Origin of the sequence: Martinezella dioscoreae, from assembly GCF_009176305.1 — a bacterium.
GTDB lineage: Bacteria > Pseudomonadota > Alphaproteobacteria > Rhizobiales > Rhizobiaceae > Rhizobium > Rhizobium dioscoreae.
Window position 1 is genome coordinate 624,280 of record NZ_BLAJ01000002.1, and the last position, 114,979, is coordinate 739,258.

102 protein-coding genes (2 of these 102 running past the window's edge) are annotated in these 114,979 nt (G+C 59.9%); 61 read left to right on the forward strand and 41 right to left on the reverse strand.

Annotated elements, in window-relative coordinates:
• Positions 1-413, forward strand: partial view of a putative bifunctional diguanylate cyclase/phosphodiesterase gene (locus GDN47_RS09495; protein WP_233789830.1) — the 3' portion only. It extends 1,531 nt beyond the left edge of the window; 413 of the gene's 1,944 nt are visible here — the last part of the coding sequence; its start codon lies beyond the left edge, outside the window; it ends in the stop codon at positions 411-413.
• Between the two features lie 34 nt (positions 414-447).
• Positions 448-834, forward strand: coding sequence for an ester cyclase (locus GDN47_RS09500; RefSeq protein WP_113329574.1), 387 nt, complete (start codon positions 448-450; stop codon positions 832-834).
• On the opposite strand, the gene GDN47_RS09505 is transcribed toward GDN47_RS09500, so the two are convergent.
• From GDN47_RS09505 to GDN47_RS09525, 5 genes are all read right to left on the reverse strand, one after another.
• The gene (locus tag GDN47_RS09505) at positions 831-2,033 is read right to left on the reverse strand and encodes an MFS transporter (RefSeq protein WP_152093141.1); all 1,203 of its coding nucleotides are present in this window, start codon (positions 2,031-2,033) and stop codon (positions 831-833) included. The genes GDN47_RS09500 and GDN47_RS09505 overlap by 4 nt on opposite strands.
• Positions 2,034-2,155: 122 nt before the next feature.
• Positions 2,156-4,483, reverse strand: coding sequence for a cation:proton antiporter domain-containing protein (locus GDN47_RS09510; RefSeq protein WP_152093142.1), 2,328 nt, complete (start codon positions 4,481-4,483; stop codon positions 2,156-2,158).
• Positions 4,484-4,638: 155 nt separating this feature from the next.
• Positions 4,639-5,844 carry a 3-oxoadipyl-CoA thiolase gene (gene pcaF, locus GDN47_RS09515; protein ID WP_113329577.1) on the reverse strand — a complete coding sequence of 402 codons (1,206 nt, stop codon included), beginning with the start codon at positions 5,842-5,844 and terminating at the stop codon, positions 4,639-4,641.
• 75 nt (positions 5,845-5,919) lie between these two features.
• On the reverse strand, positions 5,920-6,609 hold the full coding sequence (locus GDN47_RS09520; protein WP_113350650.1) for a 3-oxoacid CoA-transferase subunit B: 690 nt from the start codon (positions 6,607-6,609) through the stop codon (positions 5,920-5,922).
• Positions 6,606-7,313, reverse strand: a complete 708-nt coding sequence (locus tag GDN47_RS09525) for a 3-oxoacid CoA-transferase subunit A (RefSeq protein WP_069610268.1) — start codon at positions 7,311-7,313, stop codon at positions 6,606-6,608. The genes GDN47_RS09520 and GDN47_RS09525 overlap by 4 nt, the downstream gene beginning before the upstream one ends.
• A 153-nt stretch (positions 7,314-7,466) precedes the next feature.
• Between GDN47_RS09525 and GDN47_RS09530 the strand changes: the two genes are divergently transcribed.
• Positions 7,467-8,222, forward strand: a complete 756-nt coding sequence (locus tag GDN47_RS09530; protein ID WP_113329580.1) for an IclR family transcriptional regulator — start codon at positions 7,467-7,469, stop codon at positions 8,220-8,222.
• Positions 8,223-8,423: 201 nt separating this feature from the next.
• Here the strand turns inward: GDN47_RS09530 and GDN47_RS09535 are convergent, their stop codons facing one another.
• On the reverse strand, positions 8,424-9,311 hold the full coding sequence (locus GDN47_RS09535; protein ID WP_152093143.1) for a helix-turn-helix domain-containing protein: 888 nt from the start codon (positions 9,309-9,311) through the stop codon (positions 8,424-8,426).
• A 115-nt stretch (positions 9,312-9,426) separates the two neighbouring features.
• On the opposite strand from GDN47_RS09535, the gene pobA reads away from it, so the two are divergent.
• Positions 9,427-10,599: a 4-hydroxybenzoate 3-monooxygenase gene (gene pobA / locus GDN47_RS09540; RefSeq protein ID WP_152093144.1), complete on the forward strand. Its 1,173-nt coding sequence runs from the start codon at positions 9,427-9,429 to the stop codon at positions 10,597-10,599.
• Between the two features lie 8 nt (positions 10,600-10,607).
• Here pobA and pcaQ read toward each other — a convergent pair whose 3' ends face one another.
• Positions 10,608-11,534: a pca operon transcription factor PcaQ gene (gene pcaQ, locus GDN47_RS09545; RefSeq protein ID WP_152093145.1), complete on the reverse strand. Its 927-nt coding sequence runs from the start codon at positions 11,532-11,534 to the stop codon at positions 10,608-10,610.
• A gap of 94 nt (positions 11,535-11,628) precedes the next feature.
• Between pcaQ and pcaD the strand changes: the two genes are divergently transcribed.
• The 14 genes from pcaD to GDN47_RS09615 all read left to right on the forward strand — a co-directional run bounded on the left by pcaD (position 11,629) and on the right by GDN47_RS09615 (position 26,135).
• A complete protein-coding gene (gene pcaD, locus GDN47_RS09550; protein WP_152093146.1) occupies positions 11,629-12,435 on the forward strand; it encodes a 3-oxoadipate enol-lactonase in 807 nt (268 codons plus the stop codon).
• Complete coding sequence (pcaC, locus tag GDN47_RS09555; protein ID WP_113329585.1) at positions 12,435-12,839, forward strand: 4-carboxymuconolactone decarboxylase; 405 nt, start codon at positions 12,435-12,437, stop codon at positions 12,837-12,839. Before pcaD ends, pcaC begins: the two co-directional genes overlap by 1 nt.
• Positions 12,840-12,851: 12 nt before the next feature.
• Positions 12,852-13,601, forward strand: a complete 750-nt coding sequence (pcaH, locus tag GDN47_RS09560) for a protocatechuate 3,4-dioxygenase subunit beta (RefSeq protein ID WP_112342446.1) — start codon at positions 12,852-12,854, stop codon at positions 13,599-13,601.
• The gene (gene pcaG / locus GDN47_RS09565) at positions 13,601-14,215 is read left to right on the forward strand and encodes a protocatechuate 3,4-dioxygenase subunit alpha (protein WP_152093147.1); all 615 of its coding nucleotides are present in this window, start codon (positions 13,601-13,603) and stop codon (positions 14,213-14,215) included. Before pcaH ends, pcaG begins: the two co-directional genes overlap by 1 nt.
• Positions 14,216-14,218: 3 nt before the next feature.
• The gene (locus tag GDN47_RS09570) at positions 14,219-15,271 is read left to right on the forward strand and encodes a 3-carboxy-cis,cis-muconate cycloisomerase (RefSeq protein WP_152093148.1); all 1,053 of its coding nucleotides are present in this window, start codon (positions 14,219-14,221) and stop codon (positions 15,269-15,271) included.
• A gap of 146 nt (positions 15,272-15,417) precedes the next feature.
• Positions 15,418-16,590 (forward strand): ABC transporter substrate-binding protein, encoded by a 1,173-nt coding sequence (locus GDN47_RS09575; RefSeq protein WP_152093149.1) that lies wholly within the window; start codon positions 15,418-15,420, stop codon positions 16,588-16,590.
• A gap of 87 nt (positions 16,591-16,677) precedes the next feature.
• Entirely contained in the window at positions 16,678-17,541 is an 864-nt protein-coding gene (locus GDN47_RS09580) for a branched-chain amino acid ABC transporter permease (RefSeq protein WP_152093150.1), read from the forward strand.
• 1 nt (position 17,542) lies between these two features.
• The gene (locus GDN47_RS09585; protein ID WP_152093151.1) at positions 17,543-18,547 is read left to right on the forward strand and encodes a branched-chain amino acid ABC transporter permease; all 1,005 of its coding nucleotides are present in this window, start codon (positions 17,543-17,545) and stop codon (positions 18,545-18,547) included.
• Complete coding sequence (locus tag GDN47_RS09590; protein WP_113329591.1) at positions 18,544-19,308, forward strand: ABC transporter ATP-binding protein; 765 nt, start codon at positions 18,544-18,546, stop codon at positions 19,306-19,308. The genes GDN47_RS09585 and GDN47_RS09590 overlap by 4 nt, the downstream gene beginning before the upstream one ends.
• Positions 19,289-20,005, forward strand: coding sequence for an ABC transporter ATP-binding protein (locus tag GDN47_RS09595; protein ID WP_152093152.1), 717 nt, complete (start codon positions 19,289-19,291; stop codon positions 20,003-20,005). Before GDN47_RS09590 ends, GDN47_RS09595 begins: the two co-directional genes overlap by 20 nt.
• Positions 20,006-20,243: 238 nt before the next feature.
• Complete coding sequence (locus tag GDN47_RS09600) at positions 20,244-23,870, forward strand: hydantoinase B/oxoprolinase family protein (RefSeq protein WP_152093433.1); 3,627 nt, start codon at positions 20,244-20,246, stop codon at positions 23,868-23,870.
• A gap of 83 nt (positions 23,871-23,953) precedes the next feature.
• Positions 23,954-24,481 (forward strand): winged helix DNA-binding protein, encoded by a 528-nt coding sequence (locus GDN47_RS09605; protein WP_152093153.1) that lies wholly within the window; start codon positions 23,954-23,956, stop codon positions 24,479-24,481.
• A gap of 302 nt (positions 24,482-24,783) precedes the next feature.
• Positions 24,784-25,614, forward strand: coding sequence for an MBL fold metallo-hydrolase (locus tag GDN47_RS09610; RefSeq protein WP_113350636.1), 831 nt, complete (start codon positions 24,784-24,786; stop codon positions 25,612-25,614).
• A gap of 80 nt (positions 25,615-25,694) precedes the next feature.
• A complete protein-coding gene (locus GDN47_RS09615) occupies positions 25,695-26,135 on the forward strand; it encodes a VOC family protein (RefSeq protein WP_152093154.1) in 441 nt (146 codons plus the stop codon).
• Between the two features lie 8 nt (positions 26,136-26,143).
• Here the strand turns inward: GDN47_RS09615 and GDN47_RS09620 are convergent, their stop codons facing one another.
• Positions 26,144-26,890 carry a polysaccharide deacetylase family protein gene (locus GDN47_RS09620; RefSeq protein WP_145318927.1) on the reverse strand — a complete coding sequence of 249 codons (747 nt, stop codon included), beginning with the start codon at positions 26,888-26,890 and terminating at the stop codon, positions 26,144-26,146.
• Positions 26,880-27,977, reverse strand: a complete 1,098-nt coding sequence (locus tag GDN47_RS09625) for a glycosyltransferase family 4 protein (protein ID WP_152093155.1) — start codon at positions 27,975-27,977, stop codon at positions 26,880-26,882. The genes GDN47_RS09620 and GDN47_RS09625 overlap by 11 nt, the downstream gene beginning before the upstream one ends.
• 304 nt (positions 27,978-28,281) lie before the next feature.
• Here GDN47_RS09625 and GDN47_RS09630 point away from each other — a divergent pair, with 304 nt between their 5' ends.
• Together GDN47_RS09630 and GDN47_RS09635 are read left to right on the forward strand one after the other, a co-directional pair.
• Positions 28,282-30,006 (forward strand): adenylate/guanylate cyclase domain-containing protein, encoded by a 1,725-nt coding sequence (locus GDN47_RS09630; RefSeq protein ID WP_152093434.1) that lies wholly within the window; start codon positions 28,282-28,284, stop codon positions 30,004-30,006.
• Between the two features lie 72 nt (positions 30,007-30,078).
• The gene (locus GDN47_RS09635; protein WP_113329814.1) at positions 30,079-30,957 is read left to right on the forward strand and encodes an FkbM family methyltransferase; all 879 of its coding nucleotides are present in this window, start codon (positions 30,079-30,081) and stop codon (positions 30,955-30,957) included.
• 2 nt (positions 30,958-30,959) lie between these two features.
• Here GDN47_RS09635 and GDN47_RS09640 read toward each other — a convergent pair whose 3' ends face one another.
• On the reverse strand, positions 30,960-31,439 hold the full coding sequence (locus GDN47_RS09640) for a class I SAM-dependent methyltransferase (RefSeq protein WP_113329599.1): 480 nt from the start codon (positions 31,437-31,439) through the stop codon (positions 30,960-30,962).
• Positions 31,440-31,582: 143 nt separating this feature from the next.
• Here GDN47_RS09640 and GDN47_RS09645 point away from each other — a divergent pair, with 143 nt between their 5' ends.
• The 14 genes from GDN47_RS09645 to GDN47_RS09710 all read left to right on the forward strand — a co-directional run bounded on the left by GDN47_RS09645 (position 31,583) and on the right by GDN47_RS09710 (position 49,274).
• On the forward strand, positions 31,583-32,758 hold the full coding sequence (locus tag GDN47_RS09645; protein ID WP_152093156.1) for a DUF3095 domain-containing protein: 1,176 nt from the start codon (positions 31,583-31,585) through the stop codon (positions 32,756-32,758).
• 361 nt (positions 32,759-33,119) lie between these two features.
• Complete coding sequence (locus GDN47_RS09650; protein WP_152093157.1) at positions 33,120-34,457, forward strand: adenylate/guanylate cyclase domain-containing protein; 1,338 nt, start codon at positions 33,120-33,122, stop codon at positions 34,455-34,457.
• Positions 34,458-34,617: 160 nt separating this feature from the next.
• Positions 34,618-36,525 carry an ABC transporter ATP-binding protein gene (locus GDN47_RS09655; RefSeq protein WP_152093158.1) on the forward strand — a complete coding sequence of 636 codons (1,908 nt, stop codon included), beginning with the start codon at positions 34,618-34,620 and terminating at the stop codon, positions 36,523-36,525.
• Positions 36,522-38,444 (forward strand): ABC transporter substrate-binding protein, encoded by a 1,923-nt coding sequence (locus tag GDN47_RS09660; RefSeq protein WP_152093159.1) that lies wholly within the window; start codon positions 36,522-36,524, stop codon positions 38,442-38,444. The genes GDN47_RS09655 and GDN47_RS09660 overlap by 4 nt, the downstream gene beginning before the upstream one ends.
• Positions 38,437-39,435: an ABC transporter permease gene (locus GDN47_RS09665; RefSeq protein ID WP_145318902.1), complete on the forward strand. Its 999-nt coding sequence runs from the start codon at positions 38,437-38,439 to the stop codon at positions 39,433-39,435. Before GDN47_RS09660 ends, GDN47_RS09665 begins: the two co-directional genes overlap by 8 nt.
• A complete protein-coding gene (locus GDN47_RS09670; RefSeq protein WP_152093160.1) occupies positions 39,432-40,607 on the forward strand; it encodes an ABC transporter permease in 1,176 nt (391 codons plus the stop codon). The genes GDN47_RS09665 and GDN47_RS09670 overlap by 4 nt, the downstream gene beginning before the upstream one ends.
• Positions 40,608-40,708: 101 nt before the next feature.
• On the forward strand, positions 40,709-41,923 hold the full coding sequence (locus tag GDN47_RS09675; protein ID WP_113329604.1) for a glycosyltransferase family protein: 1,215 nt from the start codon (positions 40,709-40,711) through the stop codon (positions 41,921-41,923).
• 11 nt (positions 41,924-41,934) lie between these two features.
• Positions 41,935-43,200, forward strand: a complete 1,266-nt coding sequence (locus GDN47_RS09680) for a glycosyltransferase family 4 protein (protein WP_173002484.1) — start codon at positions 41,935-41,937, stop codon at positions 43,198-43,200.
• The gene (locus GDN47_RS09685) at positions 43,197-44,342 is read left to right on the forward strand and encodes a glycosyltransferase family protein (protein ID WP_152093162.1); all 1,146 of its coding nucleotides are present in this window, start codon (positions 43,197-43,199) and stop codon (positions 44,340-44,342) included. Before GDN47_RS09680 ends, GDN47_RS09685 begins: the two co-directional genes overlap by 4 nt.
• Positions 44,343-44,579: 237 nt before the next feature.
• Positions 44,580-47,294: an ABC transporter ATP-binding protein gene (locus tag GDN47_RS09690; RefSeq protein ID WP_152093163.1), complete on the forward strand. Its 2,715-nt coding sequence runs from the start codon at positions 44,580-44,582 to the stop codon at positions 47,292-47,294.
• 53 nt (positions 47,295-47,347) lie between these two features.
• A complete protein-coding gene (locus GDN47_RS09695; RefSeq protein ID WP_069610301.1) occupies positions 47,348-47,824 on the forward strand; it encodes a cyclic nucleotide-binding domain-containing protein in 477 nt (158 codons plus the stop codon).
• A 52-nt stretch (positions 47,825-47,876) separates the two neighbouring features.
• Positions 47,877-48,401 carry a CYTH domain-containing protein gene (locus tag GDN47_RS09700; protein ID WP_113329608.1) on the forward strand — a complete coding sequence of 175 codons (525 nt, stop codon included), beginning with the start codon at positions 47,877-47,879 and terminating at the stop codon, positions 48,399-48,401.
• 256 nt (positions 48,402-48,657) lie between these two features.
• Entirely contained in the window at positions 48,658-48,909 is a 252-nt protein-coding gene (locus GDN47_RS09705) for a ribbon-helix-helix domain-containing protein (RefSeq protein WP_152093164.1), read from the forward strand.
• 2 nt (positions 48,910-48,911) lie between these two features.
• A complete protein-coding gene (locus GDN47_RS09710; RefSeq protein ID WP_113329609.1) occupies positions 48,912-49,274 on the forward strand; it encodes a type II toxin-antitoxin system RelE/ParE family toxin in 363 nt (120 codons plus the stop codon).
• Positions 49,275-49,304: 30 nt separating this feature from the next.
• Here the strand turns inward: GDN47_RS09710 and GDN47_RS09715 are convergent, their stop codons facing one another.
• The 7 genes from GDN47_RS09715 to GDN47_RS09745 form a co-directional block, all read right to left on the reverse strand.
• A complete protein-coding gene (locus GDN47_RS09715; RefSeq protein ID WP_152093165.1) occupies positions 49,305-50,447 on the reverse strand; it encodes a fumarylacetoacetate hydrolase family protein in 1,143 nt (380 codons plus the stop codon).
• Positions 50,448-50,625: 178 nt separating this feature from the next.
• Positions 50,626-51,996: an alpha-glucosidase/alpha-galactosidase gene (locus GDN47_RS09720; protein ID WP_145318878.1), complete on the reverse strand. Its 1,371-nt coding sequence runs from the start codon at positions 51,994-51,996 to the stop codon at positions 50,626-50,628.
• A gap of 19 nt (positions 51,997-52,015) precedes the next feature.
• Positions 52,016-53,686, reverse strand: a complete 1,671-nt coding sequence (locus GDN47_RS09725) for an ABC transporter ATP-binding protein (RefSeq protein ID WP_145633960.1) — start codon at positions 53,684-53,686, stop codon at positions 52,016-52,018.
• Between the two features lie 13 nt (positions 53,687-53,699).
• Complete coding sequence (locus tag GDN47_RS09730; RefSeq protein ID WP_113350620.1) at positions 53,700-54,827, reverse strand: ABC transporter permease; 1,128 nt, start codon at positions 54,825-54,827, stop codon at positions 53,700-53,702.
• Positions 54,827-55,837 (reverse strand): ABC transporter permease, encoded by a 1,011-nt coding sequence (locus GDN47_RS09735; RefSeq protein WP_152093166.1) that lies wholly within the window; start codon positions 55,835-55,837, stop codon positions 54,827-54,829. Before GDN47_RS09735 ends, GDN47_RS09730 begins: the two co-directional genes overlap by 1 nt.
• 154 nt (positions 55,838-55,991) lie before the next feature.
• Entirely contained in the window at positions 55,992-58,079 is a 2,088-nt protein-coding gene (locus tag GDN47_RS09740; protein ID WP_113329615.1) for an ABC transporter substrate-binding protein, read from the reverse strand.
• Between the two features lie 135 nt (positions 58,080-58,214).
• A complete protein-coding gene (locus GDN47_RS09745) occupies positions 58,215-59,681 on the reverse strand; it encodes an alpha-glucosidase/alpha-galactosidase (protein WP_152093167.1) in 1,467 nt (488 codons plus the stop codon).
• A gap of 210 nt (positions 59,682-59,891) precedes the next feature.
• Here GDN47_RS09745 and GDN47_RS09750 point away from each other — a divergent pair, with 210 nt between their 5' ends.
• Both GDN47_RS09750 and GDN47_RS09755 read left to right on the forward strand, forming a co-directional pair.
• Positions 59,892-60,794 carry an AraC family transcriptional regulator gene (locus GDN47_RS09750; protein WP_152093168.1) on the forward strand — a complete coding sequence of 301 codons (903 nt, stop codon included), beginning with the start codon at positions 59,892-59,894 and terminating at the stop codon, positions 60,792-60,794.
• A 197-nt stretch (positions 60,795-60,991) separates the two neighbouring features.
• Positions 60,992-63,235, forward strand: a complete 2,244-nt coding sequence (locus GDN47_RS09755) for a glycoside hydrolase family 2 protein (protein ID WP_152093169.1) — start codon at positions 60,992-60,994, stop codon at positions 63,233-63,235.
• A 21-nt stretch (positions 63,236-63,256) separates the two neighbouring features.
• On the opposite strand, the gene GDN47_RS09760 is transcribed toward GDN47_RS09755, so the two are convergent.
• Complete coding sequence (locus GDN47_RS09760; protein ID WP_152093170.1) at positions 63,257-64,168, reverse strand: GntR family transcriptional regulator; 912 nt, start codon at positions 64,166-64,168, stop codon at positions 63,257-63,259.
• Positions 64,169-64,486: 318 nt separating this feature from the next.
• Between GDN47_RS09760 and GDN47_RS09765 the strand changes: the two genes are divergently transcribed.
• The 4 genes from GDN47_RS09765 to GDN47_RS09780 all read left to right on the forward strand — a co-directional run bounded on the left by GDN47_RS09765 (position 64,487) and on the right by GDN47_RS09780 (position 69,324).
• The gene (locus tag GDN47_RS09765; RefSeq protein ID WP_152093171.1) at positions 64,487-65,506 is read left to right on the forward strand and encodes an aldo/keto reductase; all 1,020 of its coding nucleotides are present in this window, start codon (positions 64,487-64,489) and stop codon (positions 65,504-65,506) included.
• 178 nt (positions 65,507-65,684) lie between these two features.
• Positions 65,685-66,674: an ABC transporter substrate-binding protein gene (locus tag GDN47_RS09770; protein WP_069610312.1), complete on the forward strand. Its 990-nt coding sequence runs from the start codon at positions 65,685-65,687 to the stop codon at positions 66,672-66,674.
• Between the two features lie 95 nt (positions 66,675-66,769).
• Positions 66,770-68,320, forward strand: coding sequence for a sugar ABC transporter ATP-binding protein (locus GDN47_RS09775; protein ID WP_113329621.1), 1,551 nt, complete (start codon positions 66,770-66,772; stop codon positions 68,318-68,320).
• A gap of 32 nt (positions 68,321-68,352) precedes the next feature.
• Positions 68,353-69,324 carry an ABC transporter permease gene (locus tag GDN47_RS09780; RefSeq protein ID WP_152093172.1) on the forward strand — a complete coding sequence of 324 codons (972 nt, stop codon included), beginning with the start codon at positions 68,353-68,355 and terminating at the stop codon, positions 69,322-69,324.
• Positions 69,325-69,594: 270 nt separating this feature from the next.
• Here the strand turns inward: GDN47_RS09780 and GDN47_RS09785 are convergent, their stop codons facing one another.
• From GDN47_RS09785 to GDN47_RS09800, 4 genes are all read right to left on the reverse strand, one after another.
• Entirely contained in the window at positions 69,595-70,602 is a 1,008-nt protein-coding gene (locus tag GDN47_RS09785; RefSeq protein ID WP_113329622.1) for an acyltransferase family protein, read from the reverse strand.
• On the reverse strand, positions 70,599-71,891 hold the full coding sequence (locus GDN47_RS09790) for an O-antigen ligase family protein (RefSeq protein WP_152093173.1): 1,293 nt from the start codon (positions 71,889-71,891) through the stop codon (positions 70,599-70,601). Before GDN47_RS09790 ends, GDN47_RS09785 begins: the two co-directional genes overlap by 4 nt.
• An 8-nt stretch (positions 71,892-71,899) precedes the next feature.
• Positions 71,900-73,174, reverse strand: a complete 1,275-nt coding sequence (locus GDN47_RS09795) for a polysaccharide biosynthesis/export family protein (RefSeq protein WP_113329624.1) — start codon at positions 73,172-73,174, stop codon at positions 71,900-71,902.
• Positions 73,175-73,258: 84 nt separating this feature from the next.
• Positions 73,259-73,939 (reverse strand): sugar transferase, encoded by a 681-nt coding sequence (locus GDN47_RS09800; RefSeq protein ID WP_095437080.1) that lies wholly within the window; start codon positions 73,937-73,939, stop codon positions 73,259-73,261.
• A gap of 730 nt (positions 73,940-74,669) precedes the next feature.
• Between GDN47_RS09800 and GDN47_RS09805 the strand changes: the two genes are divergently transcribed.
• Entirely contained in the window at positions 74,670-74,960 is a 291-nt protein-coding gene (locus GDN47_RS09805) for an exopolysaccharide production repressor protein (RefSeq protein ID WP_113350608.1), read from the forward strand.
• A 90-nt stretch (positions 74,961-75,050) separates the two neighbouring features.
• On the forward strand, positions 75,051-76,061 hold the full coding sequence (locus GDN47_RS09810) for a glycosyltransferase family 2 protein (RefSeq protein WP_113350607.1): 1,011 nt from the start codon (positions 75,051-75,053) through the stop codon (positions 76,059-76,061).
• Positions 76,062-76,073: 12 nt separating this feature from the next.
• On the opposite strand, the gene GDN47_RS09815 is transcribed toward GDN47_RS09810, so the two are convergent.
• Complete coding sequence (locus GDN47_RS09815; RefSeq protein ID WP_112723368.1) at positions 76,074-77,018, reverse strand: polysaccharide pyruvyl transferase family protein; 945 nt, start codon at positions 77,016-77,018, stop codon at positions 76,074-76,076.
• Between the two features lie 86 nt (positions 77,019-77,104).
• A complete protein-coding gene (locus GDN47_RS09820; RefSeq protein ID WP_113329627.1) occupies positions 77,105-78,064 on the reverse strand; it encodes a glycosyltransferase family 2 protein in 960 nt (319 codons plus the stop codon).
• A gap of 739 nt (positions 78,065-78,803) precedes the next feature.
• On the opposite strand from GDN47_RS09820, the gene GDN47_RS09825 reads away from it, so the two are divergent.
• The 8 genes from GDN47_RS09825 (at position 78,804) to GDN47_RS09860 (ending at position 88,310) form a co-directional block, all read left to right on the forward strand.
• On the forward strand, positions 78,804-79,889 hold the full coding sequence (locus GDN47_RS09825) for an acyltransferase family protein (protein ID WP_233789834.1): 1,086 nt from the start codon (positions 78,804-78,806) through the stop codon (positions 79,887-79,889).
• Positions 79,890-79,893: 4 nt separating this feature from the next.
• Positions 79,894-80,700: an endo-1,3-1,4-beta-glycanase ExoK gene (exoK, locus tag GDN47_RS09830; RefSeq protein WP_113329628.1), complete on the forward strand. Its 807-nt coding sequence runs from the start codon at positions 79,894-79,896 to the stop codon at positions 80,698-80,700.
• 106 nt (positions 80,701-80,806) lie between these two features.
• A complete protein-coding gene (locus GDN47_RS09835; protein WP_152093174.1) occupies positions 80,807-82,015 on the forward strand; it encodes a glycosyl transferase family 1 in 1,209 nt (402 codons plus the stop codon).
• The gene (locus GDN47_RS09840) at positions 82,012-83,010 is read left to right on the forward strand and encodes a glycosyltransferase family 2 protein (protein WP_152093175.1); all 999 of its coding nucleotides are present in this window, start codon (positions 82,012-82,014) and stop codon (positions 83,008-83,010) included. Before GDN47_RS09835 ends, GDN47_RS09840 begins: the two co-directional genes overlap by 4 nt.
• Positions 83,007-83,945 carry a glycosyltransferase family 2 protein gene (locus GDN47_RS09845; RefSeq protein WP_152093176.1) on the forward strand — a complete coding sequence of 313 codons (939 nt, stop codon included), beginning with the start codon at positions 83,007-83,009 and terminating at the stop codon, positions 83,943-83,945. The genes GDN47_RS09840 and GDN47_RS09845 overlap by 4 nt, the downstream gene beginning before the upstream one ends.
• Complete coding sequence (locus GDN47_RS09850; RefSeq protein WP_113329631.1) at positions 83,942-84,967, forward strand: glycosyltransferase family 2 protein; 1,026 nt, start codon at positions 83,942-83,944, stop codon at positions 84,965-84,967. The genes GDN47_RS09845 and GDN47_RS09850 overlap by 4 nt, the downstream gene beginning before the upstream one ends.
• A gap of 4 nt (positions 84,968-84,971) precedes the next feature.
• On the forward strand, positions 84,972-85,877 hold the full coding sequence (galU, locus tag GDN47_RS09855) for a UTP--glucose-1-phosphate uridylyltransferase GalU (RefSeq protein ID WP_069610329.1): 906 nt from the start codon (positions 84,972-84,974) through the stop codon (positions 85,875-85,877).
• Positions 85,878-85,961: 84 nt separating this feature from the next.
• Complete coding sequence (locus tag GDN47_RS09860) at positions 85,962-88,310, forward strand: polysaccharide biosynthesis tyrosine autokinase (protein WP_113351040.1); 2,349 nt, start codon at positions 85,962-85,964, stop codon at positions 88,308-88,310.
• Here the strand turns inward: GDN47_RS09860 and GDN47_RS09865 are convergent.
• The 5 genes from GDN47_RS09865 to cbiE form a co-directional block, all read right to left on the reverse strand.
• A complete protein-coding gene (locus tag GDN47_RS09865; protein WP_152093177.1) occupies positions 88,307-89,203 on the reverse strand; it encodes a DMT family transporter in 897 nt (298 codons plus the stop codon). The two genes, GDN47_RS09860 and GDN47_RS09865, sit on opposite strands and share 4 nt — an antisense overlap.
• Positions 89,204-89,333: 130 nt before the next feature.
• Positions 89,334-89,894, reverse strand: a complete 561-nt coding sequence (locus GDN47_RS09870; protein WP_152093178.1) for an NADPH-dependent FMN reductase — start codon at positions 89,892-89,894, stop codon at positions 89,334-89,336.
• Between the two features lie 269 nt (positions 89,895-90,163).
• Positions 90,164-90,601 (reverse strand): nickel-responsive transcriptional regulator NikR, encoded by a 438-nt coding sequence (gene nikR / locus GDN47_RS09875; RefSeq protein ID WP_152093179.1) that lies wholly within the window; start codon positions 90,599-90,601, stop codon positions 90,164-90,166.
• 79 nt (positions 90,602-90,680) lie between these two features.
• Entirely contained in the window at positions 90,681-91,439 is a 759-nt protein-coding gene (cobM, locus tag GDN47_RS09880) for a precorrin-4 C(11)-methyltransferase (RefSeq protein WP_152093180.1), read from the reverse strand.
• Positions 91,440-91,458: 19 nt separating this feature from the next.
• Complete coding sequence (gene cbiE / locus GDN47_RS09885) at positions 91,459-92,700, reverse strand: precorrin-6y C5,15-methyltransferase (decarboxylating) subunit CbiE (protein ID WP_152093181.1); 1,242 nt, start codon at positions 92,698-92,700, stop codon at positions 91,459-91,461.
• On the opposite strand from cbiE, the gene GDN47_RS09890 reads away from it, so the two are divergent.
• A complete protein-coding gene (locus GDN47_RS09890) occupies positions 92,684-93,454 on the forward strand; it encodes a cobalt-precorrin-6A reductase (RefSeq protein ID WP_152093182.1) in 771 nt (256 codons plus the stop codon). The two genes, cbiE and GDN47_RS09890, sit on opposite strands and share 17 nt — an antisense overlap.
• On the opposite strand, the gene GDN47_RS09895 is transcribed toward GDN47_RS09890, so the two are convergent.
• The 6 genes from GDN47_RS09895 to GDN47_RS09920 all read right to left on the reverse strand — a co-directional run bounded on the left by GDN47_RS09895 (position 93,418) and on the right by GDN47_RS09920 (position 98,708).
• Positions 93,418-94,182 carry a precorrin-3B C(17)-methyltransferase gene (locus tag GDN47_RS09895; RefSeq protein ID WP_152093183.1) on the reverse strand — a complete coding sequence of 255 codons (765 nt, stop codon included), beginning with the start codon at positions 94,180-94,182 and terminating at the stop codon, positions 93,418-93,420. The genes GDN47_RS09890 and GDN47_RS09895 overlap by 37 nt on opposite strands.
• A complete protein-coding gene (locus GDN47_RS09900; protein WP_152093184.1) occupies positions 94,179-94,916 on the reverse strand; it encodes a precorrin-2 C(20)-methyltransferase in 738 nt (245 codons plus the stop codon). Before GDN47_RS09900 ends, GDN47_RS09895 begins: the two co-directional genes overlap by 4 nt.
• Positions 94,913-95,545 carry a precorrin-8X methylmutase gene (locus tag GDN47_RS09905; protein WP_152093185.1) on the reverse strand — a complete coding sequence of 211 codons (633 nt, stop codon included), beginning with the start codon at positions 95,543-95,545 and terminating at the stop codon, positions 94,913-94,915. Before GDN47_RS09905 ends, GDN47_RS09900 begins: the two co-directional genes overlap by 4 nt.
• Before the next feature lie 2 nt (positions 95,546-95,547).
• On the reverse strand, positions 95,548-96,975 hold the full coding sequence (cobG, locus tag GDN47_RS09910; protein ID WP_152093186.1) for a precorrin-3B synthase: 1,428 nt from the start codon (positions 96,973-96,975) through the stop codon (positions 95,548-95,550).
• Positions 96,976-97,032: 57 nt separating this feature from the next.
• The gene (gene cobF, locus GDN47_RS09915) at positions 97,033-97,809 is read right to left on the reverse strand and encodes a precorrin-6A synthase (deacetylating) (protein ID WP_152093187.1); all 777 of its coding nucleotides are present in this window, start codon (positions 97,807-97,809) and stop codon (positions 97,033-97,035) included.
• 62 nt (positions 97,810-97,871) lie between these two features.
• Positions 97,872-98,708 (reverse strand): AraC family transcriptional regulator, encoded by an 837-nt coding sequence (locus tag GDN47_RS09920; RefSeq protein WP_152093188.1) that lies wholly within the window; start codon positions 98,706-98,708, stop codon positions 97,872-97,874.
• Between the two features lie 119 nt (positions 98,709-98,827).
• Here GDN47_RS09920 and GDN47_RS09925 point away from each other — a divergent pair, with 119 nt between their 5' ends.
• On the forward strand, positions 98,828-100,024 hold the full coding sequence (locus tag GDN47_RS09925; protein WP_152093189.1) for an MFS transporter: 1,197 nt from the start codon (positions 98,828-98,830) through the stop codon (positions 100,022-100,024).
• A 61-nt stretch (positions 100,025-100,085) separates the two neighbouring features.
• On the opposite strand, the gene GDN47_RS09930 is transcribed toward GDN47_RS09925, so the two are convergent.
• Positions 100,086-101,336, reverse strand: a complete 1,251-nt coding sequence (locus GDN47_RS09930) for a D-amino acid dehydrogenase (protein WP_152093190.1) — start codon at positions 101,334-101,336, stop codon at positions 100,086-100,088.
• A gap of 31 nt (positions 101,337-101,367) precedes the next feature.
• A complete protein-coding gene (gene alr, locus GDN47_RS09935) occupies positions 101,368-102,501 on the reverse strand; it encodes an alanine racemase (protein WP_152093191.1) in 1,134 nt (377 codons plus the stop codon).
• A gap of 124 nt (positions 102,502-102,625) precedes the next feature.
• Here alr and GDN47_RS09940 point away from each other — a divergent pair, with 124 nt between their 5' ends.
• Positions 102,626-103,090 (forward strand): Lrp/AsnC family transcriptional regulator, encoded by a 465-nt coding sequence (locus GDN47_RS09940; protein ID WP_152093192.1) that lies wholly within the window; start codon positions 102,626-102,628, stop codon positions 103,088-103,090.
• 30 nt (positions 103,091-103,120) lie between these two features.
• Here the strand turns inward: GDN47_RS09940 and GDN47_RS09945 are convergent, their stop codons facing one another.
• A complete protein-coding gene (locus GDN47_RS09945; protein ID WP_152093193.1) occupies positions 103,121-104,917 on the reverse strand; it encodes a PAS domain S-box protein in 1,797 nt (598 codons plus the stop codon).
• 278 nt (positions 104,918-105,195) lie between these two features.
• On the reverse strand, positions 105,196-106,080 hold the full coding sequence (locus GDN47_RS09950; RefSeq protein ID WP_152093194.1) for a LysR substrate-binding domain-containing protein: 885 nt from the start codon (positions 106,078-106,080) through the stop codon (positions 105,196-105,198).
• 239 nt (positions 106,081-106,319) lie between these two features.
• Between GDN47_RS09950 and GDN47_RS09955 the strand changes: the two genes are divergently transcribed.
• Positions 106,320-107,639 (forward strand): MFS transporter, encoded by a 1,320-nt coding sequence (locus GDN47_RS09955; RefSeq protein WP_152093436.1) that lies wholly within the window; start codon positions 106,320-106,322, stop codon positions 107,637-107,639.
• Positions 107,640-107,705: 66 nt separating this feature from the next.
• On the opposite strand, the gene ocd is transcribed toward GDN47_RS09955, so the two are convergent.
• A complete protein-coding gene (gene ocd, locus GDN47_RS09960) occupies positions 107,706-108,755 on the reverse strand; it encodes an ornithine cyclodeaminase (RefSeq protein WP_152093195.1) in 1,050 nt (349 codons plus the stop codon).
• Between the two features lie 143 nt (positions 108,756-108,898).
• Here ocd and GDN47_RS09965 point away from each other — a divergent pair, with 143 nt between their 5' ends.
• Positions 108,899-109,336: an Lrp/AsnC family transcriptional regulator gene (locus GDN47_RS09965; protein WP_015343394.1), complete on the forward strand. Its 438-nt coding sequence runs from the start codon at positions 108,899-108,901 to the stop codon at positions 109,334-109,336.
• Between the two features lie 136 nt (positions 109,337-109,472).
• Complete coding sequence (locus tag GDN47_RS09970) at positions 109,473-109,820, forward strand: hypothetical protein (RefSeq protein WP_152093196.1); 348 nt, start codon at positions 109,473-109,475, stop codon at positions 109,818-109,820.
• An 88-nt stretch (positions 109,821-109,908) separates the two neighbouring features.
• Here the strand turns inward: GDN47_RS09970 and hutC are convergent, their stop codons facing one another.
• Entirely contained in the window at positions 109,909-110,664 is a 756-nt protein-coding gene (hutC, locus tag GDN47_RS09975) for a histidine utilization transcriptional repressor HutC (RefSeq protein WP_069610348.1), read from the reverse strand.
• 193 nt (positions 110,665-110,857) lie between these two features.
• On the opposite strand from hutC, the gene GDN47_RS09980 reads away from it, so the two are divergent.
• The 5 genes from GDN47_RS09980 to GDN47_RS10000 form a co-directional block, all read left to right on the forward strand.
• Positions 110,858-111,697 carry a transporter substrate-binding domain-containing protein gene (locus GDN47_RS09980; protein ID WP_113350592.1) on the forward strand — a complete coding sequence of 280 codons (840 nt, stop codon included), beginning with the start codon at positions 110,858-110,860 and terminating at the stop codon, positions 111,695-111,697.
• A 100-nt stretch (positions 111,698-111,797) separates the two neighbouring features.
• Positions 111,798-112,523: an ABC transporter permease gene (locus GDN47_RS09985; RefSeq protein ID WP_113329653.1), complete on the forward strand. Its 726-nt coding sequence runs from the start codon at positions 111,798-111,800 to the stop codon at positions 112,521-112,523.
• 10 nt (positions 112,524-112,533) lie between these two features.
• Complete coding sequence (locus GDN47_RS09990) at positions 112,534-113,238, forward strand: ABC transporter permease (RefSeq protein ID WP_113329654.1); 705 nt, start codon at positions 112,534-112,536, stop codon at positions 113,236-113,238.
• A 22-nt stretch (positions 113,239-113,260) separates the two neighbouring features.
• Positions 113,261-114,037, forward strand: coding sequence for an ABC transporter ATP-binding protein (locus tag GDN47_RS09995; protein ID WP_113329655.1), 777 nt, complete (start codon positions 113,261-113,263; stop codon positions 114,035-114,037).
• Positions 114,034-114,979 carry the 5' portion of an HAL/PAL/TAL family ammonia-lyase gene (locus GDN47_RS10000; RefSeq protein ID WP_113329656.1) on the forward strand. 560 nt of this gene lie beyond the right edge of the window, so only the first 946 of its 1,506 coding nucleotides appear in the window; the start codon lies at positions 114,034-114,036; the stop codon falls past the right edge of the window. The genes GDN47_RS09995 and GDN47_RS10000 overlap by 4 nt, the downstream gene beginning before the upstream one ends.

The following is a 114,979-nucleotide window of genomic DNA, read 5'->3' on the forward strand; positions in this document are numbered from 1 at the left end:
AGATCACCGAGGGCGTCGATATGGAGATACGCCCCGATGTCCTCGACAGCATTCAGGATCTCAAGAAGCTCGGCATCAAATTCTGGCTGGATGATTTCGGCACAGGTTTTGCCGGATTGTCATGGCTGCGGCTGATGGAATTCGAAACCGTCAAGATCGACAAATCCTTCCTGCATGACGCGGCAAGCAACGACGGTGCGAAGATCCTTCTCGAGGACATCATCGGCCTGGTGCGCAATCGCGGCCATCGCATTCTGGTCGAGGGCGTGGAGGACGAGGAGCAGCTCAATCTCGTCAAATCCTTTGGCATCGATGCCGTTCAGGGATACCATATCGGCCGTCCGGCACCGGCGCTCAAGCATCCGATTACGATGATGCATACGAGTCGCCGCCGTCTGCAGGCATCGGCCTGAAGCGCAGGCCGCCTCCAGGGCGTGGGTGATGAGAATGGCAAGCGTCGATCTGTCCGAGATCTACCGAGGCTATATTGCCTGCCTGAACAAGCAGGATTGGTCGAATCTGGGTAAATTCGTCCATGAAGACGTGCATTACAATGACGCCTACATTGGACTATCAGGCTATCGGCAAATGCTCGAAGGCGATTTTCGCGCCATTCCCGATCTTCATTTCGATATCACTCTACTGATCTGCGAACCGCCACGCGTCGCAAGTCGCCTGCAATTTGATTGTAGGCCGACGGGAATGCTGTTCGGTATGGCGGTGAATGGCAGAAGGGTGCAGTTTGCCGAGAATGTCTTCTATGAGTTTCTGGACGGGCGAATCCGGAACGTCTGGTCTGTCATCGACAAGGCTGCAATCGCAGCTCAGCTCTAGGACTTCTTCCCAAGGCGCAACGCGATAAAGCCTGCTGCGAATGCCGCGAGGCCGCTTGCGATAATCGGGCCGGAATAGCTGCCGGTATGGTCGAAAATAAAGCCTGCTGCAGTTGGCCCGATCAGGGCTGCCACACCCACGGCCGAATAGAGATACCCGATAACCGCACCAATCTGGCGTGTGCCGAACAGATCGGCGGCGACAGCCGGATAAAGGCCGACGCACCCGCCATAGCTCATGCCGAAGATCAATGCGAACAAGATCAGCTGGATCATGCCTGATGCCGACGCCCATATGGCAAAGGAGGCCGCGACTGCAAGGGTGAGCGATGCCAGGAGTTGCCGACGGCCGAAGCGATCTCCCAGGCCTGCCAGAAAGAAGCGGCCGATGACGCTGCCGACACCGATAACGCTGACAAGGGCGGTTCCGTCCTGAATGGAAAGTCCCATGTCGCGGGCGGCGGCGACGATATGAACATAGGGGATGAAGGTGCACAGAGAGGACAGGAGAAGCACCATATAGAAAAGCCAGAACCGTCCGTCGCGCCATATAGCGGGGAGCTTGGGATTGCCGGCGTGCGCCGGGAACGAGATCGTACCGTCACGGCGCTTGCGGACAAGCAGAGCCGCCGGTATGCCAAAAATGGCGAAGATGCAGGCAAGCGCAAGGAAACACCCTCGCCAGCCGATGAAGGGAAGAGCCTGGCCGATGGCGAAGGGCAGGATCAAGGTCCCAAGCCCAATCCCGGCCGTCGCGACGCCCGACGCCTGGCTTCGTTTGTGGATGAACCAGGATTGCACCGCTCCGATCGCCGGAACGTATGACAGGCCGATCCCAAATCCGACGCCGAAGCCATACCAGATGTAAAGTGCGGTCAAGGATCCGGCACGACTAGCGGCGATATAGCCAATGATCATTGCTCCCAGTCCCAGAAGAACAAGGCTGCGCGACGACCATCTGTCGGCGAGAGGCCCGGCAATCGCGCCGAGCGAGTAGAAGAGAAATGCGGAAATGGAAAAGACGAGGGCGACCTCGCCGCGCGACGCATTGAACTCCGCAGCAAGCCCCGGCAAAGTGGCGGAGAAGGAGTAGGCGGCTCCGAACGTCACGGTCGTCAGCACATGGGTGGCGGCAACGACCTTCCATCCTTCCCGCGTATCGGCTTCTTCATGGTCGCGCGAAAGGATAAGGTCGGACATATCGGGCTCTGCAAAAGATCGTGCTGCCGGTCAATATGCTTCACGGGGCTACGTTCGAGAAATGAATAGTGCTGATGGCGCCTATTGATTCTCTTGATCCATCCCACCGTTGACGGACAGGGCTATTCGCGAATTGCCTGCGAGGCGGCCAGGTCGGTTTCAATGAAGACGCATGATCTGTCTGCCGTTTGCAGCAGTGTGTCTGCCACGCTGCCATAGGAGAGGCTGCCACTGGCTCGCTTGCTCACGCCGAGCACGATCAGATTATATTTGCCGCTTCGGGCGTGCCGCAGGATCGAGAGCTCCGGTGACGGTCCTTGCTGAACCACCTTCTCGATCTCGACGCCATAGTAATCCGCGATCGCGCCGACCTTGTTGAGAACGTCCCATTGGTCATTGCCTCGGTCGCTGATGCGCGGAATGGCTCTGACCTGTCGCGGTTCAACGATCCGCAGCAGGGCGCAATGGGCTCCCGCCGCCTTCGCAATCGCAAGCCCGAATTCGGCTGCCCGGACGGAGCGTTCGGTGCCGCTGACCGGCAGCAGGATTCTCAAGTCCTGGGGACGTTCGGGGAGCATACCGCGTGCTGTTACGATAGCTGACGTTCCCTGGAAGGCAGAGGTCATGATTTGCAGGGCCGTGCTGAAGCGCCCGTCTTCGCCCATGGTCGGTTCGATGCCCATGAAGAGGAGATCGTGGCCGGCACCCGAGACATCTTCGAGCATGGTTTCCAGCGTGTCGTTCTTCTCCCGGACCGTAACATGGATATCGCTTTCGCTGGCCATATCCTGCTTCGGGGAAGCCGACGCGAGTAAATCGGTCGCGCATTGTCTCAAATCGTCAGCGACGGCTCGACCTTGCGGCGCTGCGCCTGTCGTCGCTGTATCATTTGGATCGTGTATTGCGTCGCGTGGTTCCCTGATATCCAGGACGGTGACAGGCATCTTGCGCGTCACGGCGAAGAAGGCGGCGATCCACGTGGCGAGGCGGCTGCTTTGCGAGCCATCCACGGTCAGCAGGATGCGTTCGAAATTTCCGAGGAAGCTTTCGCTTTCGAATTCTTCACGTTCGAGCCGGTCACGCTCCTCTTCGCGCAATGGCAGGCGGGCAAGCGCCCAGCGAAGTGTTGGTGGCATCGCCATCGTAGTGATGACGGCCATGGCGACAATGATGGAGAAGAGTTTTTCGTCCAATACGCCGACGGACAGGCCTATGGTCGCGACGATGACTTCCGTCGATCCCCTGGCGTTCATTCCACAGCCGAGCGCCAGAGCTTCGGATGCCGAATAGCCGCCAAACTTGGCGGCGGCAAAAGCGCCTCCGAACTTGCCGATGCTCGCTATGATGACGATGGCGGCCGTCAGCAGCAAGATGGAGGGATCGGCAAGCACGGTAAGATCGGTCTGCAGGCCAGTCAGCCCGAAGAAAACAGGCATGAACAGCGCCGTCGTCAAGCCGCGAAGCTGGACGTCGATCTGTCGGGTAAGGATCGGCGATTCACCGACGAGAATGCCGGCGACGAAGGCGCCGAGCACGGTATGGACGCCGATGAGATTGGTGATGATGGCCATCCCGCCCATGATCGCAACGATGGCGCTGAGCACGGGCAGGTCGCTGCGAAAATTATCGTTGGTCCAGCGGATGATCTCGAACACGATCCGCCGTCCTACAGTGAAGCTCACGGCCATGAAGGCCAGTGTGCCGATGACGCTGGTCGCCAGTGTCATGAGATCGACCGTCCCTTTTTCCGCAAGACCAAAGGTTATGGCGATGATGACCCACCCAACCGTATCGTCGATAATGGCCGAAGCGACGATCAGCTGACCGATGTTCCGGCGCATGAAATCCATTTCGCGGACGACGGAGGCGACGATCTTCACGGAAGAAATGGAAAGCGCGGTACCAAGAAAAAGTGATGTGACCAGCCGCTTTTCGGGATCGGGAAGAAAGGCGTCCGGGATGAGCTCGCCGAGTGCAAAGCCGGCCGCAAAGGGAATGACGATGCCCGTCAACGAAACGCCGGCCGCCGATTTGCGCAGGCGTTTCGCAAGAGCGAGATCGGTCTCCATGCCTGCGAGCAGCAGGAGAAAGAGAATGCCGAGCTGGCCGATCGCGTCGGTCATGCTCTTTTGCGCGCCGTCCGAAGGAAAAAGGCTCGCTTGTGTATGCGGGAAGATCAGGCCGAAAAGGGAGGGGCCGAGAATGATGCCGGCGATGATCTGACCCATGATCGATGGCTGGCCGATGCGCACCATCAATTCGCCGAGCAGCCTGCCCGATACGACAAGCAGAATGATCTGGACCAGGAACAGCCCTTCCGAAGGGTGGCTGGCCTTCTGCCCTTCGACAGCGAAGGCGGATTGCGCAATCGACAGCAACAGGGTGATGGCAATGAGAATGATAACGGCGGTTGACGGAAATGCTTTTAAGACATTCTGGCGTGATGGCATGGACTGATCCCACTGAGCAGCAGGAAAAACGCGCCAGAACCTTTGCCGTTCCAGTTTTATCGCTGGTTGCAGCCTTCAATGACCCGGCGTCGGGTTTCGGCCGCGAGCATGATCCGCCGCTCATGTGGCGCCGGACCCCCGCCTGTTCGCAACGATCAGACCCGTTCCAGCGCGATGGCGATGCCCTGGCCGACGCCGATGCACATGGTCGACAGCGAATAGCGGCCGCCGGTTTCCTTCAGCTCCAGGGCGGCGGTACCGGTGATGCGGGCACCGGACATGCCAAGCGGATGACCGAGCGCGATGGCGCCTCCGTTGCGGTTGACGCGCGTATCATCATCGGCAATGCCGAGTTCGCGCAGCACGGCAAGCCCCTGCGAAGCGAAGGCCTCGTTCAATTCGATAACGTCGAACTGTTCCTGGTCCATGCCGAGGCGCGTCATGAGCTTGCGGGAGGCGGGAACCGGGCCGATCCCCATGATGCGCGGGGGAACACCGGCGGCCGCACCGCCGAGAATGCGGGCAATCGGTGTCAGGCCGTATTTCCTGGCAGCTGCCTCTGAAGCAATGATGAGCGCGGCAGCGCCATCATTGACGCCGGAGGCGTTGCCGGCCGTCACCGTGCCGCCTTCCTTCTTGAAGGGCGTGCCGAGCTTTGCAAGCGCCTCCATGGTGGTTGCGCGCGGATGCTCGTCCTTGCCGACAATGACAGGATCGCCCTTGCGCTGCGGGATCGTGACCAAAGTGATTTCCTTGGCAAGCCGGCCGTTTTCCTGTGCCGTGGCTGCCTTTGCCTGCGAACGAACGGCAAAGCCGTCCTGGTCTTCGCGGCTGACCTTGTAATCTTCTGCGACGTTCTCGCCGGTTTCCGGCATGGAATCCACGCCGTATTGCTTCTTCATGACAGGGTTGATGAAGCGCCAGCCGATGGTGGTATCGTAGATCTCGGCATTGCGCGAAAAGGCGCTTTCAGCCTTGGGGATGACGAAGGGCGCGCGCGACATGCTTTCGACGCCGCCGGCGATCATCAAATCAGCCTCGCCGGCGCGGATGGCGCGGGCGGCTGCGATAACGGCATCCATGCCCGAACCGCAAAGCCGATTGATCGTCGTGCCGGGCACTGAAATCGGCAGGCCGGCCAGCAGGCTTGCCATGCGCGCGACGTTGCGATTGTCCTCGCCCGCCTGGTTGGCGCAGCCATAGATGACATCATCGACGGCTTCCCAGTCGACCGAGCCGTTGCGCTCGATTAGCGCTTTCAGCGGCACGGCACCGAGATCGTCGGCGCGGACGGAAGAAAGCGATCCGCCGAAGCGGCCGATCGGCGTGCGGATGTAATCACAGATGAAGGCTTCGGTCATGGTCTTCTCCCTACGGCATGCGAAATATTATAAGCTTAAAGCATTGCGCGCGAATCTGAAAGATCGCAACGAGCTTTAGAGCGTCGGCACGATCAGGTCGGCAACCGGGCCGTCTGTATGCAGGGGCGCACCGGTCATCGCTTGCAGCTCGTTCATCGTCATGGCAGCGAGTTTTTCGCGCACGACGAAACCTTGCTTGCCAATGTCGATGACTGCATGGCTCGTATAGATACGGGTGATGCAGCCGACACCGGTCAGCGGAAAGGTGCAGGCCTCCACCAGTTTCGGCTTGCCGTCCTTCGTCACATGTTCGGTGATGACGAAGACCTGCTTGGCGCCATGGACCAGATCCATGGCTCCGCCGACGGCAGGCACACCCTTGGAGCCGACGCGCCAATTGGCAAGATCGCCATTCTGCGCCACTTGATAGGCGCCGAGGATCGCGACATCCAGATGGCCGCCACGCACCATGGCGAAGCTATCGGCGTGGTGGAAAAAGGAGGCGCCCGGCTTCAGCGTGACGGCCTTCTTGCCGGCGTTGATCAGATCCCAATCTTCCTCGCCTTCCGCCGGCGGCTCGCCGAAATTCAGGATGCCGTTTTCGGTGTGGAAGATCGCCTGGCGGCCTGGAGGCTGGTAGCGGGCGACCATTTCCGGAAAACCGATGCCGAGGTTAACATAGGCGCCGTCTTCGATATCCTGAGCCGCGCGCCAGGCGATCTGGGCGTTGGAGAGCTTGATGTCTTCGCGTGTGTCGATGGTCATACGTAGGCCACTCCAGCTCGAATGAGATTTTCTTCCTGCTGCGGATCAGCGACTTCAACGACACCATTGACGAAGATGCCGGGGGTTACGATGTGTTCGGGATCGAGCTCGCCGGCGGCAACGATTTTCGAGACCTGTGCGATCGTCTTGGCCGCGGCCATGCACATCAGCGGATTAAAATTGCGGCCGGCCTTGTTGTAGATGAGATTGCCCTGCACGTCGCCGACTTCAGCCTTGACGATGGCAAAATCGGCCTTGAGCCAGCGCTCTTGAACATAGTGGCGGCCGTCGAATTCGGCGATGACCTTGCCGTTGGCGAGTTCGGTGCCATAGGCGGTTGGGGTATAAAAGGCTGGAATGCCGGCGCCGCCGGCACGGATACGTTCGGCGAGCGTCCCCTGAGGCACCAGCTCCAGCTCTATTTCGCCAGCTAGATAGCGGTCGGTGAAGGCGCGCGGATCGGACGAACGCGGGAAGGAGCAGATCATCTTCCTGACCATGCCGGCATCGATCATCGCAGCGATGCCGATACGCCCGTTGCCGGCATTGTTGTTGATGACGGTCAGGTTCTTCGGGCCTTTGTCGATCAGCGCATGAATGAGTTCGATCGGCGCGCCGGAGCCGCCAAAGCCACCGATCATGACGGTCGCACCATCACCGATCTCGGAGACGGCAGCTGCAGTGCTCGCAATTGTCTTATCCATGCGCAAACTCCCACTTGCCAATGCGGGCGGACCAAGGCGCCCCGTCCTCTTCCTTTCGAATAGATCAGCAAGGGCTGGACGGCAATTATTTTGTGCGATATTTGATATTTGTTCATATATCGCACAAAATGCCGCCAAAATCGGGGATCAGAGATGCGCGAAACGGATTTCGTCAGCGGCTTTGCCAAAGGATTGAAAGTCATCGAAGCCTTCGGCGAGACGCAGCAGCGCCTGACGATTGCCGAAGCATCGAAGCTGACCGGCCTCGATCGCGCCACCGTGCGCCGTTCGTTGCTGACGCTCTCCGAACTCGGCTATGCCACTTATGACGGCAAATTCTTCACGCTGACGCCGAAGATCCTGAGGCTCGGCCACGCCTATCTGGCCGCGACGCCGCTGCCGACGATCATCCAGCCCCATCTCGATCAGCTTGCCGAGCGCGCCGGGCAGAATGCCTCTGCGTCCGTGCTCGACGGCACGGAAGTCGTCTATATCGCCCGCGCCTCGCAGCGCCGGGTGATGTCGATCAACCTGACGCCCGGCAGCCGGCTTCCGGCCTTCTGCGCCTCGATGGGCCGCGTTCTGCTGGCCGCTTTGCCGGAAAGCGAGGCGCGCTCCGTGCTTGGGCGAACCGACCTCAAGGCGAACACGCCCAATACCAGGACCGATCCGGAGGAGCTGATGGCGGAATTCCGCCGGGTGAGGGAACAGGGCTACGCCGTTATCGACCAGGAACTGGAGATCGGGCTGTGCTCGATTGCCGTGCCGGTCGAAAACGACCGTGGCCAGACTGTGGCGGCGATCAATATCGGCGCACCGGCCGCCTATGTCGCGGCTTCCGACATGGCCGAGCGCTTTCTGTCGCTGCTGAAAGAGACGCAGAAGGCACTGCGGCTGGTGCTGCCGTAGCTTTTGTGTATTTTCGGGGCCATCCTCGTCCTTCGAGGCTCCGCCTTCGGCTGCGCATCTCAGGATGAGGATGGAGCATGCCCGACGCTCGATATGCTTTGGAGCCTCTTTGGCGAAGTGAGAGGATTAGCCCTCATGGTGAGGAGGCCTGTAAGGCCGTCTCGAACCACGGCGGCGGGTGATTACCCGATTGATTTCTGTTCACATTCCTAGCCTCTCCCTCTCCTCAATTCGCCAGGCGCGAGGCGTTTGCCCGGTCTGCTTGACGAAGAAGCGGGAGAAATAGGCGGGATCGGCAAAGCCGAGGCGATAGCTGATTTCCTGAACGGTCGCGAAGGTGAAGACCAGCTCGCGCTTGGCCTCATCCAGCAGCTTGCGTGTGATCAGCTCGTGCGCGCCATGCCCGGTTCTGCCACGCACGATGCGGCTGAGATGGGCCGGCGAGATGCCAAGGCTCTCGGCGTAGAAGGCGGCCGGCTTGTGCGAGCGGAAGTGGCGCTGGATCAGGCCCTGCAGCATCTCCATGCGGCGCTCGCTTTCGTCGCCCGGATTGGATTCCTCATCAGCCTTTTGGGCGATGCGGGCCGTCAGCAGCAAGGCCGAAGTCAGATAGGCATCCAGCAGATCGTTGCGGCCGTTGCGGTGGCTCGCAAATTCTTCCCCCAGGCGCCTCAATGTGCTGGCGACGTAGGCTGCGTCTTCATCGTCAGGATCGAGCAAGATCAGATGCGGAGCAGCAAGCCATGCGCCCAACCGGCTGCGATCGCCCGGCGAGGCCTTCAGATGCGAAATCAGCACCGTGATGACGAAGCCGTCTATATCGCGCGAGAACCGAAAGGCGTGATTGAGACGCGGCGGCACCGTAATGACGGCGGGTGGCGTGATGGCATGGGGAATTCCGTCAAAGACGGCATCGCCCGATCCGGCTTGTATGTACAAGATCTGGAAAAAGCTCTCATGCCGGTGCGGGCGGATCTCCCAATGATGAAGGCTGCTGCGGGAGGGAATTGTCTCGCAATGTAGCCAAAAATCCGGCTTTCGGCCGGTATTTTCGCCATAGAGCTCATAAGTCGGCACGGTCTTCGTCATGGCACTCCTCGCTTACCATGTTCGATTTGTGCAATTTCATGACCGAAATGTCCATTGCGGACTTACCTCGCGCCGAAGAGACTTGAGGCAAGAAATACGCATGGGAGGAGAGACGATGCGCACTCAAGTCGCCATTATCGGTTCGGGGCCGTCCGGGCTGCTGCTCGGCCAGCTACTGACGGAGGCCGGCATCGATAATGTCATTCTCGATCGTGTCGGCAAGGATTATATTCTCGGCCGCGTGCGCGCCGGCGTGCTGGAGGAAGGCACCGTCCGATTGCTGGACGAGGCTAAGGCAAGCGGACGTTTGCATGCCGAGGGCTTGCCGCATGATGGCTTTTCGCTCGCCTTCGACGGCCGCGATCATCGTATCGACCTTCATGGTCTCACCGGCGGCAAGCGGGTCGTCATCTATGGACAGACGGAGATGACCCGCGATCTGATGGCTCGGCGCGAGGAAAGCGGTGTGCAGACCATCTACAGCGCGAGCAATGTCCAGCCGCACGGTTTTGACGGTGATATGCCCTATCTCACCTACGAGAAGGATGGCGTTTCCCATCGCATCGATTGCGATTTCATCGCCGGCTGCGACGGCTTTCATGGCGTCAGCCGCAAATCGGTTCCGGAAAAGGCAGTCCGCAGCTTCGAGAAGGTCTATCCCTTCGGCTGGCTCGGCGTGCTGGCGGAAGTAGCGCCCGTCAATCACGAGCTGATCTATGCCAACCATCCCCGTGGTTTTGCGCTCTGCTCGATGCGGTCGATGACGCGCAGCCGCTATTACATCCAATGTCCGCTCGACGAGAAGGTCGAGGACTGGAGCGACGATCGCTTCTGGGACGAGCTGCGCCGTCGATTGCCGGCCCATCATGCCGAGGCGCTGGTGACCGCACCATCCTTCGAGAAATCGATCGCGCCGCTGCGCTCCTTCGTGGCCGAGCCCATGCGTTTTGGCCGCCTCTTCCTGGTTGGCGATGCCGCCCATATCGTGCCGCCGACCGGTGCCAAAGGGCTCAATCTGGCGGCAAGCGACGTGCATTACCTGTTTTCGGGTCTTGTCGAGCATTATCAGGATCGCTCCAATACCGGATTGGATGCCTACTCGGCTCATGCGCTCGCCCGGGTCTGGAAGGCGGTGCGCTTCTCCTGGTGGATGACAACGATGATGCATCGCTTTCCCGATACCAGCGATTTCGACCAGAAAATCCAGGAAGCCGAACTCGACTATCTCACCCATTCGCGTGCCGCGTCGACCGCGCTCGCCGAGAATTATGTCGGCCTGCCGTTCTGAGCGAGCTTTTAGAGCTTCTTGGCGATCTCGCTTGCCGCTTGCCGGATGGTCTGCATCAGGATCGACAAGGGAAGGGTGGGGATGGCGTCGGTGCGAACGGTCAATCCCACCGGCCCCTTCGTCTCGCTGGTGTCGATCGGCAGCAGCGCCAGCAGCCCGTCATCGACATCGCCGGCAACGACGCCGGCCGAGATGATCCAAATGGCGTCGCTCGATCGCACGAAGGCGCGGCCGAAGGAGTCGGAGACGGTTTCGATTTGGTTGGGCAGTCCGCCGGCGCCGTTGGCGATCAGAAAGCTCTCGACGAAAGGGCGGATGATCGAGCCGCGCGTCGGCATCAGGACTGTGTAGCGGCTGAGATCGGAAAACAGCGATTGCGTGCCGGACAGCAAGGGATGGCCGGCCCTGACGGCGAAAACCACCTGTTCGGAGTAGAGGTGCTCGAAGGAAAAGCCGGTCATTTTATCCGGGCTTGCCAATCGGCCGACGACGAGATCGAGGTCGCCGACGCGCAACTGCTCCAGAAGGACCGCGTTTTCGCCGGTCACGATCTTGATGCGGCTCCAGGTCTCTTCCTTGAGAAACAGATCCATTGCCCGCGGCATGATCCGCGTCGAAACCGTCGGCAATGCGCCGACGCGGATCGGCGGCGCTTCGCCGGAGCGCTCCTGCGAAACCGAGTCCAGCCCTTGTCGGAGTGCTGTCAACGCGGCACCGGCATGGCGGAGAAAGACTTCGCCATAGCGGGTGATGCGGATGCCGCGCCCGTCGCGCTCGAAGACGGCGACACCAAGCGCTTCTTCCAGCTCGCGAATGGTCTTCGTCACCGCCGGCTGGCTGATATTCAGCAGGCCAGCCGCCTTGATCACGCTTTTCTGGCGCGCAACCTCGACAAAGGTCTGCAGATGGCGGAACTTTATGCGTGCGTCGAGCATGCTCACTCATAACCCTGGAGTTATCGTAGAGCAAAGAAATATCATTTTACCTAACCAGATTATACATCCAATCTCGCACCCGAGGAGATTTCCAGTGCAGTTTGCCCGCATCAACGACGTCACGATCCATTACCAGATCATTGGCGGCCCCGCCGACAAGCCGGTTCTTGTCTTTGCCAATTCGCTCGGCACCGATTTCCGGATCTGGCGGGATGTGATCGTGCGTCTGGCCGGCGATTTCGCCATCGTGCTTTACGACAAGCGCGGCCATGGTCTCTCCGATCTCGGGCAGATGCCATATTCCATCGAAGATCACGCCACCGATCTCGCTGGCCTGCTCGATTTCCTTTCGGTCAAGAATGCCATTATCTGCGGCCTGTCGGTCGGCGGGCTGATCGCGCAGTCGCTCTATCAGCGGCGGCCGGATCTGGTGCGGGCGCTGATCCTCTGCGATACTGCCCCCAAGATCGGCACGACCGAGAGCTGGAATGCCCGCATCGCCAAGGTCGAGGCTGATGGTATCGAATCCATCGTCGATTCCATCATGGAGCGCTGGTTCACGCCCGCCTTCCGTCGTCTGGAAAACCTCGCCTATGCCGGCTATTGCAACATGCTGATCCGCCAGCCGGTTGCGGGCTATGCCGCTACCTGCGCGGCCCTTCGCGATGCCGATCTGACCGAAGCCGCGGCAAAGATCGCCGTGCCAACCATCTGCATCGTCGGCGATCAGGACGGCTCGACGCCGCCGGAGCTGGTGCTTTCGACGGCAAAGCTCATTCCGAATGCGCGTTATGAAGTTATCAAGGACGCGGGCCACATCCCCTGCGTCGAACAACCCGAGGCGTTGACCGAAGTCATCCGTGCCTTCATCGATGTCGTCCTGCATGGAGAGCAAGCCTGATGAATGACCCCACCATGCCGTCCGAGCGCTATCTACAGGGCATGGCAACGCGCCGCGCAGTCCTGGGCGACGAGCATGTCGATCGCGCGCAACAGGGCGTGACAGAGTTTGACAAGCCTTTCCAGGAGCTGATCACCGAAGCGGCCTGGGGGCACGTCTGGTCGCGCCCGACGCTCAGCCGTCGCGAGCGCTCCATCGTGACGATCGCGCTTCTGGCGGCACTCGGCCAGGATGACGAGGTGGCAATGCATGTGCGCGCCACGCGCAACACCGGCGCGACGCGCGACGATATCTGCGAGGCGCTTCTGCATGTGGCGATCTATGCCGGCGTGCCGGCGGCAAACCACGCGATCAAGATCGCCAAGCAGGTTTTCGAACAGATGGACGCCGAACAGGCGGCATGAAGCGAGGCAGACATGTCCGATAGAAGCAACAGCAAACCCGAAACGGGCGCCTTTTTCGCGAGAGACCGCGCCTGGCATCCGCCGGCCTTCGCGCCCGGCTATAAGACGTCCGTATTGCGCTCGCCGCAACGCGCGCTGCTATCGCTCGACGGCACCATCTCCGAAATCACCGGACCGGTCTTCGGCCATTCCATATTGAACGAGCTCGACAACGACCTGATCCATAATTTTGCCAAGCCGGGCGAGAGCGCCATCGGCGAGCGGATCATCGTGCATGGCCGCGTGCTCGACGAGCGCGGCCGGCCGGTGCCGGGCGTCCTGCTCGAGTTCTGGCAGGCCAATGCCGGCGGCCGTTATCGCCACAAGAAGGAAACCTATCTCGCGGCCATCGATCCGAATTTCGGTGGGTGCGGCCGCGCCATCACAGATGATGAAGGACGCTATGCCTTCCGCACCATCCGCCCCGGCGCCTATCCCTGGCCGAACGGCGTCAACGACTGGCGCCCTGCGCATATCCACTTCTCCGTCTTCGGCCATGGCTTTGCGCAGCGGCTGATCACGCAGATGTATTTCGAGGGCGATCCGATGATCTGGAAATGTCCGATCGTCGGGACGATCCCCGACAAACAGGCGATCGAGCAGCTGATTGCGCCGCTTGACTGGGGCAACACGATCCCGATGGATGCCCGCGCCTATAAATTCGATATCGTGCTGCGCGGTCGCCGGTCGACCCTGTTCGAAAACCGGCTGGAGGGCAATTGATGGTACAGGATCTCGGCTATCTCAAGGAAACACCGTCGCAGACGGCAGGCCCTTACGTCCATATCGGCCTGACGCCGAATTACAGCGAGATCGGCGGTGTCTACGAAACCGATCTCGGCTCTGTCATGGTGAACGACAAGACGCTCGGCGAGCGTATCACCGTGACGGGCAGGGTTCTCGATGGCGCGGGAGCGCCGGTCAAGGATGCCGTCCTCGAGATCTGGCAGGCCGATAGCGCCGGGCTTTATAGCAGCCCCTCGGAGCTGCGCGGCACGGCCGATCCGAACTTTACCGGCTGGGGGCGTTGTCCTACCAGCTCGACCGACGGAGTTTTCCGTTTCGAGACCATCAAGCCGGGCCGCGTTCCCTTCAAGGACGGCCGCAAGATGGCGCCGCACATCACCGTCTGGATCGTGGCGCGCGGCATCAACATCGGCCTGCACACGCGCATGTATTTTCCGGAGGAAGCTGCCGCCAACGCGGAAGATCCATTGCTTGCCCGCATCGAACACAAGGAGCGCTTGGCAACGCTGATCGCTCACAAGGAAGGTTCCGTCTACACCTTCGACATCCATTTGCAGGGCGACAAAGAAACGGTTTTCCTCGATATATAGGCCATGAGCGTTTCTCCCTTCGATCATCCCTTTCTGTCAGGCCTTCTCGGTGACGAGGAGATTGCGGCGTATTTTTCAGCCAAGGCCGACATCCGCGCCATGCTCTCTTTCGAAGCGGCACTTGCCGAGGTCGAGGCGCAGCATGGGTTGATCCCGCAGGAGGTGGCTGTGCATATCGCTAAGGTCTGCGCGGATTTCGAACCCGATCTACAAAGCCTGATGAGTGCAACGGCATCGGATGGCGTCGTCGTGCCGGATCTTGTTCGGCAACTGCGCAAGGCGGTCGGAGAGGATGTCGGCAAGCATGTCCATTTCGGCGCCACCAGCCAAGATGTCATCGATACCAGCCTGATGCTGCGGCTGAAGGCGGCGGTTTTCATCCTGAGCAACCGTCTTTTCGCCGTATCGTCCGCGCTCACCAAGCTGGATGAGCGTTTCGGATCGAACCGGCTGATGGGCCGCACCCGGATGCAGGCGGCGATCGCGATCACCGTGTCCGACCGGCTGCGGGCATGGCGCCATCCGCTCGATCAGTATCGCGACCGGCTGACGCAGGAGACTTTTCCGCTGCAGTTCGGCGGTGCGGCTGGCACGCTGGAAAAATTCGGGCCGAAAGCGGCGGAAATCAGAAGCTCGCTGGCGCAAGCGCTTGGTCTCACGGACGAGCCGCAATGGCAAAGCCAGAGAGCGCGCATTGCCGAGCTTGCCGGGCTCTTGTCCATGATATCAGGCAGCCTCGGCAAGATCGGCCAGGACGTGGCACTTCTGGCGCAGGCAGGCGAGGAGATAGAGCTTGCCGGCGGCGGCGGCTCCTCCGCCATGCCGCACAAGCAAAATCCGGTCGCGGCTGAAACGCTTGTCACGCTAGCTCGCTTCAATGCCGTCCAGCTTTCCGGCATTCACCAGTCGCTGGTACACGAGCAGGAGCGCTCTGGCGCCGCCTGGACATTGGAATGGTTGCTATTGCCGCCTATGGTGGTGGCAACGGCAGCTTCGTTGCGCCACGCGTTGCAACTGGTCGGTTCGATCAAGCGCTTGGGAACGACGGCCGAGTAGGATATTCGTCGCCATCCATAACTGAATCGGTATGGAAGCAAGGTTTTATTTCATTTTACATCACCATTTCTCATGAGAAATTGGCGATGATCAGAATTTGAATGATCAAGGGCAGCTCAAAAAGACGGCTGCCGGGAGGAGAGAAAATGAAACGGTTTGTCTTGGCCGCCATTGCGGCCGTTGCTCTTGGCGGTGCTGCCTATGCCGATACTATCAAGGTCGGCGTCATCGGTCCGTTTTCGGGTCCGTTCGCGCTGCAGGGCAAGAATTTCAAGGCTGGCATCGATGCCTATATGGCCGTCAATGGCAAGAAGGTCGGCAATGATGAGGTGGAGGTGATCTACCGCGACTTGCCTGCGGCCGATCCCGCCCAATCGAAGTCGCTCGCCCAGGAGCTCGTCGTCAAGGAGAAGGTCCAGTATCTCGCCGGCTTCTACTTTACCCCGGATGCGATGGCCGTGACGCCGATCCTCAAACAGGCCAATGTGCCGATGGTGATCTTCAACGCTGCCACTTCGGCCATCGTCACCAAGAGCCCGCTCGTCGTACGCACGTCCTTTACCACCTGGCAGACCTCAACGCCGATCGCCAAGGTTGCCTATGATGCCGGCGTGAAGAAGGTCATCTCCGTCGTCAGCGACTACGGTCCGGGCGTCGATGCCGAAAACGCGTTCAAGGCCGGCTTCGAAAAGCAGGGTGGCGAAGTGGTGCAGGCGATCCGCATGCCGCTCTCGACCAATGACTTCAGCCCGATCATGCAGCGCATCAAGGATTCCGGCGCGCAGGGCGTCTTCGCCTTCCTGCCCTCCGGGCCGACGACGCTCGGCTTCGTCAAGGCCTATAATGAGAATGGCCTAAAGTCTGCCGGCATCAAGCTCTTTGCGCCCGGCGACCTCACGCAGGAATCCGATCTGCCGGCGCTTGGTGATGCCGCGCTCGGCATGCAGACGACCTTCCATTATGCGATTTCGCATGACTCGCCCGAAAACAAGGCTTTTGTCGCAGCCGCCGACAAGGCAATCGGCAATCCGGCCGAGCTGACCTTCCCGGCCGTGGGTGCCTTCGACGGGATGCATGTCATCTACAAGATGATCGAGGCGACCGGTGGCAAGCAGGATGCGCAGAAGGCGGTCGATGCCGTGAAGGGCCTGTCCTGGGTCAGCCCGCGCGGTCCCGTCACCATCGATCCCGAAAGCCGGCATATCACGCAGAACATCTATCTGCGCGAGGTCGCCAGGGGCGATGACGGCAAATACTACAACAGGGAAATTCAGACCTTCGAGAAGCAGGGCGATCCCGGCCTTGCCGCTGCGAAGTAAGCGCTCCAGTACCTGATCCCCTGATCGGAAGATTCCGTTCAGGGGATGACGGCGGTGGCGCAACAACAAACCGGACCAGCGATATCAATGCAAACCGTGCTCAGCATAGCAGTCGATGCCTTCGCTTACGGCATGGTGCTGTTCGTCATCTCCATCGGCCTTTCCGTCACCATGGGGCTGATGCGCGTCGTCAATCTTGCCCACGGCGCCTTTGCCATGATCGGCGGCTATATCGCTTCCTATGCGGCGCGCGATCTAGGGCTTGGTTATGGCGCCGCCGTATTGCTGGCGGTCGTCGGCACCGTCATCATCTCCATTCCGATCGAACGGCTGCTCTATCGGCGCATCTATGGCGCGCCTGAATTGACGCAGGTGCTGATGACGATCGGCATCACCTTCTGCATCATCGGCATCGCCAATTATGTCTTCGGCCCCACCCTGAAGACGATACCGCTGCCTAGCAGCCTCCAAGGTTCGGTCGATCTCGGCTTCCGTACCATCGGCACCCATCGTATCTTCGCGATCACCTGCGGCCTCATCGTCGCCCTAGCCTTGTGGTACACGATCGAGAAGACCTCCTTCGGCGTGAAGCTGCGTGCCTCCGTCGATAATGCCGCGATGGCGGCTGCTCTCGGCGTCAGGACGGAAATCGTCTATGCGGTCAGCTTCGCCATTGCCGTCGGGCTTGCCGCCTTCGGTGGTGTCGTGGGTGCCGAGCTCCTGCCGGTCGAGCCCTATTATGCCCTGCGCTACATGGTGACCTTTCTCGTCGTCGTTTCAGTCGGCGGCGCGGGCTCGATTTCCGGCGCGCTGCTTGCCTGTCTCATCCTTGGCTGCATCGATACGACCGGCCGCTACCTCATGCCGGAATATGGGGAATTCTTCTTCTATCTGGCCGTCATTGCCATTGTCTGCGTCTTCCCGCGCGGCTTTGCCGGGAGAATGAAGTAACATGGCTTTGACGTTTGAAAGAGAGGCCGCTCCGCTCGTGACCAGACATCGCACACTTGGACAGGATTTCATCGCGGTGGCGGTCATCGCCCTGCTGGCTGCCGCCGGCTACCTGCTGTTTCCAGACAACCTTGCCCTCCTGACGCGCCTGATCGCGATCGCGCTTCTCGTTCTCTCGCTCGATCTCGTCACCGGCTATTGCGGCGTGGCGACTCTCGGCCATGCGGCGTTGTTCGGCGCGGGTGCCTATGCAGCCGGCATTGCGTCAGCCCATTACGGCATCAACGATCCCTTGCTGATGACGCTTGCCGGCATCGCCGGCGGCGCGGCTGCCGGGTTGATTTGCTCCATTGTCATTTTGAGAGCTCATGGCCTGCCGCAGCTCGTGCTCTCGATTGCGCTGATCTATCTCTTCCACGAATTCGCCAACAAGGCGTCGAGCTGGACAGGCGGCAGCGACGGCCTGTCGGGTATTTCAGCTGATCCGCTGTTCGGTGTTTTCGAATTCGATCTCTATGGGCATACGGCCTACTTCTATGGCGTGGCACTGCTGCTGATCGTGCTCGTGCTTTTGCGCTTTCTCGTGCGTTCGCCCTTCGGCATGCTCTGCCGCGGCATCCGGCAGGATCCCTTGCGCATCCGCGCCATGGGTGCCTCGCCGAAAGTAGCTCTCATCAAGATGTATGTCATTTCCGGTGCTGTTGCCGGCATCGGCGGTGCGCTGAATGCGATCTCTACGCAGGTCGTCGGTCTCGACAGTCTCTCCTTCACACAATCGGCCGAGGCTCTGGTCATGCTCGTGCTCGGCGGCACCGGATCGCTGTTTGGTGCGCTCGTCGGCACGCTGATCTTCATGCTCTTCGAGGATTATGTCTCCGCCGCCAACCCTTTCCATTGGCTGACGATCGTCGGCGCGCTTCTCATTCTCGTCGTTCTCTTCGCGCCCAAGGGTATTTACGGCACGGCGGCTGCCTATGTGGCCCGTCGTAGGGAGGTGCGGGCATGAGCGCGATTTTCGAAGTCAGCAATCTGAAGAAGGCGTTCGGCGGGCTGACGGTGACGAACAATGTCAGCCTATCCATGGCGCCGGGCGACCGCGTCGCTCTCATTGGCCCGAACGGCGCCGGCAAGACCAGCTTCGTCAATCTCGTGACAGGCAATCTGCAGGCGGATTCCGGTGAAGTCCGCATTGCCGGTCAGAACGTCAACAAGGTCGATGCCATCGGCCGGGTGAGGCGCGGGCTGGTGCGCTCGTTCCAGGTGACGCGGCTGTTTCAGGATATGACGCCAGCCGAGCATGTCGGCATGGCGGTGCTGCAACGGACCGGCCGTTCCGGTCGCATGTTCGGCAATTTCCTTGCCATGCGCGATGTCATGGCCGAGACGGCGGAACTGCTCGGCACGCTCGGCCTCACAGCTCTTGCGCATCGCAAGGTCAGCGAGATCGCCTATGGCCAGCAGCGGCTATTGGAAATTGCCGTTGCCATGGCGCTGAAGCCGAAAGTGCTTCTGCTCGACGAACCCGCTGCCGGCGTGCCGCAGAGCGATACCGGCCGCATTGAGCAGGCGCTGGCCGATCTGCCCGCCGATCTCGCCGTGCTCATGATCGAACATGACATGGACCTCGTTTTCCGTTTTGCCAAGCGCGTCGTAGTGCTCGCGGCTGGCACGATCATATTCGACGGGTCACCGAAAGACGTGACGCAGGATGCGCGGGTGCGCGAAGCCTATCTGGGGAGCTACGCCAATGCCGGCCACGCCGCTTGAAGTCGAAAATCTGTCGGCCGGTTATGGTCCGACACGGGTGCTGGAGGGCGTCTCCTTTTCCGTGCCGGCAGGCGGACGGCTCGCCGTGCTCGGCCGCAATGGCATGGGCAAGAGCACGCTGCTGGCCACGCTCGCCGGGCAGACCCGGCGCTATGATGGCCGCATCCGGCTCGGCTCGGCCGATATCGCCGGCTTACCGAGCGCACGCCGCGCTCATCAGGGCCTCGGCTATGTGCCGCAGACGCGTGACGTCTTTCCGACGCTGACGGTGGAGGAAAATCTGTCCGTCGGGCTGAAGGGGCGGCCGAAGGCCGCCCTGCAGGAAGCCTATGACATGTTTCCACGCCTGCAGGAGCGTCGCAGAAACCTCGGCGGCCAGCTTTCCGGTGGCGAACAGCAGATGCTGTCGACGGCCCGCACCATCCTCGGCCGGCCCTCAGTCCTGCTTCTGGACGAGCCGCTGGAGGGGCTTGCCCCCGTCATCTGCGAGGAACTGATGGCGGCCTTCGCCAAGCTTGCCAAGGCGGGCGACATGACGATCCTGCTGGTCGAGCAGCGCATCCAGAGCGCATTGGATTTTGCCAGCGCTGTCATTATTCTGGAGCGCGGCCGGCTGGCCTGGAAGGGTACACCCGAGGCGCTGGCCGCGGATCATCACGCGGTTGAACGCCTGCTCGGCGTTGGTGGCCTGCACTAGCACCTTTTACAACGGCCTCGCGCCCTTGCATTTCATGACGGTTCATCGCTCCGGGAACGGTTGCGCCGCCAGCCTATCTGGTCTGGCTGATCGCGACTTTGCCCTCGCTTGCCTCTTGGCCGACTCGACATACTGGTGGTGAAACGCGCCGCTATCGGCGATTCATGTTGACGACAAAACGTTGACGATTTATCGATATATTATCATCGTTGTTGGCGTCGTTCTGCTGGAGGCGGGTTTGTCGGAGAATATTTCGGGTCGTTGGGATTTCTGGATCGACCGCGGCGGCACCTTCACCGACGTTGTCGGGCGCGATCCGTCCGGCGCTCTCCACGCCCGCAAGGTCCTCTCTGAAAATCCGGAGGCTTACCGCGACGCAGCCGTTCACGGCATCCGCCTGCATCTTGGTCTTGGCAAAGGTGAGCCGGTTCCCGAAGGTGCAATCGGCGAGGTCCGCATGGGCACGACGGTCGCCACCAATGCTCTGCTCGAGCGCAAAGGCGAGCGCCTCGCCTTGGTAACGACGAAGGGTTTCCGTGACGCGCTGCGCATCGGCTACCAGGAACGCAAGAAAATCTTCGCGACCGAGATCGTCAAACCGGAAGCGCTCTATGAAGATGTCGTCGAGATCGAAGAGCGTGTGCTTGCCGACGGTACCGTCGAATTGGCTCTGGACGAAAAGGCCGCCGAAATGGCGCTGCGTGACCTTCTCGCCAAAGGTTATCGCTCCGTCGCCATCGTCTTCATGCATGCCTACAAGTTCCCGGCGCACGAGGCTGCCGTTGCAAGGATCGCAAGGTCGATCGGCTTCGAGCAGGTCTCGGTCAGCCATGAGGTTTCGCCGCTGATCAAGCTCGTCGGCCGCGGCGATACGGCTGTGATCGACGCTTATCTCTCGCCGGTTCTCGGACGCTATATCCGCCAGGTCTGTGATGAGCTCGATGTCGAGCGGACCGGCGCGCGCGTCATGTTCATGATGTCGTCGGGCGGGCTGACGGCGGCAGACATGTTCCAGGGCAAGGATGCCATTCTCTCAGGCCCCGCCGGTGGCGTTGTCGGCCTTGCGAAGACCGGTGAGCAGGCGGGCTTTGCCAATGTTATCGGCTTCGACATGGGCGGCACCTCCACGGATGTGGCGCATTTCGACGGCGAATATGAACGCGCCTTCGAGACGGAAGTGGCCGGCGTACGCGTCCGTGCGCCGATGATGCTGATCCATACCGTGGCCGCCGGTGGCGGCTCGATCCTGCATTTCGATGGCGATCGCTTCCGCGTCGGCCCGGATTCGGCCGGCGCCTTTCCGGGTCCGGCCTGCTATCGCAATGGCGGCCCGCTGGCCGTCACCGACGCCAATGTCATGGCCGGCAAGCTGCTGCCGGAATTCTTCCCCTCCATTTTCGGACCCAATCAGGACCAGCCGCTCGATGTCGAGACGGTGCGGTCCAAGTTCGCCGCACTCGCAGCCGAAATCGGCGATGGCCGCAGCCCGGAAGACGTCGCCGACGGCTTCATCCGCATCGCCGTTGCCAATATGGTCGAGGCGATCAAGAAGATCTCCGTACAGCGCGGCTATGACGTGACACGTTATGCGCTGAATTGCTTCGGCGGCGCCGGCGGGCAGCATGCCTGCCTGGTGGCCGATGCGCTCGGCATGAAGAGCATCCTTCTGCATCCGATGTCCGGCCTTCTCTCCGCGTATGGCATGGGGCTTGCCGATATCAGGGCAACGCGCCAGAAGGCGCTCGGCATTTCGCTTGATGATGCCGCACCCCTCGCCATTGCAGCGCTCGGTAGCGAATTGCGCGGCGAATGCGTGCCCGAGTTGGAAGCTCAGGGCGTTGCCACAGCCGAGATCAAGACGGTCCAGCGCGCCCATATCCGCTATGCCGGCACCGATACCTTGCTGGCGGTCGAGACGACTTTCCCCGGAATCGACGATCCCGCGCGGCTGCGCAGCCAGTTCGAGACGCTGCACAAGCGCCGCTTCGGCTTCGTTGCCGAGGACAAGCCTCTGGTCGTGGAGGCCGTCGAGATCGAAACGATCGGCGGTGCTGCTGCCGATATCGCAGTCGAGCTTGAAGCGGCGGCCGAGGGTGAGGCGCAAGCTGCAAGGCGCACCGCCTTCTACTCAAACGGCGAAAGTCACGATGCGGCTGTTGTCCTGCGTGAGGCAATCAAGCCGGGCCAGACTGTCACCGGCCCGGCCATCATCATCGAGCCGAACCAGACGATCGTCATCGAGGATGGCTGGCAGGCGCAGCTGACCGTCAAGGATCATATCGTCCTCAAGCGCATCAAGGCGCTGCCGGAGCGCAACGCCATCGGCACCAAGGCCGACCCCGTCATGCTGGAGATCTTCAACAATCTCTTCATGTCGATCGCAGAGCAGATGGGCATGACGCTGCAGAACACGGCCTATTCGGTCAACATCAAGGAGCGGCTGGATTTCTCCTGCGCCGTCTTCGATGCGGAAGGCAATCTGGTCGCTAACGCGCCGCATATGCCGGTTCATCTCGGCTCTATGGACGCATCCGTCGCGACCGCGATCCGCGAAAACACCGTCATTCATCCGGGCGATGTCTTCCTGATCAACGCCCCCTATAATGGTGGGACGCATCTGCCGGATCTCACGGTCTGCACGCCCGTCTTCGACGATGCCGGCCAGAAGATCCGCTTCTGGGTTGCCAGCCGCGGCCATCACGCCGATATCGGCGGTATCTCGCCGGGATCGATGTCGCCGCTTGCTACCCATATCGAGGAAGAAGGCGTCTATATCGATAATTTCAAGCTGCTCGATCGCGGCCGCTTCTGTGAAGCAGAGCTTACCAAGCTGCTGACGGGTGCCCGCTATCCTGTGCGCACGCTGGCGCAGAATATCAACGATCTCAAGGCGCAGGTCGCCGCCAATGAAAAGGGTGTCGCCGAGCTGAAGAAGATGATCGCACTCTTCGGCGAAGATGTCGTCGACGCCTATATGGGTCACGTTCAGGACAATGCGGCGGAAAGCGTGCGGCGTGTCCTCGATCGTCTGTCGGACGGCGAATTCAGCTATGAGATGGATCAGGGCTGCAAGATCGTCGTCAAGATTTCGATCGATAAGGACAAGCGCGAGGCGACGGTCGATTTCACCGGCACATCCGCGCAGCGCCCCGACAATTTCAATGCGCCGCAGCCCGTCACACGCGCCGCCGTCCTCTATGTCTTCCGTGTGCTCGTCGAGGCCGATATTCCGATGAATGCCGGCTGCCTCCGGCCGATCCGGATCATCATCCCCGAAGGCACGATGCTGACGCCGAAATATCCGGCTGCCGTCGTTGCCGGCAATGTCGAGGTCAGTCAGGCCGTGACCAACTGCCTGTTCGGCGCGGTCGAGGCGCTTGCCGCAGCCCAAGGCACGATGAACAATCTGACGTTCGGCAACGATGCCTATCAATATTACGAGACGATCTGCTCCGGCGCGCCGGCAGGACCGGGCTTCAACGGCGCCGATGCTGTGCACACGCATATGACCAACTCGCGCCTCACCGATCCCGAAATCCTCGAGACGCGGTTTCCCGTCGTGCTGGAGGATTTCCACATTCGTCCGAATTCGGGCGGGCGCGGCAAGTGGAACTCCGGCAACGGCACGCAGCGCACCATCCGCACGCGTGAGAAGTTGGAATTCGCGATCCTATCGGGCCATCGGCGTGTGGCGCCCTTCGGCATCAAGGGCGGCGAAGCCGGACAGACTGGCCGCAACTATGTCCTCCGCAACGATGGCAAGATCGAGGAACTGATCGGGTCGGCCCATACCGTCCTCGAAGCCGGCGAAGCCTTTACGGTCGTCACTCCCACCGGCGGCGGCTACGGAAAACGGGACGAATAGCAATGTGATGCCGGGTCGAGCGGCCTTGATCGCCCGGCTCGTCGAATCTGCCGGGCCTTAATCCGGTTCGAAGGAGTTTTCAGGTGACGTCCGAGGAAAAGAGCAAACGACGCGAGTTGATCGTATCATCGGCCCATCTTGCCGGCGGCAGCTCGCCGGCCTTGTCGGAGCTGGAATACGGGTCGATCCTCTTTTCCCATGCCTTCAATCGGTGGCTGGTCCGTTGCATGGCGGCGGCGGGCGTGCCTGGCCTTTCGCCGATCGAGATCCTGATCATTCATTCGGTGCGACACCGAGATAGACCGAAAACGCTCGCCGATCTCTGTCTCGTGCTCGACATCGAGGATACGCATGTTACCAATTATGCCATCAAGAAGCTCGAGGCGGCAGGCCTCGTCAAGAGCGGCAAGGCCGGCAAGGAAAAGACCATCCGGGTGACGGATAAGGGCTTGGACGCGCTGAAGCGCTATACCGAAATTCGCGAGCGGCTATTGGTTGAGGCAACGAAAGTATCGGGTCTCTCGCAAGACGATCTCTCCGATATCGCTTCGCATCTAAGGGCATTGTCCGGCTATTACGAACAGGCGGCGCGGTCGGCCGCCACGCTCTAGGATAGACGCGCGCAAGTCTCGGCCAAATCTTCTCAGTCTCTCGCACAGGTTCGCATCTCGTTGTGGTCTAATATAGATTAGCCCATCGGGACCACACGCAAATTCCCCCTCTTATCTATTCTGCCATTTCATACCTATATTAGGCCTGTGCGATCCGTTGGCGACAATCCGCCCAACGATCTGTGTCGGCTGACCGATGAGATCCAGTTTTTACCACTGCACGACTTTTAGAAATTGCTGGCTTCGCACGATAGCAAAAGTGTGCTTTTTTTGACCGAAAGGGGAATGGTGTAAAAACTTCCATGAACAACGATAGTTTTGAGCTGAAATTTTGGGGCGTGCGGGGGAGCATCCCTGTATCGGGACCGGAATTTGAGCGGTACGGCGGTAACACGTCGTGCATTGAGTTACGGCATGACGGCAGGCATATCTTGTTCGACGCAGGGACCGGTTTGCGCGAAGCGGCGGCATCCCTTGCCAAGGAGGAGGTCCGCAACATCGATCTCTTCTTCACCCATTCGCACTATGACCACATCATCGGCCTGCCTTTCTTCAACGCGATATACGATCCGCGCGTTAGCGTCGATCTCTGGTCGGGCCATCTGGCCGGCAAAACGACGACGCGGCAGCTGATCGGCCAATTCATGCGGCCGCCATGGTTCCCCGTCGAACCCGACATCTGTCGGGCGACGATGAATTTCCGCGATTTTGCCGCCGGCGACACGTTGAAGCCGCATCCCGGCATCGTCATTCATACGACGAGGCTGAACCATCCCGGCGGCTGTATCGGCTATCGCATCGAGTGGTCGGGGCGAGTGATCGCCATGGTCTATGATACCGAGCATGTGGCGGGCCGTCTCGACGAGGCGGCGCTTGAGCTGATGGCGGATGCCGACCTTGCCATCTACGATGCGACCTATCTCGAAACGGAGATGCAGAAATATCTCGGTTTTGGCCATTCTACATGGCAGGAGGGCATCAAGCTCGCGAAGAAGGCCGGTGCCAAGCGGCTTGCCATGTTCCATCATGCGCCCGGCCGGACGGACCGGGAACTAGATGACATGCAACGCGATGCGCAGAAGAGCTTCCCCGAAGCGTTCTTCGCCTTTGACGGGCAATCGCTGCAGCTCTGAGACACCGTTTGGCTAGAAGTGTCCGTTATTACACGGGGTAACAACCCTTTGACTGAAACGGCTTTCGGGAGGTTGAAGAGATGGCCGTCAAGCGAATGGACAATGTCGGAATCGTCGTCGAAGATCTGGCAGGGGCGATTGATTTTTTTCGCGAACTCGGCCTCGAGCTCGAAGGGCAGGCGACGATTGAGGGAGAGTGGGCCGGGCGTATCACCGGCCTAGGCGATCAGCGCGTCGAAATTGCCATGATGCGCACGCCGGACGGCCACAGCCGGCTGGAGCTCTCCCGTTTCCTTGCGCCGGCCGTCGTCGCGGATCATCGCAACGCCCCGGTTAACGCTTTGGGTTATCTCCGCGTCATGTTTGCCGTGGACGACATCGACGACACCCTTGAAAGGCTTCGTGCGCGTGGCGCGCAGCTCGTCGGCGAAGTCGTCCAGTATGGCGACGCGTATCGCCTCTGCTATATCCGCGGACCTGAAGGACTTCTCATCGGGCTCGCCCAGGAACTCGGCGCGTAGCTGAACGACTAATGTACGAAGTCACCGACCGGCCGCCATTCGATGGCGGCATGGTCGGCCGTCTCCTCAAACAGCGCCTCCACGAAATTCCAGGCGAGATCGTCATGGGCGAGATGGTGCGTCATCACCCCGATCGGTTCGTCGTGGCCGTCGAAACGGATCCGGAGCTCTTCCACGAGACGTCCGATTACTTCGGCATGCGGTAAACCACCACGTACGCCGTGCCATCTCATGATGTCGATATGGGTGTTGATCAAGCCGATGGGGGCCTGTTTTGCCAGTCCGAAAACGGAGACGGCGCGATAGCCGAAGGGGGCGAGATGTGGCAACAGCGCATCATCGATCCGGTTCCACGGCGGGACCAACAGCGGCACGAACTGTTGTGGGTAAAGGGTCTTCAGCTTATCGAAGCCGCGGTGCAGCTCGTCGAGCACGATCGACTGCGGCCGATGCAGACCGAGCTCCTGCTTCTTGGTTTCGTCAGGGGCATAGTTTTGATGCGTCCAGCCGTGCACTGTGGCGGTGATGTGGCTTTCCCGCGTCAGACGTTCGGCCAGTGCCTCGCCCGTCGGTCCCGGAATGATCGCCAGAGCCATCGGCACGTCGAAACGATTGGCAAGCGACAGAAGCCGGTCGAGGGCAGGGGTCGGCTCGATGGCGTCGTCGTCGCGGAACCAGAATTTTACCTTCCGTCCCGCCTCGCTCCATCGCCGCAGTTCGTCACGCACGGGCTGCCAATCGGCTCTATCGCTCATAATAGGTGTCTCCCAAATGGTTTCGAAGAATGGTTTCCAACCGCCGCGCTGCGGCGGTCAGCGAGCGCTCCTGATGCACGAAGTCATAGGCTGCGTCTGCCATGGTCTGCCGCAGGTTCTGATCGTTCAAAAGTCGAGCGATGGCACTGGCATAGGCCTCGATATCGCCCTCTGGTGTTAGAAGTCCGGTCTTGTCTGCCATCACCACCTCCGGCACGCCGGCCGTTGCCTGCGCGACGACGGGCAGGCCCGCCGCCTGCGCCTCCAGATAGGCGAGGCCATAGGCTTCGTTGCAGCCGGGCCAGACATAAAGGCCGGCGGCCGCCAGTTCTTGCGCGATCTCTGGGGTGGAACGCTCTCCGCGCCAGATGATGCGGCTTTCGCCGAATGTGGAAAACAACGACCTTGCCTCGGCCCGCATCGGCCCGTCGCCAATGATGGTCAGGATCCAATCCTGATCGCGGATAAGATCGAGCGCACCCGCCAGCATGGCGTAGCTGTCAAACTTGTCGCCCTTCCGTAGCATTGCCACTGTAATCAGCCGTCGCGGATCGGAGGAGGAGCGGGCGAAGGGTGCGGTATCGATGAAGGGCAGGAAGCGCTCGTAGCGGGCATCGGGGATCGCATCGAGCAAACCAAGCCGGTCCCGCTCGGTAAAGCACAGATTGACGGCGGCAAGCCTTACCGCATCGGCGATAAGGCGCTGGTTCTCGCTCCAGCCGGTCTCGTCATGACGGCGGGAGTAGGAGGCCTCGGCCGTAACATAGGGAATGCCCAGCGTGCTGGCGATGGGTGGACCGATGAGATCGGGTGTCTTGTAATAGGGATGATAGGTGAACCACAGATCGGGTGCCGCCTTGTCCCGCCATTGCTCCCGCAGTCGGCCCATCTCGCTCTCCGCCTGTCTGGCGATCTCCGCGCGTGGGCCGGCTTCCGGGGTAGGCGTGAAGCTGCGCAATTCGGAAGCGACTTCGACCTCATGCCCGGCCATCTTCAATACTGCGATGATCTGGCGCGCCATCAGCCGGTCGCCGGACGGGACCGGATGGGCAGGCGACTTCAAGGGAGCATAAAAGGCAATCTTCATGATGTCGTCGCACCGTTGACGATTAAGTGATGGCAGGAACCCGAATCGTGAGAGGATTGCCCGAATTCCGACCGGTTGCGTGACAATAAGGTCCCTGCTTCAAAAAGCCGCATCCTCGACAGTATGCGGTGTTGCGGCTACTGCATAATTCCTTAAATCGGAATCGATTTGAGGATAAAATTATGCCGCAGGTTAAAAGTGCTACAGCGATTTTTGCGCGTCATATATGACGCGCGCCGCTGTAGATGAATAGGCGATAGCCGTTTTCGGATCTGTTGTGAACGGGCAATATACATTGGGTTTGATGACCATCGAGGCAAGAAAGCCAATCATAACCGATCGCCTCGTGCGAAAGCTCCGTCTCGGCTCCGGTCTGATCGTTTTTGCTTTCGTCATCATGCATCTGGCCAACCATTCCCTCGGTCTGATCTCGCTCGGCATGGCCGAACGTGCGCAGCATTGGTTCATGGCGGTTTGGCGCAATCCGGTCGGAACCGTGCTGCTCTATGGGGCACTGATCCTGCATATCCTGCTCGTGCTGCGAATGCTCTACAAGCGCAGGACGCTTGTCATGCCCGCGGGCGAGGCTTTTCAGATCGTTACCGGTCTATTGGTCCCCCTCCTGCTGATAGACCATATCGTTGCGACGCGCATCGTTCATGAGGTCTACGGCTATCACGATACCTACAAGGCGATCGTGCGCAGCCTGTGGGTGACGTCGCCATTCAACGGTGTGCGCCAGTCGCTCGTCCTTCTGATCGTTTGGCTTCATGGGTGTATCGGCGTTCATTTCTGGCTGCGCTACCGCCCCTGGTACATGGCGATCGCGCCCGTCATGCTGTCGCTCGCCATTGTTCTGCCGATCCTCGCTTTGCTCGGCTTTGCCGCAATGGGCAAGACGGTGGCACATGAGGTCGCCCAGGAGGATGAGCGCGGCTATCCCGGCGGCTACTACAGCGACGTGCGAAGCTTCGGCGAGTCAGGCTCGGCGCCTGGCAGTAAAATGGCGGAAGACTTGTGGCCGTACCGCGCCGGATTTTATGGCGCCTTCAGCCTGTCGATCGCCGCTCTTTTCGCCTTCCGGGCACATCGCAGGCTAAAAGAACGGCAATATCAGGTCGCCATTCGTTACGCCGGCGGGGAAGTCGTGCACGCGCCGCGCGGCTTCAGCGTGCTCGAGGCAAGCCGTCTCGGCGGTATCCCCCATTATTCGGTCTGCGGCGGCAAGGGGCAATGTTCCACCTGCCGCGTGCAAATCATCGAGGGGGCGGAAAACCTGCCGCCGCCCGAGCCGTTGGAGCAGAAGACCCTGAACCGTATCGGCGCCACGCCGGATGTCAGGCTTGCCTGTCAACTGCGTCCAACCGGAAACGTCAGCGTTGTGCCGCTGCTGACGCCGATGGCCGAGGCGACGATTCCGGTCTACACACAAACGGCAAGTCCCGGCCGCGAGCGCGAGATCGTCGTCTTCTTCTGCGATCTGCGCCATTTCACGTCGTTGACGGAATCGCGGCTGCCTTTCGACATCGTCTTCCTGCTAAACCGCTATTTCGCGATCGTCGGCCGTATCATCGAAGAAAATGGTGGCCGGATGGACAAGTTCATCGGCGATGGCGCCATGGCGCTCTTCGGCCTTCGCACGACCCCGAAGGAGGCCAATCGCCAGGCATTGAAGGCCGCCGCCGCGATCATCCGCGAGATCGACAAGCTCAGTGCGGAGCTCGCTGATGAACTGGCTGCCCCACTCGAAATCGCCATCGGCATCCATACCGGCCTCGCTGTGGTGGGCTCGATGGGGTATGGCACCGTCAAGAACGTGACGGCAATCGGCGATACGGTCAACGTCGCCAGCCGCCTTGAAAGCGTCGCCAAGGAGTTCAATACCGCGCTCGTCTTTTCAGAACCGGTGGCGCAGCTTTCGGAAGCAGATATTGCCGGCACAGAAAGCCGGGAGATTGCCGTCAGAGGCCGGGGTGAGCCCTTGCGGGTCTACATCGTTTCGAAAGAGGCGAGCGCCCACTTTGCCTGATTTTCAGAGCGTGGCGGCATCGTCGACCTTGTCCGTTTGCAATGCAATGGCGCCGGTGTAGAGATGGCGCTCATGTTCGACCGTAGGATTCTCACAAAAAAATACTGGAGACGGGCTTTTCGCCGCAAGCGGGATGCGATCGCCACGCGCTTCTTCGACACCAGGCTGGGCCGGGATATCCTCGTCAGTGCGATTGGGCCTCGCGTCAAGATGATGACGGTCGATTGCGGGGATCACGTCCTCAGTTTCTCGCCCGCCGACTACATCGGCCGCAAGGTTTTTCGCAAAGGGCATTTCGAGCGCGACCATGTCGACCGCTTGCTGAGCGTATTGCGCGAGCGCGGCTTACTGCGCAAGGGCTCGGCGCTCCTGGAACTTGGCGGCAATATCGGCACGCAGACCTGCTATTTTGCCTTGAGCGGCGCCTATGATCGTATCGTCAGCGTTGAGCCGGATCCGCGCAATTTTCGCCTGCTGGAGGCCAATATCGCCGACAATAGCCTGCAGAAGATGGTGACGGCGGTCAATTGCGCCGCCGGCGATCGCGAGGGGCAGCTCGATTTCTATCTCAACCACAAGAATCATGGCAAGAGCAGCGCATTGCGGCAGAGCGCGACCGACGAGAAGATCTCGGTGCCTGTCCAGCCGGTCGGCGATATTCTCCTGCAGGCAGGCGTCGATTCCGCCGATATCGGGCTGATCTGGATGGACATCGAGGGCTATGAGCCGGTTGCCTGTCGTTCGATGGGGGCGCTGATGGCCCGCAAAGTGCCGCTTTATATGGAATTCACCCCGGCCTTCTACGGCAAGGATCAGACCAAAGACTTCATCGCCGATCTCGCCGGACACTATAGCGAATGTCTTGCGTTCTTCGAAGACGGCGAGCAGGTCATGAAAGTGGTCGAACTGCCGGTCGAAGGCGAACAGTTCGACGTTCTGTTTCTGCACTGAGCCTATTTGCGCCGATAGATGAAATAGCGGCCGTCCTTGACGGTCGAGGGCAGGGGCAGCGCCTCGAGATCTGGATGATCGAGAGGAAGGCCGCTGACCGCAAGCCCGCCCGGTGCCAGCACCCCAGCCATGATCTCGGGCAGCCAGGTCAATGTTATTGCATCCTTGTCTTCGTAGCCGGTGCCGATATCGGCATGGGCGAGCGAGGCATTGGCGCCGATGAAGGTTTTCGCCGTGTCCCTGATCTCACCGAGCACAAGATCGTCGGCCGACGGCATCGAAGGACCGTAGGCATTGACCGTCCGGTCGAAGGCAATGATGCGGCGATCGGGAAAAAGTTCGCGCAGGTGATCGAAGGTGCGGCCATTGCCAAGACCGAGCTCCAGCACGGGGCCGGCAAGCGTTCTCACCTCGTTGGCAACGGTATTGAGGATATCGCGCTGCGCGCTGAGGCGGCGAATGAAACTATCGAGGCGGCTCATCGTATTTGAAGTATCCTTGGCGTCTTGTGCCTCTCCCGCAGTGGGCGTAGCACGGCGGGCATTGCGGCGTCGACCACCCGCTAGATTTTCGGCGCATTTGCTGTAGGGATAGATTGTCGCGGCGCTCAATGAAGGGGGACATCATGGCCGAGCCATCCAATGATGATTTCTTCCATAAGCTTGCGGGTTTCACGCATTTCGAAGGCGTGACGGACAGCGCCAATTACCAGCCCCTACCGGATGACTGGCTGATTGCGATCGCCGATATCGTCAGCTCCACGAAGGCGATTGCCGCCGGACATTACAAATCGGTCAATATGGCAGGCGCCAGCGTGATTTCCGCCGTACTCAACGCTTTGGACCGAGGCGACTATCCCTTCGCCTTCGGCGGGGATGGTGCATTGGTCGCCGTCCCGCCTTCCGGCGCGGAGCGGGCGCGACAGGCGCTTGTGGCGGTACGAGGCTGGGTGATGGAGGAGCTGCAACTCGATCTGCGCACGGCTTTGGTGCCGATGAGCGCCATTCGCGGGGAAGGGTTCGACGTGCAGGTCGCGCGGTTCAACCCGAGCGACCATGTTTCCTACGCCATGTTTTCCGGCGGCGGCACGAGCTGGGCGGAACGACAAATGAAGGCAGGACGCTTCATCGTCGAAGCCCAGCCGGAGAAGGAGGAGCCAGATCTCACGGGTCTTTCCTGTCGTTGGAACCCGATCAAGGCGCAAAATGGCGAGATCGTCTCCATCATCGCCATTCCCGGCGAGGGTGGAAACGGTCCGCAATTTCAGCAATTGGTCGCCGATATCATCGCGATTTCCGCAGAGCAGAGCCGCGACGGCCACCCTGTCCCGGTCGAAGGTCCGACGCCGGCATTGAGTTTCGGTGGCGCCGATATCGAAGCGCGGGCTTTGGCCACCCCGGCCAATCGCTGGTGGCGCAAGCTTGCAATTGACGCGCAGGTCATTCTGTTGTGGGTTCTCTCTAAGTTCGGAGCGAGGGCTGGAAGCTTTGATGTCAAGATCTACCGGCGTGATCTCGCGGCGAATTCCGATTTTCGCAAGTTCGACGATGGCCTGAAAATGACGATCGATGTCGACGCCACGCATCTTGAGCGTATCGAGGCGCGCTTGCGTCAGGCCGAGGCGGAGGGTGTCTGCCGTTTTGGTCTGCATCGCCAGGATAGCGCATTGATGACCTGTTTCGTGCCGACCCCGCTGATGCGCGACCACATGCATTTCATCGACGGGGCGAGCGGGGGTTATGCGATGGCGGCCATGGCGCTGCGGGAAAAGAGGCCGCTCGAGCTTGCCGCGAGCGAGTGATCTTCGATTGCCACGCGCAGCTGGCCATGGGTTTCAGTCGTGATTTTTATCGACCCATTTCGGTTTAGCCCATTGTTTCAGCTGAATATGCGCCTTATCTGAAAGAGAACAAAACGAGAGTCGCCGATTGCGACGGCTGTCGTTGTGCTGCATTTCTGGTGCGGGGGCGTGAGAGATGCAGTCGATTTTTCTGGTGCCTGCGCGATCCAGGGGTAGCAAGGGAACGCGCTGGTGCCGTTGAATGATTGTTTCATCCAGCCTTGAACGATAGGCCGGAAATTCCGGAAGTGGACGTCGGCGAAAGAGCCGGTGCTCCATGGCCGGCGAGACATCGGGCATTGCAAGATAGGCCGCGGGGACAATGACTATCCATTCGAGTGTTTCTGATCTTCTTCTCGATAAAGTAGCGGAATGGCTGACACAGGCGGCGCTCACGGGCGAAAACCTGGAGACCATCATTCGCGGCTTCTGCGAACGCATGGCTGCGACGGGGATGCCGCTCAAGCGCGTGCATTTGACCTTTTCCATGCTTCATCCGCTCTATGATGCGCTCGGCTTTACCTGGCGGCGCGCCGGCGGTCTGATGATCGAGGGCTATCGGCATGGGAACGAGAAACCGGAACGCTTCGTGCAGAGCCCCTACTATTACCTCTTGTCCAACAATCTTCAGCACCTGCGTCGCCGGATCGATGTCGACGGCGCGGTCGAATTTCCGATTTTCGAGGATCTGCGCAAGGAGAAGGTCACCGACTATATGGCCTTTGTGCAGACTTTCGGCGCAGGCTCGGTGCAGGGGATGATGGGTTCCTGGTCGACCGACAGCATCGGCGGTTTTAGCGAAGAGATGATCGGCGCGCTGATGCGCATGCAGAACCATCTGGCCATGGCCGCCAAGATGGCGGTCCTCGGCAAGCTCGCCAACAATATGCTGACCACCTATCTCGGCGGCGATGCCGGAAAGCGCGTGCTGAACGGCCAGATTCGCCGCGGAGACGGCGAGACGATCCGCGCGGCCCTCGTCATGGGCGACATGCGGCAATCCACGGTTTATGCCGAAAAGGAAGGGCGCCAGGCCTATATCGATACGCTCAATGAGTTCTTCGACGCGATCGCGGCGCCGTTCAATCGCAATGGCGGCGAAATCCTGAGCTTCCTTGGCGACGGATTTCTCGCCGTCTACCCATGCGGGCGGCACAAGGACCCGTCAAAGGTGGCTTGCGAAGCCGCACTTTCGGCTGTTTTCGAGGCGCAACGCCGTGTCAAGGCACTCAACAGCGATCGCCAGTCGCGCAATTTGAGCGAAGTGCGCTATGGGATCGGCCTGCATGTCGGCAACGTCATGTTCGGCAATGTCGGCTTGAGGGACCGGTTGACGTTTTCCGCATTCGGCGCGGCGGTCAATGAGGTCGAGCGCCTACAGTCGCTGACCAAGAAATATGGGACCGAAGTCGTCGCGAGCCAGGCATTTTCCAGCTACACCGATTGCGAATGGGGAAAACTTGGAGAGGAGAAGCTGCGCGGCGTGCGTCAGCGCTTCACCGTCGTCTCCCCGAAAGCCGCGACGCCATCCAATGGCGCGCTCGAGATCTTTCAGGAGGCGGCACCAGACAGCCTCTCCGAGGCCGAACAGGTCATTCTCTTGCATAGGGACGCCAAGAAGTTCGAGAGCCGTCTTCAAGTCGAAAACCTGACTCCGTGACTGCGCATGCCTCGCGCTTCAGCATAAGCCGATATATCACTGGAAAGGCGACAGTTTTTTTACAGTCTCCGCATTGCTTTGACCAGCTAGACACCCGTTATGGCCTACGTTAGTGTGCCGTCCAAGGCCACAAAGGTCATGTGAGCGGGAAGTAATATGTATGGCGTCAGGGACTGATCTACTGCGTATCGAGAACCTCGACGTCTCGTTTTCCCTTTACGGAGATAGTCTGCGCGTCGTCAAGAATGCCGGCTTGAGAGTGCTTCCAGGCAAGGTTACGGCGCTCGTCGGCGAATCCGGCTCCGGCAAGTCGATCATCAGCCAATCGATCATGGGCATCCTCCCAACGGCGGCAAAGGCGACGGGCCGGATTCTCTTCACCGATCCGCTCAACGGTCAGACGACCGATATTCTCCAGCTGCCGCGCGACGGCGCCGCGATCCGCGGGCTGCGTGGCGCGCGCATGGCAAAGATCTTCCAGGAGCCGATGACCTCGCTGTCGCCGCTGCATACGGTCGGCAACCAGATCAGTGAAGCGCTTCGCATTCACAGCGCGGGCACCAGTAGAGCAGAGCAGCGCGAAAAGACGGAAGAGATGCTGAACCTCGTCGGCTTTCAGGACCCGGTTCGCACTTTCGACATGTATCCCTTCGAGCTTTCCGGAGGCATGCGTCAGCGCGCGATGATCGCCATGGCGCTGATCTGCAATCCGGCGCTGCTGATCGCCGACGAGCCAACGACGGCATTGGATGTCACCATCCAGGCGCAAATCCTCGGACTGCTGCGCAATCTCCAGCAGACGTTCAACATGGCAATGTTGCTGATCACCCACGATCTCGGCGTGGTTGCGAACATGGCCGATGAGGTCGTGGTCATCTATCACGGCGAGATCATGGAAGCAGGTCCCGTCGAGACGATCTTCCGTCAGCCGCAGCATCGCTATCTGAAGGCGCTGATGTCGGCGGTGCCGCATTTCGACATGAAGCCGGGAGAGCGATTGAAATCTTTGCGGGATGTCCCGGTCAATCTCGGCACTTTCTCGGGGAAGAAGAAGCTTATCGGCAACGGTGTGCCGGCTACGGGCACCGCACCCGATGTCCTGCTCAGCGTGCGCAATCTGACCAAGACCTACACCTCGAAGGCCGGCGGGCTTTTCGGGCGACGGGATGGCACGAAGTTCCGTGCGGTCGATGATGTCAGTTTCGATATTCGCCGCGGCGAATGTCTCGGCCTGGTCGGAGAAAGCGGTTGCGGCAAGACGACCGTCAGCAAGATCCTGATGCGGGGTGTTACCGCCGATAGCGGTTCTGTCACCTTCGATGACGGCAGCGGCAAGATCGATGTGCTTGCCGTCAAGGGCGATGAATTGATGGATCTGCGCACGAAGATCCAAATGGTTTTCCAGGACCCGGTCTCTTCGCTTTCTCCGCGCATGACCATCCGCAACATCCTGAGCGAACCCCTGGAAATTCACGGGCATGGTGACAGCGCTGAGCGCAAGGAGAAGGTGACGGCGCTGATGCAGGCGATCGGGCTCGATAGGCACTATCTGAGCCGCTATCCGCACAGCTTTTCAGGCGGCCAGCGCCAGCGCATCGGAATTGCGCGCGCATTGGCGCTTGGGCCAAAACTTCTGATCCTCGACGAGCCCGTCTCGGCTCTCGACGTGTCCGTCCAGGCGCAGATCCTCAATCTCCTCAAGGATCTGCAGAAAGAACTCGGCCTGACCTATCTGTTCATTTCGCATAATCTGGCGGTGGTCGACTATATGGCTGATCGGATTGCCGTCATGGCGCGTGGACGCATCGTCGAAATCGCGCCGCGCGAGATCATCCTGCGCGATCCCGTTCATCCCTACACGCGCTCGCTGCTTGCGGCGGTGCCATTCCCCGATCTGGACCGGCCGCTGGATTTCTCCGCCCTGGGCAGCGAAGGCGCCGCAGCCAAGCAGAAATGGGGGCCGCAATTCTCCGAGGGAGCGGACGGAGATCTGGCCTATGCCGATTTGGGTGGGGGACATTTCGTGCGCGCCCGCCGGGGTCTCGGTGCCCGGGAGCTGCGCAAATGATCAATCGGCGCACTTTTCTTGGCCTTTTGGCCTCTACCGTTCTGCCTCAGCCCGTTCTCGCAGCCGACATCGACAACGAGCCGGAATATTTCGCCGATTGGCTGAGGGCGGGTCAGATGCCGCACCTTGCCAGGCGTTTGCCGAACTTCCCCCGCGTCGTCAATGTCGCGGCCATGGGCCGCATGCCGGGCCGTTATGGCGGCTCCGTGCGCACGCTCATCGGCAGCCAGAACGATATCCGCCTCATGACCATCTATGGCTATGCTCGCCTGGTTGGTTATGACAGCACGCTGACGCTTCAGCCGGATATTCTCGAGTCCTTTTCCGCCGTCAACGATATGGTGTACACCTTCAAGCTGCGCGAGGGCCATAAATGGTCCGACGGGCAGCCGTTTACGGCCCATGATTTTCGTTACTGGTGGGAAGACGTCATCCTCAACAAAGAGCTAACGCCCGGAGGAGGCGCGCTGGAACTACGCCCGCACGGTAGTCTGCCGCGTTTCGAGCTGATCGACGACTTGACGGTGCGCTATTCCTGGGATGATCCCAACCCGAATTTCCTGCCGATCCTGGCCGCGCCCCAGCCGCTCGTCATCGCCGGGCCGGCGCATTATCTTAAGCAGTTCCACAAGAAATACCAGGACAGCATTCGTCTTTCCTCGCTGATGAAGGAAAACCGGGTGAAGAAATGGCAGGATCTGCATATCAAGATGGGCCGCTCCTACCGGCCTGAAAATCCCAATCTGCCGGTACTCGATCCATGGAAAAACACGACAGCGCCGCCGGCCGAGCAATTCGTATTTGAACGCAACCCCTATTTCCATCGCGTTGACGAGAACGGGCGGCAGCTGCCCTATATCGATCGCATGATCCTGAACATCAGTTCTTCGGCGATCATCGCCGCCAAAACTGGTGCGGGGGAAAGCGATCTACAGGCGACCGGCATAGACTTCAATGACTATACGTTCCTTAAGGAAGCGGAAAGGCGCGATCCAAGCAAGATCAAGGTCGATCTCTGGAAGGCGGCGCGCGGGTCACGCGTTGCCCTGTACCCCAATCTGAATAGCGCCGATCCAGTCTGGCGCGATCTCTTGCGCGATGTTCGGGTGCGCAGAGCGCTGTCGCTTGCGATCGATCGTCACGAGATCAATATGGCGGTCTTCTACGGCCTCGGTACAGCAAGCGCCAACACGATGTTACCCGACAGCCCGCTTTTCAAACCCGAATATGCCTCTGCCTGGATCGAGCACGATCCGGATCAGGCCAATGCTCTTTTAGACGCTGCCGGCCTGGACAAACGAGATGAAGACGGCATCCGTTTGCTGTCGGATGGCCGGCGAATGGAGATTACCGTTGAAACCCCGGGCGAAAGCACGCTCGATTCCGACGTCCTCGAATTGGTGACGGATCACTGGCGCAAGATCGGCATTGCGCTTTTCATTCGCGTGTCCCAACGTGATGTTTTCCGCAGTCGCGCTATGAGCGGCCGCATTCTGATGTCAATGTGGTTCGGCCTCGACAATGGCGTGGCGACGGCCGACATGAATCCGGGCGAATTGGCGCCGACGGCCAACGACCAGATGCAATGGCCGCTTTGGGGCATGTACTATCTCTCGCGCCAGACGCAAGGGGTGGCTCCAGATGTGCCGGAAGCAGTCGAGTTGGTCAAGCTCCTGGGCGAATGGGAAGAAGCTGCCTCCTCCTTCGAACGTGCCGAAATCTGGCACAAGATGCTAAAGATTTATACGGATCAAGTGTTCTCCATCGGCTTGGTCAACGCCACCTTGCAGCCGATCGTGCATTCGGCCCGCATGCAGAATGTGCCGGAAAAGGCGCTTTACGGCTTCGACCCGACCTGCCTGCTCGGCGTGTACATGCCGGACACCTTCTGGATGAAGGAGGAACGCCGGAATGCTTAAATATATCCTCTGGCGCACCGCCGTGATGATCCCGACCTTGGTCATCATCTCCATGTTGGTCTTCACCATCATCCAGTTGCCGCCCGGCGATTTCTTCGATAGCCAGATCGCCGAACTGCGTGCTCAAGGCGACACCGCCAATCTCCAGGATATGGAGAATCTTCGCCACGAATACGGGCTCGACCAGCCATTGCCGCTCCAATACCTGCATTGGGCCGGCGGCATGCTGCATGGCGATTTCGGCTATTCCTTCGAATATCAGCTGCCGGTATCGGATGTCGTCGGCGACCGGCTCTGGCTGACAATCCTCGTGTCGATGACAACAATTCTCTTGACCTGGCTGATCGCTTTTCCGATCGGCATCTATTCCGCCACCCATCAATATAGCTGGGGCGACTACGGCCTGACCTTTCTTGGCCTGCTCGGCATTGCCATCCCGAATTTCATGCTGGCGCTGATCCTGATGTATTTCGCCAATGTGTGGTTCGGCGTGTCGATCGGCCATCTGATGGATCAGCAATATCTCTCGCAGCCGATGAGCTGGGAAAAGGCGCGCTCGATCCTGTCGCATCTGTGGATTCCGGTCATCATCGTCGGCACGGCAGGAACGGCGGGCATGATCCGCCGCCTTCGCGCCAATCTGCTCGACGAGATGCAGAAGCAATATGTCATCACGGCACGGGCAAAGGGGTTGCACCCCCTGAAGGCTCTGGTGAAATATCCGCTGCGCATGGCGCTGAACTTTTTCGTCGCCGATATCGGCTCCATCCTGCCGTCGATCATTTCGGGCGCTGAGATCACCGCCATCGTGCTGTCGCTGGAGACGACCGGCCCGATGTTGATCCGGGCCCTGCAAAGCCAGGACATGTATCTTGCCGGTTCATTTCTGATGTTTCTCGCCTTCCTCAATGTTATCGGCGTGTTGATCTCGGATATCGCGCTCGGCTTTCTCGATCCCCGCATCCGCTTGCAAGGCAGGAGCACAAAGTGAGCGTATCCCTGCCAAAACCCGGGGCTCCCCTGGAGCATTACGTCTCGAACGCGGATTTCGACCCGGATCAGTTCGAAGCCATGTCGGCCGGCCAGCAGCGCTATTACATGGCTTCTCAGAAGAAGCTGATGTGGTGGAAGTTCAAAAAGCACAAGCTTGCGCTTGCATCAGGCATTTTCCTGCTGCTGGCCTATGGCATGATCGTCATTGCCGAGTTCCTCGCTCCCTATGGGCTGCATACCCGCAACGTCGATTACATCCATTCGCCGCCGCAGGCGGTGCACTTCTTCAACAACGGAGAGTTTGTCGGACCGTTCGTATACGGCCGCAAGATGACCCTCGATATCGATACGCTGCGCCGGGTCTATATCGATAATCCCTCGGATGTACAGCCGATCCGCTTCTTCTGTCGGGGCGACGCCTACCGATTCTGGGGACTGGTGGATTCGAACGTCCATCTGGTCTGTCCTGCGGTCGGCGGGCAAATGTACCTACTGGGAACCGACCGGCTGGGCCGCGACGTGCTGTCGCGCATCATCTATGGCGCGCGCATATCCCTGACCATCGGGCTGATTGGCATTACGGTCAGCTTCGTGCTCGGCATCGTCATCGGTGGTCTGGCGGGCTATCACGGCGGTCTTTTCGATCTCCTCGTTCAGCGCGTGATCGAGGTGCTGCAATCACTGCCGAGCCTGCCATTGTGGATGGCGCTGGCGGCGATCATGCCCGTGAGCTGGAGTCCGATCATCGTCTATTTCGGCATTACCATTATTCTCGGCATTCTCGACTGGACCGGCCTTGCACGCGCCGTGCGCTCGAAGCTTCTGTCCCTGCGGGAGGAAGACTACGTGCTCGCCGCGCAATTGATGGGCGCAAGCACACGCCGCATCATCGGCCGTCATCTCGTTCCCGGCTTCATGTCGCATCTCATCGCCACGGCGACGATCTCTGTTCCCAGCATGATTCTCGGCGAAACCGCCCTCAGCTTCCTCGGATTGGGGCTTCGCCCGCCAATCACGAGCTGGGGCATTTTGCTGACCGAGGCAAGAAGCGTCAGCGTCATCGCCTTCTATCCATGGCTCCTTTTCCCTATGATCCCGGTGATTTTGGTCATTCTGGCGTTCAACTTTTTAGGAGACGGCTTGCGCGATGCCGCCGATCCCTACAAATAGCAGGATGAACGGCGAAGACAGGATTGCAATTCGAGAAGCGGCCCGCGGATGTCGTTTGCCGACATACCGCGTATAACTTTCACCCCCAGAGGTTTTTGCCTATGAAGCGGCGCTTAGAAGATGCTCGAATCCTCATGTATAGCCATGACACGTTCGGTCTCGGCCATCTGAGGCGGTGCAGAACGATTGCCCATGCGCTTGTCGAGGACTATCGCGGCCTGAATGTGCTGATCATATCCGGCGCGACGATCGCCGGCGCATTCGATTATCGCGCCCGTGTCGATTTCGTCAAAGTGCCGAGCGTCATCAAGCTGCGCGACGGCGAATACACGTCTATGGCGAGCCATGTCGCATTGCAGGAAACGCTGAAGATGCGGCAATCGATCATTCGCCACACGGCCGAAACCTTTCAGCCCGATGTTTTCATTGTCGACAAGGAGCCGATGGGGCTGAAGGGCGAGGTCGAGGAAACGCTGACCTATCTCAAGGCGCGCGGCACGACGCTCGTACTCGGCATGCGCGACGTCATGGATGCGCCGCATCTCCTGGAAGCCGAATGGAAGAAGAACAACGTCCTGCAGAAGATCGATCAGTTCTACGATCGCGTCTGGGTCTATGGCCCGCCGGACTTTCACGATCCGCTCGTCGGCCTCGACGTTCCCCCCGGCGTGCGCCGGAAGATGGAGTTCGTCGGCTTCCTGCAGCGCAGCGTTTCCACCCTGGGCACGAAGTCGGAACATGTACCTGACGAGGATTATATCCTGGTGACGACTGGCGGCGGCGGCGACGGCGCCGATCTCGTCAGCGATGTCATTGCCGCTTTCGAAGAGGATGGCTCTCTCACGCAGAAGACGCTGATCGTGCTCGGCCCCTATATGCCAGCCAAGGAACGCGGTCAGCTTTTGGAACGCGCGAGCAAGATCGACTGTCTGCAGGTCATCGAGTTCGATAACAAGATGGAAGAGCTGATTGCCGGCGCCAAGGCCGTTGTCGCCATGGGCGGCTATAATACCTATTGCGAGATCCTGTCCTTCGACAAGCCGGCGCTGATCATTCCGCGCACGCGGCCGCGCGAGGAGCAGCTCATCCGCGCGCAGCGGGCAAGCGAACTCGGCCTCGTCGACATGCTGCTGCCGGAAGAATCGGCCGATCCGAAGCAGCTTGCCGCTGCGCTGAAGCGCCTGCCGAACAGGGCGCCACCTTCGGCGAGCAACAGCAACATGCGCCTGGAAGGGCTCGTGCATATTTCGCGCACCGTCGGCGAATGGTTCGATGACCGCGAGCGCTATACGCCGCTATCGATCGTTGCCGAGTAGATCACCGGAACCTGTCGATGCGGAAGAAAATACTGGTGGTCCTGAAAGGCTATCCTCGCCTGTCGGAAACCTTCATCGCGCAGGAGCTGCTCGGCCTGGAAAAGGCTGGCTTCGACCTGACGCTGATTTCGATGCGCAAGCCTACGGATAAGAAGCGCCATCCCGTCCATGACGAGATCAAGGCGCGTGTCGTCTATCTGCCCGAATATCTGCACAACGAACCGTTGAGGGTGCTTCGCGCCTTCTTTGCCGGTATCGGCAAGCCCGGGTTCAAGCCGCTCCTGAAGCAGTTCTGGACCGATCTCAAGCGGGATACCACCCCTAACCGCGTGCGGCGCTTCGGTCAGGCCTTGGTGCTGGCGCATGAATGGCCCGATGGCGGCGAATGGCTGCATGCGCATTTCATCCATACGCCTGCCTCGGTGACATCCTATGCCAGCGTCATGACCGGCATTCCCTGGACGTGTTCGGCCCATGCCAAGGATATTTGGACGTCATCGGACTGGGAGCTTTCGGAAAAGCTTGGCCGCGCGCGCTGGACCGTGACCTGCACGCGCACCGGTTTCGAACACATGCGCGATCTGGTCGGAGCGGACGACAAGGTTCATCTGAGCTATCACGGGCTGGATCTGGATCGCTTCGGCTCCTTCACCGGCGAACATTCCAGCCGCGATGGCAAGGACGCTTCCGATCCCGCTTTTATCCTCAGCGTTGGACGTGCGGTGGAGAAGAAGGGATACGACGTGCTGTTGAAGGCGCTGGCATTGCTTCCCGGCGATCTCAACTGGCGCTTTACCCACATTGGCGGCGGAGATGGCTTGACGAAACTCAAGGCATTGGCTGATACGCTTGGCATCGCCGACCGCATCACCTGGAAGGGTGCGCTGGCACAGGAAGACGTGCTTGCCCAATATCGCCAGGCCGATATCTTCGCGCTCGCCTGCCGGGTGGCCGCCGACGGTGATCGTGACGGACTGCCGAACGTGCTCGTTGAAGCCTCTAGCCAGCGCCTTGTCTGCGTTTCCACCGATGTCTCCGGCGTTCCCGAACTCCTCGAAGATGGTGCGAACGGTCTTGTCGTTCCTCCGGAGGATCCGCAGGCGCTCGCCGTCGCGATGGAATCCGCCATTCGCAACCCGGCACTGCGCCACAGGCTGGGCGAAGCGGCCGAAAGACGGGTGCGCGAGCATTTCGACTATCACGCCAGCATCCGGCAGCTGACGGGGCTGTTCGAGGAGCAATGGCAGAGAGAAGATCAATGGCGGAAATCCGCATGACAACCTCGCATAGCCTACCGTTGCGGGTCTTTTTCTACGTTCAGCATCTGCTTGGCATCGGCCATCTGGCGCGCGCGAGCCGCATCGCCAGCGCGCTGGCGCAAGACGGCTGCCAGGTGACGGTGGTCACCGGCGGCCTGCCGGTAAACGGCTTCCCGGGGGCGGATGTTACCTCCGTCACATTGCCGGCCGTGGTTGCGAGCAGCGCCGGCTTCTCCGGTCTTGCCGATCAGTCTGGCAATGCCGCCGGCGAGGAGTTCCTGTCTCGGCGCCGCGACTTGTTGCTGGAGGCGTTCCGGCAGGCGGCGCCCGATGTCGTCATCATCGAGGCCTTTCCCTTCGGTCGCAGACAGATGCGTTTCGAGCTTCTGCCGCTGCTCGATGCCATTTCTGAAGCCGATCCGAAGCCGAGGCTCTACACCTCGGTGCGGGACATTCTGCAGCAGCAGAAGAAACCGGGGCGCGACGAAGAGACGGTCGGCCTGCTTCGCGATCATTTTGATGGCGTGCTCGTCCATGGCGATCCGCATTTCGTCCGGCTGGAAGAGACCTTTCCCCTGACCGAGGCGATCGCGGACAAGATTGTCTACACGGGTCTTGTCGCACCCGCTTTGCCACCGGAACCAGTCGAAACCTTCGACATCGTCGTTTCAGCCGGCGGCGGCGCTGTCGGGCGCGACCTTATCCGCGCCTCGCTGGAAGCGGCAAGCCGAGTGGCGAGCGATCGCCGCTGGCTGTTGATCGCCGGGCCGAACCTGCCGGAGCGGGATTATGCCGAGCTCGCCAGCGACGCGCCCGGTAATGTCGAACTGGTTCGCTTCCGCAAGGATTTTCCCTCCCTTCTGCGTGGCGCCGAGCTTTCGATTTCGCAGGCCGGCTATAATACGGTCGGCGATCTTCTCGTGGCCGGTTGCCGCGCCATTCTGGTTCCTTTCACCGCCGGCGGCGAGACGGAGCAATCCGTCCGAGCCGAGCGGCTGGAGAGATTGGGATTGGCATTGGCCTTGCCGGAAGCGGGATTGACGACGGACATGCTGGTCGAGGCCGTGAGGACGGCGCTGTCCCGACCCAAGCCAGGCAAGCCGGATATCGATCTTGGCGGCGCCGCCAGAACTTCCGCCATTCTGCGTGAGGTCATGTAGCGACGTGTGCGGCTGATATCGGAGACATCCTGTCGTTTTATCCTCCTGGATTCCCGCAATCTTGTGATATAAATCGAAAAATCGATGAATCGGGAGGAGCGTGGACGAAAGACCGGGCGGAGTCCCCTTTCACATATGGGGCCACGTATCCGTAACGAAACCTTCCCGCATCTCTGCAACATCGGTGCCGGCATCGAGCTGGCGCTGGGCGTTGAATTTGAAAGCCTGCAGTAAGCAATGGAAAAAAGCCTAGCGCGTTACATTTGGTCGAATACCCGGCTGGAGCAGGTCTGGATACTGCTCGTCGTCGCGGCCTCGATGATCCCGTACTTCCTGTCCTTCGACTTGCCGAAGCAGATCGTCAACGGGCCTATCCAGGGCAAAGGTTTCGAACATCCCGGCGATACGCAGACCTTCATGCACATTGCTTTCAATGTGCCGCTCATCGGCCATGTCGAGATTTTTCAGGGCGTGCAGCTGACGCGCATGTGGATGCTCGTTGCGCTGAGCATGGTGTTTTTGGCGCTCGTCGTCCTCAACGGTCTCTTCAAGCTCTATATCAACACCTATAAGGGACGTCTGGGCGAGCGCATGCTTCGCCGTATCCGCTTTGAGCTGATCGACCGGGTCTTGCGGTTTCCGCCGGCGCACTTCAAGCGCGTCAAGCCCGCGGAAATCGCCACCATGATCAAGGACGAGGTGGAGCCGATGGGTGGCTTTACGGGCGATGCTTTCGTGCAGCCCGCCCTTCTCGGCGGCCAGGCGGTAACGGCGCTCGTCTTCATCATCATGCAGAATTTCTGGCTCGGCATGATCGCCGCGGCCATCGTTGCCGTGCAGGCCATCGTCATTCCCCGCATGCGCAAGCGGCTCCTGGAACTCGGGCGCCAGCGGCAGCTGACGGCGCGCGAACTTTCCGGCCGCGTCGGTGAGATCGTCGATGGTATCGGGACTATCCACGCCAACGATACCACGAACCTGGAGCGCGCCGATATCGCGCACCGGCTCGGATTGATCTTCTCGATCCGCTACGATCTCTATCAGTGGAAGTTCCTGGTCAAATTCATCAATAACTTCCTCGCTCAGGTAACGCCGTTCCTGTTCTATCTGATCGGCGGCTTCCTGGCGTTGCAGGGCCGACTGGACATCGGTCAGCTCGTCGCCGTCATCAATGCCTACAAGGATCTGCCCGGACCACTGAAGGAGCTGATCGACTGGGACCAGTCGCGTCAGGACGTCCAGGTAAAATACAATCAGGTGGTCGAACAGTTCAGCGTCGAGCATCTGATCGATCCGAAAATCCAGGCGGTTTCGCCCGCGCCCGCCGCTCGCATCACCCATTCTCTCGTCGCGACCAATTTGACCATCGTCGACGACAGCGGCGCGCGTGTGCTGGACCACGTTTCGGTTGAGATTCATCCGGGCGAAAGGGTGGCGATCGTCGGCGACAGCGGTGCGGGCGGCGAATATCTTGCAGAGGCGTTCGGACGCCTGATCTGGCCGGATAGCGGCCGCATCTCGATCGACGGCCACGATATTCTGGAACTGCCGGAATCGCTCATCGGGCGACGCATCGCCTACGCCTCCTCCGAGACCTTCTTCTTTCACGGCACTTTGCGCAGCAATCTCCTCTATGGTCTCAAGCACGCTCCGCTCGTTGCCCCCGTCTATAGCGAGGATGAAGCGACAAAGGTCAAATGGAGCATGGCCGAGGCGCGTCGTGCGGCCAATCCGGAATTCGACCTCAATAGCGACTGGGTGGATTATGCCGCCGCCGGGGCGACGGGGCCGGATGATATCTACTCCGCCATCCGTCCGGTTCTCGATGCCGTCGCCATGTCGCAGGATATTTTCGACATGGCCTTGCGCTCGAATGTCGATGCCACGGCACATCAGGATCTGACGTCGCGCATCGTCGAGCTGCGGCAGGCATTGCGGTCGCGGCTCGAGGAGGAAAAACTCGCGGATCTCGTGGTTCCCTTCGAGTTCGATGCTTATAATCCGCAAGCGACCGTTGGTGAAAATCTGCTTTTCGGTACGCTGAAGCGGCCGCAGATGACTAATCGCAAACTGGCGGCTCATCCCTATTTCCAGCAGATATTTGCCGAGACCGGTTTGGTATCCGATTTGTACGATATGGGCCTGGAGATCGCCGAAAACGCAGTCGAACTCTTCACGGACCTGCCGCCGGACCATCCGTTCTTCCAGCAGCTGACCTTCATGACGGCGGAAGACATCCCGACCTATGAGGCGCTGCTGCAGAAGCTCAACGGCAAGGGCTATGAGGCGGCGACCGACGATGAGCGTGCGGCCATCATCCGGCTGAGCTTCTCCTATATCGAACCGCGTCACCGCTTCGGCCTTCTGACGCAGGTGCTCATGGAAAAGATCGTGAAGGCGCGCGCGAAGTTCTACGAGAATATTCCGGCCGATCTCGCCAAGGTCATCGAGCGCTACGATCCGGAGCGCTTCACTGCGTCTGCCACCTTGATGGACAACGTGCTGTTCGGGCGCATTGCGCATCAGCAGGCGAATGCGCCGGAGCGTATCCATCAGATCATGTATGATGTGTTCGGGCGTCTCGGCATGCATGATGCAGTTCTGTCGATCGGGCTGGATTTCGACGTCGGCTCGGGCGGCAAGCGCCTGACTAACGTGCAGCGCCAGAAACTCAATCTCGGTCGCGCCCTTTTGAAACGAGCCGATTACATCATCTGCAATCGCCCGCTGCCCGCACTCGACCATCGCGTTCAGGATCAGATCGCGAGAGCCATTCTGGGCGAACTCCATAGCGGCGATTATGCGCCGGCGATCATCTGGGTTCTCTCCAACCCCAGTTTTGCCGAATTGTTCGACCGTGTCATGGTTTTCGATCACGGCAGCCTCGTCGAAAATGGCTCTACCACCGATCTTTTAGAGAAAAACGGTATGTTCAAAGAACTGTTATCGTAATATCCTATCTCGACAGTGGCGTCTGGGGCCGAACACTGGGGGTACCGAAGCTCATGCTTCTGAAGGACGAAGTTGAAATGCTGAAGCGGGTGCCGATTTTTTCGCGCATTGCACCGGCAAAATTGAAACTCTTGGCGTTTACGTCCGATCGGGTCAGCTACAATGCTGGCCAAACCCTGTTTCATCAGGGTGATCAAGGTGATGCGGCCTATGTTGTTCTTTCAGGAACTGCTGATATTCTCGTCGATAGCCCAGCCGGCGAGATCAAGGTTGCCGAAGTCGACCTCAATTCCATCGTCGGCGAAATTGCCATCCTCTGCGATGTCTCCCGTACAGCCACGGTGAAAGCGACTTCCAGGCTGGAAGCCTTGAAGATCAGCAAGGAGCATTTCCTGAAGCTGCTCAGCGATTTCCCGGAGATGGCCGTCGAGATCATGCGCGTGCTGGCCGATCGCCTGAACCATACAACCTCGGAACTGACCGCTGTGCGCAGCCGCCTCGACCAGCCGCAGTCGATGTCCACTCATTGAGATTGAGGGAGCCGGTGCTCGTGCTTTTGAGAGGCGGGCGTCCCATTTCAATATGGCAAACTCAATTCCGAAATATGCGCGGCCCGAATATGAACGCCGATTTCTCCTCAGCGACATTCCAGATCTTTCCGGTCTAGCATCCCGGCTGATCGAAGATCTTTATCTCGACGGCACCCGGCTGCGCCTGCGCAAGATCATCTGCGAGAATGGAGACGAGCAATACAAGCTCTGCAAGAAGTACCCCGGCCCGAGCGCCAATCCCCTCGCAATCGTCAATATCTATCTGACATCGCAGGAATATGATCTTCTTTCAGCGTTGAACGGCAAAGGCATTCGGAAGAGGCGGTACAATATCGCCTCGTCTGCGCTTTGCCTCGATGTTTTCGAAGGTCAGCTTGTCGGCCTGGTTCTATGCGAGATCGAGGCGGAATCCGTCGCCTTGCTCGAAGCGCATGCATTGCCTCACTGGATTGGACGCGACGTTTCAGACGATCCGTTTTTCACCGGTGGCAATCTTGCTTCTATCGATGCTGCGCAACTCTCGGCGAGACTGGTGTCGCTCGGATCTTGCGCTTAGTCGTCAACGATCTCGCAGGCAATGAAGAAGCCCCACTGTAGGCAGCGCGATCCAATCAAGCCAATCGGAGGGAGGTGCGGCGTTGCGTCGTCCTTTTTCGCGAGGGGGTTTTTCTGCCGCCTCGTCGGCTCCGACGGCAAGGTTGCTGGTGGCCCGGACAGTCGTCGCGATGATGCGGCGCGCTCTTACCCGTGAAGAATATTGACAATATATGCTACGAACTCCACAATTGAGGTGGAATGGAAGGATAGTTCCGATGGCGTCGGGTAGCATTCATGTGAAGGTCAGCGGTGCGCTGCAAGACCACATTCAGCAGCAGATCGGCGACACTGGTCTTTATGAGAACGCCAGCGAATACATTCGCGCATTGATACGTCGCGACCTTCAAACCCGTAATGAGGCGTGGGATGCGCTGCAAAAGGAGCTTACACCGGCCATGCGCGCGGATGACAGCGAGTTTATCGCAGTTTCCGCCGAAGATGTCATTCGCCGCAATACGCGTCGCTGATCATGGTGGTGTATCGCTTTTATCCGCGCGCGGATGCGGCGCAGGACAAGATTTGGCGGGATACAGTTGAGACATGGGGAGAGAAGCAGGCGGTGACGTATATCACCGGCTTGCATACCCATTTGCAGCGGCTATGCGAGGAAAGGGCGATATGGCGCAAGCTTCCACAGCGTCTTGCAGTTCCCGCCGACGTGAAACACGAGGCGTATTTCAGTCGCTACGAGCATCATTATGTCTTCTTCCGGGAGCTCGATAACGGCGATCTTGGCGTGATGAGCATTTTGCATGAGCGCATGGACCTGCCCGTGCGCCTTGCCGAGGATCTGGCGGCGCTTTCCGGGAGAGCGGGATCTTTCAAGGCATAGGCTCGGTGTGGCCAATTCGCCTTTGAAGTCTCAGATCAATCCCCGCCGGGCCAGATTGCGCATCAGATGCGAAGTTCCGAATGTCCATGGCGCGCATTCGGTCGATAGCAGCACGCGGTTCTTCAGCGCCCCCAGCTTGTCGTTCGAGATGGTGACGATGTCGCCGACCTTGTGGGTGAAGCCTTGGCCGGGCGTGTCGCGATCTTCGACGGGGGCGAAAAGCGTTCCCATGAATAGCACGAAGCCGTCGGGATATTGATGATGGCGGCCGATGGTCTGGGAGACGAGATCGAGCGGATCGCGGCTGATTTCCTTCATCGACGAGCGGCCGTGCAGCACATAACCGTCCTCACCTTCGACTTTGAGGTCGAGATCGGCGTTGCGCACGTCATCAAGATTATAGGTCTCGTCGAACAGACGGATGAACGGCCCGATCGAGCAGGAGGCGTTGTTGTCCTTGGCCTTGCCAAGGAGCAGGGCGGATCGGCCTTCCACGTCGCGCAGGTTGACGTCGTTGCCGAGGGTGGCGCCCTTGACCCGGCCCTGGCTGTCGACCGCCAGCACGATTTCCGGCTCGGGATTGTTCCACTTGGAGATCGGATGCAGGCCGACATCGGCGCCTTGTCCCACAGACGACATTATCTGCGATTTGGAAAAGACTTCCGCGTCCGGTCCGATGCCCACTTCGAGATATTGCGACCAGACGCCTTCTTCGATCAGCGCTGCCTTGACCTTGGCCGCTTCCGCTGAACCGGCCTTCAAGTTGCGCAGGCTGTCGCCGATCAGTGCGGTCACCTTGCGGCGGATCGCTTCGGCTAGGTCCGGATTGCCGGCTGCGCGCTCCTCGATGACGCGCTCCAGCATCGAACGGGCAAAGGTGACGCCACAGGCCTTGATCGCCTGCAGGTCGATGGGGGCGAGAAGGTGGATGGCCGAGTGGTCGGCCTTGGCGGCCAGCAGATCATCGAGTTTGGCGATGGCTTCGCCTTTCTGGGTGCGAATGAAAGCCACCGGATCATCTTTTTCCAGAAGGTCGCGCATGGTCGGCGTTTCCTTCGAGGTGATATCATAGAGCGTGCCGTCGCGAAGGGTGACGAGAGCGGGGCCTTGCACATCCGGGCGCCAGATGCGGCCGACGAATGTTCCGGTGGTGAATGTGTTCGAGCTGGCCATGTCGTTCGTCTCCTCCAAACTGCGAGCGTTTCTAGCGCAGTCGATCCCGCTTTGCCATCTGTTATGACGGCATCATTCGCTGCATTTTGAATTTTCATCTTTTCCTGGAAGCTAAAAATGTAAGGCCCCGCGGCGCCACCGCGAGGCCTTTTGGGCCGCAAGCCGGGAGAGAGTGGCTTTACGCGGCCTGAACCTTGCGATTGCCGCGCGCCCATTCCGGCAGCCAGTCGCCGTGGGCTGCCAACAGCTCGTCGACCAGCGACCAGATTTGGTCGAGATCGAGTTCGGCTGCCGTGTGCGGATCCATCATCGCGGCATGGTAGATGTGCTCGCGATTTTCGGTCATCAGAGCTTTCACGGTCAGCTCCTGCACGTTGATGTTCGTGCGGATGAGCGCCGTCAGCTGCGGCGGCAGATCGCCGACATAGGTCGGCTGGATGCCGGAGGCATCGACGAGGCAGGCGACTTCCGCCGCGCAATTATAAGGCAGCGAGGTGATGCAGCCATTGTTGCGGACATTGCCGTAGATGACGGAGGGTTCGCCGGTCCAGACCGAATTGATGATCGAGGAGGCATATTCCTTCGACTGCTTGACCTCGATCTTTTCCGCCGTGCGGTATTCCTCAGCCTGGTTCTTCCAGCGCGCCACCTGCTCGATGCAGCGTTTCGGATATTCGTCGAGCGGAATGCCGAACTTCTCGATCAGATCCTCGCGGCCCTCCTTGATGAAGTAGGGGGTGTATTCGGCGAAATGCTCGGAGCTTTCGGTGACGAAATAGCCGAGGCGGGTCAGCATTTCATAGCGCACCTTGTTCGGGCAGCGCGGGTTCCAGCCGGGCTTCGGCGCGCGTCCTTCGCGATAGGCGCGAACGAGATCCGGATAGAGATTACGATAGGAACCATCCGGCTGACGATGCTCGAATTCGAGATAGAAGGCCATGTGGTTGATGCCGGCCGAGCGGTAGCGGATCTCGTTGTAGGGAATGTCGAGATCGTGCGCCAGTTCCATGGCCGTGCCCTGCACCGAATGGCAAAGACCGACCTGCTTGATCGTTGGGTACTTCTCCCCGATCGCCCAGGTATTGATGGCCATCGGGTTCACATATTGCAGCATGATCGCGTTCGGGCAGACGGCGAGCATGTCCTCGCAAATCTTCCACAGATGCGGAACCGTGCGCAGGCCGCGCATGATGCCGCCGACGCCGAGCGTGTCGGCGATCGTCTGGCGCAGGCCATATTTCTTCGGCACTTCGAAATCGGTGACGGTGCAGGGCTCGTAGCCGCCGATCTGGAAAGCGACGACCACAAAGTGCGCGCCGTCAAGCGCCTTGCGCTGATCGGTAAAGGTTTCGACCGTCGCGGAGGTGCCCAGCGTCGAGGCCAGCTTCCGGGCAACAATGGCGCTTTCGTCCAGCCGCTGCGGATTGATGTCCATTAGCGCGATCCTGGCGTCGGCAAGGGCGGGCCGCTGCAAGACGTCGCCGATGATATTCTTCATGAAGACGGTCGAGCCGGCGCCGATGAAGGTGATCTTGGGAGTACCTGTCATGTCAAAATCTCCTGGGATGCTACGAAGCTACTTCGAACGCCGCTCTGACAAGGCGTTCTGTGTAAGCGGTCTTGGGATGGGACAGAACCTCTTCGACCGGCCCTTGCTCCATGATCTTGCCATGCTGCATGACGATGACGCGATGGCAAAGGGCGCGGACGACCTTGAGGTCGTGGGAAATGAAAAGGTAGCTCAGGCCTTTTTCATCCTGCAGCTTGCGCAGGAGGTCGATGATCTGGGCCTGAACGGAAAGATCGAGTGCGGAGGTCGGCTCGTCGAGCAGAATGAATTCCGGCTCGAGCGCGATGGCGCGGGCAATGGCGATACGCTGGCGCTGGCCGCCGGAAAATTCATGCGGGAAGCGCGAGAGAATGTTGGCCGGCATGCCGGCACTGACCAGTGCCTCCTTGACGCGCTCCAGGCGCTCCGCCTTGTTGGAACCGAGATTGTTGACAATCAGCCCCTCGCAAATGATCTGGCCGATGGTCATGCGCGGATTGAGCGACGAAAAAGGATCCTGAAAGACGATCTGCATGCGCGAGCGCAACGGCCGCATCTCGGCGCGAGACCGGCCATGGATCGGCTGCCCGTCGAAGAAAATCTCGCCGCCATCGGCATCGATCAGCCGCAGCAGCGCCTGACCGAAGGTGGTCTTGCCGGAGCCGGATTCGCCGACAAGGCCGAGCGTCTCGTGGCGGCGCAGCTCGATATTGAGGCTGTCGACGGCGACGAGCTCACGCATGTCGGGTTTAAAGAAGCTGCCGTGCCGCAGCATGAACGCCACCTTGACGGACTTGCCTTCGAGAATCGTGTCGCAGTTCGGCGGCAGCGGCTTTGCCTGTCCGCGTGGCTCCGAGGTCAGCAGGTGCTGCGTATAGGGATGCTGCGGGCGCGCAAAGAGCGCCTCCGTCGTATTGTGCTCGCGCATCTCGCCATGCTGCATCACATAGACGTAGTCGGAGAACTGGCGCACGACCGTCAGGTCGTGAGTGATCAGGATCACGGCCATGCCGAGCTGCTTTTGCAGGTTGCGGATGAGGTTCAGGATCTGCGCCTGCACGGTGACATCGAGCGCTGTCGTCGGTTCGTCGGCAATCAGTACGTCCGGGTCGTTGGCGAGCGCCATGGCGATCATCACGCGCTGGCGCTGGCCACCGGAGAGCTGGTGCGGATATTGTTTCAGCCGCGCTTCCGGATCGGGAATCTGAACCTGCTTCAGGAGATCGAGCGCCCGCTTCTCCGCGTCGCGGCGGCTGACCTTGCGATGGACCCGTATCGCTTCGACGATCTGGCTACCGATGGTGTAGATCGGATTGAGCGAGCTCATCGGCTCCTGGAAGATCATCGAGATGCGGTCGCCACGCAATTGCCGGCGCGCCCGCTCCGAGAATTTCAGCACGTTCTTGCCGTCGTAATGCACGGCGGACTTGTCGGAGACGACGGCGCGTTTGGTCAGCAGGCCCATCACCGTGCGGGCGGTCACCGATTTTCCCGAGCCGGATTCGCCGACGATGGCGATGGTTTCGCCGCGATAAAGCTGGAAGGTGATGTCTTTGACGGCATCGACCATGCCGTCCTCGACCTTGAACTTGACGGCAATATTGCGAGCGTCGATGACAGGTGCGGCTGTCTTGTTCGCAGCATCGAGCCGCCTGTCGGGAGCGAAGGAATTGACGAGTGCAAGAGCCATATCCGTTCTCCTCTCAATAGGGATCGATCGCGTCGCGCAGGCCGTCGCCAAGGGCGTTGAAGGCGAAGACGGTGACGAGAACGAAGGCGACGGGCGTCAGGATCCAGGGATAGGAGCCGATGACCGAATAGGTCGACGTATCCTGCAGCATCAGACCCCAGGAGATCAGCGGCGGTTTGACGGCAAAGCCGAGGAAGCCGAGGAAGGATTCCAGCAGCACGACGCTCGGGATCGCGAGCGTGACCGTCACGATGACGTGGCTCATGACGTTCGGGAAAATATGCTGCAGGATGATGCGCCGGTCGGTCGCGCCGACCGCCATGGCCGCCCGGACATAATCGATCCGCGCCAGAGCCAGCGTCTTGCCGCGCACCTCGCGCGACATCTGCGCCCAGCCGAGCGCCGACATGACGACGATGACGAAGGCGAGGAAGACGTTGGTCGGAGCCGTCACAGGGATCAGCGAGGTCAGTGCCAGGTAGAGCGGCAGTTGCGGGAAAGCCAGTACCACTTCGACGAAACGCTGGATCCAGGCATCGAGCGTGCCGCCGAAATAGCCAGATATCATGCCGACCGCAGTGCCGACGACGGTGACGATGGCGACTACCGTCAAGGCGATCATCAAGGAGATGCGCGAACCGTAAATGGCGCGCGACAGCACATCCCGGCCGAATTTGTCCGTGCCGAGGAAATGAACGGGGCCGCCGTCGGTGGCGCCGAAGAGATGCCGGTCACCGGGGATCAGGCCAAAGAGATGATAGGGGTCACCCTTGACGAAGAGACCAAGCAGGCGAGGGTGATCGTAATCCGGTCCGACGATCGGTTGGAACGTGACCGGATCGAGATCGCTGGTCTCGGCAAGCGCGTAGACCCGAGGCTGGAGGACGAAATTGCCGTCCTTGTCGTGAAAGCTGATGACCTGCGGCGGCGCGAAGCCGGTGTCGGTCGCCTTGGGGTCGAGCGGTGCGATGAATTCGGCGAAGATCGCCATCAGCAGCAGCAGGACGACGAGAGTAAGGCCGCCCATGCCGGTCCAGGAGCGCTTCAGGCGACGCCAGACCAGGGCGAGGTAGCTCTCATTGCCGCTCTTCTGCTTGATTTTCTCTTCGGGCGGCGGCGGGGAGTTGCTGAAGGCGAGCATCAGTGGATTCCTCCCTGTTGACGCACACGTGGATCGAGCAGGGCAAGCAACACGTCGGCGATGATATTGCCGACGATGAGGGTTGCCGAAAGCACCATCATGAAGGTTGCGGTCACGTAGACGTCGCCGACGGCCATCGAGCCGACGATCGCCGGCCCGACGGTCGGCAGCGTGAAGATGATCGCGGTCTCGATTTCGCCCGTCAGCATATAGGGCAGAACCACGCCCTGATACATGATCAGAGGATGCAGCGCATTCGGCACGGCATGGCGCATAATGACGGCTCCGCCGGAAAGGCCCTTAGCTCGCGCTGTTTCCACATATTGGGCATTCAGCGTATCGAGCAGATTGCCGCGCATGATGCGCATGTTGTAGGCGAGGCCGCCGAACGTGGCGATCGCGACGACCGGCCAGACATGCTTGACGAGATCGACGAATTTGGCCCAGGACCAGGGCGCACCGCCATATTGCGGCGAGAAGAAGCTGCCGATCTCCGAGACGTTGAGCTGGAAGACGAGGAGATAGACGATGATCAGCGCCATCAGAAAGCGCGGCACCGTCATGCCGAGGAAGGAGATGCCGGCAAGCAGATTGTCAATCCAGCTATATTGCCGCGTTGCGGCCCAGATGCCGAAACCGATGCCGAGAATGGAAGCCAGGATGTGGCACACGAGCGCCAAGGCCAGTGTTCGCGGCAGGCGCTCGCCGACGACATCGGCCACCGGCTTGTTGTAGACCATGCTGTAGCCGAAATCGCCCTTGGTGACGATGCCACCGATCCAGTTGAAATACTGGACGATCATCGGCTTGTCCAAGCCATGTTCCTTGCGATAGGCCTGCGCCTGGGCGTCGGCCTGTTCGAAGGACGCGCCGCCCTGGTTCATCAGTTGCGAGCGGATATAATCGGCATAATCGCCCGGCGGCGCCTGGATGATGGCAAACGTCACCACGCTCAGAATCAGGAGCACGGGAATGGCGGAGGCTATGCGAACGAGCAGGAATCGTAACATGGGACGGTTCGCTTCTCTTGATGCTGTCGACTGTCCCATTCTCCAGGAACGACATCGCCAGCGCTTCATTTAACCCGGCGATAGCTGATCGCTGGATGTTTCAGGTCCCATGGCAGCCTGCATCATACAGGCTGCCATGGGGTTGGTTGGAACCTTATTTGATCGGGCCGGCGCTGCCTGGGGCACCCGGCAGTTCCTCTGGGAACAGCTCGTATTTGCCCTGTTTGTCTGCCGCCACCCAGAGCCGCTCGCGGATGATCGAATCTTCTGCCCAGTTGAACAGGAAGATCGGCGTGCCCGGAGGAACGTTGGAGAAGCGCTTGTTGATGATGAGAGCGCCTGGATATTCGGTCAGGCCGATATTGTAGAGATGCCCGGTCGAGATCTTCTGGAACTGCTTCATCAAGGCCACGCGCTCGTCGTTATCTTTCGACGTGATGAACTTGTTGACGACATCGACCATGTCTTTTTCGAAGGGCATCAGGTCCAGCTGACCGCTTTCCGGGGCGCGGTGGTTCCAGCTGGTGCGGGGGCCGACCGGTGCAAGCTGTTCGGTATTCTGCACGACCGAGGCAAGCTCGGTGCTGTTGCGGCGGACCATCCAGTCGAAACGGCCGCTATAATTGGCATCGTCGCGCTTCGGACCAACGAGCGAGTTTATGATCACTCGAAGCCCGAGTTTTTCCATCTGGCTGACGACGCCCTCGGCAAGGCTCTTGTCGGTGGTGTAGTCGCTGCTGACCAGAAGCGTGATCTCGACATCCTTGCCGCCGTTGACGCCGGCCGGGAAGTTGACGATGCCGTCGCCGTCCGTGTCCTTCAGGCCGGCTTTTGCAAGCTCGGCCTTTGCTGCCGCGAGATCGAACGGGTAATAAACCGTGGAATTGCGATCATAGAAGCTGCTGCCGGAGGATAGGCCGCCCGGATAGATCGCGGTGAACGGTCCCTTGACCAGCGACTCGCCGAGCGCCTTGCGATCGAGCGCCATGGTGACGGCCTTGCGGAAATCCTCGTTGCGGTTCAACTCGCGCACCGCTTGTGCACGCTCGTCCGGACTGCCCCAGCCATTGGCAGAGAAATTCATCTGCAAATTATAGCCGATGAGGCGGGGACCGAAGGCGAGACGGGCAGGAGCATCGGGCTGTGCGGCGCGCTTCAGAGAGGCGACGAAGTTTTCCGGCTGCTCGAGGTTCGACAGGTCGCCGGAGCCGGCAACTGCCTGTACGTCGCGGTCTGCCCAGGTCGAGAGCTTGTAATGCAGCTCGTTGAGGTAAGGCAGTTGGTTGCCCTTTTCGTCGACCTTCCAGTAATAGGGATTGCGGCGCATGACGATGATATCGTCGGAACGGTATTCGACCGGCACCCAGGCACCCATGACCGGCATGTTCATATATTCCGGCGGGAAGGCGTTCTTGAACTGGTCGTAGGTGTTCTTGGAATATTTCGGGTGCTGCGGCTTCAAAAGATGCGACGGGCCTGGGCAGAAATTGGGATAGGCCATCGTGTAGAGATATTGTTTCGGGAAGGCGTCCTTGAAGGTCCATTCGATTGTGTAATCGTCGATCTTCTTGAGAGTTGTTCCTTCGCCGAAAGCTTCCGGAGATGCACCGCCGCCAAGCGGTGAGACGTTCGGATCGATGACCTCGTCATCCCAGTAGAACATGATGTCATCGGCGTTGAAGGGCGCGCCGTCGGACCATTTTGCACCTTCGATCAGGTGCATGGTGAGCTTATGGCCGTCCGGCGACCATTCCCAGCTCTTGGCGAGGTTCGGCAGCGGTTCGGTGTCCTTGGCTTCCACCTGGAAGAGGGGAGCCGTGCGCGTCAGGCACTCCGAAAGGCCGATGTCGATGCCGCCCCAGCCCTGCGTTTGGCCGGCGCCGTAGTTCCAGCCTTCCGGCCGGCCGCCGATGACATGGCGCAGCGTGTCGCCATAGACACCGATGCCGTCGGGCATGTTGCCGGTTTTGAACACGAGCGGCTCTTTCGGCAGGCGATCCTTGACGGGCGGCAGTTTGCCGGTCTTGACGAACTTCTCCGTCACCCAGGCAGGCTCGTGATATTCCGGCAGCGCCTTGAACTCCAGAATGGAGTTGCGCTCGACATATTTGATTTTTCCTTCCGCCGGAAAGACCGGTGGAACGGGCGGCACAGTCGGGTCGGCCGCATGGGCGCTGATCGCGATTGCGGATGTGGCAATCGTCAACGCAGCCAAAAGGCCGATCGGTCGAAAATGTCTCATCTTTTCTCTCTCCCTAAATCGCGAGCGTTCCGTTCGAGACCTCGCGTTCCTCCTTTGAAACGAAAGATGGCTGGTTGAAGCGGGACATCCCCTTAAGATCCCGCCTCAACCTTCACCTTCCGGCCTGCCTGCTCGTCAGCCAGCCTGTTTCAAGGCTGCTTTCTCTGCGCGCAACTCCTCGATCGAGCGAATGTTGCGGCTCGCCGCGCCCTTCCAGTCGCGTGTCTTGACCTTGCCGCGCGACAGGCGCTCCTTCGCCTCGTCCACAGCATGCGCATATTGCGGCAGCCAGCGCGCTTCCGCGACGACCATTTCATCGACCATCTGCCACACCTCCTCCGGCGTGGCGACGGCGCCGACCAGCGGATCATGCAGGACGGCAAGTTTCAGGAGGTCGATATCGCCGCTAATGGCGGCATGAACCGACATACGCTGAACGTTGATCGAGGATATGCAGGTGGCCGCACATGCCTCCGGCAGTGTGATACCCGCCACCATATTGATGCCGAAGCGATCGACGAAGCCGGGTGACTCGATGATGGCATCGGCAGGCAGATTGGTGATGACGCCATTGTTCTTGACGTTGAAATGGCCGCGATAGACGCGATTGGTTTCCAGCGCTTCGAGAATATGGCTGGCATGCTCGTTGGAGCGGCGTGCCGGATCGATCGGCTGCGAGGCGCTGTCGAGGATCTGCTGGAATTCCGTCTCGAACCAGTTGCGCGTCTCGGTGGAGTGACGCAAATAGCCGCCGGTCTCGCCGTGGATCCAGTCCGACATGTCGATCCATTTGTTGATCTCGTCCGGGCGCTTGCGGTACCAGGGCAGGTATTCCGACAGGTGACCGTTGCTCTCAGTCGAATAGACGCCGAAACGCTTGAGGACGTCTATTCGCAGCTTTTCCTGCTGCGAATAGACCGGATGCGCCTCGAAGGCCGCGATCAGCTCGTCCCTGCCGATCTTGCGGCCGTTGAGGCGCAGGTCGACGAACCAGGTCTGGTGGTTGATGCCCGAGCAGATATAGTCGAGTTCGCGCTTGTCCTTGGCGCCGAGCACTTCGGCAATCTGTTCGGCGCCGTGCTGGACGCCGTGGCAGAGGCCGATCGTATCGACTTTGCCGTATTCGATGGCCGCCCAGGTGTTCATCGCCATCGGGTTGGCATAGTTCAGGAATTTGGCGCCGCTCTCGGCGACCTCGCGGATATCCTTGCAGAAATCGAGAATGACCGGAATGTTGCGCTGGCCGTAGAGAATGCCGCCGGCGCAGATCGTATCGCCGACGCATTGGTCGATGCCGTATTTCAGCGGAATGCGGATATCTTCGGCGTAAGCCTCCAAACCACCGACCCGCACGCAGCTGATGACATAGCGTGCGCCTTCCAGCGCCTTGCGGCGATCCGTGCTGGCGGTGACGCGTGTCGGCAGCTTGTTGGCTTCAACGATCCGGTCGAGGATCGCCTTGATCATCGTCAGATTGTGCTCACTCACGTCGGTCAGCGCGAATTCGACGTCGCGGAATTCCGGCACGCAGAGAATGTCGGTGAACAGCTTTTTCGTGAAGCCGACGCTGCCGGCGCCGATAATAGCGATTTTGAAACTCATGATCCTCACCTTCAAGTCAATCAAACAAGCAGCGGCAGGGAAATCGACGGCATTTTCGTCCAGTGTCGTATCGGTTGCGGAATGGGCCGAAATCGAGATTTTTCCTCCGATCGCCGTTCCTCGCCGGCGAGCATGCGCTGTTTTCTGGCGGGATTATGCCTATAATCGCCGAGGCGAACAGAGAACTATTATGCTTTTGAGGGTAATTTTGTGCTGCAAGAATTGATCGATAACGGACAGGTCATGCGGACGGTTTCCCTGCCGCGCGGCCGCCACCGATTGCACGCCATGCCGACCAGTGCGGGATATGAAGTGCGCTATGACGAACCCTATGATTGGGATGGACGACGGCGCGGTCTGACACCGTTCACCGTGCTGCAGCACACGATCAGCGGCACCGGGCGTCTTCGTTATGAAAGCCGCAATTATCGTGTCAATGCCGGCGACACACTGCTCGTTCTCGTGCCGCATAATCACCGCTATTGGCTGGAGAAGGGGGAGCGTTGGGAATATTTCTGGATTTCCATGAACGGTGAGGAAGCACTGCGCATCCATCGCCTGATACTCGCTGCCGCCGGTCCCGTCCTGAAGCTGCAGCAGGCGACCATCGATCATCTTGCCGATTGCAGTCTTCGGCTCGTCAAGGGCGCCACGACGCCGGCTTCGGCTTCGGCCATCGCCTATGAGGCGGCCATGGCGCTCTATGATGATGTCTTCGGTTCGCATGCCTTTGCTGCGGACCGCTCTGTCATGCAGATCGTCATCGACCATATCAATGCCAATCTCGACAAGCCGCTGCCGGTCGAGGAGCTTGCGAAAGTGGGCGGCCTCAGCCGCGCGCATTTTTCGCGCGTCTTTGCCGAGAGCGAAGGCGTGCCGCCGGCGGAATTCGTATTGCAGCAGCGCATGCAGCGCGCGGCGAAGTTGCTGACGAAGGCCGCCTTCATCCCGGTCAAGGAAGTGGCGATCATGTCGGGCTTCGACGATGCCAATTATTTCTCCAAGGTGTTTCGCCGCATCTACGGCATCAATCCGACGGAGTTCCGCACGACCGGCATGTATGCCGCGGTGCGCAGTCCGGCCGAGGAGACGAAGAATGCACGGAGCCGATAGAACCGTGATAGGTCGGCATTCTCGCTATCGCTTGCCTGTCTTGAAAATGGAAATCCGCCAACCCGTCGCATTGCGCAACGGCGGCGCGCCTGTATAGATATCGCTCCGCGGCGTCCCGCCTGCCGCGCCGCGCGCCTGACTTCCCAGCAACATCTGTTCGTCATCCGATGCGACGGGCTTAATCGATAGGATTGAATATGCGTTCTGTTGTCGCCTTCAATGAATCCTGGACGTTTCGTGAAGGGTTTTCGCCCGGAGATGCCGGCCGCCCGCAGGATGGACAGCAGGTCACTCTGCCGCATACGGCCGTCGAACTGCCCTTCAATTATTTCGACGAGAAATCCTATCAGCGCGCCTTCACCTATCAGAAAATCGTCAATTGGGATGAGAGCTTCGCAGGCCGTGAGGTATCGCTGATCTTCGATGCGGCCATGGCCGATGCCGCCGTCTATCTGAACGGCGAGGAAATCGTTGCCCACAAGGATGGCTACACGCCGTTCGAGGCGCGGCTGACTGGTCGCCTGCATAAGGGTGAGAACCTGATCACGGTCAAGATCGATGGCAGCGAGAATCCCGAGATCCCGCCTTTCGGTGGTCGGATCGACTATCTCACCTATGCCGGACTCTATCGCGATGTTTGGCTGAAGGTCGCTGCGCCCGTCTCGGTCGCCAACATCAAGATCGAGACGACAGATGTCCTTTCCGACCACAAATCCGCGACGGTGCGCTGCGACATCTCCAATCCGCAAAATCTCGCTTTCAGGGGTACGGTGACTGTTACTCTGCGCTCTGCCGACGGAGCAGCCATCGCTTCGGGTGAGGCTGACACATTAGGTGAAAGCGTCAAGCTCAGCTTTAGCGGCCTTTCCGGTCTTGCGCTTTGGGAGCTCGACAATCCCGTCCTCTATTCGGCGGAAGTGGAGCTTGCGAGCGAGCACGGACCGGACCGTCTTGCTGCGACTTTTGGCTTCCGTACCGCGAGCTTCACAGCGGAAGGCTTCCTGCTGAATGGCAAAAAGCTGAAGCTGCGCGGTCTCAATCGCCATCAGGCCTTCCCCTATGTCGGCTATGCGATGGGCCGTTCCGCCCAAGAGCGTGATGCCGAAATCATGAAGCGCACGCTGAAATGCAACATCGTACGCACTTCGCATTATCCGCAATCGAAATGGTTCCTCGATCATTGCGACCGTATCGGCCTCTTGGTCTTCGAGGAAATCCCCGGTTGGCAGCATATCGGCGATAAGGAATGGCAGCAGGAATCGATCCGCAACGTGCGTCGAATGATCGAACGCGACTGGAACCATCCCTCGATCGTCATCTGGGGCGTGCGCATCAACGAATCCCAGGATTCTCACGATTTCTACGCCGAGACGAACCGCCTGGCACGCGAGCTCGATCCGACGCGCCAGACGGGCGGGGTGCGTTACATCACCGAGAGCGAAATGCTCGAAGACGTCTATACGATGAACGACTTCATTCTCGGCAATGAGGAACTGCCGGGCGCCAACCGGCCGCGCACGCCGCTGAGGCCGCAGCAGGAAAATACCGGTCTCTCCAAGGATGTGCCCTATCTGATTACCGAATTCGGCGGCCATATGTATCCGACGAAAATCTACGATCAGGAGCAGCGACAGGCCGAGCATGTGCGCCGGCATCTGGAAGTCCTGAATGCCGCCTATGGTGATCCGTCGATATCAGGCGCCATCGGCTGGTGCATGTTCGACTACAACACCCATAGCGATTTCGGCTCGGGTGACCGCATCTGCTACCACGGCGTCATGGACATGTTCCGCGAGCCGAAATTCGCCGCTTATGTCTATGCCAGCCAGTGCGAGCCCGCCGAAGAGATCGTCATGAAGCCGGTCACGATCTGGGCGCGCGGCGAGCGCAACATCGGCGGCGCACTGCCGCTGATCGTGCTGACGAACTGCGACGAGGTCGAACTGCGCTATGGGTCGCTGACCAAGCGTCTCGGCCCGGACCGGGAAACTTTCCCGCATTTGCCGCACCCGCCTGTCGTTTTCGATCATCGATCCTTCACACCGGACGAACTCGGCGTATGGGGGATGGAGTGGGAGGATGTGCATTTCACCGGTTACATCAATGGCAAGCCGGTAGCGCAGCAACATATGGTCGCCAATCCGCTGCCGACCTCGCTGCAGGTGGAAGCCGATGCCGATACTCTGCGCGCGGGTGAGCGTGACACGGTGCGTGTCATCGTGCGTGCCCTCGATCAGGCCGGCTCGCGTCTGGCTTTTCTCAATGAAGCCATCACGGTCAAGATCGATGGCCCGGGCAAGGTCCTCGGACCGCAAACGGTGGCATTCCAGGGTGGAACCACGGGCTTCTGGCTGCAGGCGACGGGCAAGTCTGGGACGATCAACCTCGAAGTCTCGTCCCCGCGCTTTGCCAGCCAAAGCTTGAGTTTTACTGCAAGGTGAGCAAGCAGCCGGCTCTTGCCGTCAGGCGACCGAGCCGGCAATTTCGCCCGCACCCTGGGGGATCGACTGTAACAGCGTCTGCCGCGCCGAGGCGAGATGCCGGCGGCACGCGGCGTCGATCCTTCGCTGGTCGCGTGATTGCAGGGCCTCGATATAGTCGAGGTGTTCGGTCACGGCGCGGGCATTGCGCTCGCGGGCGAACGTCTTGTTCCACTGGTAGTGATAGTGAAAGATGATGGCGATGACGTCGTAGAAATCGGCGATGAAGCGGTTCCTTGAGGCGCGATGGATGAGAAGGTGAAACTTTTCATCGAGACGCGAGAAATCGCGGTAATGCGCGTCGAAATCCTCGAGGAGGGCGTGATGCTCCTGTTCGATCGCTTTGAGATCCTCCCAGGCGCGGTGATTGGCGGGCAGGCGGCCGAATTCGGCGGCGGAATGCAGCTCGAACATTTCGCGCACGTCGGCGAGCTCAAGCGCAAATTCGCTGGTGAAGCCCTTGAGGATCCAATGGCTGTTTGGTCGCTTTTCGATCAGGCCGAAGCGGCTGAAACGAATAAGAAATTCACGCACGACCGAAGTACCGGTGCCGATCTCGCGCGCCAGTTCCAGCTCGTTGATCTGCATGCCGGGCTGTGCTTCATCGGACATGATGCGCATCATGAAACTGCGTTCGATGATGTCATGGAGTGAATCGGTCTCTTCCTTCGGGAAGAAATCGTCCTCCGTCGGCCGGCGCAGAACCGTCTTCTGCCGCTTGTTCCAGAGAATGATGCCGGCGTCATTTAGACGCATTAGGATCGCGCGCGCCGTGCTGCGGCTGACGCCGAGTTCGGCGGCGATTTCCGGCTCGCTTGGCAGCTCGGTATCGGGCTTCAGGCGCGCCGCATAGCGATTATACGCCTCCTTGAAGAGCGTGTTTTGCCTTGCCATTTCCCCCTCGCGTATCCTCGCCGCTCTTTACCGGCGGCGCTGTCTGAACCATGATCGAATGGCAGTCAATTGCAGGAGTGTTGATGGAGCGCACTGGCCACCTTCCTCCAAGGCGTCAGGCGATTTGCTCGTTGACACCAAAATGTTTATTGTAGATAAAAAACAAAATCAATTGGTGGATGGACTATCGGGAGCTGACCGCCACCAATGACGAAGGAGGAATGGGAGCGGCCCGCTTGGATCGCTCCGATAGGGATACAAGAGCGCCGGAAATGCGCTCATGGGAAATTGCGTGACAGCCATCACAAGGGAGAGGTGATGCAAACAAGAACAATCGGCAGGACGGCCCTCAAGGTCACGGAGATCAGCTTCGGCGCTGCGGCGCTGGGCGGCCTCTATCGTGCCTGTCCGCGCGACCAGGCAATGGCAACCCTCCAGGCCGCCTGGGACAGCGGTATTCGCTATTTCGACGCTGCGCCCTGGTATGGCTTTGGCCTTGGCGAACGCCGCGTTGGTGATTTTCTACGAGACCAGCCCGAGGACAGTTACGTGCTGTCGACCAAGGTCGGTCGTCTCATGCGCCCGGTGCCGACCGACAAGGTGCCGAATTACGGCTATGTCGATCCTCTGCCCTTCGATGCCGACTACGACTACTCGTATGATGGCATCATGCGCTCAGTCGAGTTCAGCTATGCCCGTCTCGGACTCAATCGCATCGATATTCTCTATGTCCACGATATCGGCGGCTATACGCACGGCAAAGCCTTGAACGAGCGTTACCTTGGGCAGCTCCTGGGGTCGGGATTGAAAGCTCTGGGGGAGCTGAAGTCGTCCGGCGCGATCAAGGCCTATGGTCTCGGCGTCAACGAAGTGCCGGTCTGCCTGGATGTGATGAACGCGGCTGATATCGACTGCATTCTGCTTGCAGGCCGCTATACCCTGCTGGATCGTTCGGCCGTTGCCGAGCTGCTGCCGCTTTGCGAGAAGAAGGGAACGTCGCTCATCGTGGGCGGCGTCTTTAACTCCGGTATTCTGGCGACTGGCCCCGTGCCTGGCGCGCATTTCGACTATCTGCCGGCGACGCCGGATATTCTGGCCAAGGTGGGGGCGATGGAGGAGATCGCCCGCAAGCACGGTGTACCGCTTGCCCAGCCGGCGCTTCAGTTCCCGCTGCGCAGCCCTTGCGTGGCGTCGGTACTGATCGGTACGGCGAAGCCGGAAAGTCTTGTCCGCAACATGCAGCTCGTGGAGCCAAGGCTTCCCGACAGTCTCTATGCGGAGTTCGAAGGTTTGACTGTGGTCGCGCCTCCATTGGGAGACGAGGCGGTCAGAGTCTAGCAGATTGGGAGCTATCGAGCCGTCGGGAGAGACGGCCTCGAAGAGGAGGAAAGCCTGTTTTGGCGTCGGTGGCCTTTCCGCCGCGCGATGCGTAATGCCGCAAGGCGTTGCGATACCGAGCCGTAAGCGTTCAGCGGCGGGTGTGCAGGAGAACAGAGCGCGTTGAGAGGAGAAGCAGATGAAAATTGCCAAGTCACTTCTATCCCGCCGCAGCTTTACCGGCCTTGCCGGCGCTGCCATCATAGCGATGGCGATGCCCGTGCAGTCCTTCGCGGCCGACGTGACCATTCCGATCATTGTCAAGGATACGACATCCTTCTACTGGCAGATCGTTCTTGCCGGCGCTCGTCAGGCGGGCAAGGATCTCGGTGTGAAGGTGCCGGAACTCGGCGCACAGTCGGAATCCGACATCAACGGTCAGATCAGCATTCTCGAAAACGCCGTTGCCGGTAAGCCGGCTGCTGTCGTCATTTCGCCGACCGAGTTCAAGGCGCTCGGCAAGCCCGTGGATGAAGCCGCCAAGTCCGTGCCGGTCGTCGGTATCGACTCTGCTGCCGATTCCAAGTCCTTCGTCTCGTTCCTGACGACTGACAACGTCCAGGGCGGCCGTATCGCTGCAGACGGTCTTGCGGCCGCAATCAAGGGCATGACCGGTAAGGAAGAGGGTGAGATCGCCATCATCACCAGCCTGCCGGGCGTCGGTTCTCTCGACCAGCGCCGTCAGGGCTTCCTGGAAGAGGTCAAGAACAAGTATCCGGGCCTGAAGGTCGTTGCCGACAAATATGCGGACGGTCAGGCCACGACCGGTCTCAACATCATGACCGACTTGATCACGGCCAATCCGAAGCTGGTCGGCGTCTTCGCTTCCAACCTGATCATGGCGCAGGGTGTGGGCCAAGCGATTGCGGAAAACAAGCTCGGCGACAAGATCAAGGTCATCGGCTTCGACAATGACGACAAGACGGTCGGCTTCCTGAAGTCTGGCGTTCTTGCCGGCCTCGTGGTGCAGGACCCTTACCGCATGGGTTATGACGGCATCAAAACGGCGCTCGCTGCTTCCAAGAAGGAAAAGGTCGAGGCCAATGTCGACACCGGCGCCAACCTCGTCACCAAGGCGAACATGAGCGATCCGAAGATCGACGCGCTGTTGAACCCGAAGGTCAAGTAAGGCTTGAGGCCGCGCCTGCACAAAGCGGGCGCGGCCTTTTCGTCTGGCCGCTTCTCCGAGGCGGTCGCGCGGCGGTGCGAGAGGGAGGAGACCTCATGACGAGCCTTGAAGAAATCAGCCATCGGCACGACGATACCGTCAAGACGGAAGCAAACCGCATTCCGCCAGGCTCGCCAATCCTGGAACTCAAGGGCCTGCAGAAACGCTATGGCTTCGTCGAGGCGCTGAAGCCGGCGACCGTCACGTTTCTGGCTGGAGAGATTCATGCGATCGTCGGCGAAAATGGTGCGGGCAAATCGACCCTCATCAAGCTCCTGACCGGCGTCATCACCAGGACGGCGGGCGAAATTTTCTGGTGTGGGCATCCGGTTGCGCTCGCAACGCCGAATGAGGCAATCGCCCGCGGCATCAATGCGGTGCATCAGGAAGTCGTGCTCTGCCCGCATCTGACCGTCGCTGCCAATCTTTTCCTTGGCGATGAAGTCAATCGTTTCGGCCTGATGCGCAAAAAGCAGATGGTGGCGATGGCGCAAACCGTGCTCGATGATCTCGGCTTCGGACTGCCGGCGGGCGAACTCCTAAGCTCGCTCACCATCGGCCAGCAGCAGCTCGTGGCAACGGCAAGAGCCGCGATGCGTGGCACCCAATTCCTGATTTTCGACGAGCCGACCGCCTATCTCACCCGCCAGGAATCGGCGCAATTGTTCAAGCTGATCCGTCGTCTGCAGGGCGAAGGCGTAACGATCGTCTATATCAGCCATCGCATGGAAGAGGTGTTCGAGCTGGCCGATCGCGTCTCTGTCTTGCGCGACGGCACGCATGTCGGCACCCGCACGATCGCCGAAACCAACGAGGACGAGCTGATCAAGCTGATGATCAATCGTTCCATCGAGCAGATCTACCACAAGGAGGAGATCCCGATCGGCGATACCATCCTCGATGGCCGCGGCCTTTCCGGCCCCGGCTTCGAGAATGTTTCGCTCAGCGTCCGTGCCGGCGAGATCGTCGGTCTTTACGGGCTGATCGGCGCCGGCCGCAGCGAATTCGCGCTGGGTCTTTATGGTCGCCAGCCGCTTTCTGCGGGCGAAATCTACTGGCAGGGACGCAAGGTCGACATCCGCAACGAGCGTGACGCGATGGAACTCGGTATTGCCCTAGCACCGGAGAGCCGACGCGATCAGGGCCTCTGCCTCAACCTGCCGATCGGGCTCAACATCAATCTCCCCGTGTTCCGGCGGCTGAGCCACGGTCCGATCATCAACAACAAGAGTGAAGCTGCGAATGCCGACAAGCAGATCCGCGATCTCAGCATCAAGACACCGAGCCGGCGGGTTCTGGTTTCAGCCATGTCCGGCGGCAATCAGCAGAAAGTGGTCATCGGCAAATGGCTGAGCCACGGTGCCAAGCTCTTCATCTTCGATGAGCCGACAGTCGGCGTCGATGTCGGAACGAAGGCGGAGATCTATCGGCTATTTGCCAAGCTGCTGCGCGCCGGCGCCGGCATCATCGTCATTTCGTCCTATCTGCCCGAGGTTTACGAGCTCGCGGACCGTCTGCACGTCTTCCGCCACGGCCAGCTGGTCGCCAGCCATGATTTCCATGCCGCGACGCATGAAGAAGTCCTCGGCGAGGCGATCGGCGTCTGAACAATAAACAAGTCTAAAGAGGGAGAACAAAAATGGCCGCGAATACGACAGAAGGCCCGACCGTTGCGCCCCGGCGCAAGATGAACATCCTCTTCAGCTTGACGCTGATCCTGCTGTTGCTGGCACTGTGGGTCGTGCTCGGACTCTGGACCGACAAGTTCTGGACGCCGCTCAACATCACCAATCTGATGCGTCAGGGCTCTATGACGGCCATTCTTGCGCTTGGGCAAACCTTCGTCATCATCACCGCGGGCATCGACCTTTCCGTAGGCGCGATCGTCGGCTTCTGCACCGTCATCATCGCCTGGCTGCTGCAGGCCGGGTTTCCGGTCTGGGCGGCCATCCTGATCACATTGCTGTTCGGGGTTCTGATCGGGGCGTTCCATGGTTTCGGCATCGTGCGCATGGGCCTGCCACCCTTCATCATCACGCTCGCGACATTGACATCGCTTCGCGGTATCGGCCTGCTGATTACCAACGGTTCGACGATCAATATCGTCAATGATGATTTCACCAATTTCGCTGTCTCGGATTTCTTGGGAATCCCGAGCCTGTTCTGGATGGTGATCCTCGTGGCGATCCCGGCCGTGATCTTCCTGCATCTGAGCCGCTGGGGGCGCTATCTCTTCGCCGTCGGCTCAAACCGCGAGGCTGCACGTCTGTCCGGCGTCAACGTCAACCGGATGATCTATCTCGCCTATATCCTTTCAGGGACCTGTGCGGCGTTCGTCGGCATTCTTCTTGCCTCGCGTATCGCCATCGGCAATGCCACGCAGGCCGACGGCTGGGAGTTGCAGGCGATCGCCTCTTCGGTGATCGGTGGAACCAGCCTGTTCGGCGCCGTCGGAACGGTCTACGGCCCGCTGATCGGCGCCTTCATCCTGGCAACCATCAACAATGGCGCCAACCTGCTGAACCTGAATTCCTTCTGGCAGCGCATTATCACCGGTGTCCTGATCATCGTCATCGTTTATTTCGACCAGCTGCGGCGCCGCCGGGCCTAGGAAAGGGACAGGGCGAGGCATGGGGCGACAATCGAGCGGGACGCTATCCCCGTTCGATTGTTGCCCATGCTTGTCGTCAAGGAAGGTCGCTTTGGAGCGCTGTGGGCCTAGACCTATCCGGGCAGGCGCCAGTTTAGAGGCTTGCAGGTAGAAGCAGGCATCAGTCTGCGCACAAGCTGCGCCGGAACCAACTGTCCTTTAGGAGAGGTCTACCGAGGCGTCCTCAAGCGTATGCGCGATATTGCGCAACGGGTGTGCGCAGCGCGGGCCTCAGGCCGGCGAAGGGCGCGATCTTTGCCAGCTCAGGTTTCTCAGCAGATTGCGCAGCGGCTTTTCGACAGCTTCGTAGGCGCAGATGCCGAGAATGGTGCCGCTGATGACGGCGACGAAGGTGATGGCGTCGGAGGGTATCTGCATCCGCGCCATCAGCTTGACGACCACCGAAATGGCCAATGTGTGCCAGAGGTAGATCGAATAGGAGCTGTTGCCGAGATAGGTAAGGAGCGGGATGGAGGGCAACTTGCCGCTGCGTTCCACCGACACCATGCCGAGTACGAGGGCAACAGCGAGGGGTCCGCAGGTCACCTCGTTGAAGTCCAGGCCGAGAATCTGGATCGCAGCAAAGCCCGACAATGCGACGGCGATCAGGGCAAGACCGAGGCCCGCCCCCGGCACGTGTCCGGATAGCCAGAGGCGTCCGAGGATTGCGCCGGCGACGAATTCCAGGATGATCGGCCGCGTATAGGTCAAAAGCAGCGGGGACTGTGAGGCGATGATGCCGCCGGCAAGGACAAAGGCGAGGAAGATCGCCGTCATGCTGGCAAGCCGCAGCCGTTGCGGCAGGAACAAGCAGGCCGCGAAGATGACGTAGAAGAACATTTCGAAATTCAGCGTCCATCCCTGCACCAGAACCGGCCAGATCTCATCACCGCTCGTGCTTGGCGAGCGGACAGGAATGAACAGCAGCGAACCGAGGATATGACCTGCCGTCAGCTTCATGTTCGGAAACAGGCCGATGGCGGCGCCGGCAATCATGATGGCGGTCACGATCCAGTAGGATGGCGCGATGCGCTGCAGCCGGTCGAGCGCAAAGCGCAGCGGCGTCACCGGTCGACGCTCGCTCATGGTCCACATGATGAATCCGCTGATGACGAAGAAGACGTCGACGCCAGCGGCGCCGATGCGGAAATGGCCGCCGCTGCGCTCGGCTGCGTGAAAGAACACTACCGCGAGCGCTGCAAAGGCACGGAGATATTGAATGCCGTAGAGTGTCTTCATTGGCCCGTTCGCGGCTCCCAGTTGACAGGCGGCGCGAATGGTATCTGCTCATCCGTTCGCAATGGCATGTTCGCCGGCATGCGCGCTCGCATGGAAAGCTTTCCTGCTGTGAAGTAAAACAGGAAGGACCCGACATGGTACGGATTGAGAATATCGATCTCGACGAAAGAGCGGATCAGCAACAGGGTCGCGACACCCAGAAGGATGTAGGATTCATCGTTTCTGATGTCGCTCAGAAAGCGGCTGATATGGCCGATGAAAGCCGTCAGCAGGATCGAGGCGAGCAGGAAGACGCCGATGAGTCCGGTTTCGACCGTAGTTTCGATATAGGTATTATGGAAATGGAAGCCAGCGCGGGAGGCGATAAAGAACTCATCCCACAGTCGCTCGGGCTCGGAGAAACCCTGGACCCAATAAGCTTGATAGCCGACGCCGAAGAAAGGATTCTGCTGTGCGGCCGCGATGCCCTGCTGCCAAAGATAGGTACGCCCGGTAAGCGTGGAATCCTTGCCAAACGCACCGAGAACAAGATCGACCGCACCGAGATAGACGCCGGCAACCGCGAGGATGACGCCGGAGACGGCCGCTGTCACAAACAGCCTTTTACGCTGCTTGGGAGACAGATACAGGATGACGCGCAGGCTTATGCATAACACTACGACCAGTCCCGTCGTCAGCACCGATGTTGCCGATGCCGAAGCATGGAGGCAATAGGCGGACAGCAGGCCGGCAAATCCTGCACCCAGCATCCAGATCCGACGTTCGCCAAGGACGAAGACGGCTGCGAAGGCGAAATAGATGCCGAGCGAGGCATAAAAGCCGAGCTGGTTCTTGGAATCGAAGGCGCCGACGAAGCTGTAGCTTCCGTCGATCGGATCATAGGCGTAATAGCCGAACAATATCGAATAGATGAGCACGATGGCGGTGCCCGCGATCGCGCCGCGCGTCAGCGTGCGGATATCGAGCGTGCGCATGGCGACCAAGGCGCAGAAGATATGCGTCATGTACTGGATCGCCGCGCGCGCCGTCACGGAGGGCACGACCGACCAGAAAATCGAAAGGCAGGTGAAAACGCCGAATGCGAAGAGCCAGAGCTGTCTATTATAGCTGCCGAGCACGTTCCGGTAATCGATCATGACGAGCGGAAACCAGAGGGCATAGTACAGCAGAATCGAGGGCTGGCCGAAGCGGGAGGAATAGGCAAATACGAAGAAGGAGAGAGCAATCGCCACCGCTCCGTAGGTGGCGTTGCTGCCTGGACGCACAAAGATCGATTTGGCTATCCGCATCGACTTTCCTATCGGATGGCAAGGCCGGTAGTGACCTTGATTAGGTCGCCCGGCAGTACCTGCGTGTTCTCCTGAGCCTGAATTTCCTTCGACTGGCCGTTTTCGTCACGAATGATGGTGTAGGAGATGCTGACACCCGGTCCGCTTGGATCGAGGTTGCTGGCGTCGGCGGATTGGGCCACGGCTTCCTGCATGAGCGATTGGCTGGTCGACAGTTTCAGCTGCAGCGTTTCCAGCTGCGTGTCGGTATCCTGCATGTCCTGGGCCAACGAGCTCTGCCAGTCGTTGTGCAGAGTGATCTCGTCCTGGTTGGCCTTGTTGATATCCTGTTTGGCTTTCAGGGACGCGGTTTCCGTATCGAGAAGCGTCGCTTCCAGATCGGAGGCGCGCTGTTCAGCGGAGATCCTGCGGGAGGCAAGCTCCAGGCCGCGTTCCGTCAGGCTTTCGACTTTGTCGCGATCGGCCTTGGCCAGATCGAGCTGGCGGCTCTGCGTGTCGTTCTTTTTCGAAAGCGCCTCGACTTCGTTCTGTAGGAGCGCCTTCAGATCTTCCAGTGATTTTAGCTGCGTCGTCATGCGCTTGGCGCGCGTGTCCATCAGCGCTTTCTCGCTTGCGAGCAGACTTGCCGTTTGGGGCAATTGCTTGAGCTCTGGCGGCACATCGATGTCATCCTTGCCAGCCAATTCGGCCAGCAGCCGCGCCTTGCGCATCAGCAGGCGGCTGCGCTCCGCCATGTAGACGACGGCGTCGCCCTTGGCATTGATGAAATCGCGCGCAAAGCGCTGTCCGGCATCGGCACGGCGCATGCCGCCGCCGAGGCTTACGGCTTTCAGCACGGTCAGGTTGGGTACGAACGGATATTCACCCGGATTCTGCACTTCCCCTGAAAGGTAGATCGGTCGGAACTGCGACATTTCAACTGAAGCCGATGGGCGATCACGCAGGCCGAACTGCTTCTGCAGCCCGAGGCCGATGGCTTCGGCGATCTGATCCGTGGTCTTGCCGACTGCGGGCATGTCCCCGATGAAGGGAATGGATATCGAGCCGGAAGGGCCGACCGTATAATCGCCCGAAATGGTGGACCAGTCACGAACCGTGCCTTCGGCGGTCTGCCATTCGGCGACGCGCACATGCAGCTTGTCCATGACGCCCAGATGATATCCGGGAAGGTTTTCGGCCGAGGCCGAGACGGAAGCTACGCAAAGGCTGAGAGCAACGATAGTTGCGCAGCGTAGCGATGTATTGACGCGTACAAGCCTCTTGGAAGGCCGAAATTCAATCATGCAGGATCTTCCCTGTTATTGGTAGGCAACCCGCAAGACGCGGGAGAACCGCAGGAAACCTCCCGCGGTATCTGTCAGTCATCATCAATAGCTGCCGCGCGAGAGGCAGACTGCAGGAATGGTTTTGGCGATGATCACCATGTCGCTGCTGAGCGACCAGTTCTTCACATAATGCGTGTCGAAGGCGACACGGCTTTCATAGGAGACGTCGTTGCGGCCGCTGACCTGCCACAGACCGGTCAGGCCCGGACGGGACTGCAAATAGTAGATTGCCGCGGTCTCGTAGCGTTCGAGCTCGTCTTCCACGACCGGGCGTGGTCCGACGACGCTCATTTCGCCGCGGATGATGTTGATGAGCTGCGGCAGCTCGTCGAGGCTGAGCTTGCGCAGGACGGCCCCGACGGTGGTGACACGGGGGTCGTTCTGCAGTTTGCGCGTTGCGCGCCACTCTTCCATTGCCTTCGGATTGGCCTGCAGGTAGGCATGCAGCACCTTGTCGCCATCGACGACCATGGTGCGGAACTTCAGGCAACGGAAGGTCTTGCCGTTATGGCCGATACGGCGATGACCGTAGAAAGCGGGGCCGCGGTCTGTAAGTTTTACCAGCAGCATCAGCATCAGAAAGAGCGGGCTGATGAGAACCAAAGCGAGCATAGCGGTAGAGACGTCGAAAACGCGCTTCAGTACTCCACCAGTGGGCGGAAAGACGTCGCTTTCCGCGGCGCTGAAAAAAGCCGATGTGGCCGATCTCGTCGCAGACTTCATAGAGAAAACTCCATTCATGTTGACGATTGGTCGGAAATTCTCGGACGCGTAATTAGAGCCGGGATGATCGGAGTGTAGGTTCCGATTTGGACTTTTTAAGCCAAACTTTTGTAGCGATATGGCATGGCGGTATAGAATTACCGCACCGATGGTGAATTGGTTTAATTCAGTGATCAACTATAGATGGGTTGTACTGTATCGTGTTGCGTATAATGTCACGGTTGACAGCTCTGCCGCGTCATAGTCGACGATTTCTAAGGATGTTATAGGCATCGAACGGTAAGTTGTTCATTATCATTGGCTTCGATAGCCTGTGTTTGGTTTCCCTTCAGCTATATGCCATCCCGATTTCTTCATGAGATATATTGCGCTGCAGCAATATTTTGCAGCGCACATACTGAGATCGGATTTTTCAGGACTTTGTAATAAAAGTTGATTGGATTGACGATGAAACGATGGAGGCGCGGCTGACCTCATGCTTCGTAAAAATTGCATTATTTCATTACATCTCCATATAATTGCAAAGAGAAAGATGAACAAATTCAATTGTAATTATAATCGAGGTGTAGTTTTAACAGGCCCGGCGTTAGGGTCGTCTCAAATCGCAACGGATCTGGGTAACTTGGTTGAATCTCAATGAATCATAAAATATATTTAAGACTTAGGTCTGATAAGGGAGGAAAGACCTTGATCGTTTTTCATTTGATGGTCGAGCGGGCGGGGTAAGATTATGTATGCGCCCCGCGTTTTCATCAGCATGCTGGGCACGCTGATCGTATTTGCCATCGCAACATATTTCCTGACGAACTCGCTTTCGACCACCCTGATCGAAACGGTCATCTGTGCCGTCCTTCTGCAGGTCGGTTATTTCCTGGGTGTGCTCTACCTTGTCTGGAAAGAGCGCAAGGCGCATGAAGCCCTGTCGAGCGAAGATAAGGTGCCGTCATCGGCCCAGGAGGACAGCAAGGTCGCCGGTCTGTCCGCCTCCAGTTTAAAGCGTTCGGAACCGTTCAACCCCTGAACCGGCTAGACGATTAGATCTTTTGATGATCCGGTAGTTGCCGGATCGGCGCCATGTCCTAAGTCTCCGCCTGAACCATTGGAGGCTGACGTGATCGACAGTGCAGAAAAAAGTGTCTGCGTAATCATTGCCGCAAAGAATGCCAGCGACACCATCGGGCTGGCCGTTGCCTCGGCCCTTCGCGAGCCCGAAGTGGCGGAAGTCGTCGTCATCGACGACGGTTCGACGGATGGGACCGCCGCCGCGGCGGCCAAGGCCGATGACGGCAGCGGCAGACTGACGATCCAGGAATTCGAGAAGAACCGTGGTCCCGCCGCAGCACGAAACCACGCGATCGACATATCCAAGGCTCCGCTGATCGGCATTCTCGATGCCGACGATTTCTTCTTTCCGGGGCGTTTTGCTGCGCTGCTTGCCGCTGACGATTGGGATTTCGTCGCCGACAACATCGCCTTCGTCAGTGCCGACACCGTTCCTGACGCGCATGCACGGCTCGATCATTTCGATGCGAAGCCGCGGTTTCTTGATCTTGCTGCTTTCGTCGAGGGCAATATTTCCAAGCGAGGCGTGCGCCGCGGCGAGATCGGCTTCCTGAAGCCCTTGATGCGGCGTTCCTTTCTGGATGCGCATGGCCTGCGCTACAATGAGGCGCTGCGCCTCGGCGAGGACTATGACCTTTACGTCCGCGCGCTGGCGAAGCGCGCACGTTACAAGGTCATCCATAGCTGCGGTTACGGCGCCGTGGTGCGCAGCGATTCGCTGAGCGGCCGGCACAGGACGGAGGATTTGCGCCGTCTCTATGAGGCTGACCGGACCATACTTGCCAAGGGCGGGCTTTCTTCGGAAGACGCTGCGGTAATCCGCCGTCATGAGCAGCATATCCGCGATCGCTACGAGCTCAGGCATTTCCTCGACATCAAGTCGCAATCGGGGCTCTTGTCTGCCGCGATCTATGCGCTTTCGCATCCCTTCGCCGTCCCGGCGATTGCCGGCGGCATTCTGGCTGATAAGACCGAGCGCTTCCGCAAGCGGAGCGGCGCGCCCATTGCCCATGCCGGTGCGAACGGCCTGCGCTATCTTCTGCAGGCCGCTCCGAAATAGCGGTATCGCGGCTTACAGATAATCGCGGCGAACGCCTTCGACCACATTGAGGAGGCGCTCCTTGCAGGCGGCAAGCGCGCTATCCTTGCTCAGCTGCGGCCTCGCCTTGCTTGCCTGCCACAGAGCCAGGGCGGAAGGCATGGCAAGTGCCTGCTTTGCCATGATGCGCAGCGTGGTCTGCTCGGGATCGGCAAGCATCACGTTTTCCCCGTAGCGCTGTTTTCCGAGCTCGTCTGCTGCCAGCTTGCTGCGTTCGAAACCGACTCCCCAGAACTTCGCGCCCTTGGCGATCGCCTCGGCGCGGGTCGAAACGGGGATGTGCTTCGGCTGATAGGTGACGCCGAGCGAGCGCGCCCAGTCGTTCCATTTGAAGCTGTTGATGGAGCGCGAGGAGCTGACTGCAATCCATGGAACGCGGAAAGCATCGGCAAGGATAGCGCCGTGCATGGACTCCGCAACGATCATTTCTGACGCAGCAATTTCGCGGATCACGGCCTTTGCCTCGCCGCGGGGGTCGAGATAGGAAAGGCCCACGGTTTTGCAGATTTCAGGCCAGAGACCAGCGGCAGCCGATTCCCAATGCGGAATGAAGGTGCGCTTGCCGTTTTTCGAAATGTTCTGGAATTCGGGCATTTCCGTCACCAGGACGGCGGGGTCGACAATGCCCATTGTGGCAGGCAGGCCAGCCTTTTCCGCTGTCAGCGGGCCGCGTACGCTGCGAATGTCCCATTGCGATGTGTCGCGCATGTCGGGAAGGGAGCCATAGCCGAAGCCGCTGCCGATGACGAGCTTGCGTCCCTCGTCGGGCAGGATCTCTGTGTTGAGGACGGTTCCGACGCCGACCAGCAGTGTTTCCTTGTGAACATCGCGAAGGCCGGGAAGTAGGAAATCCCAGAGCCAGAGATTGAGATCATCACCGAAATTGCCATGGGTGGATTCCCAGTGGAACGGCTTCATACAGGACTCCTTGCTGATCCAAACGATAGCGGGGCACGCCGTGGCTCTTCGATGCGGCATGCGCAGCTCATGCTGCGCTGCAAAATCTAGGGCGCGAGTTTGCCGACGGCAAGCTGCATGACGCTTTGTAAAATCGCCGGGTCGCGCAAGGCCCATTTTGCCAGCAGTCCAAATTGCGGCAGACGCCGCTGCCGCACCTGCCGCGCCTGGCTCCAGAGCGCCTGCCGCCGGGCGCGATTTTTATAGAGGCGGATGGACTCGACATCCTGAGGCCGCCGCGAAAATCTCTGTTCCAGCGTGTTGAGCGCCGTCCACGTGTTGAATTGCTGACGCAGGAATTCGGGGGAATCGTTATCGATGCTGTGGAAGATATTCACGCCTTCGCCACGCAGTGCACCGGCATTTTCACATAGCAATACCCGCTTGGCTGCGAGAACGCAGTCGCAGAAGAACAAGACGTCCTCTGCCGCCAGCCGCAATGACGGCTCGAAACGGATCTTTTCGAAGAGCGGCCGCCCGATCACCATGCAGGACATATGCAAAAAGCTCCAATCCTGCAGCATGACGCTGGCAATGTTCGGAATTTCGACGACGGCGGGCCTGTCCGACAATCGTATCGTATCGGCCGACTTTCCGAGTTCGGCGATGCTGAAATGATAATAGAACTCCTTGCCGCCATCGATGGAGTCCCAGTAGCAATCTGCATTGTAATGGGTCAGCGTTCCGAAGGCGTTGCTGAGATGTTCCGGTGCCCATTCGTCATCGGAATCCAGGAAGGCCACGAACCGGCTCTCGGCTGGCACGCTGTTAAGGCCGGTATTGCGGGCCCCGCCGGGACCCGCGTTGGTCTGACGGATCACACGAATGCGTTTTCTTTCTTCATTGCTCAGCGACTGCAGCTCGTCTTCCGCCGGAAGCGGCGATGCATCGTCGACGATGAGGATATCGAAATCCTGAAATGTCTGCCGGGATATTGATTTCAACGCGCGCAGCAGAACGCCGGTTTGCTTCTGATAGAACGGAATAACAATTGTGATAGACGCCATTTTCCCGCCTTTACGGTTTTGATTCAGGGGCTTGCGGTCTCATCCCCGAGGGCATGATCATTGGCTTTCCAACGGCATCCGCGGCAATTTTCCGGCCGATTGACCCATAACGGAGGTCGTTGTGACGCCAACAGGTAGCGTCCAATCGGTGTCGAGCAATGTTGAGAAACGAGATTTTCTGAAACTTTATCCCAGTGCGACGGCATCCAGACCATCCCGCCGAGGGATCCCGGACCATCCCGCGAGGATCATTGTGACACATTGCGCGCCATGATCTTACATTTATGCACCCATGAGGGGAGCGACGTAGGCCGCTTTTCTCACATGGATTGAAATGCTGTCGCATTTTGGTCATGGTTCGCCTACCAAACTCTGCTGCGCTGCAAAAAATCTTCACCTTCCAGTAAAAAAACAAGACGGGTCGAACTCTTCCTCGGAAGCCGGCATCGAAAGTTCGCGCGGGCGTCTAAGTGCCTTTCGCAGCAGAGCTTTTCTCCAATTCAAATCGATTATTCCATGCTCAAAGGCATGCAGACCGGTGTTTTCAGCACTGGTCCGCATATGATTTTTTACTCATTTTTGCTGCGGTGCCATATTCCCTTTCCAAAGAGCGCCCTAGGTTAAGTCTGCGAGCTCTGCTGTGCTCTGTTTGAAATGGCTGCAAGGGGGGATGCAGCACGAAGAAGGGGTGACAGACATCGTGAATGTGACTGCCAACGTATCTTCGCGGATAAACCTCATGCGTATCGTGCTCATCTCGGGCATAATCTTTGTTCATATACCGTTCGATCCGCATAGCAGCCCATTCAACGGCGCCTATGGCTTTTTCGATTGGCTGCGAGTGTTCCTGCGTGACAGCTTGTTCCGTGTAGGTGTTCCCTGCCTGAGCGTAATCTCCGGATACTTGCTGTTTCGAAATGGAAAGGCACCGCAGAGCTATACAGAGACCATTAGCCGGAAGACAAAGACAATTATTCTGCCGTTCCTGTTGTGGAATAGCGCGTTCTTCCTCTTCGTACTTCTTCTTCAGTATTATGGTATCGGAGATGGATACCTGCCGGATCTGTCGGAGGCTAATCCGCACACGATATCGAATCTCCTGCTCGCTATCGATGGCGAACCGATAAATCTGCCGCTCTATTTCCTGCGCGATCTTTTTGTTTGCATTTTGCTGTCGCCGGTGCTGGCTTTTCTTATTCGTCGTGCTCCGTTACCGACATTGATCTTTCTGCTCTTGCTGGCGGCATGGCCAATATCTATCGGGATAGTGTTGCGGAACTCGATCCTCTTCAGTTTCAGCTTTGGAATCTACCTGAGCCTCCATCGTATCGACGTGACGCTCATAGATCGCTATGCCGCCCTGATCGCGCCCGCCTTCATTGCGCTTGCCGCGCTTCTGGCCACGGCTGCCTACATGACAGGGCCTGGATTGCCGTTGTGGCTCGAGGTTTGTCGCAATCTGATGGTGTTGGTGGGCATTCCCGGGTTCTGGGCAGTATCGGCAATCTTCATCCGCAGCCGGATCGGGAGGGGTCTGGCGGGAACGGGCAGCCTCAGCTTCTGGATTTTTTGCGCCCATTATCCTTTGCTCTTCTGTCTCTGGGTTCTTTGGAACCGCGGCGGCAGCGAACTCTATCCGATTTTCTATCTTTTGGCGGCAGCGCTTGCCTTACTGCTGCTGCCCTTGACCAACGGCATGGCGCGCTACGCCCTGCCAAGCTTCCACAACCTGCTGACTGGCAGCCGGGTACGCCCGCAAACCGAAATCCGTGCTGTCCAGAACCGCGCCGCCGAAGGTCGGCAAGTGCGTTCGAAGCAAAGGTGATGCCATGACGACATCGAAAAGAAGTTACATGCAAAGACTTGGTCTTGTCTCAATCGCTCTCCTGAGCGCGTGCTTCCTGCCACAGGCCGTGTCCGCCCAGGATGATCAGGCAACCGGCCAGTCATTCGTCGACAATTTCGAACGTTTGGATACCAGCCGCTGGTATATTTCCGATGGCTGGAACAATGGGGCGTATCAGAATTGCACCTGGTCGCGGAAACAGGTGAACGTCAGGGATGGGACGCTGCAACTGCAGTTCACCCAGTCCAAGACCGGCGATCGCAATTATGCTTGCGGCGAAATCCAGACGATGAAACGCTATGGCTACGGCACCTACGAGGCGCGTTATCGCACAGCCAAGGGGCCTGGTCTCAACTCTGCCTTCTTCACCTATATCGGTCCCACCGACAAGAAGCCGCATGACGAGATCGATTTCGAAGTGCTCGGGAAGAATCCCGGCCAAGTTCAGGTCAACCAATATATTTCCGCCAAGGGCGGCAACGAAAAGCTGGTGCCGGTTGCAGGTGGCGCCGACCAGGACTTCAATGATTATGCCTTCGTCTGGGAAAAGGATCGTCTGCGCTACTACGTGAACGGCAAGCTCGTTCAGGAAGTCACCGATCCTTCGAAGATACCGACGAACGCGCAGAAGATCTTCTTCAGTCTCTGGGGCACCGATACGCTCAGCGGCTGGATGGGCAAGTTCGCCTATAGCGGCGAGCCGGCAACCATGGAGATCAAGCGCGTCGCCTTCACTGCGCCGGGAGAGAAGTGCCTGTTCCCGGAATCGATCACCTGCAAGCTCGATTGAACATGGTCGGCCGCGTGGCATCTCGCGCGGTCGGTTGCAATGCCACCATGCAACACCAACCACACAAGGCGCCTGGTTCTGGCCGGGCGCAAAAGCGGAAATTTTGATGCTGCATATACTGTATTTCGTCCATGATCTTGCCGACCCGGCTGTGCGCAGGCGGGTGCTGATGCTGCAGGCCGGCGGGGCACTCGTGACGCTCGCGGGGTTCCGGCGCGATGACAATGCGCTGGCTGCCATCCATGGTGTCGAGCCGATCGAGCTCGGCAAGACACGGGATGCCCAGTTTGCGCAGCGCATTGCGGCGGTGGCCAAATCGGCGGCGAAACTGCGTGGTGCGCTGCGCTCGGTCGCAAGGCCGGACCTCATCATCGGCCGCAATCTCGAAATGCTGGCGCTGGCCCATCGCGCCAAGTCCATTTTTGGCGGCGATATGCCTGTTGTCTATGAATGCCTCGATATCCACCGGCTACTGCTGCGCGACGATGTCGTGGGCAGCGCGCTTCGCAGTGCGGAACGCCATTTCGGTTCGCAGGCGGCATTGCTGGTGACCAGTTCGCCAGCCTTCATCGAACGTTATTTCCGCCCGCGCTCCGGGCTGCATGTGCCGGTCATGCTGCTCGAAAACAAGGTGCTGGCGCTTGAGCCTGCGGCGCGCGCCATCGCATCGGCAGCAAGACCGCCGGCTGCGGGCAAGCCCTGGAAGATAGGCTGGTTCGGCGCTCTTCGCTGCCGCAAGTCCTTGGCCTTGCTCGATCAATTCTCGCGGCGGGTGGAGGGCCGTTTCGAGATCGTCCTCCGGGGCCGCCCGGCCTACTCCGAGTTCGAGGACTTCGATCGCACCGTCCGCGATGCACCCTTCATGCATTTTGCCGGCGCCTACAAGAATCCCGAGGATCTTTCGGCGATCTATGGCGAAGTCCAGTTCTCCTGGGCGATCGATTTTTTCGAAGAAGGCTTGAACTCCAACTGGCTGCTGCCGAACCGCCTCTATGAAGGCGGTCTTTATGGCGCTGTGCCGATTGCGATCAAGGATACGGAGACGGCAAGATTTCTTGCCAGCCGAAAGATCGGGCTTACGCTCGACCAGGCCGATGCCGAACATCTGACGGCGCTTTTGGGTGAGATGGACACGAGGCGTTATCTCGACGCCTTCGAGGCGGTGGCTTCCCAGGATCGCAAGCAATGGATGATGGATCGCGCCGACTGTCAGGGGCTGGTGCAGCGGCTGGCGTCGCTGACGCACGCCAATGAGCAGATTGCCGAAGTACAGGCCCTCCCACAACTACATCGCAATAGAGGTGGATTGCAATGACGACTGAAAGCTCTGGGGACATGCGCTGCATAATCGTTATTCCTTGCCTCAACGAGGAAAAGCATATCGAGCCGCTGATCGCCAAACTCGGGCAGGCTCTGGACGAACTCGACGCCAGGATCGTAGTGGCTGATGGCGGCAGCACCGATCGCACGCGCGAGATCGTCCGGGATATAGCTGTAAGAGATCCTCGCGTTCTGTTGCTCGACAATCCGAAGCGGCTGCAGAGCGCAGCGATCAATCTCGCCATCGAGACGTTCGGCGACGATTACGAGTATTTCATCCGCATCGACGCCCATGGCGATTATCCCGACGATTACTGCCAGACGCTGGTGCAGGAGGCCGGTGCGACGGGCGCGGATTCCGTCGTCGTTGCTATGCGCACCATGGGTTTCAGCGCCTTCCAGAAGGCAACGGCCGTCGCGCAGAACTCCAAGCTCGGCAATGGCGGCTCCAAACATCGCGAAGGAGCCAAGGGCCATTGGGCGGAGCATGGGCATCATGCGCTAATGCGCGTTGCCGCCTTCCGTGCCGTCGGCGGCTACGACGAAACCTTCAGCCATAACGAGGATGCCGAGCTGGATTATCGGCTGAACAAGGCGGGGTATCGGATCTGGCTGACGGACAAGACTGCCATGACCTACTATCCGCGCTCCAGCGTCCCGACGCTCTTCAAGCAATATCTCGGTTATGGCCGCGGCCGCGCGCGCAATATTCTCAAGCATCGCAGCATGCCGAGCCTGCGCCAGATGCTGCCGCTTGCGGTCGTGCCGATTTTCATCGGTGCCTTCCTGGCGGTCCTTAACTGGATTGCGGTTATTCCGGTTGGTCTGTGGGCTGTGGCCTGCATCGCCTACGGTTTCTGGATCGCTCTCGGCCAGAAGAACCCCTACGGCCCGCTGGCCGCAATTTCCGCCATGGTCATGCATTTCGCCTGGTCCATGGGCTTCTGGATGGAAGTTTTCAGCTTTCGCAATCGCAGGGTCGCGTCATGACTCAAGTCCATCGACGCCCCATTAAGATCGACATAGCGGTCTGCACCTATCGACGGGCAGAGCTCGATCAGACGCTGCTGTCGCTTGCCGTGCTCAACGTCCCCACAGGTGCGGTCATCCGGATCATCGTCGCCGACAATGATGTGACGCCGAGCGCGCGGAGCCGTGTCGACGCCATGCGTTCGGCCGTACCCTTCGAGATCGTCTATGTCCATTGCCCGGCATCGAACATCTCGATTGCCCGCAATGCCTGCCTCGATCATGCAAGCGGCGATTTCCTTGCCTTCATTGATGATGACGAGACTGCTTCGGAAGACTGGTTGACGGAAATGCTCATCATGGCCGACACGACCGGCGCCGATGCCGTTCTCGGCCCCGTGCAGGCGGTTTACGCGAATGTCGCTCCGGCATGGATGCAGCAGGGCGATTTCCATTCGACTCTGCCGGTCTGGGTCGCGGGAGAAATCCTGACCGGCTACACCTGCAATGTATTGCTGCGCCGCGGCGCGCCTTCGCTTGCCGGGCGGCGTTTCAATATCGCGCTCGGGCGCAGCGGCGGCGAAGATACCGAGTTCTTCACCCATATGCACAAGGCGGGCGGCAGGATCGCCTATGCCGCGGATGCGCTGGTCTACGAACCCGTTCCCAACGGTCGGGCAACCGTCTCTTGGCTCTCGAAGCGCCGGTATCGCATGGGACAGACGCATGGTCGCATGCTGCTGGAAGCCAGGGGTGGCTTCGGGCGCTGGCGCGCGATCGCGCTTGCAGGCACGAAATCTGCCTATTGCTTCGTTGCCGCGGCGTTGCTCTCGGCATCGCCCATCAAGCGCCATCGCTATGGCCTGCGCGGCATCATGCATGCCGGCGTCGTCAGCGGCCTCTTCGGAGTTCGCGAAATAGAACAATATGGAAATCTGGAGAAGGCACCGCAATGACGGATTTCATCCCCGATGTCAGCTTCGTCATTGCTGCCTATAATGCCGAGGAAACGCTCGAGCGCGCCATTGACAGCGCGCTGGCGCAAGGTGCCGTCAGCATGGAAGTCATCGTCGTCGACGATTGCTCGACGGACGGCACGCGCGAGATCGCCGCCAACCATCCCGATCCGCGCGTACGACTCGTCGCCATGGCCCGCAATGGTGGCCCGGGCGCTGCCCGCAATGCCGGGCTCGATGCGGCCCGGGGCCGCTGGGTGGCCGTGCTCGATTCTGACGATGCCCTGCGTCCGGACCGCATGGCCCGCCTGATCGCCAGGGCGGAAAAGGCCGAGGCGCAGATCGCGGTCGACAATCTCGACGTCATCCGCGAGGACGTGGGCACGATGCTGCCGATGTTCCCCGAGGCGATGCTGGCACGCATGCCGACGCTGACGCTGGCAAAGTTCATCGCCTCCAACATGATTTTCCAGTCCGAGCACAATTTCGGCTATATGAAGCCGGTCTTCGAGCGAGCCTTCGTCGAGAAGCATCGCCTGCGCTTCGATGAAACCCTGCGGATTGGCGAGGATTACATTTTCCTGGCTTCCGCGCTCGCTCGTGGCGGCCTCTGCGTCGTCGAGCCGACCGTAGGCTACTTGTATTACATTCGCGATGGATCGATCTCGCGTGTTCTCAGGCAAGACCATGTCGAAGCCATGCTTGCCGCAGACACCAGATTCTTCGCCGAACATCCCTTCGGGGCTGCTGCTCTTGCCGCACAGCGGCGACGCACGCGCAATCTGAAGGACGTCATCGCGTTCCTGAAGCTGGTCGACAGCATCAAGGAACGTGAATTGCAGGCGATGCTCAAGATCGCATGCCTCAACCCGCGGGCGGTGCGCCATCTCAGCATGCCGATCTTTGCGCGTTTTCGTCGGTTGGCCGCATCTCTGCGGAGCGGTCGCCAGCCGTCGCCTACCTCCCAACTTTCCTCCCCCCTGCCCAACATGGGCGCAGGCCCTCACTCTAACAAAGGATAGAGCCATGGACCCCAAACGTCGTGTGAGAAAAGCAGTCATCCCGGTTGCCGGCAATGGAACGCGCTTCCTGCCCGCCACCAAGGCGATGCCAAAGGAGATGCTGACGATCGTCGATCGTCCGGTCGTGCAATATGCCGTCGATGAAGCCATCGAAGCCGGCATCGAGCACATCGTCTTCGTCACCAGCCGCAACAAGTCGGCGATCGAAGACCATTTCGACGACACGCCGGAGCTGATTTCTTCGCTGCAAAGGGCAGGCAAGAGCCACCAGGTCAGCGAGCTGGAACGCCTCCTGCCGCGGCCGGGCGCTGTCAGCTTCACCCGCCAGCAGGCTCCGCTCGGCCTCGGCCACGCTGTCTGGTGTGCCCGCGATCTGATCGGCAACGAGCCATTCGCGCTGCTTCTGCCTGACATGCTCTGCTACGGCATTCGCGGCTGCATGGCCGGCTTGATGGACCTCTATAATGAGACCGGCGGCAACATCGTCGCTGTCGAGGAATGCGCTCCGGAAGAAACCTCGAAATACGGCATTATCGGCAAGGGCGAGTCCGTGCGCCATGGCTTCGCCGTGACCAAAATGGTCGAGAAGCCGCATCCGTCCGAGGCGCCTTCAAACTTTTACCTCAATGGCCGTTATATTCTGCAGCCCGAGATTTTCGATATTCTGGCCCGTCAGGAGCGCGGCGCCGGCAATGAGATCCAGCTGACCGACGGCATGCTGCGCCTTTCCGAGACGCAGACCTTCCATGCCCAGGTCTATAACGGACGCACGTTCGACTGCGGGTCCAAGCACGGCTTCATCGAAGCGAACGTCGCCTTCGCGCTCGCTCGCTCCGATATCGGCAGCTTGGTCTATGACTCGATCCGCAACATGGTCGTCTCGCACGAAGCGCAGATGACCGCCGCTTAAGCCTGTTCACATTGTGGCCTGCGGCCGGTAAGGCCGCGGGCCATGGCTATTGTTCATTCGGGCTTCTCCGACAAGGTGGTCGCCATGCATCAGAAGAACTTCACTTTCCACAGCGCTCTTCCGCAAGCGGAGTCGCAGGATAGCTTTATCGATCTCGACCGGCTGATGGCCGTCGTGGTCCGGCGCATCCGCACCATCATTTTCGCCGTGGCCGCCTTTGTCATCCTGGCCGTCGTCTATCTGTTGACGGCCACCTCGAGCTATACGTCGATGACGCAGATATTGCTCGACGAAACCATGACGAAATATGCCGAGGATCAGCCGCCGGCGGCAAGCAGCCAGCAGGCGGACATGGAGATCGCCAGTGCGGTCGAAATCCTCAAATCGAATGAGATGGCGTTGCGTGTCGTCGACACGGCGGGCCTCGCTGACAACAATACCCTGCTCAATCCGCCCGTATCTCCGGCGGCCTTGCTCAAATCCGGCGTTAGCCTGATCGTCAGCGTCTTCACGCCTGGCCGCCCGCCTATGACGCCCGAGGAACAGCGGGAAGCCCAGCGCCAGAAGGTTGCTGCCGTTCTGCAGGATAATCTGAAGGTCGAACGCGTCACGCGCAGCTCGGTCGTAGCCGTCTCCTTCAGTTCGACGGACAAGCGTCTCGCCGCCAAGGTTACGAGCGCTTATGCCGACGCTTATCTAACCGACCAGCTGAACGCCAATTTCGATGCAACCGAACGCGCTTCCGTCTGGTTACAGGAACGCTTGAACGACTTGCGCCAGCGCGCTCAGGAGGCTTCACTGGAAGTCGAGAAATACAAGGCGGACAATGGCCTGACGTCAACCGGCGGCGAACTGATGTCGGAACAGCAGATTTCCGACCTCAACAAGCAGCTGATCATCGCCCAGGCCGACACGGCCAGCGCCGCCGCCCGCTACAATCAGTACAAGTCGATCATCGACCAAGGCCCTGATAACGCCGTCAAGAACGCGACCATCTCATCGAGCTCGACCGACAATTCAGTGCTGCAAGATTTGAAAACGCGCTATCTTGCCGTCGAAAAGCGCGAACAGGATGTCACGCAGAATTTCGGCGCCGATCATCCGCAGGCAGTCGCGCTCAAGGCCGAGCGGCAGGATATCACCCGGCAGATCTATCAGGTCCTTCAGCAGCTCACCGCCAGCTACAAGAACGAGTATGATGTCGCTCAGTCGCGGGCGGAATCGCTGCGCGAAAGCATCGACAAGGTCGTCGGCAAGAATTCCGAGGCCAACAAGTCGCTGGTTCACCTGAATGAGTTGAACCAGAAGGCATCGGCGCTGAAGACGCTTTACGAATCCTATCTCGGCCGCTTCGAACAGGCGACCCAGCAGCGCTCGTTCCCCATCGCCAAGGCCCGCGTCATTTCGGTGGCCGGCGTGCCCACTGCGCCGTCCAGCCCGAAGAAGACGCTCGTCATGGCGCTCTCGGTCATCCTCGGTCTGATGGTCGGCTGCGGTGTAGCTGCATTCCAGGAGTTCCGCGACCGTTACTTCCGCGTGGAGGCCGACGTGCGGGCTGCTCTCGGTTTGAAATTCCTGGGCTATCTGCCGCTGCTCGGTCAGCAGAGCAAGAGCAAGAGCAAGAAGAAGTCGCGCAGGGCCGATGCCGGAGCGGAGCCGATAACGGCGGAAGAGGGAGAAAACGGCGTCGCCTTCGAGCGCATAATGCGCATCTCCGTCGAAGCGCCGCGCTCGATCTTCGCCGAGACCTTGAGGAACGCAAAGCTTGCCAGCGATGTGATGCTGCAAGGCCGTGCCGACCGTGTCATCGGCGTCGTCTCGGCACTGCCGGGCGAAGGCAAGTCAACGACGGCTGCCAATTTTGCCGCCCTGCTTGCGAGCAGCGGTAAGCGCACGCTGCTCATCGACGCCGACTTGCGCAATCCGGGCCTCAGCCGGACGCTGAAGACGCCGCCGCAGGCAGGCCTGATCGAGGCTGTGCTTGGCGAGGTGCCCTGGACGAATGCCGTGAAGGTCGACCCGCGCACCAAGCTTGCCATTCTTCCGGTCGCCGTGCGTGATCATCTGCTGCACACCAGCGAGCTTCTGTCCTCGCAGGGCATGCAGCATCTGATGGAAAATGCCCGCAAGATGTTCGACTACATCATCGTCGATCTTGCGCCGCTTGGTCCTGTCATCGATGCAAAGGCCTTCGCGCCGCAGGTCGATGCCTTCCTGCTGGTGACCGAATGGGGCGCAACGCCGACCAATCTGGTGCGTGATGTTCTCGAGCAGGAGCCGCAGATCAACTCGCGCATCCTCGGTGTGATCCTCAACAAGACCGACATGTCGGAACTGCCGCGCTACAGCGATTTCGGTGGAACGGAGCGCTACCGGCAGAAATATGTGAGCTACTACACCGAGGTGCAGCCGCGCGCCCAGGTGGATGCTTAGTCCGCCGGTCCCTTGCCGGTCTTGAGCCGGGTTCTCGCCAGCGCATGTTCGCGCCAGATCGTGAATATGCCCGCCGCAACAACGATGAGCGCGCCTAAGATCATGGGCGCGCTCAACTTTTCGCCGAATATCATGACACCGATAATGGCGGAAAAGACGAGCTGCAGATAGGTCAGCGGCTGGATCACCACCGCGTCCAGCATATCGTAGGCTCGGATGAGGAAATAATGGCTTGAAACGCCGGTCAGGCAAAGAATGCCCATGAAGATCCAGTCATGGGGCGCAAGCGGTGTCCAGAAGAACGGCCCGATGCAGCTCATGGCGATCGCGCCCACCACACCCGTATAGAAAAAGCTGGTCATGGCGCCGTCTTCGCGGCTGACATAGCGTGTCAGGACGACGTAGAGCGAAAATAGCAATGCGCCGAAGAGCGGCACCAGGAAGCGCGTATCGAAGACGCCGCTTTCCGGCTTCAGGATCAACAGCACGCCGAAGAAACCGAAACAGATCGCCAGCCATCGCCGCCAGCCGACCTTCTCGCCGAGGATGGGGATCGACAGCAAGGCCACCATCAGCGGACCGGATGAAAAGATCGCCTGAGAATGGGCAAGGCCGACGACGACGAAGGACGAGATGGCGACGACGATCTGCGCGGCGAGCAGCAAGCCCCGGGCAATCTGTAGGACAGGGCGTTTGGTCCTGACGTTGCGCCGCAAGCCGCCAGGCGCGCGCGAAGCCATTGCGATGGCGAAAAGCATGAAAGCCCAATAGCGGATCATCGCCACCAGAAGCGGCGGGTAGGCGCTGACAAGGTGCTTGGAGATGCCGTCCTGTATGGCGAATATGCTGATTGCCAACAGCGTGAAGACGTAACCGGTACTATTGGATTTCATGGCTTTCGAAGGAAGAAGATGTGCGGGGCCCCGGAGGCGCCGGGACCCGGCACCACATTCACATTAGGTCATTCATCGGTTCAATCATAGGCTCCATGTTTGCGGTCCGGTCCATCCGCAGAGCCACGCATCAGTCCTTTTTGCGATCCGCGACGAAGGTCGTGAAGCCATCGATGAAAGCCGCAAGATTGTGCTTCACTTTCTCGTCGACGATTGCGCCATGGGCATCAAAGACACTGCCGGCACGTGACACCATGAGCCGACCGCCGAACCAGGCTTCGGCGCCGAGCGTGCGCAACACCGTCAACCAGGCGTTCTGGCTGAGGATGGTACCGAAATTGCCCGGCGAAGCTCCGAGGACGGCGATCGGCTTTCCGCCGAAAACCTGAGCGATGTCTGTAGAAGGCCGGCTCATCCAGTCGATTGCGTTCTTGAAAACGCCCGGAAGCGAATTGTTGTATTCCGGCGTAAACAGGATCAGCCCATCGGCTGAAATGGCGAGGTCCTTGAGTTCCTGTACTTTTTCCGGAATGCCATCCGCAGCCTCGAGATCGGCATCGTAAAGCGGCACGCCATGGATGGTGCGGGCGATCAGCTCGACGCCGCTTGGTGCCAATTCGACGGCCGCGTGCAGCAGGGCCGTGTTGAAGGAGCCTTTACGCAGGCTGCCCGATATGCCGAGTATCTTCATCGCTTCCCCCATTTGCCGTGATGGGAAGACATTTATGCTTCATCGTCCTTCGTCAAGGCCTGACGGAATCTTATGTGGTGAGCGACAACTTCGGTTTGACCGTGCTTACCGCCCGGAAGGCATGACCCGGATCGGCGCTGAAGCCGATGCTGGGCGCCGCCGGCATCACTGGCCCTGTTGAAGCCGCCTGGTTTTGGTTGCCGCTCTCAAGGAGTATCGCCTATGTCATCAGCTCTGACTGGGTAGTCCGCGGGCAACTTGCCGTCCACTCAGTCATGCGAATGGGATTCGGGGTGGTCTGCGCCGTCGTCGGATGGAATGATGTGCAAGTTCCCGAAGCGTACGCCGCGCTGCGTCACGACGCTGTCGGCAAAGGTCTTTATCTCGTCCACCTTACCCTTCAGCACGGAGACTTCGAGGCAATCTTGCCCATCGATATGAACATGAAGCGTCGAGACTGAAAGATCGTGGTGATCGTGTTGCGCCGTCGTCAGCCGGCGCGACAGGTCGCGGGTCTCGTGTTCATAGACGTAGGCAAGGGCCGCGTAGCATCGCGCTTCGCCATCTATGGTCGGCTGCGTGCGGGTCACGGCATCGCGCACGAGATCGCGCAAGGTTTCCGAGCGGCTTGCATAGCCGCGCTGCACGCTGATCTTGTCGATCGTCTCCAGAAGATCGTCATCGATGGTGATGGTAATGCGCTGCATTTCCTGATCCTCTTTTCCCCAACGGCGTGCCGCGATCGACTAGAGGAAATTTCGAGGGGATTTGCAACGGTGTCCGGCGTTATTGGCGGCCACGGAAACGACGCTGATAGGTGGGATCGTAGAGCGAGCTTTCGCGGAAATCACTGGCGGCGAGCGACGAGCCGACGAAGATCAATGCGGTGCGCTCGATCGGCTCCGCCGCTACCTTTGCCTCAATCGTGGCAAGCGTGCCCCGGATAATCCGCTCATCGGGCCAGGATGCCTTGACGACGATCGCAACCGGGCAGTCCGCGCCATAAAGCGGCGTCAGATCCTCGACGACTTCCTTGAGTGCATGGATGGCCAGATGGATCGCGAGCGTCGCGCCGGTCGCGCCGAATTTCGCTAGCGTCTCATTGTTCGGCATCGGCGAGGCCCGACCGGAAACGCGGGTCAGAACTAGGCTTTGGGCGAGGGCTGGTATGGTCAGTTCGCGGCCGAGCGCCGAAGCTGCGGCTGCGAAAGCGGGAACGCCTGGGGTCAGCGTATAGTCGATGCCATGCTGCTCCAGCCGGCGGATCTGTTCGGCAACCGCGCTCCAGACCGAGAGATCGCCCGAATGCAGGCGCGCGACATCCTCGCCCGCTGCATTGGCTTTCAGGTATTCGGCCTCTATCTCGTCAAGCGACATCGGCGCCGTATCGATGATGCGGGCGCCGGGTGGGCAATATTGCAGCAGTTCCGGCGAGACAATCGAGCCGGCATAGAGGCAGACCGGGCATTTGCCGATCAGGTCGCGGCCGCGCACCGTGATCAGGTCGGCGGCGCCTGGGCCTGCGCCAATGAAATGCACTGTCATCACTCTACCTCATTCTCAATTATGGCTTGATCCAAGACCATTGCGTCACCGGCATGGCCGGCCGCCAGCCGGTCATGCGGCCGACAGGTGCGGCGCGCGCAATGTCGATACGGATCAGCGAGCCGCCGCGGCGTGCCTGTTCGGCCAACAGAAGGACTTCCATTTCGGTCGTGACGGCATTGGCGACCAGCCTGCCGCCGCTTTTCAATTGGCCGATGGCGGCCTCCAGCACGCCGGCATCGCTGCCGCCACCGCCGATAAAGATCGCATCCGGTGCCGGCAGGCCGGTAAGAGCAGCCGGCGCCTCGCCTTCGACAACGGTCAGGCCCGGTACACCGAAATTCGCTGCGTTTCGGCGGATTCGAGCGGCGCGTTCAACGGAAGCCTCAATGGCAATGACGCGCAGTGACGGATCGGCCAGCATCCATTCGATGCCGATCGAGCCGGAGCCGGCACCGATATCCCAGAGCAGCTCACCATAACGTGGCGCCAGCGCGGATAGCGTCATCGCGCGGATCTCCCGCTTGGTGATCTGGCCGTCATGTTCAAAAAGCTCGTCGGCGAGGCCTGCGCTTAGCGGCAAAATCCGCGCGCCGGCTTCCGCCTTGACCTCGACGCCGCAGATGTTCAGATCGTTGATGCCGGAGAGGCTAAAGCTAGCCGCAGTTTCCCGGGAGACCTTCTCGTTTGGACCGCCAAGCGCTTCCAGAACCGTCAGTTCTGACGGACCGAAACCAGAGCTGCGCAGCAGGGCGGCCAATTCGGCGGGGCCTTTGCCATCGGATGTCAGCGCCAGGATCTTGCGGCCCGAATGCAGGTGCGGCCGGATCAGATCGATGGACCGGCCATGGAGCGACAGAACCGTCGTCTCCTGCAGGGGCCAGCCGAGGCGCGACGCGGCAAGGCTGAAGGAGGAGGGTGCTGGGATAACGGTCATTTCAGCGGCCGGAATGTGCCGCGAAAGTGTCGCGCCGACGCCGTAGAAAAAAGGATCGCCGGAGGCAAGAACCACTGTCGGTTCTCCGCGCCGGGCAAGAACCGCTTCAACGGATTTTTCGAATGGCGAAAGCCATTGATGGGTTTCGCCTGTTATCAGTGACCTCATCAACTCGATGTGGCGTACACCACCGAAGACCGACGGCGCGTCAGCGATCTGCCGTTTGGCCTCGTCGCCGACACCGGCTGGACCGTCTTCGCCGATGCCGATAAGAGTAAGCCAGCGTTGAACTGAAGGTGTCTCAGCCATGGGCAAGGTCCGCATTCTGATCCTCGGCGGCACGACCGAGGCCCGAGCGCTGGCGGCGGCGCTTGCCCCGCGCACTGATCTCGACATTGTTCTGTCCCTTGCCGGACGAACCGCCGATCCGGCGCCGCAGCCCGTTCCGGTGCGCAGCGGCGGTTTCGGTGGCGCAGAGGGGCTTGCCCGCTATGTCATCGATGAAAAGATCGATCTGGTGATCGATGCCACCCATCCCTTCGCGGCCCGCATTTCCGCCAATGCTTCCCAGGCAGCCACTCAATGCGCTGTTACGGCCTTTGCATTGCGCCGTCCCGCGTGGATGTCGGTCGAAGGCGATGACTGGCTTTCCGTGCATGGCGTTTCGCAGGCCATAGCCGCGCTCGGCGCAGCACCCTTGCGCGTTTTCCTGGCAACGGGGCGGCAGGAGGCGCATTATGCGAACGCCGCGCCGCAGCACCATTATTGGGTCCGCAGCGTCGATCCCGTCGAACCGCCGCTGACCGTGCCTGACGTCAGCTACATCCACAGCCGGGGTCCGTTCCGCCTGGAGAACGAGCTGGAGATGCTGCAACGGCATGGAATCGAGGTGGTCGTCGCCAAGAACAGCGGCGGTGACGCGACCTACGGGAAGATAGAGGCGGCAAGGCAGCTCGGAATCAAGGTGATCATGGTCGAGCGCGCGGATACCGCCGGCTTGCCGGTGGTCGAAACGGTAGACGCTGCGCTCGATCGGATCGATCATTTCGTCTCTTCCCTGATGAAGCGCGGCGTATAGACCAGATCCGGGCGTCCCTCGCGGGCAATGACGCGCGTCTCGGCCGAGCCGATGATGACGCAGGTCGCCATATCCGCCTGCGAGGCCTCGGCATCGGCGAGCCGAGCCACTGTCATGCGCTCGTCGGGACGACCGGCGGCCCGACCGAAGATGACAGGTGTTTCGCCGGGCAGCACGGCGCGCAGGATCTCGAAGGCCTTGCCAAGCTGCCAGGGCCGCGCCTTGCTGATCGGATTGTAGAGCGCGCTCACAAAGCCCGCTTCGGCAACGGCGCGGAGGCGACTCTCGATCAGCGGCCAGGGTTTCAGATTGTCCGAAAGCGAGATCGCGCAGAAATCGTGCCCGAGGGGAGCGCCGATGCGGGCCGCAACGGCAAGCATGGCCGTGATACCCGGCACGACGATAAGGTCTACCGTCCGCCATTCAACCGGACCATGATCGATCGCCTCGCAAACGGCGGCCGCCATGGCAAAGACGCCGGGATCGCCACCGGAGACGACGCAGACATTGATGCCGCTTGCGGCTCGCTGCAGCGCCATCTTGGCGCGGTCCAGCTCCTCGCGATTGTCTGATGCCTGACGGATCTGGTCGTCGCGCAGCGTCAGGCGGTCGAGATAAGGACCGTAACCGTAAAATTCGTGAGCGTCCGCCACGGCAGCAAGTGCCTCCGGCGTCGTCTGCTGGGGATTGCCGGGGCCCGTGCCGATCACATAAAGACGCCCGCTCATGGCCGGCTTTCCCAGCCAGGAACCAGCACAAGGGAGAAATAGGGCGCTTCGGCATCGTTGCGGCTGGCTAGCGGCGTCATTGCGCCGTTCGCCATCGTGCCGCGCTCGACATAGATCGCTTCCTCCAGTCGGCCAGCGGCATCAAGCGCGCGGCGGATCTTGGGCAGATTGCGGCCGACCTTCATGATCACGGCAGCCTGTGTATCACCCAATCTGCGGGTTAGCTCGGCCTCCGCCATCGTTCCTGGCAGCACGGAGAGAATGTCGTCTCCCTGCACCATCGGCAATCCTGCAAGAGACCAGCAACCGGACATGGCGGTCACGCCCGGGATGACTTCAGTGGGGAAGCGATCGGCAAGGCGCACATGCAGATGCATGTAGGAGCCATAGAAGAGCGGATCGCCCTCGCTGAGTACGGCAACCGTCTTTCCTTCGCGAAGATGCGCCGCCACCATCTCGGCCGAGGCGTCATAGAAGGCGGTGATCTGACGGAGATATTCCGGCGCGTCCTTGTCGATCTCGGTCGTCACCGGATAGTAGAGCGGCAGCAGCGTTACGTCCGCCTTCAGCAGATCGCCGACGATGGCTTTCCCATTGCCACCTCTACCCTGCTTGGCGAAGTAAGCGACAACATCGGCACGGTCGAGAGCCTTGACGGCCTTGACCGTCAGCAGTTCCGGATCGCCAGGACCGGTGCCGACGCCGATCAGGTTTCCATTGGACGGCGCACTCATAGACCAGGCCTCGCAAGCGCATTGAGGGCGGCTGCCGTCATGGCACTGCCGCCCAGCCGGCCGCGCACGATGGCAAAGGGAACGCCGTAGGAGTTTTCGGCAAGCGCATCCTTCGATTCCGCCGCGCCGACGAAACCGACGGGCATGCCGATGATGGCAGCCGGCTTCGGCGCGCCATCGCGCAGCATTTCGAGAAGGTGGAAGAGGGCCGTCGGCGCGTTGCCGATAGCGACGACAGAGCCCGCCAGCCGATCCGTCCAAAGATGCATGGCTGCGGCCGAGCGCGTGTTGCCAATGGTCTTCGCGATCTCCGCCGTCCGCGGGTCCTGCAAGGTGCAGATCACTTCGTTGGCGGCAGGCAGACGGGCGCGGGTGACGCCGCGGGCGACCATCTCTGCGTCGCAGAAAATCGGTGCACCGTCAGTCAGCGCCTTGCGGGCGGATGCGACGAAATCGGGAGAGAAGAGAAAATGTTCTGCCGCTTCCACCAATCCGCAGGCATGAATCATGCGGATGGCGACATCGGCCTCGGCTTCAGGGAAACGCTGGAGATCGGCTTCGCTGCGGATGATCGCAAAGGAGCGCTCGTAGATCGCATCCCCTTCGCGGATATAGTCATAGTCAGGCATTTCTATCCCTGTCGTAAGGCCGTCGCGATTGCGTCCCGGCCGAGCCGTTTAAGACACTGCTGTGCCGATTCGCCAGCAGCTTTGTTGTTTCGCACCAGTTCCCCGAGCGCAGCCAGCGCCGATTTCAGATATTCCTTATGGATGTAAGCCACGGGCTCTGATGATGCTGACCCATTTACGACAATAGCATAGCCCGTTGCAGCACCGACGATGGTCAGCATCGCCGGGAAAGGATGGGCGCAGCCTTTTGCGCAGCCGGATAGATGCACCTTGAGCGAACCATCCAGCAGCTCATGCCCGATTTCGACCAGATCGGCGGCCGCCTTTTTCGTGGCGTAGTGGGCAGAGGCGCATGCGCCGGCACCGGAACAGGGAACGGCATAATTTGCGGGATCATCGGCGCGTGTCTGAAAGCCGCAATCAGCTGCCGCGGCGAGAATACCTTTGATCCGCTCGCGCGGGAGGCCGAGCAGCAACAGGCTGTGTTCGGGGCCGGTCCGTAATTCATGCGCCCCAGTCATCTCTGCATGGTCAAGAAATCGGATGAGGTCTTGAGCGTGGATTTGACCGAAGGCGGGCCGCAATCCGAGTGCGGTCTGTTCGTTATCGAGCGGAATGACACCGACAGGAAGGGCGGATGAGTTAGTTTCTCGTCGTGGGAAGCTGGAAGGGGCAGGAAACTGTAGTCCTAAAGCGGCGATGTCCAGGTCACGGCCGCGGGCGCGAGGGCCGATTGCCGCCAACGCTTTGAGCAATGCCATGACACAGGCTATCGCTTCTTCGCCAGACAAGGCGACAAGCCGTGTGGCCGTCGTCTCGGTTCCCGCAATGGCAAGAGTCCAAAGCTTTCGGCCATCGGCGGCAGTGACAGCCTTCAGCCTGATATCCGCCGAGAGTTCGTCAAGGACGAGCCGGCCGCCGCCGTCAACGATAATGGCGAGCTTTGCAGCGAGCAATGGCTTGGGACGAAGTGCATCGATGGCGCTTCGCAGACGCTCAGAAAGCCCACGTGCATCAGCAATCTCGGACGGATCGACACCGCTGAGCGGCGGGACTTCGATCGTGACGCCGCTCTCTGGCACGATGCCGGCCCGATCGATATCGGCGGCCAGTCCAGGCATGCTTTGCGGCGTCATGCCACGCAGCTGAAAATTGCCGCGCGCAGTGATCTCGATCAGGCCATTGCCGTGTCTCTCGGCTGCTTCCGCCAAGAGACGTAATTGCGCGATAGTCAGCCCCGGAGTCGATGGCCGCAAACGAACAAGAAGGCCGTCGCCGGTCTGCATCGGTGCATTCAGCGAGGGGCAGGCACCGCGAACCATAGAGGGCAGGGGCGATGCAACGCCGTCCTCGGCAGCTCCCCCTTTAGAGAAGCACGCTTGTTCCTCCACTGTCTGCGCGTCGACCGCAACCATAAGACTGCCCTTCATAAGGGACATTTCCTTGCACAAACCGGATCGGCGGGCAAACGATTTGGTACTTGGCGCTTATTCGAGATCGTCGAAGTCCCGACCCTTACGCATAAGATAGATATCCATGATCCATCCATGCCGGGCGCGGGCTTCGGCGCGGGTCGCAAGAATCCGCTCGGAAACCTCAGCCAGCCTGCCCGCGATGATGATTTCATCCTTGGTGCCGAGATAGGCGCCCCAATAGATATGGGCATCGGGATCGTCGATCTTGCTGAAGGCCTGCTCGCCATCGAGCATGACGACGGCCGTTTCGGCAATTCCGGGAAAGCTTTCGGCCAATCGCCGACCGGTGGTGATCTGAACCGGCTTGCCGACGAGGTTGAGGGGGATGCGATGGCTTGCCGTCAGCGCTTGGATGCTGGTGATGCCAGGAATAACGCTATAATCGATAACGACTTTGCCGCGACCGACGACACGCTCGAGAATGCGGAGCGTGCTGTCATAAAGGCCGGGATCGCCCCAGACGAGGAAGGCAGCACTCTGGCTTTCCGTCAGATGTTCCAGAAACAGCCGCTCGTAGGTCGCGGAAATCGCGTCATGCCATTCATCGACGCTCCGCACATATCTGCGGTCCGCCATCTGGCGTGACGGCACGTCGTAATCCACGTAGCGGGTGGCGGGATTGGTGACATAGCGCTGGCAGATATCGCGCCTGACGTCGGCAAGCTCGCTCTTGGCCGCGCCCTTGCTTGGAATGAGGATGACATCGGCTGAGTTCAGCGCATTGATCGCCTGCACGGTCAGATGTTCGGGGTTTCCCGTGCCGATACCGACGATGTGAATATGCCGCATATGCTTTGCCTCGCTCTTCAGCGCTGTTTGCCGGAAGCGCCTGCTCATTTCAAGAGGAGGCTTCAAGCTGATTGCCGCTCAAGGGTCCAGCGGTTGGCCATATAGCTGCGCGGCGAGGTGCCGAGCATGCGGCGGAACATGGTGGTAAACGCCGCCACGCTCTCGTAGCCTGCTTCGAGCGCGATGTTGATGACGGGCTGGCCCTCCGCCAGTTGCGGCAGGCAGGCAAAGACGCTTGCCTGCTGGCGCCAGGTGGTGAAGCTGATGCCGGTTTCCTTGCGGAACTGCCTGGTGAACGTTCGGCGGCTTACCGAAAGCTTTTCGGCCCAATCATCCAGCCTGGCATTAGGCGATGGGTTGGAGAGATAGTCGCGGCAGAGCGCAGTCAATCGGCGGTCGGACGGGAAGGGCAGGCCGAGCGGACGCTCGGGCAACGTTGCGATTTCCTCGACCAGTAGCGACAGAACGAGCTTGGCCTTGCGATGGCTGACCGGCGCCTCCCGCAGCCGGATGGCTTCGAGCAGCAGGCTGCGGGCAAGATCGGTCACTTCGACGACACGCGGCGCTTCACCCTTCGGCGGCTGGCCGCGCGGCGTCACGTAGACGGACTTCATGCTGACGTCGCTCAGGATCTCAATCGAATGCTCCAGCCCGACGGGGATGAATAGGGCATGGCCGGGCGGCACCATCCAGCGGCCGCGCGCCGTCATGATCAGGGCGACGCCGGCGAAGATGCAAAGCAGCTGCGTGCGGCGGTGGTGATGCCAGGGAACCGTGTAGCCCTGCGGCGGCTCGGCGCTATGGACGAGCACGTCGGCTGGCGATTCCTCCATCCAGCGCATGTTTCGCACATGGTCGTCGTCGAGGGTCGCCAGCAACTGTTTCGATAGCTTTTCCATTTTGGCCCAATCGAGAAACTATTGGACCAAAACACGAAAGAAGGACATTCGCAAGCCGTGGTAAAGGCGGATCAAGTCATATCGTCGGCAAGTCTCGCCGGCGCAGGAGGATTCCCCACATGGTTGCGGAAGTGGCGGGTACGCAGGCCCGATATCAAAAGACGACGATGTCGATCGTTATGGCGGTCAGTACCTGTCATCTGCTGAACGATACGATGCAATCGCTGCTGACGTCGCTCTATCCGATGTTCAGAGAGAATTATGCGCTCGATTTCGTGCAGATCGGCTTGTTGACGATGATGTTCCAGATCACCGCCTCGTTGCTGCAGCCGGTGGTCGGTATCGTGACCGACAAATGGCCGATGCCCTATTCGTTGCCCGTGGGCATGGTCAGCACCTTTGCAGGCCTGGTGCTGCTTGGCTATGCCGGCAGTTTCGGCGTGCTCCTGATCGCTGCAAGCCTGATCGGCTTCGGTTCGGCCGTCTTCCATCCGGAGGCTTCGCGCGTTGCACGTCTCGCTTCGGGCGGACGTCACGGGCTGGCGCAGTCGCTGTTTCAGCTCGGTGGTAACGCCGGCTCGGCGATCGGGCCGCTCATTGCCGCGTTCTTCGTCCTCCAGCATGGCCAGAAGAGCGTCGCCTGGCTTTCGGTGCTGGCCGTCATCGGCTTCATCGTTCTGAGCTGGGTCGGCAACTGGTTCATCAACCATCGTCGCCAGCAGTCGGCGCGTTCCGCCCCGAGCCGCACCTTGCCGATCGCGCGCAACAAGGCGATGTGGGCGCTTGCCATCCTCATCCTGCTGACGGCGACGAAGAACGTCTACATGGCGAGCATTTCGAGCTATTTCACCTTCTACGTCATCGACAAGTTCCATCTCGATGTCCGGGATGCGCAGCTGATGCTGTTTCTTTTCCTCGGCTCGGTCGCGGTCGGCACGATCATGGGCGGGCCGGTGGGCGACCGTTTTGGCGCGCGTTTCGTGATCTGGTTCTCGATCCTCGGCGTCATCCCGTTTGCGCTGCTGATGCCCTATGCGAACCTGTTCTGGACCTGCGTCCTGACTGTCGTCATCGGCCTCGTGCTTGCCTCGGCCTTCCCGGCGATCGTGGTCTTTGCGCAGGAGCTGATCCCTGGCCGCGTGGGACTGATCGGCGGCATCTTCTTCGGCTTTGCCTTCGGCGCGGGTGGACTGGGGGCAGCCTGGCTCGGCGATTTCGCCGATGCGCGTGGCATCCCCTTCGTCTATACGCTCTGCTCGTATCTGCCGTTGTTGGGATTATTCACGATCTTCCTGCCACGAATTCCGCGGCATTGATCGAAACCGGCGGGCGATCAGCCCGCCGCTGTTCTTGAGCGCCCGCGTTGAGACCCCTTTGTCAGGCGTAGCGGCTGATCGCGAGGTCGGTCGCGTCGATATCAGGCTTGCGGCCACTGACGAGATCGCTGATGACGCGTGCCGAACCGGAACTCATGGTCCATCCAAGCGTGCCATGACCTGTATTGAGATAAAGCCCCTTGATCCTCGTCGGTCCGATGACCGGCGTGCCATCCGGCGTCATCGGCCGCAGGCCCGACCAGAACGAGGCCTTGGCGACATCGCCGCCGGGGAAGAGATCGGTCACGGAATGCTCAAGTGTCCGGCGTCTCGCAAGGCCGAGATCATTGGTATAGCCGGAGATTTCCGCCATGCCGCCGACGCGGATGCGGTCGCCGAGGCGAGTGATGGCGATCTTGTAGGTTTCGTCCATGACGGTCGATTCCGGTGCGCGCGAGGCATCGGTGATCGGGATCGTCAGCGAATAGCCTTTGACCGGATAGACGGACAGGCTGATGCCGAGCGGTTTCAGCAGCAGCGGTGAATAGCTGCCGAGCGCGACGACGACCGCATCCGCATCCAGGCGCCCACGATCGGTCACCACGCCACGTACTTGGCTGCCCTCGATGGCGAGCCCCTTGATCGTCGTGCCGTACTGGAACCGGACGCCAAGCTCAATCGCTTTTGCAGCAAGCGCATTGGTGAATTTGAAGCAGTCGCCGGTCTCGTCCTTCGGTGTCAGCAGACCACCGACGATCTTGCCGCGGACATGCCGAAGGGCCGGTTCGACGCGAATGCAGCCGTCGGGATCGAGCACCTCATACGGAATGCCGTCGGCCGCAAGAGCCTTGACGTCCTTGGCGGATGCATCGAGCTGCGCTTGCGTGCGGAAGAGCTGGAGCGTGCCCTGCATACGCTCGTCATAGGCAATACCTGTCTCTTCGCGAAGCTCAGCGAGCGAAATGCGGCTGTAATCGGCAAGGCGCAGCATGCGGCTCTTGTTGATCGCGTAACGCTCCGACGTGCAGTTTGACAGCATCTTGATGAGCCATGAGAGCATGGCGCCATCGACCTTCGGGCGCAGGATGAGCGGCGCGTGGTGCATGAACAGCCACTTGATCGCCTTCATGGGAATGCCGGGTGCGGCCCAGGGCGAGCAATAGCCGAAGGAAACCTCGCCGGCATTGGCGAAGCTCGTTTCCAGCGCCGGGCCCTGCTGCCGGTCGATGACCGTAACCTCGTGGCCCGCCTTGGCAAGCTGATAGGCTGACGTCACGCCGATGATGCCGGCACCCAGAACGACGACTTTCATGATGTCCTCAGAGACTTGAGAGATGGGAAGGTCAGCGATATTGACGGTGGAAGCGATGGCCGAGACTGGTCAGGATTTCATAGGAAATCAAGCCGGCGTCGCACGCAAGATCATCCACGGTCTGATGATCTCCCAGAACTTCCACCATGCTGCCGAAAGAGAGAGCGCCTTCGGGCAAGGCGCTGATATCGATTGTCGTGCTGTCCATCGACACGCGGCCGACGATGGGCAGACGCACGCCGTCGTAATAGACGGCGCCGCGATCGCTGAGGCTGCGCGGCAAGCCGTCGGCGTAGCCGGCGGCGATCGTCGCGAGCCGGGTCTTGCCTTTCGTCACATGCACGCCGCCATAGCCGACCCGAGCGCCTTCCAAAACGGTCCGTGTCTGCACCACGGCAACTTCGAGCCGGACAACCGCTTCCATGGGGTTGGCAACGCCACTGGTGGGAGCGCCGCCATAAAGAGCGATGCCTGGCCGTGCCAGTACGCCATGGAAATCTCCGCCAAGAAAGATGCCGCCGGAATTGGCGAACGAAACATCGTATTGCGGAAACTCCGTTGCGACGCGACACATCTCGGCAAGCTGATCACCGTTTTGCCTGCTGTCGGTCTCATCTGCGGAGGCGAGGTGGCTCATGATGAACAGGATATCGACGTCGTCGGATGTCTGCAGATGAGCTGCCACGGCGCTTCTGTCCTCCGGCGGTATGCCGAGCCGCGACATGCCGGTATCGAATTGGAGAACCGCGGGGAGCCTGCGGTGAAGAGAGCGTGACATCTCCGACCACTGCCGCAACTGTTGGAGCGAATTGATCACAGGCACGATGCCGCCATCGGCGCAGGCAGCCTCATTGCCGGGTAAAAGGCCGTTCAGCACAAAAATAGTTGCATCGCCACGGAGTTGCGGACGCAGCCGTAGCGCTTCAATGAAGTGGGCGACGAAAAAGTGGCGGCAACCGCGCTCGTAGAGTGCTTTCGATACCTGATTGGCGCCAAGTCCGTAGGAATCCGCCTTGACGACGGCGGCGGCCCGCGCCGGTGCGACGATAGTGGATAGCTTGTCATAGTTCCGGCATAGCGCGGCCAAATCGATCGTCAGATAGCCACACGCTCCACTATCGATCGCCAATTTTGGCGCCAGAGAATCCACAATACCGCCGTCCATGTCCGCCCTCGTCGTTCAATATAAGATTATTGAAAGGATCGCGAAATTGCTTGCTAAACAGTGATTGATTATTGTTTAAATGCATTGATATTGAAAGGATCTGCGAATTTTTGAAAGAATCCACATGCCCGCTCTCGACGCCATCGACCGCAATATTCTCCGCTTGCTTCGCCTCGATGCCCGAGTCAGCAACGCCAAGCTGGCAGGCGAGGTGGGGCTGTCGCCATCGGCCTGCCTGCGGCGTATCAAATTGATGGAACAGGCGGGCGTGATCAGGGGCTATACGGCCCTGGTGGACACGTCCCAGGCAGAGGCATCGATCGCCGTCATCATCAACATCACGCTCGAGCGGCAAACGGAGGAGCATCTCGATCGTTTCGAGGCGGCGGTACGCAAACATCCCGAGATCAAGGAGTGCTTTTTGATGACGGGCGGCTCCGACTATCTGCTGCGCGTCGAGGTCGCCAATCCCGGCGACTTCGAACGCATCCATAAGGATATTCTGTCGACCATGCCGGGAGTGCTGCGAATCCATTCGAGCTTCTCGATCCGCAATGTGCTCGCGACGCGGCCGAAAGGACTGCGTTGAATCGACCGGGATTGAGCACCGGGTGCGGCGTTACTCTGCCTTGTCGTGCGCTTGATCCCAGCCGATCCCTGCGGCGGCATCCACCTCGCAGATCAAGCCGCTCGGCTCGTAACGGACTTGGACCTTGCCGCTCAATTCCGCCGCCAGCAGGTTTTCGATCAAGCGGGAGCCGAAGCCCTTGCGGGTCGGAGGCTTTACGATTGGCCCTCCCGATTCCTGCCAGCGCAGTTTGAGGTGATCCGTCCTGCCCGTTTCCAGTGACCACGTGATCGCAACACGGCCATCCGCCACCGAAAGCGCACCGTATTTGGCGGCATTCGTCGCAAGCTCATGCAGTGCAAGCGATATGGAAACGACAGCTCTCGGCGCGAGTTTGATTGCCGGTCCGGAAATTTCGAACCTGTCCTTCGGATAGGGGGATAGCGCCTGGGCAATGACGGCGGTCAACTCCGCCTGCTCCCATTGGCCGTGGATCAGCAGATCGTGGGCGCGCGCCATCGAGGAGAGCCGCGCCTCGAATGTCTCGACGGATGCCTTGTCCACATCGTCCCGCCCGAGTGTTTGGCGCGCAATGGCCATCACGGTTGCGAGCACATTCTTGACGCGATGATTGAGCTCGCCCACCAGCACGGTCTGCAGGCGCTCGGCCTCCTTCTTGGCGCTGATGTCATGGGCGATCTTCGATGCACCTATGATACGGCCATAGGCGTCATAGATCGGGGAAACGCTGAGCAGCACATCGACCAGTTCGCCATTCTTGCAGCGCCGCTTGGTCTCGTAGGGTTCGACCTTCTGGCCAGCGCGGATCTGCGCAAGGATCGCCGGCTCCTCTTCACTGCGATCGTCCGGAACGAGCATCATGACCGAGCGTCCGATGGCCTCTTCCGCCGAATGGCCATAAAGCCGTTCGGCACCGGTGTTCCAGCTGGTGATCACCATGTTGAGATCGGTGCTGAGGATGGCATCATCCGACGAGGCTATGATGGCCGCGAGACGCTGTTCCACCTGCTGGACTCGTTTGCGTTCGGTGATATCCGTGACGACGCTGGCAACCCGCCGGATGTGCCCTGAATCGTCCCGCAAGCCGGAAACCGAATTTGCGACCCAGACGAGGCTGCCATCCTTGCGGATATAGCGTTTTTCGATCTCGAAGCTCTCGCCGGTCGCCATCATCGTTTCGAACATGCGGGTGTTCTCGCGCAGATCGTCCGGATAGGTAATGTCATGCATCCGCATGCCGAGTAGCTCGCTCTCGGCATAGCCGACGATCTCGCAGAAGCGCCCGTTCACCTGAACAAAGCGGCCATCGAGCTCGCATTGGGCTATTCCCGTCGCGGATTGGGAAATGACGGCACGGATTCGCTCCTCGCTTTCGCGCAACGCCTGCTCGGACCGGACACGTTCCGTCGTCTCGCTGACGATGCAGAAGACGCCCACCGTCTTGCCGTCCGCATCGCGAACAGGCGAATAGGAAATATCGAAGTAAACCGTTTCGGGATAGCCGTAGCGCTCGATGTAGAACGGTCGGTCTTTGGCGGAGACCGTCTTGCCATCGCGAAGAACGGATTGCAGAAGCGGTTCGAGATCGTTCCAGAGCTCGGCCCAGCTTTCGCGCGCGGGACGGCCAAGGGCCTGAGGATGCTTGTCGCCTATCGTCGGCGCATAAGCGTCATTATAAAGCGCAATAAAGTCGTCGCCCCAGAATATGACGATCTGGGCTTGCGCGGAGAGCATGATATCGACGGCAGCGGTAAGGCATGGGGGCCATGCCGATTTCGGGCCAAGACTGGTCGCTTCCCAGTCGAAGCCAGAGATAAGCGCTGCCATCTCGTTGGTGTGACTTGCCTGTTCGGGGACGATATTCAGGATGCATCCTCTCTTGAGCGATCGCAACCGACAAGGATTGCCCCGTTCCGCTCATGCTTGCGAAAATTCATAACATATTCTTCGTCGCGAAGTGCAGAGAGAAAACCCGCTGATTTCAATGTATCTTAAGTGACATAAGCGAATTTTCGCGCCGAATGTTTCGGGCCGCTCAAAGCGGACCCGGGCGACAGACCTTTATCCTAGGCGAGCTTCCATTTGACGCCAGTTTGAGGGAGTTGTCAGGTGTCCGGCCTTGCATGCATTTCGGCCGTCAGCCATCTCTCGAGCGCCAGCGCATCCGGCCTTCCGGCAATGTGCGGCGCGATCCAAAGCACCATGCGGCGCGGGCCGGGCAGAAAGCCGAAAGGTGCCACCAGCCGCCCGGAAGCAAGCTGATCGAGCACGAGCATTTGCGGCACGACCGCCATACCGAGGCCGCATGCGGCGGCCTGGATCAGCAGATAGAAATGATCGAAGGCCGCCTGTGGTGTCAGACGCAGATCCGCCTGTCCGGCTATGGCCTGCCAGTCGCTCCAGGCTTGCGGTCGTGTCTGCGTGGAGAGGATCGCTGCATGTTCCATATCATCGGGACGCGAAATGCCGGAGCGGTTCAGATATTCCGGCGAACAGACAGGACCGATGGCCTCGCCGCCGAGCTCCCGGATGATCGCATCCTTCGGCGGATCGATGACACTGGAGCGGATGGCGAGGCTGATCTTATCTCGGACGAAGTCGATCTGATCGTAATTCATGTTGAACTGAAGGGCGATATGCGGGTGGCGCTCGTGAAACTGGCCGATGCGCGGAATGATCCAGCCCATCATGATCGAGGAAGAGCAGGAGAGCGTCAGCGGGCTTGGGCGGACGCGCTCGACGCTTGCCTGCATCAGGCCGAAAGCACTTGCCAGCCCTTCAGCAAGTCGCGAGCCTTCCGGCGTCGGCTCTGTCGAATGGGCGCGGCGGGTCACGAGGATGACGCCGAGCGTCTCCTCTAGCCCGCGAATGTGCCGGCTGATCGCGCCATGCGTAACGCAGAGCTCGTCGGCGGCAAGCGTCATCGACCTGTGCCGCGCGGTTGCTTCGAATGCCTTCAGCGCATTCAAGGATGGAAGAGGGCCGCTCATTTTTTAAATTCCGCTATCTCGTGATGTGATTTTTCCTCACATGATGGGGAGATTAAATCGTTTGCTTGCGGCTTGTCCATCCCGCTAGAGATCAAGGTCATTCGAAGGCGCATGCGGCCGAAGGCAGGGACTGGAGGGGAAGTCGGAGTTTCCGCTCTGTCAGCGACGCAAGCGGATCGCTGCGTTGTCAAGATTTCAGCACGGGGGAGGGATTTTCATTGCAGCCCGCAAATCAGGAAATGTCACAGGTCGAGCGTTCGGCCATATCAAAGGTTTCGAAGCGGCTGGTGCCGTTCATCGCCTTGATGTTCTTCATTAACTTTCTTGACCGCACGGCGATTTCCTTCGCCGGGCCGAACGGCATGACGACGGATCTGGCGCTGACGGCGGCCCAGTTCGGTTTTGCCGCCGGCATCTTCTTTTTCGGTTACATCGTTCTCGAAATTCCGAGCAATCTCGCGCTTCACAAATACGGCGCGCGGCGCTGGCTTGCCCGCATCATGGTAAGCTGGGGCATTGTGGCGCTCTTGTTCACCTGGGTATCGAGCGCGACGGAGCTCTATGTGCTGCGCTTCCTGCTGGGCGTTGCCGAAGCCGGCTTCTTCCCGGGGGCGATCCTGTTCTTGAGCATGTGGGTGCCGGCCAAGCATCGCAGCAAGATCCTGGCACTGTTCTACCTTGCCCAGCCGCTGACAACAGTCGTCGGAGCGCCCTTTGCGGCCACGCTGATCCAGATGCATGGCCTCTTCGGCCTCGAAGGCTGGCGTGTCATGTTCTTCGGCGTTGCCATTCCGGCTGTCATCGTCGGCATCATCACCTGGTTCTACCTCGCTGATCGCCCCGATGATGCGAAATGGCTGACCCAGGCGGAGAAGGATTGGCTGAACCGGGCGCTTGCCGGCGAGGAAAAGGCAAAGGCGGCGGCGCATGGCAAGATGACCGGCCTCGCCTTGACGGACGGCCGCGTCTGGCTGCTGTCGGTCATCTATTTCGGCCTGATCTACGGCCTCTATGCGCTGGCCTTCTTCCTGCCGACGATCATTGCCGGCTTCGAAACGAAATTTGGCACCAAGTTCGATGTCTTCGACAAGGGCTTGATCACGGCCGTTCCCTATCTGCCGGCAGCCGTTACCCTCTTCTTCTGGAGTCGCGATGCGTCCAGACGTGGTGTGCGGCCGTGGCACATCGGCATTCCGGCCCTGGTAGGCGCTTTCAGCATTCCGGCCGCGCTTTATATGGGCTCGCCTGAAGCGACGATTGTGATGATCACACTGACGGCTTGCGCGATCTTTTCCGCCCTGCCGAATTTCTGGGCCATTCCGTCGCGCTTCCTGACCGGGCCGGCGGCCGCAGCGGGCATCGCCCTGATCAATACGATCGGCAATATCGCAGGCTTTGCCGCACCCTATGTGACCGGTCTCGTCAAGGATGCGACCGGCCTCTATGAGCTGCCGATGTTCATCGTAGGTGCACTGATGCTGTTGTCGGCCCTGCTGGCCTTCTCTTTGAATGGGCGGGTCCGCGAGCCGGAACTGGTTGCTTACGGCAGCAAAGGCTGAATTCGCCTAGCCTGAAGGACGGGTGGGTTTGATGGCGGCCGTGGAAATGGCCGCCATTATCTTTCTTCAGGCTGCCCTGAGCAGCATGCCGAAGAGATCGCGCGGATCATCCGGATCGGCGATGATGTCGAGCTTCTGGAAATAGTCCGTACCCACCAGCTTCTCGCGAACGTAGCGCAGGGCGGAGAAATCTTCGATCGCGAAGCCGACGCTGTCGAACAGCGTGATCTGCCGGTCGCTGCTGCGGCCGGGTGCCCGGCCGCTCACGACCTGCCAGAGTTCGGTGACCGGATAATCCGGATCCATCTGCTGGATTTCGCCTTCGATGCGGGTCTGCGGCGGATATTCGACGAAAGTGTCGGAGCGCAGCAGGATATCGCGGTGAAGCTCAGTCTTGCCGGGGCAATCACCGCCGATGGCGTTGATGTGCACGCCGGCACCGACCATATTGTCCGTCAGAATGGTCGCGAATTGCTTGTCGGCCGTACAGGTCGTGATGATGTCGGCACCTTCGATCGCCGCCTGTGCCGAGGTGCAGGGCACGAGCTTCAAGCCGATCTTTGCGAGATTGCGGACGGTCTTTTCCGTTGCTCTGGGATCAATGTCGTAAAGGCGGACTTCCTCGATGCCGAGGACGGCCTTCATCGCCAGCGCCTGGAATTCGGCCTGTGCGCCATTGCCGATCAAGGTGAGGCGGCGCGAATTGGCAGGTGCCAGATGTTTAGCCGCCATCGCCGAGGTTGCCGCAGTGCGCAGCGCCGTCAGCAGCGTCATTTCCGTTAGCAGCACGGGATAACCGGTCGAAACTTCCGCAAGCAAGCCGAAGGCGGTCACCGTCTGCAGGCCCTGAGCCATGTTCTTTGGATGGCCGTTTACATATTTGAAGCTGTAGACGGCGCCATCCGAGGTCGGCATCAGCTCGATGACGCCGTCATGCGAATGGGAAGCGACGCGGGGCGTCTTGTCGAAGAGGTCCCAGCGGCGGAAATCCGCTTCGATGGCGTCGGTGAGTTCGATGAGCACGGTTTCGATGCCGATGTGATGGACGAGCCGCATCATGTTCTCGACGCTGACGAAGGGAATGAAAGCTCTTTCCGATGGGAGCGGTGCGGACATTCTCGTATCCTCGATGGAAATCATTTCCCATAGGGTATCAAGCGGATCGATTGACTGAAATCGCAAAACTGTGCCAGTTTTGGTATGGGTTTGCACAAATTGCCCATAATTTTTGACGGATTGAACAAGATCAGGATCGTGCGATGACGCTCGCCAAATATATTCCCGATGATCTCGACCGGCGTATCATCGCTCATCTGCGCGCTGACGGGCGGGCTTCGCTCTCCAAACTGTCCGATGTTTTGGGCGTCGCGCGTGGTACGGTGCAGAACCGGCTGGATCGACTGATAGAGACCGGCACGCTGCTTGGCTTCACCGTAAGGGTTCGGGAAGATTATGAGGAGCAGACCGTGCATGCCGTCATGATGATCGAAGTCGTCGGGAAATCGACGACGCAGGTCATCCGTAAACTGCGCGGCCTTCCCGAAATATATTCGCTGCATACGACGAATGGCAATTGGGATCTGGTCGCCAATATCCGAGCGACCAGCCTGTCGGACTTTGATCGGGTCTTGCGCGAAGTGCGGATGATCGATGGCGTTGCGAACAGCGAGACAAGCCTTTTGCTGAGCAGCCTGTGAGAGGCATCGTTGGCGGATGTGGCCGATGCGAAGCCGGATACAGCCAGCCATCATGGATTCTCGCACTGCCGAACGGAAGCGCAGACAGGCCGTGCCCGCAGCTTGAAAACTCGCGGCTTGTTGTTATGATTTTCGTATGGAACTTGCTCTGCTTGCCCACGCCCTTGCCTGGATCGTGCTCGGTCTGATCGCCGTGACGACGGTCGTTCCGGTCGGGACGAAGTATCCGTTCATGGCGATGGCGAGTATCGACAGCGTCATCCCGTTCGGCCTTCTGGGGTTTCTGTTTGTCATGGCTTACCCGGAAGACCGCCGCATCATTGCTCTTGTGTGCATATTGGTTGCAGCTGCAAGCGAGTCGCTCGCGCTCATCCTGCCGCAGAAGTGCCTCAGGATCGAGCGCGCGATCTTGAAAGTGCTTGCCACGGTTTCGGGCCTGCTTTTGGGCGCATTATTTATGGAGTACATGCTGCAGGTATCGTAATTTGCCGACAGCACCCAGCCCATTCGACCCCTCCTGCATCCTTTGCGCTTTCCCAAAGCGAACGAATGCTCATATCTTCCATATACAACTAACGATCAGACGGTTTGCCGCTTTGGCTCTCCAGCCGATAGCGGTGTCCCGGATAAACCAGCCGCGCTGTGGAGACAATGCCGCGCGCCGACCATGTGCGCCTCCAGATCGTCAGGCAGGGTTCGGTCTTCAGGATCGTCAGCAGCTTGCATTCCCAGGCTTGCGGCATGACGGCTTCGACGACATGTTCCGATCCGCTGAGCGGGGCAACGGCCGAGAGATAGGCGTTCGGCGTCATGTCGGTAAAATCCTGCTGCAGATAGTCGGGTGCGGCGTCCGGATGGACATGCCGGTCCTCGATCTGCACGGGCACGCCGTTCTCGCTATGCACGATCAGCGAATGGAAAACCGGCGATCCGATGTCGAGTTCCAACGCGTCGGCAATGTCGGGCGATGCGGCTTCCCGGGCGAGAACGACTACGCTTGCCTGATGGGAATGGCCGCGTTCGGCGATCTCCTCGGCGATGTTGCGGACCTCGAACAGGGCGGAGGCGCCCTTGCGCTCGGCGACGAAGGAGCCGACGCCCTGGATGCGAACGAGCTCGCCTTCATTGGCCAGTTCCCGCAGCGCACGATTGGCCGTCATTTTGCTGACGCCAAGTTCGACCACCAATTCGTTTTCGGAGGGAACGCGATATTTGGGCGGCCACTCGCCACTATGAATGCGGTCGAGTATCATCTGCTTGACGCCGGCATAGAGGGGCGCGGCGTCATTTTCCGCCAGTTCGCGTTTCATCTCGCCGGAACGTTTCATTGCCTATTCCCTTTGCACAGAGTGAATCTGCCTCGAAAACAACTTTCCCACTTGCATATCATAAATTATCACATATGGTACCCTATACAACCTCGCAATCAATCCTAAAAATTAATTGGGAAAGCGGGCAAGCCGGCGAAGATCGGTAGGAAATGCTGCAAGGCTTATTTCAACCTCAGAGGAGCTCTACACGATGAGATTCAGTGCAATTCTCTTGTCAGGCGTCGTGGCTGCCGCCGCTTTTGCCGCGCCGGCCTTCGCCAAGGACTGGAAGACGGCAACGATTACCTTGGAAGGTGCCTACGCGCCGTGGAACATGACGAACGCCGACGGTACGCTCGGCGGCTTCGAGCCGGAGCTTGCCAAGGTTCTGTGCGAACGCGCCAAGATCGATTGCAAGCTCGTCGCTTCCGACTGGGATGGCATGATCCCGGCGCTGAACGCCGGCAAGTTCGACGTCATCATGGATGCTCTGTCGATCACCGACGAGCGCAAGCAGGTCATCGGCTTCACCATTCCTTATGCTGCAACGCCTGCCGCTTTTGCGACCGCCAAGGACAGCCCGCTTGCCAATGCTGCCGGCACCGGCACCACGATCAAGATGACCCCCGGCCAGACCGGCGTTAAGGAAATCGACGTGTTGAAGGAAGCCTTCAAGGGCAAGACCATCGGCATCCAGGCCGCAACCGTCTATGCCAAGTTCGTCTATGACAATTTCGGCTCGATCGCCACGATCCGCGAATACAAGACCGGCGCCGACCGCGATCTCGACCTGCAGAACGGCCGCATCGATCTCGGCTTCGACGATGCCGTCTACTTCGCGAACGCTTTTGCCAGCGCGAATGATTCGCTCGCCTTCACCGGCCCGGAAATCGCCGGTTCCATCTGGGGCGAAGGCGAAGGCCTTGGCATCCGCAAGGCGGATACCGACCTGCGCGACAAGTTCAATGAGGCGATCAAGTCCGCGCTTGCCGACGGTACCATCAAGACCCTGTCGATGAAGTGGTTCAAGGTCGACGTCAGCCCGAATTGATGAGTACGTCTTTGGGCCGTTATCATCGGTCTCCGGCTTTGCGGCCGGAGACCCTATGGTATCCTGACGCCTGAAACTGCCACGGACAGGGATTGGATCTATGGCAAGCTTGCAATTGCTGGGCTTCGGCTCGAACGGGTGGGGCGCGCTGCTGCTTGTTGCCGCCTTGATGACGCTGGCCGTGACGGCGACCGCCTTGGCCATCGGCGCCGTCCTCGGCGCGGCCATTGCCTTCGCGAAGCTCTCGGGAAGCATGGTGTTGAAGACGCTCGGCAATATCTACACTACCGTTTTCCGCGGTGTGCCCGAACTTCTGATTATCTATCTGATCTATTTCGGCGGGTCGTCGGCGGTAACCTCCATCGGCAAATGGCTTGGCTATGAAGGCTTTCTCGGCCTGCCATCCTTTGCCGCCGGTGCTCTCGCTGTCGGCATCATTTCCGGCGCTTATCAGGCAGAGGTTTTCCGTGGAGCCTATCTCGCCATTTCCAAGGGCGAGCTTGAGGCGGCGTCCGCGATCGGCATGCATCGCGGTTTGCGCCTGCGCCGGATCATCATTCCGCAGGTCTTCCGCTTCGCCATTCCCGGGCTCGGCAATGTCTGGCAGCTCAGCCTCAAGGATTCCGCTTTGATCTCGGTCACCGGCCTTGCGGAATTGATGCGCACCAGTCAGGTGGCTGCCGGTTCCACCCGCCAGTATTTCCTCTTCTTCATAGCCGGCGGCATTCTCTATTTGGTCCTGACCAGCCTATCGGATCGCATCTTCAACAAGGCCGAACGACGCGCCAATCGCAGCATGCCGGCTGCGACGATCGGCCAGGCTTGAGGAGGACGGTATGGATTTCGATTTCCTTTCGAGCACGATGGTCACACTGCTGAAGGCAGTGCCAATGACGCTGCTGCTGTTCTTCCTGTCGATCTTCTTTGGCGGCATTCTGGCGCTTGTCATCGTCGCCATGCGCGTCAGCGGCAATCCGATTCTCTCCGGTTTTGCCAAGGGCTATATTTTCGTGTTCCGCGGCTCGCCGCTGCTGATCCAGATGTTCCTGGTCTTCTACGGCTTGGCGCAATTCTCGATCATCCGCTACTCCTTCCTCTGGCCCTTCCTGCGCGAGCCGGTCGTCTGCGCGATCCTGTCGCTGGCGCTTTGCACCGCCGGCTATTCGGCCGAGATCTTTCGCGGCGGCATCCGTGCCGTTTCGCCGAAGGAGATCGAAGCGGCGCGTTCGATCGGCATGTCCGGCTTCCTGCTGGTGCGTCGCATCATCGCGCCGATCGCCTTCCGGCATGCGCTCCCGGCCTATTCAACCGAAATCGTGCTGATGATGAAGTCGACCGCGCTCGCGAGCCTCGTCACGGTCTGGGAGGTCACGGGCGTTGCGCAGCGGCTGATCTCGCAAACCTACCGCACGATGGAGGTCTTCATCTGCGCGGCGATCATCTACCTCGTGCTGAATTTCATCATTCTGCAGGCCATGGCCCTGCTGGAATATTCTCTGTCCCGCCATCGCCGTGCGATCCCGCCGGCGCTGAAGGCTTAAAGCTTACTGGAGCAGGCAAATCATGCCAGGTGTCACCCGACTTTCCGTCCGCAACATCCGCAAGAGCTTCGGTACTCACGAGGTCTTGCGCGGCATTTCCCTCGATGCACAGGATGGCGATGTGATTTCGCTGCTGGGCGCTTCCGGCTCGGGCAAATCGACCTTCCTTCGCTGCATCAACCTCCTCGAAATCGCCACGGATGGCGAGATCTGGGTGGATGGCGAGCAGATCCGCATGGTCCACAAGAATGGCAAGAGCTATCCGGCGAGCCATAAGCAGGTGGATCATATCCGCTCCGAACTCGGCATGGTCTTCCAGAGCTTCAATCTCTGGTCCCATATGACGATCCTGCAGAATGTGATCGAAGGTCCGGTTCATGTCCTGAAGCGTCCCCGCGCAGAATGCATCGCCGAGGCGGAAGTGCTGCTGGAAAAGGTCGGTATTGCCGACAAGCGCCATGCCTATCCCGCGCATCTCTCCGGCGGGCAGCAGCAGCGTGCGGCGATTGCCCGCGCGCTTGCCATGAAGCCGAAGCTCATGCTGTTCGACGAGCCGACTTCGGCGCTCGATCCCGAGCTTGTCGGCGAAGTGCTGCGCGTCATGCGCTCGCTTGCCGAAGAAGGCACGACGATGCTGGTCGTCACCCACGAGATGAGCTTTGCCCGCAACGTCTCCAACCGCGTCGTCTTCATGAAGGAAGGCCTCGTCGAAAGCACCGGCACGCCGGACGAGATGTTCGGCAGCGGCGCCTCGCCGGCCTTCCGTCAATTCATCGGCCATTTCGGAAATGGGCAATGACCGTCATCGTCGATAAGTCGCTATCCTGGCGCGACGTCGCTCGTGTTGGCGGCGGCGAGCCGCTGACCCTGTCCGACAAAGCCTGGAAGCGCGTTGAGCAGGCAAGCCGCATCGTCGAGCGTATCGTCGAAACGGGCGTGCGCGCCTATGGCGTCAACACCGGCGTCGGCGCGCTCTCCGATACGGTGGTCGATCGCGATTCCCAGAGCCGGCTCTCGCGCAACATCATCTTGAGCCATGCCTGCGGTGTCGGTCCGCTTCTGCCGGCGCGCGAGGTGCGCTCGATCATTGCGGCGCAGATCGCCAATTTCGCCCATGGCTATTCCGGTGTGCGGCCCGAGATCGTCACGCATCTGGCTGCGTTTCTCGGATATGACTGCATTCCGGAAGTCCCGTCCAAAGGCTCTGCCGGCTATCTCACACACAATGCCCACATCGCTCTCGTTCTGATCGGCGAGGGCAGAGCTGTCGTGAAGGGCAAGCTGATGAGTGGTGCAGAGGCGCTCGCAGCGATCGGTCTGCCTCCCCTGGTACTGGGTGCCAAGGAGGGTTTGAGCCTCGTCAACGGCACGGCATGCGCCACGGGATTGTCGGCGCTTGCAGTCTCGCGTGCCGAACGCCTGCTCGATTGGGCCGATGCCATCGCCGCGCTGACCTTGGAAGCCGTAGGCTGCCAGATGGCAGCTTTCGAGGGAAATGTGCTTGCGCTGCGTCCATCGGCCGGGATCGCCAAGGTCGGGCGCAGGCTTCGCAGCCGCTTGAATGGCAGTGGCCTTGTCGCTGCTGCCCTTGGGCGGCGGACGCAGGATGCTCTGAGTCTGAGATCGGTACCTCATGCCCATGGCGCAGCCTGGGATGTCTTCGAGCAGACGGCGCGCATTGTCGATCAGGAACTGGCTTCGGTCACCGATAATCCGGCCGTTTCGGGTACGCCGGAGGAGC

What these genes read in the sequence shown, in the direction of transcription:
- nikR (WP_152093179.1), bottom strand. Translation starts at nt 90,601, where the DNA reads ATGCAGCGCATTACCATCACCATCGATGACGATCTTCTGGAGACGATC.
- alr (WP_152093191.1), bottom strand. Translation starts at nt 102,501, where the DNA reads ATGGACGGCGGTATTGTGGATTCTCTGGCGCCAAAATTGGCGATCGAT.
- GDN47_RS09825 (WP_233789834.1), top strand. Translation starts at nt 78,804, where the DNA reads ATGCGTATCGTGCTCATCTCGGGCATAATCTTTGTTCATATACCGTTC.
- GDN47_RS09870 (WP_152093178.1), bottom strand. Translation starts at nt 89,894, where the DNA reads ATGAAGATACTCGGCATATCGGGCAGCCTGCGTAAAGGCTCCTTCAAC.
- GDN47_RS09955 (WP_152093436.1), top strand. Translation starts at nt 106,320, where the DNA reads ATGTCACAGGTCGAGCGTTCGGCCATATCAAAGGTTTCGAAGCGGCTG.
- GDN47_RS09730 (WP_113350620.1), bottom strand. Translation starts at nt 54,827, where the DNA reads ATGCTCGCCTTCAGCAACTCCCCGCCGCCGCCCGAAGAGAAAATCAAG.
- GDN47_RS09735 (WP_152093166.1), bottom strand. Translation starts at nt 55,837, where the DNA reads ATGTTACGATTCCTGCTCGTTCGCATAGCCTCCGCCATTCCCGTGCTC.
- GDN47_RS09920 (WP_152093188.1), bottom strand. Translation starts at nt 98,708, where the DNA reads ATGGAAAAGCTATCGAAACAGTTGCTGGCGACCCTCGACGACGACCAT.
- GDN47_RS09990 (WP_113329654.1), top strand. Translation starts at nt 112,534, where the DNA reads ATGGATTTCGATTTCCTTTCGAGCACGATGGTCACACTGCTGAAGGCA.
- GDN47_RS09635 (WP_113329814.1), top strand. Translation starts at nt 30,079, where the DNA reads ATGTTCGACCGTAGGATTCTCACAAAAAAATACTGGAGACGGGCTTTT.
- GDN47_RS09520 (WP_113350650.1), bottom strand. Translation starts at nt 6,609, where the DNA reads ATGACCATCGACACACGCGAAGACATCAAGCTCTCCAACGCCCAGATC.
- exoK (WP_113329628.1), top strand. Translation starts at nt 79,894, where the DNA reads ATGACGACATCGAAAAGAAGTTACATGCAAAGACTTGGTCTTGTCTCA.
- hutC (WP_069610348.1), bottom strand. Translation starts at nt 110,664, where the DNA reads ATGAAACGTTCCGGCGAGATGAAACGCGAACTGGCGGAAAATGACGCC.
- cobG (WP_152093186.1), bottom strand. Translation starts at nt 96,975, where the DNA reads ATGAAGGGCAGTCTTATGGTTGCGGTCGACGCGCAGACAGTGGAGGAA.
- GDN47_RS09930 (WP_152093190.1), bottom strand. Translation starts at nt 101,336, where the DNA reads ATGAAAGTCGTCGTTCTGGGTGCCGGCATCATCGGCGTGACGTCAGCC.
- GDN47_RS09765 (WP_152093171.1), top strand. Translation starts at nt 64,487, where the DNA reads ATGCAAACAAGAACAATCGGCAGGACGGCCCTCAAGGTCACGGAGATC.
- GDN47_RS09780 (WP_152093172.1), top strand. Translation starts at nt 68,353, where the DNA reads ATGGCCGCGAATACGACAGAAGGCCCGACCGTTGCGCCCCGGCGCAAG.
- GDN47_RS09570 (WP_152093148.1), top strand. Translation starts at nt 14,219, where the DNA reads ATGAGCGTTTCTCCCTTCGATCATCCCTTTCTGTCAGGCCTTCTCGGT.
- GDN47_RS09970 (WP_152093196.1), top strand. Translation starts at nt 109,473, where the DNA reads ATGGAACTTGCTCTGCTTGCCCACGCCCTTGCCTGGATCGTGCTCGGT.
- GDN47_RS09850 (WP_113329631.1), top strand. Translation starts at nt 83,942, where the DNA reads ATGACGGATTTCATCCCCGATGTCAGCTTCGTCATTGCTGCCTATAAT.
- GDN47_RS09620 (WP_145318927.1), bottom strand. Translation starts at nt 26,890, where the DNA reads ATGAGCGATAGAGCCGATTGGCAGCCCGTGCGTGACGAACTGCGGCGA.
- GDN47_RS09800 (WP_095437080.1), bottom strand. Translation starts at nt 73,939, where the DNA reads ATGAAGTCTGCGACGAGATCGGCCACATCGGCTTTTTTCAGCGCCGCG.
- GDN47_RS09845 (WP_152093176.1), top strand. Translation starts at nt 83,007, where the DNA reads ATGACTCAAGTCCATCGACGCCCCATTAAGATCGACATAGCGGTCTGC.
- GDN47_RS09905 (WP_152093185.1), bottom strand. Translation starts at nt 95,545, where the DNA reads ATGCCTGACTATGACTATATCCGCGAAGGGGATGCGATCTACGAGCGC.
- GDN47_RS09740 (WP_113329615.1), bottom strand. Translation starts at nt 58,079, where the DNA reads ATGAGACATTTTCGACCGATCGGCCTTTTGGCTGCGTTGACGATTGCC.
- GDN47_RS09660 (WP_152093159.1), top strand. Translation starts at nt 36,522, where the DNA reads ATGATCAATCGGCGCACTTTTCTTGGCCTTTTGGCCTCTACCGTTCTG.
- GDN47_RS09725 (WP_145633960.1), bottom strand. Translation starts at nt 53,686, where the DNA reads ATGGCTCTTGCACTCGTCAATTCCTTCGCTCCCGACAGGCGGCTCGAT.
- GDN47_RS09590 (WP_113329591.1), top strand. Translation starts at nt 18,544, where the DNA reads ATGAGCGCGATTTTCGAAGTCAGCAATCTGAAGAAGGCGTTCGGCGGG.
- GDN47_RS09965 (WP_015343394.1), top strand. Translation starts at nt 108,899, where the DNA reads ATGACGCTCGCCAAATATATTCCCGATGATCTCGACCGGCGTATCATC.
- GDN47_RS09665 (WP_145318902.1), top strand. Translation starts at nt 38,437, where the DNA reads ATGCTTAAATATATCCTCTGGCGCACCGCCGTGATGATCCCGACCTTG.
- GDN47_RS09700 (WP_113329608.1), top strand. Translation starts at nt 47,877, where the DNA reads ATGGCAAACTCAATTCCGAAATATGCGCGGCCCGAATATGAACGCCGA.
- GDN47_RS09525 (WP_069610268.1), bottom strand. Translation starts at nt 7,313, where the DNA reads ATGGATAAGACAATTGCGAGCACTGCAGCTGCCGTCTCCGAGATCGGT.
- GDN47_RS09685 (WP_152093162.1), top strand. Translation starts at nt 43,197, where the DNA reads ATGACAACCTCGCATAGCCTACCGTTGCGGGTCTTTTTCTACGTTCAG.
- cbiE (WP_152093181.1), bottom strand. Translation starts at nt 92,700, where the DNA reads ATGCGGACCTTGCCCATGGCTGAGACACCTTCAGTTCAACGCTGGCTT.
- GDN47_RS09820 (WP_113329627.1), bottom strand. Translation starts at nt 78,064, where the DNA reads ATGGCGTCTATCACAATTGTTATTCCGTTCTATCAGAAGCAAACCGGC.
- GDN47_RS09775 (WP_113329621.1), top strand. Translation starts at nt 66,770, where the DNA reads ATGACGAGCCTTGAAGAAATCAGCCATCGGCACGACGATACCGTCAAG.
- cobF (WP_152093187.1), bottom strand. Translation starts at nt 97,809, where the DNA reads ATGCGGCATATTCACATCGTCGGTATCGGCACGGGAAACCCCGAACAT.
- GDN47_RS09695 (WP_069610301.1), top strand. Translation starts at nt 47,348, where the DNA reads ATGCTTCTGAAGGACGAAGTTGAAATGCTGAAGCGGGTGCCGATTTTT.
- GDN47_RS09530 (WP_113329580.1), top strand. Translation starts at nt 7,467, where the DNA reads ATGCGCGAAACGGATTTCGTCAGCGGCTTTGCCAAAGGATTGAAAGTC.
- GDN47_RS09895 (WP_152093183.1), bottom strand. Translation starts at nt 94,182, where the DNA reads ATGAGCGGGCGTCTTTATGTGATCGGCACGGGCCCCGGCAATCCCCAG.
- GDN47_RS09760 (WP_152093170.1), bottom strand. Translation starts at nt 64,168, where the DNA reads ATGGCAAGGCAAAACACGCTCTTCAAGGAGGCGTATAATCGCTATGCG.
- GDN47_RS09790 (WP_152093173.1), bottom strand. Translation starts at nt 71,891, where the DNA reads ATGCGGATAGCCAAATCGATCTTTGTGCGTCCAGGCAGCAACGCCACC.
- pcaQ (WP_152093145.1), bottom strand. Translation starts at nt 11,534, where the DNA reads ATGCTCGACGCACGCATAAAGTTCCGCCATCTGCAGACCTTTGTCGAG.
- GDN47_RS09925 (WP_152093189.1), top strand. Translation starts at nt 98,828, where the DNA reads ATGGTTGCGGAAGTGGCGGGTACGCAGGCCCGATATCAAAAGACGACG.
- GDN47_RS09505 (WP_152093141.1), bottom strand. Translation starts at nt 2,033, where the DNA reads ATGTCCGACCTTATCCTTTCGCGCGACCATGAAGAAGCCGATACGCGG.
- GDN47_RS09785 (WP_113329622.1), bottom strand. Translation starts at nt 70,602, where the DNA reads ATGAAGACACTCTACGGCATTCAATATCTCCGTGCCTTTGCAGCGCTC.
- GDN47_RS09610 (WP_113350636.1), top strand. Translation starts at nt 24,784, where the DNA reads ATGAACAACGATAGTTTTGAGCTGAAATTTTGGGGCGTGCGGGGGAGC.
- GDN47_RS09625 (WP_152093155.1), bottom strand. Translation starts at nt 27,977, where the DNA reads ATGAAGATTGCCTTTTATGCTCCCTTGAAGTCGCCTGCCCATCCGGTC.
- GDN47_RS09715 (WP_152093165.1), bottom strand. Translation starts at nt 50,447, where the DNA reads ATGGCCAGCTCGAACACATTCACCACCGGAACATTCGTCGGCCGCATC.
- GDN47_RS09860 (WP_113351040.1), top strand. Translation starts at nt 85,962, where the DNA reads ATGCATCAGAAGAACTTCACTTTCCACAGCGCTCTTCCGCAAGCGGAG.
- pobA (WP_152093144.1), top strand. Translation starts at nt 9,427, where the DNA reads ATGCGCACTCAAGTCGCCATTATCGGTTCGGGGCCGTCCGGGCTGCTG.
- cobM (WP_152093180.1), bottom strand. Translation starts at nt 91,439, where the DNA reads ATGACAGTGCATTTCATTGGCGCAGGCCCAGGCGCCGCCGACCTGATC.
- GDN47_RS09755 (WP_152093169.1), top strand. Translation starts at nt 60,992, where the DNA reads ATGCGTTCTGTTGTCGCCTTCAATGAATCCTGGACGTTTCGTGAAGGG.
- GDN47_RS09805 (WP_113350608.1), top strand. Translation starts at nt 74,670, where the DNA reads ATGTATGCGCCCCGCGTTTTCATCAGCATGCTGGGCACGCTGATCGTA.
- GDN47_RS09585 (WP_152093151.1), top strand. Translation starts at nt 17,543, where the DNA reads ATGGCTTTGACGTTTGAAAGAGAGGCCGCTCCGCTCGTGACCAGACAT.
- GDN47_RS09890 (WP_152093182.1), top strand. Translation starts at nt 92,684, where the DNA reads ATGGGCAAGGTCCGCATTCTGATCCTCGGCGGCACGACCGAGGCCCGA.
- galU (WP_069610329.1), top strand. Translation starts at nt 84,972, where the DNA reads ATGGACCCCAAACGTCGTGTGAGAAAAGCAGTCATCCCGGTTGCCGGC.
- GDN47_RS09690 (WP_152093163.1), top strand. Translation starts at nt 44,580, where the DNA reads ATGGAAAAAAGCCTAGCGCGTTACATTTGGTCGAATACCCGGCTGGAG.
- GDN47_RS09510 (WP_152093142.1), bottom strand. Translation starts at nt 4,483, where the DNA reads ATGCCATCACGCCAGAATGTCTTAAAAGCATTTCCGTCAACCGCCGTT.
- GDN47_RS09945 (WP_152093193.1), bottom strand. Translation starts at nt 104,917, where the DNA reads ATGGCAGCGCTTATCTCTGGCTTCGACTGGGAAGCGACCAGTCTTGGC.
- GDN47_RS09950 (WP_152093194.1), bottom strand. Translation starts at nt 106,080, where the DNA reads ATGAGCGGCCCTCTTCCATCCTTGAATGCGCTGAAGGCATTCGAAGCA.
- GDN47_RS09575 (WP_152093149.1), top strand. Translation starts at nt 15,418, where the DNA reads ATGAAACGGTTTGTCTTGGCCGCCATTGCGGCCGTTGCTCTTGGCGGT.
- ocd (WP_152093195.1), bottom strand. Translation starts at nt 108,755, where the DNA reads ATGTCCGCACCGCTCCCATCGGAAAGAGCTTTCATTCCCTTCGTCAGC.
- GDN47_RS09655 (WP_152093158.1), top strand. Translation starts at nt 34,618, where the DNA reads ATGGCGTCAGGGACTGATCTACTGCGTATCGAGAACCTCGACGTCTCG.
- GDN47_RS09535 (WP_152093143.1), bottom strand. Translation starts at nt 9,311, where the DNA reads ATGACGAAGACCGTGCCGACTTATGAGCTCTATGGCGAAAATACCGGC.
- GDN47_RS09745 (WP_152093167.1), bottom strand. Translation starts at nt 59,681, where the DNA reads ATGAGTTTCAAAATCGCTATTATCGGCGCCGGCAGCGTCGGCTTCACG.
- GDN47_RS09720 (WP_145318878.1), bottom strand. Translation starts at nt 51,996, where the DNA reads ATGACAGGTACTCCCAAGATCACCTTCATCGGCGCCGGCTCGACCGTC.
- GDN47_RS09865 (WP_152093177.1), bottom strand. Translation starts at nt 89,203, where the DNA reads ATGAAATCCAATAGTACCGGTTACGTCTTCACGCTGTTGGCAATCAGC.
- GDN47_RS09940 (WP_152093192.1), top strand. Translation starts at nt 102,626, where the DNA reads ATGCCCGCTCTCGACGCCATCGACCGCAATATTCTCCGCTTGCTTCGC.
- GDN47_RS09985 (WP_113329653.1), top strand. Translation starts at nt 111,798, where the DNA reads ATGGCAAGCTTGCAATTGCTGGGCTTCGGCTCGAACGGGTGGGGCGCG.
- GDN47_RS09995 (WP_113329655.1), top strand. Translation starts at nt 113,261, where the DNA reads ATGCCAGGTGTCACCCGACTTTCCGTCCGCAACATCCGCAAGAGCTTC.
- GDN47_RS09795 (WP_113329624.1), bottom strand. Translation starts at nt 73,174, where the DNA reads ATGATTGAATTTCGGCCTTCCAAGAGGCTTGTACGCGTCAATACATCG.
- GDN47_RS09615 (WP_152093154.1), top strand. Translation starts at nt 25,695, where the DNA reads ATGGCCGTCAAGCGAATGGACAATGTCGGAATCGTCGTCGAAGATCTG.
- pcaC (WP_113329585.1), top strand. Translation starts at nt 12,435, where the DNA reads ATGAATGACCCCACCATGCCGTCCGAGCGCTATCTACAGGGCATGGCA.
- GDN47_RS09640 (WP_113329599.1), bottom strand. Translation starts at nt 31,439, where the DNA reads ATGAGCCGCCTCGATAGTTTCATTCGCCGCCTCAGCGCGCAGCGCGAT.
- GDN47_RS09645 (WP_152093156.1), top strand. Translation starts at nt 31,583, where the DNA reads ATGGCCGAGCCATCCAATGATGATTTCTTCCATAAGCTTGCGGGTTTC.
- GDN47_RS09815 (WP_112723368.1), bottom strand. Translation starts at nt 77,018, where the DNA reads ATGAAGCCGTTCCACTGGGAATCCACCCATGGCAATTTCGGTGATGAT.
- GDN47_RS09900 (WP_152093184.1), bottom strand. Translation starts at nt 94,916, where the DNA reads ATGAGTGCGCCGTCCAATGGAAACCTGATCGGCGTCGGCACCGGTCCT.
- pcaG (WP_152093147.1), top strand. Translation starts at nt 13,601, where the DNA reads ATGGTACAGGATCTCGGCTATCTCAAGGAAACACCGTCGCAGACGGCA.
- GDN47_RS09630 (WP_152093434.1), top strand. Translation starts at nt 28,282, where the DNA reads ATGACCATCGAGGCAAGAAAGCCAATCATAACCGATCGCCTCGTGCGA.
- GDN47_RS09580 (WP_152093150.1), top strand. Translation starts at nt 16,678, where the DNA reads ATGCAAACCGTGCTCAGCATAGCAGTCGATGCCTTCGCTTACGGCATG.
- GDN47_RS09500 (WP_113329574.1), top strand. Translation starts at nt 448, where the DNA reads ATGGCAAGCGTCGATCTGTCCGAGATCTACCGAGGCTATATTGCCTGC.
- GDN47_RS09710 (WP_113329609.1), top strand. Translation starts at nt 48,912, where the DNA reads ATGGTGGTGTATCGCTTTTATCCGCGCGCGGATGCGGCGCAGGACAAG.
- GDN47_RS09835 (WP_152093174.1), top strand. Translation starts at nt 80,807, where the DNA reads ATGCTGCATATACTGTATTTCGTCCATGATCTTGCCGACCCGGCTGTG.
- GDN47_RS09650 (WP_152093157.1), top strand. Translation starts at nt 33,120, where the DNA reads ATGACTATCCATTCGAGTGTTTCTGATCTTCTTCTCGATAAAGTAGCG.
- pcaH (WP_112342446.1), top strand. Translation starts at nt 12,852, where the DNA reads ATGTCCGATAGAAGCAACAGCAAACCCGAAACGGGCGCCTTTTTCGCG.
- GDN47_RS09675 (WP_113329604.1), top strand. Translation starts at nt 40,709, where the DNA reads ATGAAGCGGCGCTTAGAAGATGCTCGAATCCTCATGTATAGCCATGAC.
- GDN47_RS09980 (WP_113350592.1), top strand. Translation starts at nt 110,858, where the DNA reads ATGAGATTCAGTGCAATTCTCTTGTCAGGCGTCGTGGCTGCCGCCGCT.
- GDN47_RS09705 (WP_152093164.1), top strand. Translation starts at nt 48,658, where the DNA reads ATGGCGTCGGGTAGCATTCATGTGAAGGTCAGCGGTGCGCTGCAAGAC.
- GDN47_RS09595 (WP_152093152.1), top strand. Translation starts at nt 19,289, where the DNA reads ATGCCGGCCACGCCGCTTGAAGTCGAAAATCTGTCGGCCGGTTATGGT.
- GDN47_RS09770 (WP_069610312.1), top strand. Translation starts at nt 65,685, where the DNA reads ATGAAAATTGCCAAGTCACTTCTATCCCGCCGCAGCTTTACCGGCCTT.
- pcaF (WP_113329577.1), bottom strand. Translation starts at nt 5,844, where the DNA reads ATGACCGAAGCCTTCATCTGTGATTACATCCGCACGCCGATCGGCCGC.
- GDN47_RS09840 (WP_152093175.1), top strand. Translation starts at nt 82,012, where the DNA reads ATGACGACTGAAAGCTCTGGGGACATGCGCTGCATAATCGTTATTCCT.